Below are 112,075 nucleotides of genomic sequence, written 5' to 3'. Positions count from 1 at the left end.
GTTAATTCTCTGGCTGGCACGTTAACTGCACTCTACAGTAGGGCTGCATTACAACATCCCTTAACAATTTTAAAACAATAGCTTTACCCGACCGGGAAAGCAGGAGAATGGGTTATGGCACTGCACGTTTCACGTCACGATTTCGATCAATGGATGATGCCGGTTTATGCACCCGCGACATTTGTCCCGGTTCGCGCGGAGGGCTCAACCGTCTGGGATCAGAATGGCAAAGACTACGTCGACTTCGCCGGTGGCATCGCCGTGAATGCGTTAGGGCATGCGCATCCGGCATTACAACAGGCGTTGCAGGAGCAGGCCGCCCGTTTATGGCACACCGGCAATGGCTACACCAATGAGCCGATCCTGCGACTGGCGAAGCAGTTAATTGATGCCACCTTTGCTGATCGGGTCTTTTTCTGTAACTCCGGTGCGGAGGCCAACGAAGCGGCGCTGAAGCTGGCGCGCAAAGTGGCCCACGATCGGGTCGGCCCGCAGAAAAGTGGCATTCTGGCATTTAAGAATGCGTTTCATGGCCGCACGCTCTTTACCGTCACCGCCGGGGGACAGCCCGCTTACTCTCAGGATTTTGCCCCGCTGCCTCCTGCCATCCAGCACGCCCCGTTTAATGACCTGGCGGCCGCGGCGGAACTCATTAATGACCAGACCTGCGCAGTGATTGTGGAACCCATCCAGGGGGAGGGCGGCGTGCTGCCTGCAGATCCGGCGTTCCTGCGCGGACTGCGTGAACTTTGCGACAGGCATCAGGCCGTGCTGATTTTTGATGAAGTGCAGAGCGGCGTGGGCCGCACCGGTTCGCTTTATGCCTATATGCACTACGGCGTCACACCCGATGTCCTGACCAGCGCCAAAGCGCTCGGCGGTGGCTTCCCGATTGGGGCGATGCTGACGCGCGACGATCTGGCGAGCGTGATGGGTGTCGGCACACACGGCACCACCTATGGCGGTAATCCGCTGGCGGGCGCGGTGGCCGGTAAAGTGATGGAACTGGTCAATCAGCCGGACTTTATGACGGGAGTGACAGAGCGTCACCAGTGGATCGTCTCGGCTCTGGCGGAGATCAATCAGCGTCTGCAGCTGTTTAAAGAGGTGCGCGGCCTGGGCCTGCTGATAGGTGCGGTGCTGAGCGATGCGTATGCCGGCAAAGCCAAAGCGATTAACCTGGCTGCCGCTGAGATGGGCGTCATGGTGCTGATTGCGGGCGCGAACGTGGTGCGTTTTGCCCCGGCCCTGAACATCAGCGAGCAGGAGGTGAAGCTGGGTATGGCACGCTTTGCCGAGGCCTGTGAAAGCCTGGTACGAGGGTCCGCATCATGATGGTAATCCGTCCGGTTGAACGCGATGATTTAAGCCAGCTGATGACGCTGGCAGGCAAAACCGGCGGCGGGCTGACCTCGCTGCCGGTCGATAGCGCCACGCTTCAGGCGCGAATCGATCGATCGCTGCAAACCTGGCAGGATACGCTGCCGCGCGCTGAGCAGGGCTACGTCTTTGTGCTGGCCGACAGTGAAGATAATCGCGCGGTGGGCATCTGCGCCATTGAAGTGGCGGTGGGCCTGCAGGACCCCTGGTATAACTTCCGCGTCGGCACCCAGGTGCACGCGTCGAAAGAGCTGAACGTCTACGCCGCGCTGCCGACCCTGTCGCTGAGTAACGACCACACCGGCAGCAGCGAGCTCTGCACCCTGTTTCTCGACCCTGAGTATCGTGACGGCAAAAATGGCTATCTGCTCTCCAAATCACGCTTCCTGTTTATGGCTAACTTCCGTGACCGTTTTATGGAGCGGGTAGTCGCGGAGATGCGGGGCGTCAGCGATGAGCAGGGCCACTCACCCTTCTGGGAGAGCGTCGGCAGCCGCTTCTTCTCAATGGACTTCAGCAAAGCGGACTTCCTCAGCGGCACCGGCCAGAAAGCCTTTATTGCCGAACTGATGCCGAAACATCCGCTCTACATCGACTATCTGACCCCGGAGGCGCAGGCGGTCATCGGCCAGGTTCACCCGCAGACGGCACCTGCCCGGGCCGTACTGGAAGCGGAGGGCTTCCGCTTCCTCAACTATATCGACATCTTTGATGGCGGCCCGACACTGGAGTGCGACATTGACCGCATCCGCGCCATCCGCAAAAGCCGGCTGCGCGACGCAGAGCGGGGTGAAAATCCGGCGGATGCACCGCTCTGCCTGGTCGCCAATAACCATTACCGCCAGTTCCGTGTGGCGCTGATCCCGGCAGATGCCGACGGTGACAGCATAAAACTGACGGACGAACAGATGCGGGCGCTCCACTGCCAGCCGGGCGACAGCCTGCGGGTGGTGACGCTCTGCAAAGAGGAGAAAACAGCATGACGCACCTGATTAAGGGAGAGTGGCAGAGCGGCGAGGCAGAGCACCTGACGAAAGCGGACCCGGTGAGAGGGGAACCGCTCTGGCAGGGGCAGGCGGCTTCGGCAGAGCAGGTCGCCGCCGCCTGCGAGGCGGCGCGCGCCGCGTTTCCGGGCTGGGCAACCCGCCCGCTGGCGGAGCGCCAGGCGATCATCGAAAAATTTGCGGCCGGACTGGACGCGCAAAAAGCGGAGCTGGCCGACACCATTGCGCGTGAAACCGGTAAACCGCGCTGGGAAGCGCTGACCGAAGTGGCGGCGATGATCAATAAAATCGGCTTTTCAGTGAAGGCTTACCATAGCCGCACCGGTGAACAGCAGCAGGGCGAAAGTTCCCTGCGCCATCGTCCCCACGGCGTGCTGGCGGTGTTCGGCCCCTATAACTTCCCCGGTCATCTGCCAAACGGCCACATCGTGCCGGCGCTGCTGGCGGGAAACTGCGTGGTCTTCAAACCCAGTGAGCTGACGCCGCTGACCGCCGAAAAAACCGTGCAGATCTGGCTGGCGGCAGGCCTGCCTGCCGGTGTGCTGGGGCTGCTGCAGGGCGGACGTGAAACGGGCCAGGCGCTGGCCAGCTGCAGCCAGATCGACGGCCTGCTGTTTACCGGCAGCGCCCATACCGGCTATCAGCTGCATCGCCAGTTTGCCGGTCAGCCTGAAAAGATGCTGGCGCTGGAGATGGGCGGTAACAATGCCCTGATTGTCGAGGATCCAGCGGACCTGGATGCGGCGGTCAATATCACGCTGCAATCCGCCTTTATTACGGCGGGACAGCGCTGTACCTGTGCCCGTCGCCTGCTGGTGAAGCGCGGAGCGGCGGGAGAGGCGTTTCTGCAGCGGCTGGTGGAGGTTGCAGGCCGGCTGCAGCCAGCAGCCTGGGATGCCGAACCGCCCCCTTTTATGGGCAGCGTGATTTCAACCGGCGCGGCAGAGAAGATCATGGCGGAGTGGCAGCGGCGGGTGGAGGCGGGCGGCGAGGTGCTGCTGGCGATGCGCTGGCCGGATCGCCACAGCGCGATCCTGACACCCGGCATCATTGATATCACCGGCGTGCAGGGCATTCCGGATGAGGAGGTTTTTGGTCCGCTGCTTAACGTGATCCGTTACGACACCTTTGACGAGGCGATAGCACTGGCGAACCAGACCCGCTACGGCCTGTCGTGTGGCCTGATCTCCCCCCTGCGCGCGCAGTTTGATCAGCTGCTGCTGGAGGCGCGAGCCGGCATCGTCAACTGGAACAAACCGCTCACCGGTGCCGCCAGTACCGCGCCGTTTGGCGGCATTGGGGCCTCGGGTAACCATCGGGCCAGCGCCTGGTACGCGGCAGACTACTGCGCCTGGCCGATGGCCTCGCTGGAGTCGCCGGATCTGACGCTGCCCGCCACGCTCTCACCAGGCCTGGATTTTTCACCCTCGGAGACGTTGCTATGAAGGCCACCGAAGCGAACTTTGACGGCCTGGTGGGGTTGACCCACCACTATGCCGGACTCTCATTTGGTAATGAAGCCTCAACCCGCAATCAGCTGCAGCCCTCGAACCCCCGTCTGGCGGCAAAGCAGGGGCTGCTGAAGATGAAGGCGCTGGCCGATATGGGGTTTGTGCAGGGGGTGATCCCCCCGCATGAGCGTCCTAATATCGCGGCGCTGCGCCAGCTTGGCTTCCGTGGCAGTGACGAGCAGGTCGTGGCGGCGGCCGGGAAAACCGCGCCGGGCTTACTCTCTGCGGCCAGTTCCGCCTCGGCGATGTGGGTCGCCAATGCGGCCACCGTGTCGCCGTCAGCCGACAGCGGTGATGGCCGGGTTCACCTGACGGTGGCCAACCTGAACAATAAATTTCACCGCGCGATGGAAGCCCCGGAAACCGCCGGGCTGCTGCGCGCCATCTTCCGCGACAGAGACCATTTTGCGGTGCACGATGCGCTGCCTCAGGTGGCGATGTTCGGCGATGAAGGGGCCGCAAATCACAACCGCCTGGGGGGCGACTATGGCGAGCGGGGCGTACAGCTGTTTGTCTATGGCCGCGACAGCAGCCATGAGGGGAAAGCCCCGCAGCGCTATCCGGCGCGCCAGACGCGCGAGGCCAGTGAAGCGGTCGCCCGTCTGCATCAGCTCTCACCTGAACACCTGCTGTTTGCGCAGCAGAATCCGGCGGTTATCGACCAGGGGGTTTTTCATAACGATGTAATCGCGGTGAGTAACCAGCAGATGCTCTTCTGCCATCAGCAGGCATTTGTCGATCAGCCTGCACTGCTGGCGCAGCTTCGGGCACGCGTGCCCGGATTTGTGGCGCTGGAAGTGCCGGAGAATCGGGTGTCGGTAAAAGATGCGGTCGACACCTATCTGTTTAACAGTCAGCTGTTGAGCCGTCCCGACGGCACCATGATGCTGGTGCTGCCGGAAGAGTCGCGTCAGCATCCGGAGGTCTGGCGTTACCTGTGTGAGCAGGTGGAAGGGGATGGGCCGCTCAAGGATCTGAAGGTGTTTGATCTGCGTGAAAGCATGTACAACGGCGGTGGGCCAGCCTGCCTGCGTTTGCGGGTGGTACTGACGCCTCAGGAGCAGCAGGCCGTCAATCCCGCCGTGCTGATGAACGATCGGCTGTTCGCCGCCCTGAACAGCTGGGTCGACCGCCACTACCGCGATCGGCTGACCCAGGCCGACCTGGTGGATCCGCAGCTGCTGCGGGAGGGTCGTGACGCGCTGGATGAACTGACGAAGCTGCTAGACTTAGGAAATGTGTATGCATTTCAGCAGTGAAGGCGATGGCAGCACGGGCTGCCATCTGCCTGAGGCGTAAAGGAGGAACGATGCAGGACTTTTTGCAGCAGACGCTGTCCGGTGAGGCACCGCGAAAGCGCAGGGGGGAAACGGCGCATCTTCGCTGGCAGTGGTTGTATCACGGCATCCTGCTGATGGAGCCGGTTGTGCCCGTTAAGCAGGCGCTGGTGCTCTCCGCCGGGATCCACGGCAATGAAACGGCCCCGGTGGAAATCATGAATCAGCTGGTCAATGCGCTGCTTCGCGGCGAAAAGCCGTTACAGCAGCGGATGCTGGTGATTCTGGGCAATCCCTCTGCGCTGCGCACCGGCAAACGCTATGTCCGTTATGATATTAACCGGCTATTTGGCGGACGCTGGCAGCAGGTGGACGATGGCGATGAGGCGCGCCGTGTGCTGCGGCTGGAGCAGGCGCTGGAGAACTTCTGGCTGCTGGGCGAATGCGATGAGACGCGCTGGCATCTCGATATGCACACGGCGATTCGCGGCTCATACCATCCGCAGTTCGGCGTCATGCCGCAAAACGATCGTCCCTGGCCTCCCGCGTTTCTCGACTGGCTGGCGGCTGCCGGTCTGGAGGCGCTGGTCTTTCATCGCGCGCCGGGCGGAACCTTTACCCATTTCAGCTGTGAACATTTCGGTGCGGCCAGCTGCACCCTGGAGCTGGGGAAGGCGCTGCCGTTTGGCGAAAACGACCTGAGCCAGTTCAGTGCGGTACAGCAGGCGCTGGCGGCGCTGCTCTTTGGTGACCCCATGCCCGCCACCCGCGTGAAGCCGTGCCACTATCGGGTTGCGCAGCAGATCACCCGGCTGAGTGAGCACTTCAGGCTGCACATGACGCCGGAGACGCTGAACTTTACCGCCTTTCCTCAGGGCACGCTGCTGGCCGAGGATGGGGATACCCGCTACTACGTGCAGCAGGCACGGGAATATGTGCTTTTCCCGAATCCTGGTGTTGCTGCCGGGCTGCGTGCCGGCCTGATGCTGATTGAAGAGGGCGAACAGACCCAGGCGCTGCCGCTCTGACGGGGGCAGCTGACGGGTTACAGCGATCCGCGCTAAAAATCGGCAGGAAAGCGGGAGATCCTCTTCCGCTTTCCTGCCGAAACCCTTACACTCCTCCACGATTTCTGCGAAATTCGCTGTAAATTCATAAAGTTTTTCAATTCCTCACGCCTTTCTTCTCATTCTCTTCATGATTGCCGGATTTTTGTCTTTTATGCTTTCACGGCTTTACTCAGGCTCTGAGTAGTTGACGTTCAGCGTCGTATTCTTGTTTCCGAAGACGCGACAGAGTGCTGTCGTCATTATCATGAATCATAAGGACACTATTATGCGCAAACTGACTTCCCTGTTACTGGCTTCTTCGCTGGCGTTTGGTGCAGCCAGCGCCGTCCATGCCGCCGCGGATTCCCTGACGCCTCCGCCAGCCGGCAGCGAAAAAGCGATGCATAAGCCGCCAATGCGCCACGGCATGGAGATGATGTTCCATGGTCTGAATCTGACCGACGCGCAGAAAACCCAGATGCGCGACATCATGAAAGAGAGCCACAAAGATATGCAGCGTCCGTCACAGGATGATCGCCGTGCGATGCACGACATCATCGCGGCTGACAGCTTCGATAAGAGCAAAGCCGAAGCGCAGGCAGAGAAGATGTCTGCTAACGGTAAAGAGCATGCGCTGAAGATGCTGGAAACCCAGAACAAGCTCTATAACGTGCTGACACCGGCGCAGAAGAAACAGTACAACGCCAACTTTGAGCAGCGTCTGACCGAAAAAGGCCCGCGCGAAGGCAACATGGCGCCACCGGCACCACCGGCTGAATAATCTGAGCTAAGCGGCGTTTCTGAGACCGCCGGTGCTGTCCACTGCAAGTAAGTGGACAGCACCGGCGGTTTTTTACAGCGGCAGGATAGGGTAGTCACCCGAGAGGATAGGACGGCAGAGGATTTTGTAGCCGTCGTGATCGAATCCCCCTTTGGGCCGCTGCAGTTTTTTTGCCTCTTCCATGCTGCTGACCGACCCCAGATAGAACCAGTGGTCGATGACGTGGATCTGCGTCATCTGTTTGCCTTCTTCCACCAGCCCCACGGCACCCTGCCACGGCCAGCAGAAGACCCGCACGTTCTCCAGCGCTTCCAGCAGCCGATCCTGGTGATCGCTGACCGGCTCTTTACCGCAGCAGGCCCCGGCGCAGCGGCGCAGCGCCGAACGGAAGCAGCCCCGCTGCGGACTCAGGGCTTCCAGACCCAGCAAACCGTGACAGAGCTGATACTCATCGGCGAGTTGCTTGAGCCGTTCCAGCGCAGCAAACCGGCTGCGATAGAGACCGAAGAGATTAGGTGACTGGCTGAAATCGAGATCCTTTGCGTAGACCACTTCGGGTTTGCCGTGGGTGATCTGCAATGAACAGAGCTGCCGGTTTTTGCGCAGGCGTTTATTAAACAGCGGCTGCTGGGTTTTGATCATCTGTGCTTCCAGCAGCAGCGCGCCGAGATCGCCCGCGGTGGGGATCCAGCTGACGCGTCGCGACTGACGCAGCATCTTCGCCTCGTCAGGGGTGCGAAAATGGGACATCACCCGGGAGCGCAGATTCACGCTTTTGCCGATATAGAGCGGCAGCGACTCACTCTCGCCGTGGAAGGTGTAGACGCCAGGGTGATTCGGCAGACCTTCCAGCCACTCACGCAGGTGTTCGGGATATTGATATAGCGCATTCGCGTCGGGTTCGAGGCGATGCGAGGCAGCACGTCTGACCAAAGTGGACTCCATTTACTGGTTGTCCATACAGCATAACAAACCGGTGAAATGATCGCCAGCCGTCTGATCAGCGCGGCCGTGTCGCCAGCCAGCAGATGAGGGAGCCCAGGGTGATCATCGCCACGCCCTGCCAGAAGGCGAGCGGCGGCGTCAGGCCGAGCCACAGCGATCCCAGCAGGGCCGACAGCACCGGCGTAAAGTAGGAGGCCGTCGCCAGCAGCGTCAGGTTTCCCTGCTGAATGCCGTGATTCCAGGCGGAATAGGCGATGGCGGTGGAGAGGCCGACAAACAGGACTTCCAGCAGCGGCAGCGGCGCAAAGGTCAGCGGCGTCGGGCTGACGGCAAATTTCAGCCACAGCGCCAGCGCGGTCAGGATAAAAAAGAGCGTGACGCCGTTGGCACCGCGCGCATAGCGGCGGGTGAAATTGTTATAGAGTGCCCAAGTCAGGGCGGCCAGAAAGGCAAGAGCATAGGCGACGGGATTGCGCAGCATGTTCTGCCACAGCAGCGCCGGCGCGCCACTGCCGCTGCCTTTCATCACCCAGACGATACCCAGCAGCGACAGCAGCAGACCGGGCCACAGCCAGACGCGGAAACGCTGCTGATTAAACGGGATCGCCAGCACGATCGTCAGGCAGGGCCAGAGATAGTTGATCATCCCCAGCTCCAGCGACTGACGGCGATCGCTCGCCAGTCCGATAGCCAGCGCCAGCGCCATCTCATAGCCGACAAAGAGCGCGCCGCCGATCCAGAGATAGATCGCAGGCATCGCCCCTGGCCTGGGCAGACCCCGGGTCAGGCAGAGCAGACAGGCGGTGGTGGTGTAGATCAGCGCCGCGCCGCCGGTGGCACCAAAGGCCTCGCTGACACTGCGCAGCAGGCCGACAGTGGTGCTCCAGAGCAGAATGGCGATAAGCCCGATCAGGGTGGCGCGTGAAACGGTGGCAGGCATGGAGCGATCAACAGCGTGAGTGAAAGGAGCCTCCCTTGCCCGTGCAAAGGAGGCGCAGGATTACTTCCAGAAATCGTCGAAAACCGTGATCGGCGGACGACGTTTGTGCTCGGTTTTGAGATACCAGCCTTCAATGATTTTCGCGCTGTCAGGATGGATACTTTTTCCTTCCAGATAGTCATCAATCATCTCGTAGGTGACACCCAGCGCCACTTCATCCTGCAGGCCCGGACGGTCATCTTCCAGGTCGGCGGTCGGCTTCTTCAGATAGAGGTGCTCCGGACAGCCAAGATGTTTCAGCAGCTGCTTGCCCTGACGCTTGTTAAGGCGGAACAGCGGGTTAATGTCGGTGCCGCCGTCACCATATTTGGTGAAGAAGCCGGTCACCGCTTCCGCAGCGTGATCGGTACCGACTACCACGCCTTTGGTCATACCGGCGATGCTGTACTGCGCCTTCATGCGCTCACGCGCTTTTTCATTGCCGCGGATGAAATCGGACAGGGTAATCCCGGCCTCTTTCAGCGCGCGCTCGCTGGCCAGGACCGACTCTTTGATGTTAACCACCAGTGAGCGGTCAGGCTGAATAAAGGCCAGCGCGTCCTGGCAATCCTGCTCATCTGCCTGCACCCCATAGGGAAGACGCACGGCAATAAAGGTGTAGTCGTTATCGCCGGTCTCTTCACGCAGCTCCGTAATGGCCCGCTGCGACAGCGCGCCCGCCAGGGTAGAGTCCTGGCCGCCGCTGATCCCCAGCACCAGCGTTTTCAGTCCGCTGTGGCGTTTCAGGTAGGCTTTGAGAAAATCGATGCTGACCCGCACTTCCTGATCGGCGTCGATAGTGGGCTTCACACCCAGGGCTTCAATAATTTCCTGCTGCAGTGACATGAACTTCTCCTCAGGTCAGTGGCCTGTCGGCTCGATGCGAACGTGTTATTAAAGCTAACGTGCCTTCACGAAAACAACAAGCCAAAGCGCTAACTGATTCGCGCTAACCATTGCGAAATCAGTGAGTTTTTCGCTGAGGCTCGGGTTTTTTCGCCAGCACGGTAAACATTAAAATGGCCAGCATAAAGCAACCGAAGATCGTGCCGCACATGCTCAGCACCGAGGTACCGCCGATGCCGGTGATGGGCACGGTAATCGCCCCCAGCGTGAACATGGTGACACCAATCACCGCAGAGGCGCTGCCAGCGCGATGGCCCTGACTCTGCATCGCCAGTGAGGAGGCGGTCGTGGCGATCACCCCATTGCTGGCGATGGTAAAGAACAGCGCGACCAGCAGCAGCGCCAGCGGGGCCTGAAACAGGGCGCAGAGCAGCAGCAGGCTGGAGGCGACAAAGGCCAGCGTCAGGCCGCCTTTCAGCACCCGATATTCGCCCCACAACGGGCAGAGGCGGGCGCTGGTCTGGGAGGCGATCACCAGACCGATGCCGTTGGCCGCAAAGCAGAAGCTGAACGCCTGCGGCGACAGACCGTAGAGCTGCTGCAGCACGAACGGAGAGGCGCCGATGTAGGCGAACATGCCCGACATCATAAAGCCCTGGGTCAGACAGAAGCCCATGAAAGGACGATGGGTCACCACCTGGCCGAGCGCGGCGTAAGCGGAGAAGATCGATCCTTTGCTGCGGCGGGCTTCCGGCAGCGTCTCATGCAGCTTCCAGCGCGCCAGCAGGATCAGTAGAATGGCAATGCCGCCCAGCACCATAAAAATGCCGCGCCAGTTGACGATCGTCATCAGCACGCCGCCCAGCACCGGTGCGCCGATGGGCGCCAGGCCATTGACCAGCATCAGCAGGGCAAAGAATCGCGTCAGTTCATGACCACTGTACATATCGCGCGCTATCGCCCGTGACAGCACCGCGCCACCGGCCCCGGCTAAGCCTTCGAACAGGCGCGCCACCAGCAGCTGGTGGATATCCTGCGCCAGTGCGCAGCCCAGCGAGGCGATAAACAGCAGCACCAGTGACAGGGTCAGCGGACGCAGACGGCCGAACTTATCACTCATCGGGCCAAACAGCAGCTGGCCAACTCCCAGCCCCAGCAGGCCGGCGGTCAGACTCAGCTGAGCCGTGGCGGTTTCGGTGTTGAGGTCCCGCGCCATCTGAGGCAGAGCGGGCAGATAGAGATCGATACAGAGCGGGCCCAGTGCGGCCAGCAGGCCCAGCGTGATGGCATAAACCAGGCGGTTAGAGTGAGCAGGAGTCATTATTCCTCGGGGTCGTCAGCGATGGGGTGAAGAGAAAGCGGGCCAGCCTGCGCCAGAGAGCGTCCGGCAGTGCGGCGGGCACCCTGATCGGCATCCGCGCAGGACAGCGTCACGGAAACGGCGCAAAATCAGAGGGTTCAGATGCCGGGGAGTATACGTCTCTGTTGACAGCAAAACAGCCTTCTTTACGGAATCCTGACATTCCGTCTGCCACAAAAAGGCCGCCATAAACTTGATAAACCTGCATTTATGTTCCAGGCTTGATGCCACATGGACAATAAATGAGGAACAACAAGATGAAGAAGGTGATGGGATGTATCGCTGCGGCGCTGACACTGGCGGCACTGTCTGGTTGTACGACTTACGATCGTGCGGAAAGCTACGTGACTAAGCCAGTCGTTAAGGATGTTAAAAAGGGGATGACCCGCGATCAGGTTCGTCAGATCGCCGGTTCGCCTTCAACTGAAATTACCATGGTTCACGCGCGCGGCACCTGCCAGACGTATGTTCTGGGTCAGCGCGACGGTAAAGCACAGACTTACTTCGTGAGCTATAACGACACCGGCCGTGTTATGAACTACGGCTTCCAGAGCTGCGCGGAGTATGACACCGATCCGCAGGTTCAGCAGTAATCGCTGCTTCTGAATGGTAAACGGCCCGTCTTCATGACGGGCCGTTTTTCGTTGGGGCACTGTTTCATGCCCTCCGGTACGAAGAGTGGGTAGCAAGCCTGCCGTTACAATCCTGCCGGGCGCGGCACCTCGACATAATCGCCGTCAATCTGCCGCTGGTAGTAGTGGCCATCCTGCACATAAAAACGCCTGCCGTTGAAATCCAGCACATGCATCTCACCGCTGATCCGCGTCTCTGGCGGTGGCGCCACCACGACATACTCCTCACCGTGACGCTGATAATAGTTGCCGTTAAGCAGGTAGTAGGTCAGCCCGCCAATCAATACGGCGGTAGCGGCTTCGGGCAGAAAGCGCAACGGACCTGGCCCTCCCCAGCGCGGACCGGGGCCACCGTGCCGGCCCCATCCCTCATGCGGTCCCCATCCTCCCGGCGGGCCCCAGCCGCCGGGATGCGCAGAAGCCAGGGCGGGCGCTAAGAGCGTCAGCGTCAGAAGTGAGACGATCATTTTTTTCATCGGGCATTCTCCACAGACGAGTGGAGGCAGAATTCGCTTTTTACAGAAGAAAGACAAGCGCTAAAGCGGCGGATTTTCGCCTGTTTACCACGCTTAACGCTTTCTTAACGGCGTCGCCATGAACAGGGAAGATTATGGAGAGCGGAAAGGGATTAACCTGGCGCGGATGCGCCAGGTTGAGCAGAAATTAACGGTGCGCCAGTTCGGCGTGGTCGTCACTTTCCAGCACGCGCCTGTCGGTCAGGCCTAACCAGCGGCTGGTGAGTGAACCGGCGGTCATGGAGCCATTGACGTTCAGGGCGGTACGGCCCATATCGATCAGCGGCTCGATAGAGATCAGCAGCGCAACCAGGGTCACCGGCAGGCCCATCGCAGGCAGCACAATCAGGGCGGCAAACGTCGCGCCGCCGCCGACACCGGCCACACCGGCTGAACTCAGGGTGACGATCCCGACCAGCGTCGCAATCCACAGCGGGTCAAACGGGTTGATGCCAACCGTAGGCGCCACCATCACCGCCAGCATGGTCGGATAGAGACCGGCACAGCCGTTCTGGCCGATCGTGGCACCAAAGGAGGCTGCAAAGCTCGCCACAGACTCTGGCACGCCCAGGCGACGGGTCTGAGTCTCTACGCTCAGCGGAATGCTGGCGGCGCTGGAGCGGCTGGTAAAGGCGAAGGTAATCACCGGCCACACTTTGCGGAAGAAGCGCAGCGGGTTGATGCCGTTTACCGACAGCAGCAGGGCATGAACCGCAAACATTATCGCCAGGCCGAGGTAAGAGGCGACCACAAAGCTGCCCAGCTTGATGATGTCCTGCAGGTTAGAACCGGCTACGACTTTGGTCATCAGCGCCAGCACGCCATACGGCGTCAGCTTCATCACTAAACGCACCAGCTTCATGACCCACGACTGCAGGGTGTCAATCGCCACCAGCACCCGCTGACCTTTCTCCTGGTCATCTTTCAGCAGTTGCAGAGCGGCCATCCCCAGGAAGGCGGCAAAAATGACCACGCTGATGATGGAGGTCGGACTGGCACCGGTCAGATCGGCAAACGGATTTTTCGGGATAAAGGAGAGCACCAGCTGAGGCACGCTCAGGTCGGAGACCTTGCCGACATAGTTGCTCTGGATCGCACTCAGGCGTGCGGTTTCCTGGACACCCTGCACCAGACCTTCCGCGCTGAGGCCAAACAGACCGGTCACAAAGACGCCGACCAGCGCAGAAATCGCGGTGGTAAAGAGCAGTACGCCAATGGTCAGTACGCTGATTTTTCCCAGCGACGAGGCATTATGCAGACGGGCGACCGCACTCAGAATCGAGACGAACACCAGCGGCATGACGACCATCTGCAGCAGCTGGACATAACCATTGCCAACGATGTTAAACCAGCTGATCGACGCTTTGACCACGGCGCTGTTTTCACCGTAGATCAGCTGCAGCACCAGGCCGAACAGCACACCGATCACCAGACCGATCAACACTTTCTTCGACAGGCTCCAGCTATGGCGGCTGAAGCGGGAGAGTAATACCAGCAGCACCACGAAGGCCGCGATATTAAGCGTAAGAGGAAGGTCCATACCGAAACTCCAGAGTAATGCGGCCTGTCGTCCGGGAGAGGCCGCATAATGTTAATCACGAATTAAGACAGCAGGAATGGTAACAGCAGCCGGAGAGGCTGCCTTATATCCAAATGGCATGGTTTATAACTAACTGTTGATTTTTGCGGGTTTATTGTGCGGTATGACTGGAAATTAACCGTCCGACCCCATTCTGCAGCGTATCGAACAGCTGGCTCGGCCAGCCGTTTGCACCAAAGGAAGGCATTCCCACCGGAAACCAGAGCGCATAGCCCACCAGACCCAGACACAACACCCGCTCAAGCTGATTGCCTTTCTGGCTGCGCAGAATCGGCAGGCGGAAGCGCCAGCGGCAGGGCCACAGCAGTGGCACCCCGGCAGGCGTCAGCATATCGGCCACAATATGGCTGAGGTAGCCCAGGGTCAGACCCTGCAGGACATCAGGTGGTATGGGTGACGATTTGGGCAGGTTAATCTGAAAAAGCCATAAACCGGCGGCCACCGCCAGCAGGCTGTGGGTAAAGCCCCGGTGACCAAATGCGCGCGCAATCGGCTGTGAGAGCCAGCGCAGCCGCTGACCCAGCAGGGATTTAGGGTGATCGATGTCGGGCAACAGACATGTCAGCAGGGCTGAAGGAACGAGATGCCACCAGTCGGCCTGCGCCAGAACCGGGGTCAGCTCCGCACGTTTGGCAAAAATAGCGCTGGCAATGGCAAAAATGATGTGGCCTTCGCCCGTCATGATAGAACCTGGATGCTAAGAAACTGTCGATACATCCAGTATAGGGATTTATCCAGTAAATGAGAACATGTGACGCTGTAACTAACAGTGAATTTTTTTACAGGGCGAGCTGCGGCATGTCACGGCTCACCCCGTGTTCTAGCGGGCCAGCCAGCCGCCATCAACCGCCAGCGTGTAACCATTAATATAGTCTGCTGCAGACGAGGCCAGAAAGACCACCGGCCCCATCATGTCATCCGGCACGCCCCAGCGGCCTGCCGGAATACGGTCAAGGATCTCAGCGCTGCGCGCCGCATCTTTGCGCAGGGGTTCGGTATTATCGGTCGCCATGTAGCCTGGCGCGATAGCATTAACATTGATGCCATGCCGTCCCCACTCGTTAGCCATCAGACGGGTTAAGCCCATGACAGCGCTTTTTGAGGCGGTGTAAGAGGGAACGCGAATGCCTCCCTGAAACGAGAGCATGGACGCAATATTAATGATTTTGCCGCCGCTTCCCTGCGCGATAAACCGCTGCGCGACCTGCTGTGAGAGGAAAAACACCGTCTTGCAGTTGATGTTCATCACATCATCCCAGTCCTGCACGCTGAATTTCAGGGCATCCTCACGACGGATAATCCCGGCATTGTTGACCAGGATATCCACTCTGCCTGCCGCGGCGACCGCCTCTTCCGCGACCTGCGGGATGACCTCAGGAGACATCAGATCGGCTGAAACGGACCAGAAGCGGCGGCCAAGTGCCTCCACTTTATGCTGCGTGTCAGCCGGTTCGATGCGGTTGATGCCCACAATGTCGCAGCCAGCCTGCGCCAGCCCCAGTGCCATCCCCTGGCCAAGCCCGGTATTACAGCCGGTCACGATGGCGACTTTGCCTGTTAAATCAAATCTGTTCAGTACCATTTGGCTTGTCCTCCGCTTAACGCAGTTCGCTAATCCTGACCGCGTCCATATCATCAAAGACCTGATTCTCACCCACCATTCCCCAGATAAAGGCGTAACGCTGGGTTCCGACACCCGCGTGTATCGACCAGCTGGGTGAGATCACTGCCTGCTCGTTATGGACCAGCAGATGACGGGTTTGCTGCGGCTCTCCCATCATGTGGAAGACGGCGTGATCTTCGCTCATGTCGAAATAGAAATAGACTTCCATGCGGCGTTCATGGGTGTGACAGGGCATGGTGTTCCAGAGACTGCCCTCATGCAGCCTGGTCAGGCCCATCGTGAGCTGACAGGTAGGCAACACGTCGGGCACGATAAATTTGTGTATGGTGCGGCAATTAGCGCTTGCCGCATCGCCCAGCGTGGCGTTGACCGCCTCCTGCAGCGTGATCTTTCTGTCCGGAAAGGTGGTGTGCGCCGGTGCACTGTTGAAATAAAATTTTGCGGGCTGCGATGCGTCGAGGCTGCGAAACAGCAGATCGCGCGCCCCTTTGCCGATATAGAGCGCCTCTTCGTGACCGATTTCCCACGTTTTGCCATCCACCTCCACCAGACCCGGACCGCCAATATTGATCATGCCCAGTTCACGGCGTTCGAGAAACCAGGCGACGCCCAGCTGTTTGCCCATCTCATCCCCCATCGTGACCGGCTGATTCACCGGCATGACGCCGCCCGTAATGATGCGGTCAATGTGGCTGTAGGTCAGGGTGTAGTGATCGGCGGTAAATATCTTTTCAATCAGAAATGCCTGGCGCAGTGCGTCAGTGTCGAGTTGTTTAGCGTGATCGCTGTGAATGCTCTGGCGAATGTCCATCTCGTGCCCCTCTGGAGTCAGGTTATTCATCCCCCGATCAGGGGACGATGTGGGCATCTTAGGCAGGGTGAGACAGTGATTCAATAAAAATGAAACGCTGTTTTAATTTTTTGAGATTCAGATCAACTGCAGAATGCCTGAGCAAAAAAAAGCCCGCTTAAAGCGGGCGGGGGGTCATCCTTTCAGATGCGTCGGGCTAAGCTGCGTCAGGGTGTCCAGCCGGACATCCGCCAGCGCCCAGCGCGGATCGTCGCGGTGCTCAGCGGCAGGTACCACAATCGACCGCATGCGGGCCGCTTTAGTGGCGATCATGCCGTTAAACGAATCCTCCAGCGTGACGCAGTTCAGCGGATCGATCTCCAGACTGGCGGCGGCATTGAGATAGACCTGCGGATGGGGCTTGCTGTAGGGCAGGGCTTCTGCGGAGGAGAGCACATCAAAATAGTGACGCAGATTAAAGATCTCCAGCACCTGTTCCAGCATCGCCATCGGAGAGGCGGATGCCAGGCCAATCTTCAGTCCCTGCTCCTGACAGAGTTGCAGTGCGGTTTCCACGCCCGGCAACAGGGGGCGGGTCTGATCGACCAGCGTCATGGCGCGCACGATAATCCGCTCCGTGACCTCCTGCTGCGACGGCCTCTGCCACGGCAGCGTTTCGTACCACATCCGCACCGTCTGGTCGATGCGCAAACCCAGCGTGTCGGGCATTTCACTGCGACGTGACAGGTCAACATCCAGCGTTGAAAAGATATCCAGTTCAGCCTGATCCCACAGCGGCTCAGAATCGATCAGTAAACCATCCATATCAAACAGGGCGGCGAGGACAGGGCGGTGATAGGGCATCAGAGGTCTCCTTTTAAAGTCGGTTTTACCATAGCATCATTCCCGGCTGGCGCACGCTTCGCCCGTCGGCCATGCTTTTTTTGGGAAATTTCTTCATTGGCAGGTAGACTTACGGCAAATCGGATTTCGGGTTCAGGAGATATTATGACCTATCAACAGGCTGGCCGCATCGCCATCCTTAAGCGTGTGGCAGGCTGGGTGCTCTTTCTGGTGGCGCTGCTGTCGACCATTATTTCGGTGCTGAGCTTTATGTTTAAGCACAGTGAAAAGCAGCCAGGTATCGACGCGGTAATGCTCGACTTTGTTCATGTTATCGTCGATATGCTTCGCTTTAACACCCCCTTCCTGAACATCTTCTGGCACAACTCCCCGGTGCCGGAATTTAATGGTCAGATGAACCTGGGATTCTGGCTGATCTACATCCTGATTTTTGTCGGACTGGCACTGGAGTCATCCGGCGCGCGCATGGGGCGTCAGGCCCGTCATGTCAGAGAGGGCATTGAAGATCAGATGATCCTGGAGCAGGCAAAGGGCAGCGAAGGGCGAAGCCGTCAGCAGCTGGAAGAGAAGGTGCGCGTACCCCGTCACACCATCTTCCTGCAGATCTTCCCGCTTTACATCCTGCCCGTGGTCATTGCGGTAGCCGGTTATTTCGTGCTGTCGCTGCTCGGCTTTATCTGAGGGCGTCGTCAGGCCGGTCTGGCCTGACTGGCGCTCAGCGGATCCTCTTCCAGCAACTGGCCGATGGCGAATTGTGCGTCGTCCGGCCAGTGCCCGCCAAAGACGTTAGCCCGGTTCAGCAAATAGTAGAGCTGATAGACCGGCAGACGCTGCGAGAACCCATCCGGTAACGGCCAGACCGACTGATAGCCGTCGTAAATCTGACGCGGCAGGTCGGGGTACCAGCTCAGCATGGCTAAATCGCACTCCCGGTCGCCCCAGTAGCAGGCAGGATCGAACACCCAGGGGCCACTGTGGCTGCTGGCACAGTTGGCTGGCCAGAGGTCGCCATGCAGCAGCGACGGCTGCGGATGATGGGAGGCCAGCACCCGCTGCACGGCGGCAATGATCAGCTCGGTATCCCCGTAGAGCACCCCTTTTTCTGCCGCCAGCTGTAACTGCCAGCCGATGCGCTGCTCGGCAAAAAAGACCGACCAGCGGCGCAGCCAGCTGTTGGGCTGAGGAGTCGTGGTGATGTTGTTGTCGAAATCGAGACCGAACTGTGTCTGCTCGCTCCACTGATGAAGGTGCGCCAGCTGCTGCCCGAGCCGCCAGGCACTCTGCTCATCAAGTGGCTGAGGCGGAATATATTCCAGCAGCAGGAAGCTCTCCTCGCGGTGCTGGCCTACGCCATAGACCTCCGGCACGCGAACCGTGCCGGTGCGCGCCAGCAGCGCCAGCTGGTCAGCTTCCCAGGTGAAGAGTGACAGCCTGTCCCGGCTGTTACTTTTGACGAACACGTCGTGATCACCGTAGCGGATACGCCAGGTGGGATGGATGTCGCCGCCGGCCAGGGCGTGACGTTCGGTGATTTCGGCATTGCCTAACTGCTCGCTTAACAGACGACTAATGGCTGACCACATTGGGCTATCCTCGTTATTCGCTGCGTAAGACAGATTGTACTGCGTAAATATTCACCAAAACCAGCCCGATTGCACCTCTTATTCTGGTGCGGAGCGGGTGGGGCGATGTTCAGCGGTGTCGCGCAGAAACGCTTCGAAGGTCGTCACGGTCACGTCCGGCCGCTGACCCAGCACGCTTTCACCCGCCGCAGTGACCTGCTGCTGCAGCGCTTCAGGCGACAGCGGGCTGACAATACCAAAGCTGTTGGTCCCGAGTTCATGCGGGTGGCCCTCATCGTCAGCCAGGGTGGTGGTGAAACCGGCCGCTGTCATGGCGCTGGTCAGCTCCAGGATGTCGCTTAATCCCGATTCCTGATAGTGAAAGGTCACGATATAGCGTGTTAAGGCGTTGTTGCTCATGAGGCACCTCCGGGGAAGGGAAACTGAACTGAGCGTAGACCATGGTGAAAAATCAGGCGAATTATGAAGGGGATGCGCGGTGCCTGCCGTGATGCCGGGCGTAAATTCCTGTCAGGCAGGTGCGCGGGGGTGGAAAAATCTTCTGCGGCTACCGCTATCTTTTCCCTTTCGCAGCACTATAATGCGCGACGTTAATCAGATGAGTCCCAATTAACACGTATTGCAGGGCTGATTCCACGCATTTCGGGTGAGTTAATATTTTTTTACAAAACTTACCGTAAATTGCATTGAATGCCGGGCAAAACGCTTCAGACTCTTCGTTTTTTAAACTGTCGCACGGATCACATTTAATGAAAGCCTATAACAAGCTGTCTGCTGTTCTTCTGCTCTCCGCCGGAGCATTTTGTCACCAGGCACTGGCCGATAACGCCGTATTCACCTCAATGGATGACCCCTCTACGGCGAAAAAGCCGTTTGAAGGCTCAGCTGCTGCGGGATACCTGGCGCAAACCGGTAACACCACCAGTTCATCAATGACCGCTCAGACCAATATGACCTGGTATCAGTCATCAATGGCTTACAGCTTGTGGGGTAACGCGGCCAACACCTCGTCAAACGATGAGCGCTCTTCCGAGACCTATAGCATCGGCGGTCGTTCACGTTACAACGTCAGCAACTATGACTACCTGTTTGGTCAGGCGAGCTGGTTAAGCGATCGTTTCAATGGTTACGATTCGCGCGACGTTCTGACAGCCGGTTACGGTCGTCAGATCCTGAACGGTCCGGTGCATTCACTGCGTGCGGAATTTGGTCCGGGTGTGCGCTACGACGATTTCCACGATGGCGGCCACGAAACCAAAGCGCTGGGCTATGGCGCGGTCAGCTATCAGTGGCAGCTCACTGACACCACCAAATTTGTCCAAGGTGTGTCTGTACTGAGCAGCTTCGGTGAAGATACCACCGTGAACTCTGAAACCGGCCTGCAGGTGGCAATTAACAGCCACTTCGCCCTGAAGCTGGCGTACAACGTGACCTGGAACAACAATCCGCCGGAATCTGCGCCGGATCGCACCGACACCAAAACCTCGGTTATGCTCTCCTACGCGATGTAAGCGCAATTTTAACCGTGATCTGCCCGGCGGCCTGACACTCTGTCAGGCCGCTTTTTTTTGATCTCTCCACGGCTTAGCAAAAAGGGGATGGTTTTTCTCGACCAGGAAAACTGCTATCATCTGCCCCGCACGGCAATCCTGGCGACATTCCGACAATGTGGGTCTGATGTTACGCCAGGTCACCCATTTTACATGACGTTGCATGTAGGCTTTCGTGTGGCCTACCACTGCAAATAAGGATTAGAAATGCCTGTAATTACGCTTCCTGATGGCAGCCAGCGTGTGTTCGACCGCCCTGTCAGTGTGATGGATATCGCGCTGGACATCGGGCCGGGTCTGGCGAAAGCCTGTATCGCTGGCCGCGTGAACGGTGAACTGGTTGATGCGGTCGATCCCATCACCGAAGACGCCGCCGTGGCGATTATCACTGCAAAAGATGAAGCCGGTCTGGAAATCATCCGTCACTCCTGCGCGCACCTGTTAGGGCATGCCATTAAGCAGCTGTGGCCGGATACGAAAATGGCGATTGGCCCGGTCATTGATAACGGCTTCTATTATGATGTCGACATCGATCGTACGCTGACCCAGGAAGATATCGACCTGCTGGAAAAACGCATGCATCAGCTGGCTGAGACCAACTACGATGTGGTGAAGAAAAAGGTCAGCTGGCAGGAAGCCCGTGACGTCTTTGCGGCGCGCGGCGAAATCTACAAAACCACCATTCTTGATGAAAACATCAGCCACGACGATAAGCCTGGCCTCTATCATCATGAAGAATATGTCGACATGTGCCGCGGTCCGCACGTGCCGAACATGCGGTTCTGCCATCACTTTAAACTGCAGAAGATCTCCGGTGCCTACTGGCGCGGCGACAGCAGCAACAAGATGCTGCAACGCATCTATGGCACCGCATGGGCAGACAAAAAGCAGCTGGCAGCCTATCTGCAGCGTCTGGAAGAGGCGGCAAAGCGTGACCATCGCAAGATTGGTAAGCAGCTGGATCTCTACCACATGCAGGAAGAAGCACCCGGTATGGTCTTCTGGCATAACGACGGCTGGACCATCTTCCGCGAACTGGAAGTGTTTGTCCGCAGCAAGCTGAAAGAGTACCAGTACCAGGAAGTGAAGGGTCCGTTCATGATGGACCGCGTCCTGTGGGAAAAAACCGGGCACTGGGAAAACTATAAAGAAGCGATGTTCACCACCTCGTCTGAGAACCGTGAATATTGCATTAAACCGATGAACTGTCCGGGACACGTTCAGATCTTTAATCAGGGTCTGAAATCGTACCGTGACCTGCCGCTGCGTATGGCCGAGTTCGGTAGCTGTCACCGTAATGAGCCATCAGGTGCGCTGCATGGCCTGATGCGTGTACGCGGCTTTACCCAGGATGATGCCCACGTCTTCTGTACAGAAGAGCAGGTACGTGACGAAGTGAACAGCTGTATCCGCATGGTTTATGACATGTACAGCACCTTCGGCTTCGAAAAGATTGTGGTCAAACTCTCTACCCGTCCTGAGAAGCGCATCGGCACCGATGAGATGTGGGACCGTGCCGAGGAAGATCTGGCTGCCGCGCTGAACGAAAACAACATTGAATTTGAGTTCCAGCCAGGCGAAGGCGCCTTCTACGGCCCGAAAATTGAGTTTACCCTGTACGATTGTCTTGATCGCGCCTGGCAGTGTGGAACCGTTCAGCTAGACTTCTCCCTGCCAAAACGTCTTGAAGCGACGTATGTGGGTGAAAATAACGATCGTCAGACGCCTGTGATGATTCACCGTGCGATTCTGGGATCGATGGAACGCTTCATCGGTATTCTGACCGAGGAGTTTGCTGGTTTCTTCCCAACCTGGCTGGCACCACAGCAGGTCGTGGTCATGAATATTACCGATGGACAAGCGGAATATGTTGAGTCTTTAACGCGTAAGCTGCAGAATGCTGGCATTCGTGTGAAGGCAGACTTGAGAAATGAGAAGATAGGCTTTAAAATCCGCGAGCACACATTACGTCGCGTCCCTTATATGCTGGTCTGCGGTGATAAAGAGGTGGAAGCAGGCAAAGTTGCCGTTCGCACCCGCCGTGGTAAAGACCTGGGGTCGATGGATGTCGATCTCTTTGTTGAGAAGTTGCAACAAGAGATTCGCAGCCGAAATCTTCATCAACTGGAGGAATAAAGTATTAAAGGCGGAAAACGAGTACTACCGACGCGTCCGAACAAAATTAACAGCGAAATCCGCGCAACTGAAGTGCGCTTAACGGGCATGGATGGCGAGCCGCTTGGCATCGTCTCATTACGCGAAGCTCTGGAAAAAGCCGAGGAATCGGGTGCTGACTTAGTCGAAATTAGCCCGAACGCCGAACCGCCGGTTTGCCGTATTATGGATTACGGCAAGTTCCTCTACGAAAAAAGCAAATCTTCTAAGGAACAGAAGAAGAAGCAAAAAGTTATTCAGGTTAAGGAAATTAAATTCCGTCCTGGAACCGATGATGGCGACTATCAGGTCAAACTACGCAACCTGATTCGCTTTCTGGAAGATGGCGATAAAGCCAAAATCACGCTGCGTTTCCGTGGTCGTGAGATGGCGCACCAGCAGATCGGTATGGAAGTGCTTAACCGCGTCCGTAAAGACCTGTGTGAAGATCTGGATTTGGCCATTGTCGAATCCTTCCCTTCGAAGATCGAAGGCCGCCAGATGATCATGGTGCTCGCTCCTAAGAAGAAACAGTAGGCTTTCAAGTAACATTAACCGCGCAGCGTTCGCGTTGTGCGGTTTTCTGTTCGCCTGTCTGGGTCATGTTATCAACAATGCGAAGTGGATATTTTTAAAAATGCCAAAGATTAAAACTGTACGTGGCGCGGCTAAGCGCTTCAAGAAGACCGCTTCTGGCGGCTTCAAGCGTAAACACGCAAACCTGCGTCATATTCTGACCAAAAAATCTACTAAGCGTAAACGTCACCTGCGCCCTAAAGGCATGGTGTCAAAAGGCGATCTGGGTCTGGTTTCTGCCTGCCTGCCGTACGCATAAGTCCATTTTTTTTAAACAGAATATAGAACAGGAGAGCTCACATGGCTCGCGTTAAACGTGGTGTAGTTGCTCGCGCACGTCACAAAAAAATCTTAAAACAAGCTAAAGGCTATTACGGTGCACGTTCACGTGTTTACCGCGTTGCCTTCCAGGCTGTTATCAAAGCTGGTCAGTATGCTTACCGTGACCGTCGTCAGCGTAAGCGTCAGTTCCGTCAGCTGTGGATCGCGCGTATCAACGCAGCGGCTCGTCAGAACGGCATGTCTTACAGCCGTTTCATCAATGGTCTGAAAAAAGCAGCCATTGAGATCGACCGTAAGATCCTGGCCGATATCGCCGTATTCGACAAAGTGGCCTTCACTGCACTGGTCGAAAAAGCGAAATCAGCTCTGGCGTAAGTCAGATGAAAAAGGGAGCTTGCTCCCTTTTTTATTGCCTGTAAGCTGCGCAAAAGATTGACATTTTCGTCTCCGCGCATTTCAATAGTGCCCTCGTAAAGCATGACAAGGTAACTGCAAGCATGAATGCTGCTATTTTCCGTTTCTTTTTTTACTTTAGCGCCTGACATCCGGGGGCTTTTGCGCATAAGAAAAGAAACGAAAAATCGCGCTAAAAGCCTCCCTCGTGGAGGCTTTTTTGTTTCTGGCGTTAGCATACTGGACCGGCAGGTCCCAACAAGAACTGACCAGCCTGACTGGAAAAAGAGGAAATTATGTCCCAACTCGCAGAACTGGTGGCCAGCGCCACGGCGGCTATCGACGGGGCGACAGATATCGCCGCCCTTGACGCGGTGCGCGTCGAATATCTCGGTAAGAAAGGGCATCTGACATTACAGATGACCACCTTACGCGAGTTGCCTGCTGAAGAGCGCCCTGCAGCCGGTGCGGTAATCAACGAAGCGAAACAGCAGGTCACCGACCGCCTGAACGCGCGTAAAGAGGCGCTGGAATCGGCGGCGCTGAATGCGCGTCTGGCGGAAGAGACCATCGATGTGTCACTGCCGGGTCGCCGTATTGAAAATGGCGGCCTGCATCCGGTCACCCGCACGATGGATCGCATTGAGACCTTCTTCGGTGAGTTAGGCTTTGCTGTCGTCACCGGGCCGGAAATTGAAGATGATTATCATAACTTTGATGCACTCAATATTCCTGCTCACCACCCGGCGCGTGCCGATCACGATACCTTCTGGTTTGACGCCACCCGTCTGCTGCGTACCCAGACTTCCGGCGTGCAGATCCGTACCATGCAGGCTCAGCAGCCGCCGATTCGTATCATCGCGCCAGGCCGCGTCTACCGTAACGATTACGATCAGACCCACACGCCGATGTTCCATCAGATGGAAGGGCTGATCGTGGATAAAAACATCAGCTTTACCAATCTCAAAGGCACGCTGCACGATTTCCTGAACAACTTCTTCGAAGAAGATTTGCAGATTCGTTTCCGTCCGTCCTACTTCCCGTTTACTGAGCCTTCAGCAGAAGTGGACGTCATGGGTAAAAACGGCAAGTGGCTGGAAGTGCTGGGCTGCGGCATGGTGCACCCTAATGTGCTGCGCAATGTCGGCATTGACCCGGAAGTTTACTCCGGTTTCGCCTTTGGTATGGGCATGGAGCGTCTGACCATGTTGCGCTATGGCGTGACCGATCTGCGCGCATTCTTCGAAAACGATTTACGTTTCCTCAAACAATTTAAGTAAGGGCAGGTTATCCAATGAAATTCAGTGAACTCTGGTTACGCGAATGGGTAAATCCAGCCCTGGACAGCGCCGCGCTGTCTGAACAAATCACCATGGCCGGTCTGGAAGTGGATGGCGTTGAGGCCGTCGCCGGTGCGTTCAACGGTGTCGTGGTTGGCGAAGTGGTGGAGTGCGGTCAGCACCCGAATGCTGACAAACTGCGGGTGACCAAAATTAATGTGGGCGGTGACCGTCTGCTGGATATCGTCTGCGGCGCGCCGAACTGCCGCCAGGGGCTGAAAGTCGCCGTCGCCACCGTGGGTGCGGTGCTGCCGGGTGATTTCAAAATCAAAGCGGCCAAACTGCGTGGTGAGCCGTCAGAAGGGATGCTCTGCTCTTTCTCCGAGCTGGGAATCAGCGACGACCACAACGGCATTATTGAACTGCCTGCCGATGCGCCCGTGGGCACCGACATCCGCGCCTGGCTTCAGCTGGATGACAACACCATTGAAATCAGCGTCACGCCTAACCGCGCGGACTGTCTGGGCCTGATCGGTATCGCGCGTGATGTGGCGGTGCTGAACGGTCTGCCGCTGAACAAGCCAGAGATTCAGCCGGTCGCTGCCACGCTGAGTGACACCTTCCCGATTCAGGTTGATGCGGTGGAGGCCTGTCCGCGCTACCTGGGTCGCGTAGTGAAAGGCGTTAACGTTGGTGCGGCCACGCCATTGTGGATGAAAGAGAAGCTGCGTCGCTGTGGTATCCGCTCAATCGATCCGGTGGTGGATATCACCAACTATGTGCTGCTGGAACTGGGTCAGCCGATGCACGCCTTCGACCTCGATCGCCTCAACGGCGGCATCGTGGTGCGCATGGCGAAAGAGGGCGAAAAGCTGACGCTCCTGGATGGCACTGAAGCCAGCCTGCAGTCAGACACGCTGGTCATCGCCGATCACCAGCAGGCGCTGGCGATGGCGGGTATCTTTGGTGGCGAACATTCGGGCGTGAACAGCGAAACGCAGAACATTCTGTTTGAGTGCGCCTGGTTTGACCCGCTGGCGATCACCGGCCGCGCCCGTCGTCACGGTCTGCACACCGACGCGTCACATCGCTATGAGCGAGGCGTTGATCCGGCGCTGCAACATATCGCGCTGGAGCGTGCAACCGCGCTGCTGCTCTCCATCTGCGGGGGTGAAGCCGGCCCGATCATCGATCAGACGCATCAGGCCGCCTTGCCGGTTCCGGCGACGATCACCCTGCGCCGGGAAAAACTGGATCGCCTGATTGGTCATGTCATCGCCGATGAGCAGGTTACCGATATTCTGACCCGTCTCGGCTGCGACGTCACGACAGGCGAAGGTGAGTGGCAGGCGATCGCCCCGAGCTGGCGCTTCGACATGGCGATTGAGGAAGATCTGGTTGAAGAAGTGGCCCGCGTTTACGGCTACAACAACATCCCGAACGTGCCGGTGCAGGCGGGGCTGGTCATGACTCAGCATCGCGAAGCGAACCTGTCGCTGAAACGCGTGAAAAACCTGCTGGTGGACAAGGGGTATCAGGAAGCGATTACCTACAGCTTCGTTGATCCGAAGGTTCAGCAGCTGCTGCATCCGGGTGAAGAGGCGCTGCTGCTGCCAAGCCCGATCTCCAGCGAGATGTCGACCATGCGTCTCTCCCTGTGGACCGGCCTGCTCAGCGCAGTCGTCTACAACCAGAACCGTCAGCAGAGTCGCGTACGTCTGTTTGAGAGCGGCTTACGCTTTGTGCCCGACACGCAGGCAGATTTAGGCATCCGTCAGGATCTTATGCTGGCCGGTGTTATCAGCGGAAACCGTGTTGAAGAGCACTGGGATCTGGCGCGCCAGGCAGTTGACTTCTATGATTTAAAAGGCGATTTAGAGTCGCTGCTCGATTTAACCGGCAAACTGGATGCGATCAGCTTCCGGGCTGAAGCCAATCCGGCGTTGCATCCGGGACAGAGCGCGGCGATTTATTTGCACGATGAACGAATCGGATTTATCGGAGTCGTTCATCCTGAGCTGGAACGTAAGCTGGATCTCAACGGCCGCACCTTAGTCTTTGAACTGCTTTGGAATAAGGTCGCAGACCGCGTCCTGCCTGACGCGCGCGAGATTTCTCGCTTCCCGGCTAACCGTCGTGATATTGCTGTTGTGGTGGCTGAAAACGTCCCTGCAGCAGATATCATCGCGGAGTGTAAGAAAGTTGGCGTAAATCAGGTAGTTGGCGTAAACTTGTTTGACGTGTACCGCGGTAAGGGCGTTTCTGAGGGCTTCAAGAGCCTCGCAATCAGCCTGATTTTGCAGGATACCAGCCGGACACTCGAAGAAGAGGAGATTGCCGCGACCGTTGGCAAATGTGTTGCGGCATTAAAAGAGCGATTCCAGGCAACCTTGAGGGATTGAACCTATGGCGCTTACAAAAGCTGAGATGTCAGAGTACCTGTTTGAGAAACTCGGGCTGAGCAAACGCGATGCCAAAGAGTTAGTAGAGCTGTTTTTCGAAGAGGTACGTCGCGCTTTGGAAAATGGAGAACAGGTAAAACTGTCTGGGTTTGGCAATTTTGACCTGCGTGACAAAAACCAGCGTCCTGGCAGAAACCCGAAAACGGGGGAAGATATTCCGATCACCGCGCGTCGCGTAGTGACATTCCGCCCGGGACAGAAGCTGAAAAGCCGCGTAGAGAACGCTACACCCAAAGAGACTGACTGAATTTCAGCGTTTCAAAAAGGCCGCGCAAGCGGCCTTTTTTCATGGTCTCACCCGCCGGTAACTGCGCTGGCGCGCCCGTCTGCCAGCAGGGCGCACACCGCCTCAACCACCTTTCTTTTTTCTGCAATCCCACTACAATCAAATCTCTGTTTTCTCAGCAAATCCAGCCTATGTCTCTGCTTGACCCGCTCGCGCTTCAGGCCGACCAGCGCGGCCAGAAATGGCTTATTACTTTAGCTCTTATGCTGCTTGCGCTGCTCTGTGGCAGCCTGTGTGCCGGTGACAGCTGGATCGCGCCCTCAGAGTGGTTTACGGAGAGCGGCCGGCTCTTTGTCTGGCAGCTGCGGCTGCCGCGCAGTCTGGCGGTGATGCTGGTCGGTGCATCCCTGGCGATGTGCGGCGTCGTGATGCAGGCGCTGTTTACCAATCCGCTGGCCGAGCCTGGCCTGCTGGGCGTCTCAAACGGAGCGGGCATCGGTCTGGTGCTGGGCGTACTGCTGGGCAGCGGCTCGCTGTGGAGCCTCGGCCTGGCCGCGATGGCCGGGGCACTCATGATTACGCTGATCCTGCTCTGTTTCGCGCACCGTCAGCTCTCGGTGACCCGGCTGTTACTCACGGGCGTGGCGCTGGGGATTATCTGCAGTGCCATCATGACCTGGGCCGTTTACTTCAGCACCAGCCTCGACCTGCGTCAGCTGATGTACTGGATGATGGGCGGCTTCAGCGGCATTGACTGGCGCTATGGCGGCATGATGCTGGCGCTGCTGCCGGTGATGCTGGCCCTGAATGCGACGGGACCCATACTGAATCTGCTGGCGCTGGGGGAGATCTCCGCTCGTCAGCTCGGTCTCTCTCTTTTCTACTGGCGCAATCTGCTGGTGCTGGCGATGGGCTGGCTGGTCGGTATCAGCGTTGCCATGGCCGGTGCCATTGGTTTTGTCGGGCTGGTGATCCCGCACCTGCTGCGGCTGAGCGGCATTAGCGATCACCGTTATCTGCTGCCCGCCTCTGCGCTGGCTGGGGCAGGCGTGCTGTTAGCGGCCGATATCGTCGCGCGTCTGGCGCTGACATCGGCCGAATTACCGATAGGCGTGGTCACGGCGACACTCGGCGCGCCGCTGTTTATTCTTTTACTGGTAAAATCTTCGCGCTAGCTTTCGGCTGGCTACTCTGCATCCACAACAGGAATTCAGCATGAACATTTATGACACTGAACTGGTTACGCTTGATGGTGAAAAAACCACGCTCTCTGCGTGGCAGGGCAAGGTATTGCTGGTGGTAAACGTCGCCTCGAAATGTGGCCTCACCCCGCAGTATGAGGAGCTGGAGAATCTGCAGAAGGCCTGGCAGGATCACGGCTTCAGCGTACTGGGTTTTCCCTGCAATCAGTTTCTGGAGCAGGAGCCTGGCAGCAGCGAAGAGATCAAAACCTTCTGCAGCACCACCTATGGCGTGACATTCCCGATGTTTGCCAAAACCGACGTTAACGGGGAAGGGCGTCACCCGCTCTATGCTCAGCTGATCGCGGCCTGTCCTGACGCCGTTCGTCCCGAAGGCAGCGGTTTTTACGAGCGTCAGGTGAGCAAAGGGCGCGGACCAAAAGCGCCGGGCGACATCCTGTGGAACTTTGAAAAATTCGTTATTGGCCGGGACGGTCGCGTTGTCCAGCGGTTCGCGCCTGATATGACCCCGGAAGATCCCATTATTCTGGAAACCATTAAGCAGGCCCTGGCGAAATAGATGCTGCTGCGCCTGCAACAGGTGGCGCTCGCCGGGCGCCTGTGCTCACTGAACGGTGAGCTTGCCGCCGGTCAGTTGCTGCATGTCGCCGGTCCGAATGGCGCGGGAAAAAGCTCGTTGCTCAGCGTTGTTGCCGGACTGGAGGCCGCGTCCGGCAGGATCGTGCTGGATAACCGTCCGCTGTCCGAGTGGAGCAGCCCGGCGCTGGCCCGGGCTCGCGGCTGGCTTCCCCAGCAGCAGGCCCCCCTGAGTCAGATGCCGGTCTGGCACTATTTACGGCTGCATCTGAAACAGAGGGGGGTGCAGGATGAAGATCGGCTCAGCACGCTGCTGCAGCAGCTTCAGCTGCAGGATAAACTCGCCCACTCACTGACCCGGCTCTCCGGCGGGGAGTGGCAGCGTGTCCGCCTGGCGGCGGTCTGCCTGCAAATTGATCCGCGCATCAATCCAGACGGACGGCTGCTGATTCTGGATGAGCCAATGACCGCGCTGGATATCGCCCAGCAGAAAGCGGTGGACGATCTGATCGCCGGACTCTGTGCGGCGGGCATCAGCGTGATCGCCAGCAGTCACGATCTTAACCACACGCTGCACCAGGCGAATCAGGTCTGGCTGATGGAGAGGGGACAGGTCATTGCGCAGGGCGAACCGGCCGCGGTTCTGACGCCGCAGCGGCTGACACCGCTTTATGGCATCGCCTTCCGGCAGATTGAGCTTGAAGGACGCAGGCTGCTGACCGTCCTGCCCTGACACTTGCTACCCGGCGGGCTTTACCGCTACATTAAACCGGTTGCAACTTCTGATAAGGACATTTGGCGATGCGCCTGGGTTTGCTGATTTTGGTTCTGCTGCTGACGGGATGCAGTCATCACGCCCCGCCGATTAATGGTCGTCTCTCCGACTCGATTACCGTGATTGCAGAGCTGAACGACCAGCTCGGTCACTGGCACGGCACGCCCTATCGCTATGGCGGCATGAGCCGCAACGGTGTCGACTGCTCTGGCTTTGTCTATCTGACCTTCCGCGACCGCTTTGCGCTGCAACTGCCGCGCACCACCTCAGCACAGAGTGATATCGGCACCCGTATCAGTAAAGATGAACTGCTGCCCGGCGATCTGGTCTTCTTTAAAACCGGTCGCGGGGAGAATGGCCTGCATGTCGGCATTTACGACAGTGATAATGCCTTTATTCATGCTTCCACCAGCCAGGGGGTGATCCGCTCCTCGCTGGACAACGTCTACTGGCGCAAAGTCTTCTGGCAGGCTCGCCGTATTTAACCGGAGAGTCTGAAATAAGACTTAAGTCCAATTTAAAATAGAGAAAAAACAGCCGTTAAAAGTTTTATTTTAAATGACAGTTTCTGAGCGGAGATTTTATTAGGCATAATAAATGCTGGTTTAATTCCGCTAATAAGCGCAGTTTTGTCGTCACTATTTGGCTTAAGCGTCATCGCAGGCTGGCAAACGGTGGTGGAAGGGCAAAGAAGGTCGTCTCTTCAATGATTTGGCGCTATTGCCTGAGCCTGACCATTACTATACGATATCAACATCGCCGCATATTCTGGCATTAAAATGAAAATTCATCTTTCGGCCGACTATCAGTCGGAAATCTGGTTTTATCCTGTCTGTGATGCTGACGGACGGCTGGCTGCTGTTGAGCTGGTTACGCAGTTTGTGCATGAAAGTGCGCCGATCACACTGCCTCAGGATCTGCTGCTGCCGCAGCTCGATGAGTCGCAGCAGTTACGCCTGCTGCAAAGTCAGATTAGCCTGCTGGAGCAGAACCGTGCGTTATTCGAGTCGCACGACGTCTCCGCATTGATCCGTATTGATGAAGGAATGGCCCGGACGCTTCTGGCCAGCGAATTAGTGATGCGCAAAATAAAGCAGCTGCCCTTCATTCTGCTGAATATCACTGAAACGTTTCCGCAGCTGAAGCTCGGAAAAAATAATCCGCTGCTGGCGAGCCTGCATGATGAGTTTAATTTAGCGCTTTCCCATTTTGGGGCTGGCAAAACACCCTCGAATGCGGTCTACGATAATTTATTCAGCTGGATCTGTCTGGATAAAGAGTTTATTCACTCCCTGGCAAAGCGCGCGTCGTTTGTGCCGTTCATGCAGAGCATTATCGATAATTTCCGCACCCATTGTGACCGGCTGATTATTTGCGGCATCGACGATGATCGGCTGCTGGATAAAGTGAGCCAGCTCAGTGGGGTCGATTTTCAGGGCGCACTGTTCCCGGTGGTCAAATCTGACGCGTTGCGTTCCCTGATCCGCGCCGACAGTCGCCGACCTTCTTCTCAGCATCCTGGCTGATGGAACCTGTTTAATCCCCGATATCAGCGTTACACTGAAGGTTTTGGCAAACCGACGTCTCGCTGAGCATCGCATGGGAGAAACAATGTCCTCAGGCAAGCTATCTTTTGACAATACCTGGTTCCGGGAGCTTACCGGATGCTATACCGCGCTTAACCCAACGCCGCTGGCAGGCGGACGCCTGCTCTATCATAACGCCCCGCTGGCCGCCTCAATGGGGCTGGATAGCGCACTCTTCGCCGGTAACGGGCATGACGTCTGGCACGGCGCGGCACTGCTGCCCGGCATGCAGCCACTGGCCCAGGTGTACAGTGGCCATCAGTTTGGCGTCTGGGCCGGTCAGCTGGGCGACGGGCGCGGCATCCTGCTGGGAGAACAGCGCACAGAGGATGGCCAGAAACTTGACTGGCACCTCAAGGGCGCGGGCCTGACCCCCTATTCCCGCATGGGGGATGGGCGGGCGGTGATCCGTTCCAGCGTTCGCGAGTTTTTGGCCTCTGAAGCATTGCACCATCTGGGGATCCCCACCACGCGCGCCCTGACCCTGTCGATTGGCGATGAGCCGGTTTACCGTGAAACGGCGGAGCGCGGTGCAATGCTGATGCGCATTTCACCCAGCCATCTGCGCTTTGGTCATTTCGAGCATTTCTTTTACAGCCAGCAGCAGGAGAAAGTGCAGCAGCTGGCCGACTATGCCATCCGCCATCACTGGCCGCATCTGGTGGAGGAGGCGGATCGCTATCAGCGCTGGTTTACCGACGTTGTGGTGCGCACTGCCCGGCTGATTGCGCTGTGGCAGAGCGTGGGCTTCGCGCATGGCGTGATGAACACGGACAACATGTCGATTCTGGGTCTGACCATCGACTACGGCCCCTATGGTTTTCTGGATGATTATCAGCCTGACTTCATCTGCAACCATAGCGACTATCAGGGGCGCTACAGTTTTGAAAATCAGCCAATGATTGGCATGTGGAACCTTAACCGCCTGGCCCATGCGCTGTCAGGGCTGCTGACGACTGAACAACTGCGCTCGGCACTCAGCGCTTATGAACCTGAACTGATGCGGGTGTGGGGAGAGCGGATGCGAGCTAAACTCGGTTTACTGACCCAGCAGAGCAGCGACAATCAGATCCTGACCGACCTGCTGGCGCTGATGACGCAGGAGCACAGCGATTACACCCTGACGTTCCGGCAACTGAGTGAGACGCAACAGGCGGAAAGCCGTTCACCGCTGCGGGATGAGTTCATTGATCGTGAGGCCTTTGACCGCTGGTATCAGCGCTACCGCAGCCGCCTGATGGATGAACAGGTCAGCGATGCGGAGCGTCAGGCGGTGATGAAGGCGGCAAACCCGGCGGTGATCCTCAGAAATTACCTGGCACAGCAGGCGATTGAAGAGGCTGAGCAGGGAGAGCAGGGGGCGCTGGCGCGTCTGCACCAGGCGCTGCAGCAACCCTTCAGTGATGAAACAGCCGCCGACTATCGTCAGCGGCCACCAGACTGGGGTAAAACGCTTGAGGTGAGCTGCTCCAGCTGACAGAGACTCAGAGGCGGTGAGAAACCGCCTCGGCCAGCAGGGCGAGAACAGCTTCACTATCCTCCCAGCCGAGGCAGGGATCGGTAATCGACTGGCCGTAAACCAGGGGCTCACCACTCACCACCTTCTGATTGCCCTCCTGCAGGAAACTTTCAATCATGACGCCCGCCACGGCACGCGATCCTGCTTTAATCTGCTCCGCGACATCTGCAGCCACATCCTTCTGGCGACGGTGCTGCTTCAGGCAGTTGCCGTGACTGAAATCGATGACCAGCTGCTCTGGCAGATTAAAGGCTGACAGACTCTCAGCCGCCGCCGCGACGTCACTGGCATGATAGTTGGGCTGTTTACCGCCACGCAGAATCACATGACCATGCGGATTGCCGCTGGTCTGATAAATGGTCATCTGGCCCAGCTTATCCGGCGAGAGGAACATATGGCTGGCGCGCGCGGCACGAATCGCATCCACGGCAATCTGGACGTTGCCATCGGTGCCGTTTTTAAAGCCGACCGGGCAGGAGAGGGCGGAGGCCATTTCGCGGTGGATCTGGCTTTCGGTGGTGCGAGCGCCAATCGCGCCCCAGCTGATCAGGTCGGCAATAAACTGGCCGATCACCATATCCAGAAATTCGGTGGCGGTAGGCAGGCCCAGGGCGTTGATGTCGATCAGCAGCTTGCGGGCAATAGAGATGCCACGGTTCACATCATAACGACCATCCAGATCCGGATCGGAAATTAATCCTTTCCAGCCCACCACGGTGCGCGGCTTTTCAAAGTAAGCGCGCATAACAATCTCCAGTCGGTCGGCATAGCGACTGCGAAGCGCATTCAGGCGCTCAGCATACTCCAGCGCCGCTCGGGGATCGTGCAGCGAGCAGGGGCCGATCACCACCAGCAGGCGGGGATCTTCACCGGTCAGAATACGGGCAATACGTTTGCGGGCTGCAGTGACATTATCGGCAATCGCCGCAGAGACAGGGTGCTCAGCCGCCAGGCTGGCAGGCGTAATCAGATTACCAATGCGCGCGGTACGCAGTTCGTCAGTTTTATTCATGAGTTTCTCGAAAACGGTTCTTCGCAGCGGTGAAATACCGGGAAGTGATGGTGGTCACAATAAACCATCAGGGTGCGAATTCAACCCGGAATTTGATAATGAAATCAGAACCGACGGCAGCAACGCTTTACATCGTCTGCCCGCTCCCGCTTCCTAGTACATGCGGCGTGTCAGACCCATGATATCGAGAATTTTTGTGGCTATCTCCTCCACCGAGTAGTTGGTGCTGTTCAGATAACGGATCTGGTGGGTGCGGAACAGGGCCTCCACTTCGCCCACTTCCAGCCGGCACTGGCGCATTGAGGCGTAACGGGTATTTTCCGCCCGCTCCTGGCGGATGGCCGCCAGCCGTTCCGGATCGATGGTCAGCCCGAACAGCTTGTTCTGATGCGCGCGCAGGGCAGGCGGCAGCTTAAGGTTGTCCATGTCGTCAGCAATGAACGGATAGTTGGCAGCACGGATACCAAACTGCATCGCCAGATAGAGGCTGGTGGGCGTCTTGCCGCAGCGTGAGACGCCGACGAGGATCACCTGCGCATCCTCCAGCCCGCGCAGCGAGATGCCGTCATCATGGGCCAGGGCGTAATCGATCGCCGCGATGCGGGCATCATATTTCCCCAGGTTACTGGCATCCAGACCGTGGGTGCGGTGAGCCACTGGCGCAGGCGCTAAACCCAGCTCCTGCTGCAGCGGGGCGACCAGCGCCTGTACGATGTCCTGACAGAAGCCCTCGCTCTGCACGATGATGTCGCGCACTTCCGGTGTGACTATTGAGAAAAAGACCAGCGGCCGGACGCCGCTCTGCTGATACAGCGCGTTGATCTGAGCTTTAACCGCCAGCGCCCGCTGGACGTTTTCAACAAACGGCAGCGTCAGGCTGGTGATATTGACCGGGAACTGCGACAACACCGCATGGCCCAGCACTTCAGCCGTGATGGCGGTACCATCGGAAATATAGAAAACGCTTCTGTCAGTTGTCATAACCGCTTCTGTCCTGAACAAGAGTGAGTTATCAGCATGCGTCATGCGGCGAAAAAAATCATGCCGGATGTTCATTTCTGGAATCGCTATCCGGGTTATTTATCCGGAGATTCAAGGCACTGGCTACAAAGCGAACGTGGGGATTTTGCTGTTTTAACCGTCTGAGGGGCGGTTTTCTGGCAGCGTCTGCGCGGGTTTGTTGCGCAACAAAAAACAGCACTCTGATAAGGGAAAATTTAACTTACGTTAAAATATCAATGAGTTAGGTAAAAATGGCGATTTTGCGCAACGGCAAAATAAAACGCTCACAATTCCGAAACTGCTTCTGAAATTCTGCTTTAACGATTCAACAGATCGTGATTGCTTAAGTGATATGCCAGGCTGAGGACAGATGACTCCCTGTCCCCATTCATTAAAAAGGATACGCTTAATGGCCAGTAATGACGCACAGCCACTTGTGCTCTGGTATAACCAGCTTGGCATGCATGATGTTGATCGGGTGGGCGGCAAAAATGCCTCTCTGGGTGAAATGATCACGAATCTCTCGTCGCTGGGTGTCTCCGTGCCCAACGGATTTGCGACGACCTCATACGCCTTTAACCTCTTCCTGGATCAAAGCGGGCTGAACCGGCGAATCTATGCGCTGCTGGATGAAACCGACATTGATGATGTCGAAGCGCTGGCCAAAGCGGGTAAACAGATTCGTCAGTGGGTGGTTGAGACCCCCTTCCTGCCGGAACTGGAATCCGCCATCCTGGACGCCTACGAGCAGCTTTCTGCCGATGATCATGACGCCTCGTTTGCCGTCCGCTCCTCGGCAACCGCAGAGGATATGCCCGATGCCTCCTTTGCCGGTCAGCAGGAGACCTTTCTGAATGTGCAGGGTATTGACGCCGTCATGGTGGCGGTGAAGCACGTCTTCGCCTCGCTGTTTAACGACCGTGCCATCTCCTACCGCGTCCACCAGGGCTACGATCATCGCGGTGTGGCGCTCTCCGCCGGCATTCAGCGCATGGTACGCTCGGATCTGGCCGCGTCTGGCGTGATGTTTACCATTGATACCGAATCCGGCTTTGATCAGGTGGTGTTTATCACGGCTGCACTGGGGCTGGGTGAAATGGTGGTGCAGGGGGCGGTTAACCCGGATGAGTTCTATGTCCACAAACCGACTCTGGCAGCCGATCGTCCCGCTATCGTGCGCCGCAACATGGGGTCGAAAAAGGTTCGCATGGTCTACGCCGACTCTCAGGCCCACGGTGAGCAGGTGCGGATTGAAGATGTGCCGGAGGCCGATCGCGATCGCTTCTGCCTGAACGATGAAGAGGTGCAGGCGCTGGCGAAGCAGGCCGTGCTGATCGAACAGCACTATCAGCGCCCGATGGATATTGAATGGGCCAAAGATGGTCACACCGGCAAACTGTTTATCGTTCAGGCTCGTCCTGAAACCGTGCGTTCAAACGGTCAGGTGATGGAGCGCTACACGCTGCAGGCGCAGGGCAGCGTGGTAGTGGAAGGCCGTGCTATCGGTCATCGTATCGGCGCCGGTACGGTGAAGGTCATCCACGATATCAGCGAAATGAACCGGATTGAGAAAGGGGATGTGCTGGTGACCGACATGACCGACCCGGACTGGGAACCGATCATGAAGAAGGCATCCGCCATCGTCACTAACCGGGGCGGACGAACCTGCCATGCGGCGATCATCGCGCGCGAGCTGGGCATTCCGGCCGTGGTGGGCTGTGGTGACGCCACCGATCGGCTGAAAGAGGGGCACAATGTTACCGTCTCCTGCGCCGAAGGCGATACCGGCTATGTCTATGATGACCTGCTGGACTTCGATATCACCAGCTCTCAGGTTGACTCACTGCCTGAACTGCCGCTGAAAATCATGATGAACGTGGGCAATCCCGACCGTGCCTTCGATTTTGCCTGTCTGCCGAATGAAGGTGTCGGCCTGGCGCGGCTGGAGTTCATCATCAACCGCATGATTGGCGTGCATCCGAAAGCGCTGCTGGAGTTCGACCAGCAGACCCCGGAACTGCAGCAGCAGATTCGTAAAATGACCAAAGGATTTGATAATCCGGTGGAGTTCTACATCGCCCGCCTGACCGAGGGAATTGCTACCCTTGGCGCGGCATTCGCACCGAAACGCGTAATTGTCCGACTTTCCGACTTTAAAACTAACGAATATGCCAACCTTGTGGGCGGCGAACGTTATGAGCCGGAAGAGGAAAACCCGATGCTCGGTTTCCGGGGCGCAGGTCGCTATGTGGCCGATAGCTTCCGGGACTGCTTTGCGCTGGAGTGTGAAGCGGTAAAACGTGTCCGCAATGAGATGGGCCTGACCAACGTTGAAATCATGGTTCCGTTCGTGCGCACGGTGGACCAGGCGCAGGCGGTGGTGGAGGAGCTGGCGCGTCAGGGGCTGAAGCGCGGTGAGAACGGGCTGAAGATCATCATGATGTGCGAGATCCCATCGAATGCCCTGCTGGCGGAGCAGTTCCTGGCGCACTTTGATGGCTTCTCTATCGGCTCTAACGACATGACGCAGCTGACGCTGGGACTCGATCGCGACTCAGGCGTGGTTTCTGCGCTGTTTGATGAGCGAAACGAGGCGGTGAAGGCACTGCTGTCGATGGCGATCAGGGCCGCGAAAAAGCAGGGGAAATATGTGGGCATCTGCGGTCAGGGACCGTCCGATCACCAGGATTTCGCCGCCTGGCTGATGGAAGAGGGCATTGACAGTCTGTCGCTTAACCCGGACACCGTCGTGGAAACCTGGGTGAGTCTGGCGCAGTTAAAGAAAACCGCCTGACGGCCTCACCGCTGCTGTTGTCAAATCTTCAGGCCCGCATTGCGGGCCTTTTTCTTTTTATTGCTGGTCAGATTCAGGCAAAAAAAAAGCCCATCACAGGGGATGGGCAAAGACTACACACAGCAATTCTTTACTCTACTCAGGGGAATAAGGTTGTCTGGAAATCAGTAAGTTGATTTCGAACATAGGAAACATGTTATTCATATGGCTGGCTGGCGTCTTTAAGAATCCTCTTATTAGTTTAAAGCCGATAATCTTTTGCCCCCTAAACTCCGCCATTTGGCTTAAGAAACAGTGCAGAAAATAATCTTTTTTAGCCGAAAAAGGTCTGTTTTGGGCCAAGAATGGCTTTTTTCTTAAAAATCGCTAATGGAAAGGGAAATTTATCCGATCGGCAGGGGGGTGTGCGGTTAATCATCATTAACCGCACTAATCAATCGTTAAACAGGCTGTCGCGAGAACCTGTTACCGTTCCGTATCACACAGCGGGCGGGGTGCCATCGTGATCGGCAAGGGCTTCCGCCACCGCCTGCGGATCGTTATCCGGGGCCGGCGCTTCATGCACCCAGACGGAAACGAGACGATAAGAGACCGCCAGCACCACCGGTCCGATAAAAAGACCAATCATGCCAAACGCAAACAGGCCACCAATAACACCAGAGAGGATCAGGATCATCGGCAGATCGGCACCCATACGAATTAACATCGGACGCAGGACGTTGTCCATCGTGCCCACCACACAGCTCCAGACCAGCAGCACGGTTCCCCAGGTGGTGTCGCCGCTCCAGTAGAGATAGATGATGGCCGGAACCAGCACCAGCAGCGGGCCGAGCTGGACCAGACAGCAGAGGATCATCAGCACCGTTAAGAGCGTGGCGTAGGGAATACCGGAGATAGCCAGGCCGATACCGCCGAGCACGCCCTGCACCAGCGCCGTGACCACCACGCCCAGCGCCACGGCACGAATAGACTGCGCCGCCAGGAGCACGGCGGCATCCCCGCGGCGTCCGGCCATACGAAAGGCAAAGTGGCGAATGCCCTGAGCGGCCTGCTCACCGCGCCAGTAAAGCAGCACGCTGAAAAGTAACATCACGCCCAGATGGATCATAAAGCGCCCGAAATGACCGGCCTGAGCGACAAAAAAGCCGGTGGTGCGCCCGATATAGGGCTGTATCTTGGCCATGATCCCGGCCCCGCCGCTCGCCACCAGGGTGTCATAACTGACATAAAGCTTTTTGCCGACCATCGGGATCTCTTTGAGCCACATCAGCTTCGGCATTGTGTGCCCCTGCGTGACCCACGCAATGACCGGTGCACTGTTGTCAATCAGGCTGCTGACCAGCAGGGCGATAGGGATGATAAACAGCAGCAAAAGCAGCAGGGTCATCACGATCACAGCCAGCGAACGGCGTCCCCACAGCAGTCGCTGAAATTTCAGCATCAGCGGCCAGGTAGCAATGACCACCATGCTGGCCCAGGCGAAGCCCAGAATAAACGGCTGCACCACCCACAGGCAGGCGACAATCAGCAGCAGAATGAACATCAGGGTAAAGAGAATCTGCGGTAAATCCATATCCCGGTACTGGCTTTTCATCATTGACTCATAACCTCGTCTTAATCCTTCATTTTCCGGCATAGCGATGCCGGTTTTCATCATGATCTATTTACTGAGGATTAAACAGCGTTACCGAGAAAGGTTTTGGCTTTTCTGAAAAAACGGCAGACGCAGAAAAAATATGTTAAAACGGGAAATCGCTAACGCATAAACGCAAACGTTTACAACACCTTCGGTCAGACAATCATGATCCCACAGATTTCGCAGGCACCGGGCCTCGTTCAACTGGTGCTGACGTTCCTTGAGTCGCTGAAAGAGCAGGGTTTTACCGGCGACATGGCCACCAGCTATGCCGATCGTCTCTCACTCTCCACCGATAACAGCATCTATCAGTTGCTGCCTGACGCGGCGCTGTTTCCGCGCTCCACCGCGGATGTGGCGCTGCTCGCCCGCGTGGCGGGAGAGGCCCGCTTCGCCAGCCTGGTGTTTACACCGCGCGGTGGCGGCACCGGTACGAACGGGCAGTCGCTGAATCAGGGGATTGTGGTCGACATGTCGCGCTATATGAACCGCATTCTGGAGATCAATACGGAAGAGCGATGGGTGCGGGTGGAAGCGGGCGTGATCAAAGATCAGCTCAATGCCTGGCTGAAGCCTTTCGGCTTTTTCTTCTCCCCGGAGTTGTCCACCAGTAACCGGGCGACGCTGGGCGGTATGATCAACACCGATGCCTCGGGGCAGGGATCGCTGGTGTATGGCAAGACCTCGGATCATGTGCTGGGCCTGCGTGCCGTGCTGCTGGGCGGCGATATCCTGGATACGCGGCCGATGGCCACCGCGCTGGCGGAAACGCTGGCGCAGACGGCAACCCCCGAAGGGCGGCTCTATCAGCAGGTACTGACCCGCTGCCGTGAACACCGGGCGCTGATTCTGGAAAAGTTTCCAAAGCTGAATCGGTTCCTGACCGGTTATGACCTGCGCCATGTCTTCAGCGATGACATGCAGACCTTTGACATGACGCGGCTGCTCTGTGGCGCGGAAGGGACGCTGGCGTTTGTCACCGAAGCCCGGCTTGATATCACACCGCTGCCAAAAGTGCGGCGGCTGGTAAACATCAAATATGACTCCTTTGACTCTGCGCTGCGCAATGCACCCTTTATGGTAGAAGCCCAGGCGCTGTCGGTTGAAACCGTGGACTCCAAGGTGCTCAATCTGGCTCGTGAAGATATCGTCTGGCACTCGGTGCGTGAACTGATCGCCGATGTGCCCGATAAAGAGATGCAGGGGCTGAACATCGTTGAGTTTGCCGGCGACAACGCCGCTCTGATCGACCAGCAGATTGAACGGCTCAGTGCCCGCCTCGATGCGCTGATGGCGCAGCAGCAGGGCGGTGTGATTGGCTATCAGTTCTGTAACGACCTGGAGGGCATCGAACGCATCTATAACATGCGTAAAAAGGCCGTCGGACTGCTGGGCAACGCCAAAGGGCGGGCAAAACCGATCCCCTTTGTGGAAGACACGGCCGTGCCGCCCGAGAAGCTGGCGGATTACATTGTCGAGTTTCGCGCGCTGCTCGACAGCCACGGTCTGAGTTACGGCATGTTCGGACACGTTGATGCGGGCGTGCTGCACGTCCGTCCGGCGCTGGATATGTGTGACCCGCAGCAGGAGATGATGATGAAACAGATCTCCGACGAGGTGGTGGCGCTGACCGCGCGCTACGGTGGCCTGCTGTGGGGAGAGCATGGCAAAGGGTTCCGTGCTCAGTACAGTCCGGCCTTCTTCGGCGAAACGCTGTTTAACGAACTGCGCCGCATCAAAGCGGCATTCGATCCGCTTAACCGTCTTAATCCGGGCAAGATCTGTACCCCCTTCAACCGTCATGACGAGATGATGCAGGTTGATGCGGTCAAGCGTGGCACCTGGGATCGGCAGATTCCGTTAACGGTGCGGGATGAGTGGCGCGGCGCGATGGAGTGTAATGGCAACGGGTTATGTTTTAACTTCGATGCCCGCAGCCCGATGTGTCCGTCCATGAAGATCACCCGCAACCGTATTCACTCGCCCAAAGGACGGGCGAGCCTGACGCGGGAGTGGCTGCGGCTGCTGGCCGGGCAGGGCGTCGATCCGCTGATGCTGGAGAAGCAGCTGCCGGAAAACCGTCTGTCGCTGCGCGCCCTGATCGCCCGTACCCGTAACAGCTGGCACGCCAGCAAAGGGGAGTATGACTTCTCGCATGAGGTCAAAGAGGCGATGTCAGGCTGTCTGGCCTGCAAAGCCTGCTCGACCCAGTGTCCGATCAAAATCGACGTGCCTGCGTTCCGCTCACGCTTCCTGCAGCTCTACCACACCCGCTATCTGCGTCCGGCGAGTGACCATCTGGTGGCAGCGGTTGAGAGCTATGCGCCGCTGATGGCGAAGGCACCCAAGGTGTTTAACTTCTTCCTGCGCCAGCCGTGGCTGAAAGAGCTGAGCAAAACGCATATCGGCATGGTCGACCTGCCTCTGCTCTCTGCGCCCAATCTGAAGCAGCAGCTCAGCGGACATCCGGCGATGAACATGACGCTGGAGCAGCTGGAAGCGCTGACCGCCGCGGAGCGTGAGCGTTGTGTGCTGGTGGTTCAGGACCCCTTTACCAGCTTTTATGAGGCGCAGCTGGTCAGTGACTTCATCCGGCTGATTGAGAAGCTGGGCTATCGTCCGGTTCTGCTGCCATTCTCACCCAATGGTAAAGCGCAGCACGTTAAAGGCTTCCTGCAGCGCTTTGCCCGAACCGCAGCCCGGACGGCCGACTTCCTCAACCGGGTGGCAAAACTGGGCCTGCCGATGGTCGGGGTCGACCCGGCCACCGTGCTCTGCTATCGCGATGAGTATCGTCAGACGCTGGGCGACGCACGCGGCGACTTTGCTGTGTTGCTGGTGCATGAATGGCTGCAGCGGGCGCTGGCAGAGCGTGATGTACAGGCCACGGGCGGCGAGTCATGGTATCTGTTTGCGCACTGTACCGAGGTGACCGCGCTGCCCTCAGCCCCCGGTCAGTGGCAGGATATCTTCGCCCGGTTTGGTGCGAAACTGGAGAATATCAACGTCGGCTGCTGCGGCATGGCCGGAACTTACGGCCATGAAAGCAAAAACCTGGAGAACTCCCTGGGGATCTATGCGCTCTCATGGCATCCGCAGCTTCAGCGGCTGCCGCGTCAGCGCTGTCTGGCGACCGGCTACTCCTGCCGCAGTCAGGTCAAACGGGTGGAAGGCAACGGCATGCGTCATCCGCTTCAGGCTTTGTTAGCATTAATGTAAAAAAATTGTGCGCGACGTCACGGCATGGCTGGATTAGAATATCCAGCCTGCGTGACGTACGAAGTCGCTTTGCAGCGCGGAGGCTTTGTTCCACTCGCCGACGAGAGCCAGTTGATGGCAGAGGCGGGTCAGGGAGAGGCGCGCCAGCTGGTAAGCCTGAATACGGAACAGGCGGTCGCGTTCGCTGTTTCCCATCTCCTGAACCAGGCGATGATGCAGTTTTCCCATCGCATGCAGGTAACTCTGGTCGTCACCATTCAACTGGCAGATCTCTGCCATATCCTGACAGGCATCGTTGAACTGACGCAGCTGATGTATCGTGCAGTCGGCCCGATCAAGCTTTGCCTGCGCCATGTAAAAGTCGACGGTGATATCGCGGATGCTGAACTGGTATTCATTGATTTTGTGCTGGAGCCAGGCTGAGACAGAGAGCGTCATGAAACCATCCTGAATGTGAATGATAATAATTATCATATTCAACTGTTCAGGGATTGCAATGTGCGGGCAGAAAAATTTAACGATTTATCCTGCCTGTCGGTATAATCGGAAATAACAATCTGTTTACATCGCAGAAAGGCGTAACCTATCAATAAGCCTTTTTATCAAAAAGGGTTATTTTAAAATGAGTGATTTATTAATAGGTTATCACTGGCTTATTAAGGCTGACGTTCTCACCACACAGTGAGCTGAAGAGGCTATGCTTAATTATTAAGCAAATAAAACAGCACAAGATGATTATCCCTGCAAAACAAGAGGTTGAAGTGATCGGTGAGATCACTACCATAGGGGGATAGCCTGAAAAGGTCCGGACTCAAGAGGTATCAATATGGCATCCGTTAATACAGACTCTTTCTCACCTGACGATTTCGTCTGGAAAGGGCTGACGCTGACTGAAACCGCAGCGCAACAAATTCTCAATCTGGCGGCTCAGGACCCTGATGTCAAGGGTCTGCGACTCAGCGTGAAACAATCCGGCTGCGCCGGGTTCGGCTACGTTATGGATTTGGTGAAAGAACCTGTCGAAGACGATCTGCAGTTTTCATTCTACGGCGCAACGCTGTTTGTGCCGCTTCAGGCGATGCCATTCGTTGATGGCACCGAGCTGGACTATGTTCGCGAAGGCCTGAATCAGATTTTTAAATTCAATAACCCTAAAGCTCAGCACGCCTGCGGGTGCGGTGAGAGCTTTGGCGTCGAGTAAGTGAAATATGTCACGACACAGCGAAACATCTGACGATGTACAAATCTGGGAAGGCAAGCTCAACTACAAAGAGGGCTTCTTTACCCAACTGCAAACCGAAGAATTTGCCAACGGCATCAACGAAGATGTCGTGCGCGCGATTTCGGCCAAGCGTAACGAGCCAGAGTGGATGCTGGAGTTTCGTCTTAAAGCGTTTCATGCCTGGCTTGAAATGGAAGAGCCTCACTGGCTGAAAGCGCACTACGAGAAGCTCGACTATCAGGATTACAGCTACTACTCCGCGCCCTCATGCGGCAGCTGTGACGATAGCTGCGCGTCGGAGCCGGGTGCCACTCAGGCCTCAGGCAGCGCGCCCGCCAGTGAGTATCTGACGCAGGAAGTGGAAAACGCCTTTAATCAGCTGGGTGTGCCGGTCCGCGAAGGCCGCGAAGTGGCGGTTGACGCGATTTTCGACTCCGTTTCAGTCGCGACCACCTATCGCGGTAAGCTGGCGGAGCAGGGCATCATCTTCTGCTCTTTTGGCGAAGCGATTCAGGAACACCCTGAGCTGGTGAAGCAGTATCTGGGCACCGTCGTGCCGGCGAATGACAACTTCTTTGCCGCGCTGAACTCCGCGGTCGCCTCAGACGGCACCTTTGTCTATATCCCGAAAGGGGTGCGCTGCCCGATGGAGCTGTCGACCTATTTCCGCATCAACGCTGCGAAAACCGGTCAGTTCGAGCGCACCATCCTGATTGCCGACGAAGACAGCTATGTCAGCTACATCGAAGGCTGCTCAGCCCCGGTGCGTGACAGCTATCAGCTGCATGCGGCCGTGGTGGAAGTGATCATCCACAAAAACGCCGAAGTGAAATACTCCACGGTTCAGAACTGGTTCCCTGGCGGTGAAGGCGAGGGCGGTATCCTCAACTTCGTGACCAAGCGTGCGCTGTGTGAAGGTGACCACAGCAAGATGTCCTGGACACAGTCGGAAACCGGCTCTGCAATCACCTGGAAATACCCGAGCTGCATTCTGCGCGGGGACTACTCGGTGGGTGAGTTCTACTCCGTGGCGCTGACCAGCGGTCGTCAGCAGGCCGATACCGGCACCAAGATGATCCACATTGGTAAAAACACCAAATCGACCATCATCTCTAAAGGGATTTCGGCCGGTAAAAGTCAGAACACCTATCGCGGTCTGGTGAAAATCATGCCAACCGCCACCAACGCACGTAACTTTACGCAGTGTGACTCGATGCTGATCGGCCCGGATTGCGGCGCCCATACCTTCCCGTATGTGGAGACCCGCAATAACACCGCTCAGCTGGAGCACGAAGCCACGACATCACGCATCGGCGAAGATCAGATGTTCTACTGTCTGCAACGCGGTATCAGTGAAGAAGACGCCATCTCGATGATCGTGAACGGCTTCTGTAAAGACGTATTCTCCGAGCTGCCACTGGAATTTGCCGTGGAAGCCCAGAAATTGTTAGCCATCAGCCTTGAGCACAGTGTGGGCTGATGCCGTCACACGCCTTGCCGGAAGCAACGTGAAGGAATAAGTATGTTAAGCATTAAAGATTTGCAGGTCAGTGTTGAAGATAAAGCCATTCTGCGTGGCCTGAATCTCGAAATTAAACCAGGCGAAGTGCATGCCATCATGGGCCCGAACGGCTCAGGTAAAAGTACGCTGTCAGCCACGCTGGCAGGCCGCGAAGATTATGAAGTGACCGGCGGTTCGGTGAGCTTCAACGGTAAAGATCTGCTGGAGCTGGCACCGGAAGAGCGCGCTGGTGAAGGTATCTTTATGGCGTTCCAGTATCCGGTCGAAATCCCCGGCGTCAGCAATCAGTTTTTCCTGCAGACGTCGGTAAACGCGGTGCGCAAATACCGTCAGCAGGAAGAGCTGGATCGCTTTGATTTCCAGGACTTCATCGAAGAGAAAATTCAGCTGCTGAAGATGCCGGAAGATCTGCTGACCCGTTCCGTTAACGTTGGCTTCTCCGGCGGCGAGAAGAAGCGTAACGACATCCTGCAGATGGCGGCGCTGGAGCCTGAGCTCTGCATCCTGGATGAAACCGACTCCGGTCTGGACATTGATGCGCTGAAAATCGTTGCCAATGGTGTGAACAGCCTGCGTGACGAAAAGCGTGCCTTTATCATCGTGACCCACTACCAGCGTATTCTGGACTACATCAAGCCAGACTTCGTTCATGTTCTGTATCAGGGCAAAATCGTGAAATCTGGCGACTTCTCGCTGGTGAAACAGCTGGAGGAGCAAGGTTATGGCTGGCTTACCGACGAAGAGTGATTCTGCGCTGCAACAGTGGCATCACCTGTTTGAGTCGCGCGGCGACGTGCGTTCTCTGCAGGCTCAGCAGCACTGGCAGCAACTGATGCGCGTTGGCCTGCCAACCCGCAAGCATGAAAACTGGAAATACACCCCGCTGGACACGCTGCTGTCACAGCAGTTTGTGTTGCCTGACGCACCTCAGACTCTGAGCGCTGAACAGGTTGATGCACTGGCGCTGCCGCTGGATGCCATCCGCCTGGTCTTCGTTGACGGTCAGTTCCAGGCGGCGCTGAGCAGCCGCGACACCGAGCTGTTTGAGATTCAGCACAGCGTGGCCGCCGAGCGTCGTCCGCTGCCCGCCGCCGTTCAGCCGGAAGTGTTTCTGCATCTGACCGAGAGCCTGGCGGAAGAGGTGACCACCCTGCGTCTGGCACGCGGTAAATCCGCAGCGCGCCCGGTTTACCTGCTGCATATCACCAGCGGCCAGCAGACGGGCATGAACACCGTTCATTATCGTCATCACCTGCAGCTGGAAGAGAGCGCCGAAGCGGAAGTGATTGAGCACTACGTTTCACTCAACGATCAGGCCCATTTCACCGGTTCGCGCTTTACCTGCGCGATTGGAGATAATGCAAAGCTGACCCACACCAAACTGGCGTTTGAAAGCAGCAACAGCTATCACTTTGCGCACAACGATCTGGTGGTGGGTAACGATGCGCAGGTCAGCAGTACCAGCTTCCTGCTGGGTGCCGGTCTGTCGCGCCACAATACCAGCACGCAGCTGAACGGTGAGAACAGTACGCTGGCGATTAACAGCCTGGTGTTGCCGGTGAAACAGGAAGTCGCGGATACCCGTACTTACCTGGAGCACAATAAAGGCCACTGCGTCAGCCGTCAGATGCATAAAACCATCGTGCGCGACAAAGGCCGTGCGGTGTTTAACGGTCACATCAAAGTGGCACAGCATGCACTGAAGACAGACGGGCAGATGACCAACAACAACCTGTTGCTGGGCAAGCTGGCAGAGGTCGATACCAAGCCGCAGCTGGAAATCTATGCGGATGACGTTAAGTGCAGCCACGGCGCCACTATCGGCCGTATTGATGACGAGCAGATGTTCTATCTGCGTTCGCGCGGTATTGAACAGGATGCTGCGCAGACCATGATTATCCACGCCTTTGCGGCAGAACTGACCGAAACACTGGAAAATCCGGTGATGCGTCAGGCCGTACTGCAGCGTATCGCGCAACGTTTTCCCGGAGGCGACGTATGATGAACTTCGATCTCGACCGCATCAGGGCTGATTTTCCTATCCTGAAGCGAGAGGTCAACGGTCATCCGCTGGCCTACCTTGACAGCGCCGCCAGCGCACAACGTCCCCTCTCGGTGATCAATGCTGAGAGTCATTTTTACCAGCACGGCTATGCGGCCGTGCATCGTGGCATCCATACGCTGAGCCAGCAGGCAACCAGTGATATGGAGAACGTGCGCGATCAGGCCGCCCGTTTCCTGAACGCTTCGTCGCAGGAAGAGATTGTTTTCGTCAAAGGAACCACCGAAGGCATCAATCTGGTGGCCAACAGCTGGGGCAGCAGTCAGCTCCGGTCTGGCGATAACCTGATCATTACTGAGATGGAGCATCACGCCAATATCGTTCCATGGCAGATGCTGGCTGAGCGCACCGGAGCCGAAGTGCGTGTGCTGCCGTTGAATGACAACGGTGAGCTGGCGCTTGAGCAGCTGGCGGGGCTGATTGACAGCCGCACGCGCCTGCTGGCCGTGACGCATGTTTCAAACGTGCTCGGCACGGTTAACCCGGTCAAAGCGATCGTGGCGCAGGCCAAAGCCGCGGGTGTTGTTACTCTGGTGGATGGTGCGCAGGCGGTAATGCATGACAAAGTTGACGTGCAGGATATCGGCTGTGATTTCTATGTTTTCTCCAGCCATAAACTCTACGGCCCGAACGGCGTGGGTATCCTTTATGGACGCAAAGCGTTGCTGGACCAGATGCCACCCTGGGAGGGCGGCGGGTCGATGATTGACCGCGTCATGCTGCCGACGGGCACCACCTGGAACAGCGCGCCGTGGCGTTTTGAAGCCGGCACCCCCAATACCGGCGGCATTATCGGCTTTGGCGCGGCACTGGCCTACGTGCAGGCGCTGGGACTTGATACCATTCATGCGCGCGAAACGGCGCTCATGAACTATGCCCTGGATAAGCTGGGCACCGTCCCGGACATCCGCATCTATGGCCCGCAGTCGCGCGCCGGTGTTATCGCCTTCAATCTCGGTAAGCACCACGCTTACGATGTCGGCAGCTTCCTGGATCAGTATGGTATTGCCATCCGTACCGGCCATCACTGCGCCATGCCGCTGATGCAGCATTACAACGTGCCTGCGATGTGCCGCGCCTCCTTCACCTTCTATAACAGTGAAGAAGAGGTGGATCGTCTGGCAGCGGGTCTGACGCGCATTCATCGTCTGCTGGGCGGCTGAACAGTTTTAACGGAGTGACTGATGGCGAATTTGCCTGAAAAAGAGAAACTGGTGCGTAACTTTAACCGTTGCGCCAACTGGGAAGAGAAGTACCTGTACATCATTGAACTGGGTTCGAAACTTCCGGAATCCTCTGAAACCCTGCACCAGCCGGAAAACGTCATCTCGGGATGCCAGAGCCAGGTGTGGATCAGAATGACGCCGCAGGCCGATGGCACCATCGCCTTCGAAGGTGACAGCGATGCCGCTATCGTTAAGGGCCTGATTGCTATCGTAATTAGTCTCTATCAGAACCTGCCACCTGCCGAGATTCTGGCGCTGGATGTCCGCCACTGGTTTGGCGAACTGGCCCTGATGCAGCACCTGACGCCCACCCGGTCGCAGGGGCTGGAGGCGATGATTCGGTCTATTCGCCATACCGCTCAGAACCTCAGCTAAGCTACACTCGACAGACGCCATCCGGCGTCTGTTTTTTTATCTGACGAGAAAATTGCATGAAACCAGCTTTACGTTTAGCCGGTGCATTGCTGCTGACCTGTTTTGGGCTCTCTGCACCCGCATTCGCCACGGAATATCCGCTGCCGCCACCTGACAGTCGCCTGATTGGCGAAAACGTCCTGACTCAGGTCCCCGATAACAAACAGCCGCTGGAAGCGATTGCGGCCCGCTACCAGGTCGGTCTGCTGGGGATGCTGGAGGCGAATCCCGGCACCGATCCCTGGCTGCCAAAGGCGGGCACGCAACTGACGATACCGCTACAGATGATCCTGCCCGATACGCCACGCGAAGGCATTGTGGTGAATCTTGCCGAGCTGCGTCTCTACTACTATCCCAAAGGCGAAAATAAAGTCATCGTCTATCCCATCGGCATTGGCCAGTTAGGGGCAGCCACTCCCGTGATGGTCACCCGTATCAGCCAGAAGATCCCTAATCCTACCTGGACGCCAACCCCGAACATCCGCAAACGCTACGCGAAAGAGGGTGTCACGCTGCCCGCCGTGGTGCCTGCGGGACCGGATAACCCGATGGGACAGTTTGCCATGCGTCTGGCGCGCGGCACGGGCCAGTATCTGATCCACGGCACCAATGCGAAGTTTGGCATCGGCATGCGCGTCAGCTCCGGCTGCATCCGTCTGCGTTCCGAAGATATCGAAGCGTTGTTTAACGCCGTTCCAGAGGGGACACGGGTGCAGATTATCAATCAGCCGGTGAAGTACGCCATCGAGCCGGATGGTAAACGCTACGTTGAAGTGCACCAGCCGCTGTCACGCAGTGACAAAGATGATCCACAGACGCAGACCATTGCGCTCAGCAACGGACTCAGGCAGTTTATGAAAAGTGAGAAGAGTGACCGGGCGCTGATTAAAGCCAGCATCGCACGACGCTCAGGCATGCCTGTGCTGGTCAGCAGTGGTGAACCGGTAGAGAGTGATACCGTGCCGCCCGAAGGGCTGGAAAGTGCCGCGGTGTCGACAGAGAGTGCGGCAGCAGGGAAGGAGGCAAAGAACGTTAAACCCTGACAGAAAATGCCGGATAGAGCCTGGCAGGCAAAAAAAATGGCGCCATAAAGGCGCCATTTTTAAACCAGAACTCTTACTTACGGTAAGAGTGAGCCTGGTTGTCCAGACGCTGGTTAGCGCGTGCTGCGTCATCTTTAGCAGCCTGAACGTCTGAACGCACTGCGTTCACGTCGTTGCTCAGCTGGTCAACTTTCGCGTTCAGAGTCTGAACGTCTGAAGACAGCTGGTCGATTTTAGCGTTGCTTGAGCAACCAGCCAGCAGAGTTGAAGCCAGAACTACCGCGCCCAGTACCAGTTTAGTACGATTCATTATTTATACCCTCTAGATTGAGTTAATCTCCATGTAGCAATACAAGTATTACACAAAGCTTTTTAAGTTGAGAATAAATTTTTGATGAGAAGATGCTTAAATTTGATCGTTCGCTCAAAGAAGCAGCGAATCCCAGAATATGATAAAAAAATTTAGCGAAAACAGAGAGATTTAATCGGATTAACCTTAATATTAAGAGTATTTGAATAGTTATTTTCGATTGGAATTTTCTGGTATTTGGTTTAAGAGGAAATAAAAAAAGCGCCTCTTAAAGGCGCTTCTAAATAACCGCTGACGCAGGTTTTACAGGACGTGTACGGACGCGGTGTTGGTAGTTCCGCTTGGTACTAATGCACCGGAAACCAGCACCACGACATCCCCTTTCTGAGCGTAGCCGCTTTCCAGCGCCGCTTCTTTACCCAGACGATAGAAATCATCGGTCGACGCGATCTCAGAAACCAGGCGTGTCTCAATGCCCTTACTCAGGATCAGCTGGCGTGCAGTGGTCTGATTGGTGGTCAGGGCCAGGATGGTGGCGTTCGGGAAGTATTTACGCACCGCTTTAGCCGATTTGCCGCCTTCGGTCGCCACCACAATCAGTGGCGCTTCCAGCTTCTCAGCGGTCTCAACCGCACCGCGGCAGACGGCTTCGGTGATACGCAGCTTACGGGTATCGTTCTGGCTGTCGATGCGCGATTTCATCACGCGGTCGGTACGCTCACAGATGGTCGCCATGATGGTGACCGACTCCAGCGGATAGCGACCTTTGGCGCTCTCACCTGACAGCATGACCGCATCGGTGCCATCCAGGATGGCGTTCGCCACGTCGCCGGCTTCTGCGCGGGTAGGGCGTGGGTTTTTGATCATGGAGTCGAGCATCTGGGTCGCCGTGATGACCACTTTGCGCGCTTTATTACATTTCTTGATCATCATCTTCTGCGCGAAGATCACCTCTTCAACCGGGATCTCAACACCCAGGTCGCCACGCGCAACCATGATGCCGTCTGACGCTTCAAGAATTTCGTCGAAGTTGTTCAGGCCTTCCTGGTTTTCGATTTTGGAGATGATCTGGATGTGCTCACCGCCGTGCTGTTTCAGGTGCTCACGAATCTCCAGCACGTCTGAACGCTTACGGATGAACGAAGCAGCGACAAAGTCCACGCCCTGCTCACAGCCAAAAATCAGATCGCGTTTGTCTTTTTCAGCCAGCGCAGGCAGCTGGATTGAGACGCCTGGCAGGTTAACGCCTTTGTTCTCACCCAGGTCGCCGTTGTTCAGTACTTTACAGACTACGGTGTTTTCGGTGACTTCGGTCACTTCCATCCCAATCAGGCCATCATCGACCAGCACGGTGTTGCCGATCTTCAGGTCAGCCGTGAAGCCCGGGTAGGTGACAGCAACGCGCTCGCTGTTGCCGATCACGCTCTGATCGGTGGTGAACGTAAAGGTCTGGCCCGCTTTCAGCGCCGCGTCGTTACCGCCTTCCAGTTTCATGGTGCGGATTTCAGGGCCTTTGGTGTCCAGCAGGATAGCGGCCTGACGACCGGTTTTCTGCATCACAGCGCGCATATTGGTAATGCGCTGGCCGTGCTCAGCGTAGTCCCCGTGAGAAAAGTTCAGACGCATAACATTCATGCCAGCTTCAAGCAGCTGAGTCAGCATCTCTTCGGATTCGGTTTTCGGGCCGATAGTACAAACGATTTTAGTCTTTTTCATGACGGATTATCTGTAAGTTGTGATGGATGAATAAGGGCGGAATCCGATGGCAGCGCATCGAAGTGAAATTTCTGATTTGAGACTGAAACTGAAAAGGGCAGTACTGAATAAGAATAGGTGACGAAGGCCAGGCGTGCAGGGAAGTTGTGCGGCTACGGTTGGTAACCACCACGCTGTTGTTGCGCAAATCATTTGAGTTATCGCAGTAAGCACGTGATCGCTGAAACCTTTCAAGTAAACAACGGGGGACAGTATAGACGCTAAGTATGCGAAAACCAATCAAAAAGCAGAAGGGGGACGCGATGCAGATCAATATAAAGGGAGTTGCGCAAGCTGAAGGAATTCTGAAAGTGGTGCGCTCTAATGGACTCGAACCATCGACCCCCACCATGTCAAGGTGGTGCTCTAACCAACTGAGCTAAGAGCGCATACTGAATATTGGTGCGTCCGAGTGGACTCGAACCACCGACCCCCACCATGTCAAGGTGGTGCTCTAACCAACTGAGCTACGGACGCACTTGGTGCGCTCTAATGGACTCGAACCATCGACCCCCACCATGTCAAGGTGGTGCTCTAACCAACTGAGCTAAGAGCGCAACATGCTGTCAGGGCGACAGCGGGGACGAATATTAACGGCAGCGTGTGAGGCTGGCAAGGGGAAAATCGTTTTTTCACTGTGACTGCGCAGCAACTGTGCTAACCGTCGTTTTTTTCGGCGCTGCGGGCCATAAATGGCCCGCTTTTGTGGATTATCGCGCCGCGCGGGCGAGGATAATGGCCGCCGGTGAACGCTGTAAGCGTCTGATGCGCCAGATCATCATCACCGCCGCCGAGGTGAGGCCGATAATGAAACCGCACCAGAAGCCCGCAGGTCCCATACGCGGCACCAGCCAGTCGGTCAGTGCCAGCAGATACCCGGCAGGCAGACCGAGCAGCCAGTAGGCAATAAAGGTGATGAAGAAAATGGATCGCGTATCTTTATAGCCGCGCAGAATGCCGCTGCCGATCACCTGAATCGAATCGGAGAACTGATAAATCGCCGCCAGCAGCATCAGCTGTGCGGCCAGCGTCACCACCTCAGGATTGTCGTTGTAGAGCAGGGCGATCTGGTGACGGAACGTCACGGTAAAAATCGCGGTCAGCGCCGCCATGCTGATGCCGACACCCTGCGCCGTCCACGCGGCGACCCGGGCCTGCTCGGTGGAGCCCTGACCCAGGCGGTAGCCGACGCGGATGGTGGTCGCGACGCCCAGCGACAGCGGTAACACGAACATCAGTGAACTGAAATTCAGCGCGATCTGGTGGCCGGCGACATTGACGATGCCCAGCGGCGACACCAGCAGCGCCACCACGGCAAACAGGGTGACCTCAAAAAAGAGCGCCAGCGCCACCGGCAATCCCAGCGCCATCAGGCGGGTGAGAATGACACGCGAAGGCGGCGACCAGCGGCTCTCCATGCGGATATCACGCATCGATCCCATCCGGCGCACCCAGAAGCGCATGCAGATAAACATTACCCAGTAGACCGACGCGGTTGCCACACCACAACCCACCCCGCCCAGTGCCGGCATCCCGAAGTGACCATAAATAAAGACATAGTTGAGCGGGATGTTAAACATCAGGCCGAGAAAGCCCAGCACCATACCCGGCTTGGTTTTCGACAATCCCTCACACTGGTTGCGCAGCACCTGGAAGAAGAGGTAGCCGGGTGCGCCGAACAGCAGGGCATGGAGATAGCCTTCTGCCTTCAGGGCCAGCCGGGGATCAATATCGTGCATTGCGCGGATGAGGTAACCCGCGTGCCACAGCAGCACCATAATCAGCAGGGAGACAAAAAAGGCGAGCCAGTATGCCTGGCGAATCTGTTCACCGATGCGTTCGCGGCGACCTGAACCGTTGAGTTGCGCAACGGTGGGCGTCAATGCAAGCAGAAGACCATGACCAAACAGGATGGCCGGAAGCCAGACAGAGGTGCCGACAGCAACGGCGGCCATATCCGTGGCGCTGACGGCGCCGGCCATAATGGTATCCACAAATCCCATTGCGGTCTGGGCCACCTGAGCAAGGATGACCGGAATCGCAAGGGCCAGCAATTGACGCGCTTCTGTTAAATACTTCTGCACGTTAACACCTGACGAGTTATAGGAAAGAAAAGGGGCAAAAAGCCCGGGGAATTTCGTGAGTTAGTGTAACTGGCGTAACCCCATTCGCCAATCTTTGTCACACAATGCGGTTTGCACTGACTCAACGCCGTGGCAGGGGCTGAAATCTAACAGCGGGCCTGAGCTGTGGTAAACTGGCACAAACGTCGGATTTTCAGAGGCAAAGATTATGTTTACCGGAATTGTGCAGGGCATGGCAGAGATCGTGTCCATCGAAGAGAAAGAGCTGTTTCGTACCCATACTGTCCGGCTGCCGGAAGAACTCCTGCCGGGTCTGGCGCTGGGCGCATCCGTCGCGCATAACGGCTGCTGCTTAACCGTGACGGCAATCGACGGCGATCGCGTCAGCTTTGATCTGATCAAAGAGACGCTGCGGGTGACGAACCTCGGCGATCTGCGTGAGGGCGACGTGGTCAATATCGAGCGGGCAGCAAAATTCAGCGATGAAATCGGCGGGCATCTGATGTCGGGTCACATTATGACCACGGCTGAGATCTGCAAAATTATCCAGTCAGAACATAACCGCGAAGTCTGGTTTAAAATCCAGGACCCGGCGCAGATGAAATATATTCTGCATAAAGGGTTCGTCGGTATCGACGGCATCAGCCTGACGGTCGGGGATGTGACCAGAACGAAGTTCTGCGTCTATCTGATCCCGGAAACGCTGGAGCGCACCACGCTGGGAGCGAAGACCTTTGGACAGCGGGTCAATATTGAGATCGATCCACACACTCAGGCGATCGTCGAGACCGTGGAGCGCGTGCTCGCCCAGCGTGATGCTGCGGCAGCCATGAGTGCGCTGACCGGGCAACCTGCCGCAGAGAGTTAATATCAGGCGCGACAGCGCCTGTTGAACCGCTGACCCGATTCGCTGTGAGATTGCACCTGCGCAGGAAACAGGATCAGATCGGAAAGACGCAAAAGCCGTCATCCCTGACACGCTCGACACGCGCCCTCCCTGGCGCGTGACGCTTTCCTCTTCTGACCCTGTTCCCTGCGCCTTTAACTTCTCCGTTGCGGTTAACGCGGATCTGACTTCGGCAGGCCTTGCGGCGCAACCGGGCCCTCTACCGCGCCACGCGCAATCCCCCCTCTACGCCACGACTGAAGACGATCTGCCACAGCTGAATATCGCGCGCGCGGAATGCACCGGCACAGGCGTTGAGATAGTAGGCGAACATACGCTTAAAGCGATCGCCATAACTCTCAGCCAGCTGAGGCCAGGCCTGCAAAAAGCGTTCATGCCATGCCATCAGCGTCCTGTCGTAATCTGCGCCAAAGTTGTGCCAGTCCTCCAGAATAAAATGGGGCTCGCTGGCATCGGCCACCTGACGCACCGAAGGCAGGCAGCCGTTGGGGAAAATATACTTATCGATCCACGGGTCAACGCGCATATCGGTTTTAATCGCGCCGATGGTGTGAAGCAGGAAAATCCCGTCAGGCTTAAGATTACGATCGACCACGTCGAAATAGGTCGCGTAGTTTTTAGGCCCGACATGCTCAAACATACCGACCGACACCACGCGGTCAAACTGCTCGTTCAGATCGCGATAGTCCTGCAGCAGAATCGTCACATCCAGCCCTTCACAGCGCTGCTGCGCCAGCTTCTGCTGCTCGGCGGAGATGGTCACGCCATGCACGCTGACGCCATAATGACGTGCGGCAAATTCCGCCAGTCCGCCCCAGCCGCAGCCGATATCCAGCAGCGACATCCCGGGTTCCAGCGCTAATTTACGACAAATCATATCCAGCTTGGCTTCCTGCGCCGACGCCAGCGTCGTGGCCTCTTTCCAGTAGCCACAGGAGTACTGCATGTAGGGGTCAAGCATCAGTGAAAAGAGATCGTTGCCGAGATCGTAGTGCTCTTTGCCCACGATCCAGGCCCGCTTGCGGGACTGCAGGTTAGTTAAGCGGGCGGCGGCGATGCGCAGGGTATCTTTGAAATGGTGCGGGAGCTGCTGATCCAGTTTATGTTTAAGCACCTGGTGGAAGAACATATCCAGACGGTCGCAGTCCCACCATCCCTCCATATAGCTTTCGCCCAGCCCCAGCGATCCCTCCTGAAGAACACGCTTAAAAAAACCGGGATGATGAATGCGGATATCCCATGGACGTGAGCCATTTATTTCGATGTCCGCTTTTTCCAGCAGTTCGTGAACGATGCGATACCAATGATTATCTTCGGGAGTCACTGCTTCTGCGTAAGATGAACTCATAGCTTTTCCACCACCTGTCCAATCTGAACCTGAACAAAGAATAGCCAATTCGTCAGGCATTGAGAAACGTCACGGAGGATTCCGCAAACCGATTATCTGTAAGATACAGAGGACTGGAACAGGCTGAAGCAGGGCCGGTAAGAGGGAATAACGCGTGCGAATACCGTCCCGGCAACAGCGTGCCAATCAGATTATTACGTTATTATATTGTTGATTTATTACAGATTTGTTGACCCGGATGAGTATATTCTCACGCGGGTCAATATTCAATGACTTATTGTTAGGGCACTAACTAAAAGGTTAGCGTCTTAATGATTATCCTGGCAGGCAGGTTGCGGAGTGGCAACAACAGTTTGTGCGCTTGCGGCGCGCTGCATGACGTACCCGATCAGGGCGAGCAGAATCGTCACTGTCATGATCAGCGTGGTGGTCAGCAGTGCCTGGGTTAATCCCGCCGACACCGCCAGGCTGGCGAGGAAGCAGAGGCCTAACTGCAGCGTGTTCTGCAACGCGGCGGCTTTGCCGGTGGCGTGCGGGAAGGGCATCAGCGCACTGGAGACCACAATCGGATAGATCGCTCCATTAGCCAGCGCCATTCCGCAGAACGGCACCATCAGGCTGAGCAGCGTTCCCTGACCCGAAAGCGCGACCGCAAACAGGGCCAGAATGCTCAGGCTGTAGACCCCCAGCAGCCAGGGCAGCAGCTGTGCGCCGTTAAAGCGGTTGAGCAGGGCGCGACAGCCGAAGCCACCGATTAAAAAGGCGAGCGTCTGTGGCAGATAGCTCAGACCAATGTCGGCGGGGGAAAGGCCCAGGCCCGCCAGAATAAAGGGTGAGCCGGTCAGCCAGGCAAAAAAGCTGGCGGAGCAGGCGGAGTAGATCAGTACGTTACCGCTGTAGACGCGGGATTTAAGCAGCGTGAAGAAGCCCGGCTGTGCCCCTTTCTCCTGCGGAGCGGGTTTCACCGCGGGCAGACGCAGCGTGACCAGGATCAGCGCCACCGCAATCAGAGTCAGCACCAGGAAAATCGAACGCCAGTGGAAATGGCCGATCAGCCAGGCCCCCAGCAGCGGTGCCAGCGCCGGTGAGAGGGCCACCAGCGGCATGATCGTGGCGAACACTTTGCTGGCGCGCGCCGCCGGATAGCGGTCGATGACCAGCGCCTGCCAGCTCACGGCGGCAGCACAGACGCCAATCGCCTGAATGAAGCGCAGCGCCAGCATCAGAAAGATATCATTTACCCACAGCATGCCCGCACAGCCAGCGGCGAACAGTGCCAGCCCGGCCAGCAGCACGGGTTTGCGGCCGATGCGATCGGAGAGCGGGCCCCAGAAGAGCTGACCGCAGGCGAAGCCAGCCAGAAACAGACTCATGCTGGCGCTGATCAGACCGGGCGAGGTGCGGAACGTCTCCTGCATTGCGCCAAAGGCGGGCAGGTACATATCGGTGGCTAAAAAGCCCAGCATGCTGAGCAGAGCGAGGTAGGGCATAAATCCTTTATTCGACAACATCAGATTCTCATTTTGCAGGGTAAACGCGGCAGAGTGTAAAAGGTGCGTTTGCGGCTGTGAAACGGTAATATTTGCCGGTTGCTGTTAAAATTTTTGAAGGCAGATTATGTGGTCAGAGTATGCACTGGAAGTGGTTGACGCGATTGCACGCGGGGGCAGTTTCAGCGCCGCCGCGCAGGAGTTACATCGGGTGCCGTCTGCCATCAGCTATACGGTTCGCCAGCTGGAAACCTGGCTGGCGGTGCCGCTGTTTGAGCGTCAGCACCGTGAAGTGGTACTGACCCCGGCGGGGGAGCATTTTGTCCGGGAGGGGCGCAGCGTCATCAAAAAAATGCTCGCAACCCGGCAGCAGTGTCAGCAGCTGGCTAACGGCTGGCGCGGGCAGCTAAGCATTGCCGTTGACCGCATCGCCAAACCGCAGCGTACCCGGCAGCTGGTTAAAGATTTTTATCGCCACTTCCCGGACATGGAGCTGCACATCAGCTATGAGGTCTTCAACGGGGTCTGGGATGCCCTGGCCGATGGCCGGGTCGATGTCGCGATTGGCGCCACCCAGGCGATACCGGTTGGCGGACGGTTTGCGTTCCGGGATATGGGGAAGCTCAACTGGCGCTGCGTGGTGGCACCCGACCATCCTCTGACGCAGGCGACCCGGATTGATGATGACACGCTGCGTCACTGGCCGTCGCTGGTGCTGGAGGATACGTCACGGGCGCTGCCGCGGCGCATGACGTGGACGCTGGACAATCAGCGCAGGCTGGTGGTGCCGGAATGGCAAACCGGGCTGGAGTGTGTACAGGCGGGATTGTGCGTGGCGATGGTGCCGGGCCATCTGGCCCGGCCACTGCTCGACAGCGGCGCGCTGGTGGAACTGACGCTGCCGCAGGCGTTTCCGGACAGCCCCTGCTGTGTCAGCTGGGCAGAAGATCGCGCATCACCGGCAACAGGCTGGTTACTCAGCTATCTGGGTGATGCGCAAACGCTTAATCAGGAGTGGTTAAGCGAGGATTAACGGCGATAGTCGCGGAACGGACCATCCGCAACTGAACGGCGTTCAATCAGCGTGGGGTGGACTTCAATCGTTTGTGACACTTCGCGCTTGCTGGTGATGCGATCAAGCAGCATATCCAGCGCCTTCTCACCCAGCTGAGCCTTGGGCTGATGGACGGTGGTCAGTGCGGGCGCAAAATAGCGCGCGTTGCGCACATTGTCATAACCGATCACCGAAATGTCCTGCGGAACCCGCAGACCCATCTCGTCAGCGGCGCAAATCGCCCCCATCGCCATGATGTCGCCACCGCAGAACACCGCCGTCGGGCGCTGCTTCTGCGACAGGATCTGCTGCATCGCCTGGTAGCCCGACTCCGGCTCAAAGTCACCCTGCACAATCCATTCGGCGCGCGGCTGAATGCCCGCCTCTTCCAGCGCCTTAAGGAAACCGGCATGGCGTCCGCCCCCGGTGTTGCGCTCCATCTGACCGGGGATGGCACCGATGTCGCGGTGGCCGCGCTCAATCAGATAGCGTCCCGCCAGATAGCCACCCTGGAAGGCGTTATCCAGCACCGTATCGGTGAAGTCGGCGCGCGACTCGCCCCAGTCCATCACCACCATCGGGATATTGCGGTTCTCTTCCAGCATCTGCAGCAGGTCGTCCGGGTATTCAGAGCACATGACCAGCAGGCCATCGACGCGCTTCTGCGCCATCATGCTGAGGTAGGCGCGCTGTTTTTGCAGGTCGTTATGCGCATTCCCCAGAATCAGCGTATAGCCTTTGTCAAAACAGTGATTCTCGACCGCTTCGATAATCTCAGCGAAATAGGGCGCTTCGCTGGAGGTGGCCAGCAGCCCCAGCGTCCGGGTGTGATTCACCTTCAGGCTGCGCGCCACGGCGCTCGGCGAGTAGTGCAGTTCCTTGATCGCCTGCCAGACCGCATCGCGCGTCTCTTCAGCCACGAAGCGGGTTTTATTGATGACGTGCGAAACCGTGGTCGTGGAGACGCCAGCGCGTTTTGCCACATCTTTAATTGTTGCCATGAAAATCGGACTCCAGGACTTATCTAACTGTATGATAAGCGTAGTGTTAAACGTTTGCGTCTGCTCAGGGTATTTTCCGCAAAAATGCCGTGTTTTGGCGCATTAAACCGGCGGCCGACGGAGAATAAATGCCTGAAAAAGTGCGCAAACGGAATCAGGGCTGCGCGCGTTGCGCAACAAGGGCGGGATTCTAACAAGGCTGAACGGATAAAACGAGATTTTTACCCACGGCTGTGGGAAAATAGAATAACCACAATGATTGCGTGGTTAAGGAGCAACCCATGAGTACCGATCTTAAACTGGCGTTAATGACCACTGTCGGCTGCCTGCTGATGATTGTGGCCTTTAGTTTTACCGCTGTACTGCACTGATAAAAAAGCCGGGACTTCTCCCGGCTTTTTTCTGACGCTGCATCAGCTCAGCGAATGGTTTTCGGCGTCATTACACGACGTGCACCAATATAGTGGCGCTGCCAGTAATCTTCCCCTAACGCACTGATCTGAATATCTTTGCCGGTACGCGGTGACTGAATAAACTTGCCGTCACCCAGATAAACCCCGACGTGATCCGCGGTTCCGCGGCCATTAATGCGGAAGAAGACCAGATCGCCTTTTTCCAGTGACTCACGTTTGATAGGGGCAGCGTCACGCAGGTGATACATCTCGTTAGCGGTGCGCGGGATTTTAAACTTCACCAGATCTTTATAGGCGTACCAGACCAGACCGCTGCAGTCGAAGCCGGTGTGGGGGGAGGTGCCGCCCCACTGATAAGGTTTGCCCAGCTGGCCCATGAGCTTGGTCATCGCCGTTTCACGCGCTTTCTGGTAGCGCTGACGGTGAGATTTGCTCATTTTAATAGTGCCGGTCTCGCTGGCATCCGCATTTTTCAGCAGGCGCTGGTGGCCGTAGCGTTTTTTCTCTTTGGTGCTGAGTCGGGCGGTCTTAAGCGAGGTTTTTTTGGCAGGTGTCTGTTTAGCTGTCAGTTCAACTTTTTTCTGTTTTTTCGTTTTGAGTTTCTGAACCGGGCTGAGACGGGTTTTTTTTGTGGTGGTTTTCACCACGCGACGTTTGCGGCGCTCATCCTCGCGCGCACTCTTTTTCTCTGCTTTATGCGTACTGACGTTCACCGGAGCGTGCGGAGACGCGGCGGCGATGTTGAAGAACAGTTGCGCAAAGGCCAGCATAAAAAGCGTAATGATTAAACGCATAGTCCATTAAGTAGTTAAGTTGTCAGGGCCACTACGCACCGCGACAAAGTTGAGATTAATCTGATCCAGGATCAGCGCCGAAGCCATTCTAGTCCAGTTCTTTTAAAAACTGTAATGCCTTTTATTGTTAATCTTTGCAACCCACGCGATTGTGCTGAAAATGAACATTTTCAGCGTCTTATATCAACGAAATTATTACGAATTATTAATCTGTTACCGGCTGTTAATAATCAGAAATTCATGCTGTGCCTGTCATGACTTAACCAGGATGGCGATTTCAGCAGGCAGCGATCAAAATCTCGTTTTCAGTCACGCTGCGAAGTCGCTACAATAAACAAACACGAAGTGACGAATTAAGGAAGGCAATTATGAGTACTGTAGAAAAAATTCAGCGCCAGATCGCAGAAAACCCGATCCTGCTGTACATGAAAGGTTCTCCGAAGCTGCCAAGCTGCGGCTTCTCTGCACAGGCGGTGCAGGCACTGTCAGCCTGCGGTGAGCGTTTTGCTTACGTGGATATTCTGCAGAACCCGGACATTCGTGCAGAGCTGCCAAAGTACGCCAACTGGCCAACCTTCCCGCAGCTGTGGGTAGACGGTGAACTGGTCGGTGGATGCGACATCATCGTTGAGATGTTACAGCGTGGTGAACTGCAGTCGCTGATTAAAGAGACCGCAGAAAAATTTAAAGAAGCAGAATAAAAAAAGGCCGACGCAATGTCGGCCTTTTTCGTTGTGGCATTCCTCAGACGGAGGCGCTGGTGTCTGCATCGCCTTCGGCAAAGGGCAGGGGCCAGCCACCTAACCGCTTCCAGCGATTCACCAGCTCACAGAACAGCGTTGCGGTCTGCTGCGTATCATACAGCGCCGAGTGTGCCTGACTGCTGTCAAACTCCATTCCCGCAGCGATACACGCCTTCGCCAGCACGGTCTGACCCAGCACCAGCCCACTCAGGGCTGCCGTGTCAAAGGTCGCAAAGGGGTGGAACGGGTTGCGTTTCAGGCTGGCACGTTCAGCCGCCGCAGACATAAAGTTCAGGTCAAACGTGGCGTTGTGCGCCACCATGATGGCGCGATTGCAGCCGCTGTCCTTGATCCCCTTGCGCACCATTTTAAAAATGGCGTGCAGCGCTTCATATTCACTGACGGCACCGCGCAGCGGATTAGCGGGATCGATACCGGTAAAGGCCAGCGCTTCAGGGTGCAGCAGCGAGCCGACAAAAGGTTCGACGTTAAAATGCAGCGTCTGGTCTGTCTGAATCCATCCCTCTTCATCCATTTTCAGCGTGATAGCGGCAATTTCCAGTAACGCATCGGTTTGTGCGTTGAAACCGGCGGTTTCCACGTCGATGACCACCGGATAGAAGCCACGGAAACGTTGATTGAGTGCATTAGGGGAATTCGATTCAGACATCAGGATCTCGTTGCAGGAAAAGGGCAGCGCGCATTATGGCAAAAAACGGGGCCGGGTGCAGCAGATGAAGCGCAGAGAAGGGGATTCAGCCCGCCCGGGAGGGCAGGCTGGCGGCAGGATCAGTTGCCGAGGCCTTTACCGGCATCTTTGTTTTCGATCAGCTCGATTTTGTAGCCATCCGGATCTTCAACAAAAGCGATAATGGTGGAGCCACCCTTCACCGGGCCCGCTTCACGCGTCACGTTACCGCCATTCTGACGGATACGTTCGCAGGCGGCAGCCGCGTCATCCACGCCCAGCGCGATATGACCATAGGCGTTGCCGAGATCATACTTGTCCACGCCCCAGTTATAGGTCAGTTCGATAACCGCGCCTTCGCTCTCGTCGGTGTAGCCCACAAAAGCCAGGGTATATTTATATTCGGTGTTTTCGCTCTGACGCAGCACGCGCATGCCCAGCACACGGGTGTAGAAATCAATTGAACGTTGCAGATCGCCAACGCGCAGCATGGTATGTAGTAAACGCATAACATCCTCTTTGAAGTAAAACGCCATCGCCGGATGACCCAGGCGCTAAGTATAGCGATGAAAATCGCCATTGAATAATGGCCGCCGTCATCGTCCCGGACGGCAGCCAGACAGGTTTACAGTGTCGGGTAGTCGATGTAGCCTTCCGCGCCGCCGCCATAGAAGCTTTCCGGACGCTGAGGATTCAGAGGGGCATCCTGCTGCAGACGCTCAACCAGATCCGGGTTCGCGATGTAGTCGCGACCAAACGCGACGGCATCGATCAGACCGCGACCAATCAAATCGTCCGCTTTCTCGACTGTGTAGGCACCGGCACCGATAATGGCACCCGGGAACAGGTCACGTACTTTCTGACGGAAGGCATCCGTGTAAGGCTTGCCGCCGGCCCAGTCTGGTTCTGAAAGGTGCAGGTAGGCGATGTTGCGTTTCGCCAGCTCGCCGATGTACCACAGCGCCGCTTCTTCTTCATCCGGGCCGTTATCCAGATTCTGGAAGCTGCCGATCGGCGAAACGCGGATACCGATACGATCGGCTGACCAGTTTGCAATGACCGCATCCACCACTTCCAGCGCGAAACGACCGCGTTTTTCGATGCTGCCGCCATATTCGTCGGTACGCTGGTTGGAATCCGGGGCCAGGAACTGATGAATCAGGTAACCGTGTGCCGAGTGCAGCTCAAGCAGGTCAAAATCCGCTTCACGCGCATTCGCAGCCGCCTGACCGAAATCGGCCACGATCTGCTGGATCTCAGGAATCGTCAGTTCGCGTGGCTCTGAGGTCTCTTCGCGGTAGACGCTGCCATCTTCAGCACGCAGTGAGGTTCGGGTACCCGCCGCAATCGCCGACGGGGCGACCGGGGCTTTACCTTCCGGCTGAACGCTGTTGTGGGAAATACGACCGGTGTGCCACAGCTGCACGGCGGTGTGGCCGCCCGCCTGATGCACGCCTTCGTTAATGCGTTTCCACGCCGCAATCTGCGGCTGGGTATGTAAACCCGGCGCACCGGCATAGCCTTTAGCCTGGAAAGAGACCTGCGTGGCTTCGGTGATGATCAGACCGGCGCTGGCGCGCTGACGGTAATATTCCGCCATCATCGGCGTCGGAATATCGCCTGGCTCAATGCTGCGCAGACGGGTCAGCGGTGCCATAAAGACGCGGTTTGGGACGGTAATTGCGCCAACTTTCAGCGGACGAAACAGCTGGGTACTCGCCATAATAGCTCCTGATTAGTAGACCAGTCGTCTACAAACACGTTTTTTAAAAATCAGTGGCGTTCTAGCCACTGTTCGATGGTACTCAGTGCGAGGCGCAGGGGCTGCGCCTCGCGGGAAATTTTGCTCTGCAGGCTGGCACCCAGCCAGAGCAGCGACAGCAACTCCGCCATCTGTGCAGGCGGCTGCGGCAGGTTCAGCGACTCCTGCTGCACAGCTTCAGTCAGCGTCCGCGCATAGAGCGCGGTGATTTTCGCCGCACCCTGCTGCAGGGCATCGCGCATCGGCTCAGAGAGATCGCAGACTTCCGCAGAGACTTTCACGCCCAGGCAACCCACAATGTGGCCCTGCTGAACGAACAGATTGACCGCTAAACGGAAGTGGCTGAGCAGGCGTTCGCGCGGGGTGCCATCCGTCCGGCTGAGCTGTAATTCCACATCCTGCAGGAAGCGTGCAAAGTAGCGTTCCAGTAACGCCACGCCAAACGCCTCCTTGGAACGGAAGTAATAGTAGAAGGAGCCTTTTGGTACGGCCGCCTGTGACAGCAGTTCGCTTAAGCCCATTCCGGTGAACCCGCGTTGCAGACAGAGTTGCTCACCTGTCTGAAGCAGGTGCTCGCGGGTTTCGTTGCGTTGTGGCGTCTTATTCATGGCACTGAGAGTAGTAGACCAGTCGGTCGGTTGCAACGATCGGCCCACCCGATGGCACAGAGTGTTCACCCGTTCGCGCGACAACCCGATTATTGTGACCGGCTGAGGCTCATTTCCTGTGCAACCAGGCTACGCTGTTACTTTGACTGGTTATTCTGTGACTCCGGAGACGTAGTGGCCGAGCAGCTTGAGTTTTTCCCGGTTCCCAGCCCCTGTCGCGGCATCTGCGAGAGCGATGCGCGCGGCTACTGTCTGGGATGTTTACGCAGCCGTGATGAGCGGTTTAACTGGCTGCGCTTCAGTGATGCCCAGAAGCGCGAGGTGATTCGCCTGTGCCAGATGCGGCGTCAGCGTCTGCTGCGCCAGCAAAAGGGCGAGGAGCCACCCGCACCGCAGCAGCCGGAGTTATTCTGACGGCCTGGCGCTTTCCGTTATACTCTCTGACACGCTAATGTCAGCCAACGTGCAACAGGGAGATCGTCATGTCACAACCGCAAGCCATTGCTCTGCAGGGGCCCGATTTTTCACCGCTGGTTATGGGGTACTGGCGTCTGATGGAGTGGGGCATGTCGCCTCAGGAGCGGCTCGCATTTATTGAGCATCACCTCAGCCTCGGTATTACCACCGTTGATCACGCCGATATCTATGGTGACTATCAGTGTGAAGCGGCGTTTGGTGAGGCGCTGAAGCTGGCCCCTGGCCTGCGCGATCGGCTGCAGATTGTGACCAAATGCGGCATCGCTACCCGTGCCCGCCCGGAAAACCAGATTGGTCACTACATCACCGATAAACAGCATATCGTCCAGAGCGCAGAAAATTCGCTGCGTCACCTGCACACCGATCGTCTCGACCTGCTGCTGATCCATCGTCCCGATCCGCTGATGGACGCGGATCAGGTCGCCGATGCCTTTATGGCTCTGCATCAGTGCGGCAAGGTACTGCACTTTGGCGTCTCCAACTTTACCCCGGCCCAGTTCTCCCTGCTGCAGTCGCGCCTGCCGTTCTCGCTGGTCACTAACCAGCTGGAGATCTCCCCTGTGCAGCAGAGCGGACTGCTGGATGGATCGCTGGATCAGTGTCAGCAACTGCGTATCCGGCCAATGGCCTGGTCCTGTCTGGGTGGCGGTCGCCTGTTTAATGATCCCCACTTCCAGCCACTGCGCGATGAACTGGAGCGGGTGCGTCAGGAGACCGGGGCGAGCAGCCTGGATCAGGTGGTCTATGCCTGGATTCTGATGCTGCCGTCGCGTCCGCTGCCGATCATCGGGTCGGGCAAAACGGCGCGGGTCAGCGACGCGGTCGGTGCGCTGAGCGTGACGCTGTCACGTCAGCAGTGGTTCCGCATTCGTAAGGCCGCGCTGGGCTACGATGTGCCCTGAAGCGTAAAAGTGCGTCAATTTTCAGCAAACTAGCCCAACAGCGACCAGACTTATTGCACACCCTGGTATGCAAACGGAGTCATCATGAAAATGAAAGCAGTCGCGCTATTCGCGCTGATCGCCTGTGGGTCAGCCCATGCCGCCAGTGAACAGGTGACGGTTCATCAGGTCACCGCTGAGGGCATAGGGAAATCGCTAGGCACCGTAAAGATTGATGAGACAGAGTATGGTCTGCAGTTCACACCGGATCTGAAAGGGCTGACGCCGGGCATTCATGGATTCCATGTCCATGCCAAAGGCAGCTGTGAGCCGGGCGAGTCTGAGGGCAAAGTGGTGGCTGCCGGGGCGGCCGGGGGACACCTCGATCCGGCTAACACCGGCAAACATCTGGGGCCGTATGCGGAAGGGCATCTGGGCGACCTGCCTGCGGTCTATGTTGATGACCAGGGTAACGCAACCTATCCGGTACTGGCACCACGACTGAAGTCGCTGAGTGAGATTAAAGGCAAAGCGCTGATGGTCCATGTCGGCGGTGACAACCATGCCGACCATCCCAAACCGCTGGGTGGCGGCGGGGCACGTTACGCCTGCGGCGTTATCTGAATTTTCGGGCGGCCCATGCCAGCCGCCCGCTTTTCTCCTGCCGGTTTATTAATTGTTGTACCATCCCCTGCATTTCCCCCCTATGATATTGATTCAGGTACGAAAGCGTGATGGGGAAAGGAGCAGGAACATGAAATTCAAGGGCGCATTACTGCTGAGTCTGCTGCTGGTGGGATGCGATAAACCCAATGATACGCAACTGGTTACTGAAACCGGGCGGGAGCTTCAGCGCACCATCGATACCAGCCCGATGCGTGTCACCTGCGAAAAGATTGCCAAAGGTCGCGAATGGCTGAGCCGCAGCACGGTGCGCAGGCTGGAAGCGAAGGGGTGCGATCAGGTCTTCCGCAGCGCCACGGAAACCAATTTCACTGAAACCACGATTTATCGCCGCACCATGACCATGGTGTGCGGCGGTATTCACGGTCAGAGCTTCACCGGCAGCGAACTGACGCGCCGCTTTATCTTCTCACCGGATGAGAAAGCGCTGGTGATCGAACCGATGACCGAGATGGATAAGACCCGTTTTGAGGGGCACAAAACGCTGCAACAGCTGCAGGACGATTTTAACCGGCAGCAGCAGCAGTATTGTCAGTAGTCAGGCCGAAACCGCCTGTTTCAGCTGTGCCAGCGAACAGCGCAGGCGCCAGATAATCCCCGCCAGTTCACTGGCCTCGTTGCTGCCCTGCGCCAGCAGCGAGGCGATCGTCTCCTCCAGTTCCAGCAGCATCCGATCAAGCGAGCTGTGCTGCACGCCACGGCTGCTGATAATCTGCTGTAAATTCTGCAGGCTCTCATCGCGAAACCGCAGCAGCGACGCCGGACCGGCATCCCAGTCACGCAGCTGCCAGACAATATGCGAGCAGTTGAGCAGCACCACCCCCCAGCGCAGCAGCCAGACCCGCGCCTGTTCATCCCGGCTGTGACTGAGCTGGCTGATGCGATGGTAGATCTGCGATTCAAAACGACTTTCGCTGAGCCGGGGCTGTCGCCGCAGCTGATCGAGGAACGCCAGCCGCAGTGCCCGGATATGCCGTCGGCTGCGCCGGGCATCGGAGCTGGGACGCAGGATCTGGAAAGCCAGCCAGGCAAGCAGTACCCCGCACACTTTGGCAATATTATCGTTGAAGAACGCCTGATAGTCCCAGACGGGCGGGTTAGTGACCGCGATAAACGAGCCCATAAAGACGATGAACTGTCCCCACATCCCGGCACGCTGTTTCTGCTGTAACTTAAAGAGTTGCAGCGTCACCAGCAGCGGAAACAGAACCAGTAAAAAGGGCCACAGCAGGCTGATCTGCACCATCAGGCCGAACTTCATCACAAAACTGAAAGCAAACAGCCAGAGCAGCGTTTTCAGCAGCAGCGTCACGCTGCCGCCGGGTGAGGGCGCAGAGGCGTAGAGCACACAGGCGATCGCGGTCAGAGTCAGGGCGGAAGCGCCTGAAGACCACTGCGTGTTGATCCAGAAGGCGCAGCCCAGCACGATAACGCAGAAGGTGCGCAGGGCGCTCCAGCCCGCTTCGGCACTGTCACTGTCGCGCGCCAGCGCCGGAACCGGCGGAGGCTGAAAGCGGGTATCCGCATCGGCACGATCCAGCAGCCGGATCCAGCGCAGCACGTTGAGGTACATCCAGCAGAAGTAGCTCAGCCGGTGAGAGAATGCGCGCTGCCGATAGTCCCCCAACGCCGCCGGTGTCACGCTGCGCAGGATCTGTGCCAGCCGGTATTTGTCGCAGTCCGGTTTCGCCAGCTCCGCCAGCAGCTGTTGCAGCGCCTCAAACAGCGCGGCAGGGGCGTCGGGCCAGTTCAGCAGCATGCGGCGCAGACTGGAGAGCACGCTGGTAAGACGCAGCTGCTGGTGCAGCACGTAGTTCAGGACGTTGTTCTGGCGGCGAAAGCGATAGTGACTCCAGAACGCCTGAATGCGCAGCAGATTCATGGTCAGGATCTGGCTGATGACCGTCTCATGCGCGGTGCGGATCCCCTCGCTGGCGGAAGGCTGCAGCAGCAGGACCGCATGTTCCAGCAGCCGGGCGTGCATCTGTTTCAGCGAGGTAATCAGCGTCTCACCATCGGAAGTGCTCGGCAGCACCATCATCATCAACCCGGCGCACAGGATGCCGGAGATCACTTCGCAGACGCGCGCCTGGGCGATGGTCCACAATGCGGTAATGTCCGTAATATTGACGCTGCTGAAAGCGATGATGGCGGCGGTATAACCGGCCAGGGAGAAGGCGTAGGCGACATTATTCTGATAGTGGCTGGCAATGCCGGTGCAGAGCGCCAGCCAGCCAGCGATGGCAAAGGTGAACAGCCACGGTTCATTCAGCGTGTGACCGGCAATCAGCAGGGCGGCGCTCGCCCCGACCAGACTGCCGGCGATGCGGCCAAGGCTTTTACTGATTGCCCCGCCGACCGTGGGAAAGCTGATGACGGCGGCAGAGGTCATCGCCCAGTAAGGTTCATCGAGATCCAGACCGTAGGCGATACTCAGCGCGAGACACATCGATATCGCGTTGCGCAACGCGTAGCGCCACTGTCCGCCCGTCGCCTTAATCCAGGGCAGCTGATCCCAGGCCAGCCACTGCATATTCATGGCTGGATGGAGATGGTGCAGCTGGTACCGGCAATCAGCTCAGTGTGTGCCGGAAGCGGGTCGAGACGAATGCGCACCGGCACCCGCTGCGCCAGCCGTACCCAGGGCACATTGGGTTTGATATCGGGCACCAGACCGCTGTCCGTCTCAATGCTCTGGTCGTAAATGGCGCGACCTATGCTCTCCACCTGGCCCTGCAGCTGCGCGCCATTGCTGTAGAGCACCACCTGTGCCGCGGCGCCCGGATGAATATGGCGCAGCTTGGTCTCTTCAAAATAGCCCATCACGTAGTAAGAGTGACTGTCCACCAGCGCAAACAGGGGCGTTCCCGCCGCGGCATAGTTGCCCGGCCGCAGCGTCAGATTGGTGATCCAGCCATCTGTCGGGGCGGTCAGCGTCGTCTGCTGCAGGTTCCAGCGTGCCCGCTCCCATTCCGCCTGCGCCGCTTTGGCACTGGCAGCCGCGGCTCCGGCGCTGAGGCGTGCCGCATCGAGATCTTCTGCAGAGATAATGTTACGCGGCAGATGAGCGCGCCGGTTAAATTCATGCTGCGCTTTCGCCAGATCCGCCTGCGCTTTGCTCAGCTGGGCGGCGGCGTTGTCGAGCGCAATCTGCCACGGCACCGGGTCGAGCGTCAGCAGCTGCTGGCCCTGATGGACAAACTGATTATCGGTGACGCTGAGTTGAGCAATCCGGCCCGACACCTGAGGCGTAATATCCACCAGCTCTGCCCGCACCTTACCGTCGCGGGTCCACGGGGACTGCATGTAGTAGTTCCAGAGCCAGCCCCCCGCCAGCAGCGCCAGGGCGAAGACGATGAGGGTGGAAAAATATTTTACCGCGTTAAATTTCATATCGATTATCCGTGACCGATGAGCCAGAGTGCGGCGGTAACGCACAGCACAAACAGGGAGAGATCAAACAGGGTGGGATGCCAGACGTCGCCGGAGTAGATCCAGCCGCGCACCAGGGGGTGGATCAGCAGCCAGAAAAAGAAGCCAAGAAGCACCGCTTTGAATATCGGCGGAAAAAACAGTGAGGCGCCCACGACCAGATCGGTCAGCGGTTTCGCGCCTGAAAAAGCGGAGGTGAGCACGTGATAACATCCCTCGTTAACCCAAACGGCAGGGGGAGAGCGCTGCCGCGATTTCCTGGCCTGGCCCGGGATTTGTAATTTGTCCTGTAAACTCGCAGAATAGTGTAGAATCTGGCTTGATAGCTAGCAAGCTAATTATAAGGAGATGAAATGGATACGCCCCTCGGAACGGATTTATCTCGCCTGGTGCGCATCTGGCGCGCGTTGATTGATCAGCGGCTGAAGCCGCTTGAGCTGACTCAGACTCACTGGGTGACGCTGCACAATATTCATCAACTGCCGCCCGAACAGTCGCAGATCCAGTTAGCCAAGGCGATTGGCATTGAACAGCCCTCCCTGGTCCGCACGCTGGATCAGCTCGAAGAAAAAGGGTTAATTACCCGCTCGACCTGTGCCAGCGATCGTCGCGCCAAGCGCATCAAACTCACGCAGCAGGCGGAGCCTATCATTGAGCAGGTGGAGAGCGTGATTGATGAGACGCGGGACGACATTTTGTCCGGCATCAGTCGGGAAGAGATCAGCCAGATGGTGACGCTTATTGCCCGGCTTGAGAAAAACATTCTCGAACTGCAGAACAAAGAGAAATAAAAAACCGACGCCCAGGCGTCGGTTTTTTTTTGCTATCTCAGCGAGGTGAAACGGTGACCTGGCTGCCGTTAGAGGCCATCACGACACGCTGGCCAACGGAGTAGCGTGAGGCGGCCTGTTTCTGAACCACCATGATGGTGTTGCCATCATCCTTGCGGATTTCCAGCTCAACGCCATCGGTTTTATTGATTGCGCCCTGAACGCCCTGGCCCGCAACGCCGCCCAGCACCGCACCACCGGCTGTCGCCAGGCTACGACCTGCGCCGCCGCCAATCGTGTTACCCAGGAAGCCACCCAGCACGGCACCGCCGATGGCACCGATAACGTTACTCTCATCGCCACCCTGGATTTTCACCGGGCGAACGGAAACTAACGTACCGTAAGAGACGCTCTGCACCTGCTTGGCTTCACTGGCACTGTAGGTATCACCCGACAGCGTACTGGTATTGCTACAACCTGCCAGCATCACACCGGTCAGAGCGACCACAATTACACGCTTAATCATCTGAAACTCCTTTAGTCGAGAAGGCGCCACGTTTACCGCTGTATCCTGCTCACAGTATAAGACACAAACCTGGCAAATTAATCCCTGTCCGAATAAAACACGGTTGAACGAAGCATAGACTATGTAAGATCAACAATAATTCAATCGTGGATCAAAAATAGTCCCGCGGCGTTACCGGTCAGCACATTTGGATAAAAACAAATTAATCATAGAATTAGCGGGTGTAATTTGTCAGGCTAGCCGCAGATAAATTGCACCTCCCGCCGGATGTAAGGAATGGCTATGAAATCAGGACGCTATATCGGAGTAATGTCAGGCACCAGCCTGGATGGAGTGGATGTGGTGCTGGCGGCCATTGACGAAAATATGGTGGCTCAGCAGGCGAGCTATTCGCATCCTATCCCCGCCGGGCTGCGCCAGGCGATCCTCGCGATTTGTCAGGGACAATCCCTGACGCTGTCGCAGCTGGGGCAGCTGGACACCCGTCTCGGCCAGCTGTTTGCCGAGGCGGTCGTCACGCTGATGAAGCGCGAATCCCTTGAGGCCAGCGATATCACGGCAATTGGCTGTCACGGTCAGACCGTCTGGCATGAGCCGCAGAGCGACGCGCCCAACACCCTGCAGATTGGCGACAACAACCAGATTGTGGCGGCGACCGGCGTCACGGTGGTGGGCGACTTCCGTCGCCGTGACATGGCGCTGGGCGGACAGGGCGCGCCGCTGGTGCCGGCTTTTCATCAGGCCCTGCTGATGGATGCCACGGAACGCCGCATGGTGCTGAATATTGGCGGCATCGCTAACCTTTCGCTGCTGATACCGGGGCAGCCGGTGCGGGGTTTCGATACCGGTCCCGGTAATATGCTGCTGGATGCCTGGATCTGGCGGAATCAGGGTCTGCCGTATGACAAAGATGCGCAGTGGGCGCGAAGCGGTACGCGGGTTCCGGCGCTGCTGGAGGCGCTCTTAAGGGAGCCCTGGTTTGCGCTTCCGCCACCGAAAAGCACCGGTCGCGAGCACTTTAATCTGGGCTGGCTGGAGCAGCATCTGCGCTATTTCCCGGGGCTGGCTCCGCAGGATGTGCAGGCGACGCTGGTGGAGCTGACCGCCATAACCATCACCCAGCAGATATTGCTCAACGATGGCTGTGACCGTCTGCTGGTGTGCGGCGGCGGCAGCCGCAATCCGCTGCTGATGGCGCGCCTGGCTGCTCATCTTCCCGGCACCGAAGTGACTACCACCGATGCGGCGGGTATCAGCGGGGACGATATGGAGGCGCTGGCGTTTGCCTGGCTGGCGTTTCGTACGCTCTCCGGGCTGCCGGGCAATCTGCCTGCGGTAACGGGGGCGCGGGAGAAGAGCGTGATTGGCGCCATCTATCCGGCCAATGCGCTCTACCGGCGTTAACCTGCGAACCGGGGGCGGTCAGCCCCCGCTGGGTAAGGGGTGACCGTCAGGCGGCACCGGGGAGATGAGTGAGGTTACGGACGCCGGTAATCACGGTTGCCACCATGGTTTCGCGTCGGGTAATGACTTCGACCTGATAAAAACGGCTGCGGTAGGCGATGGAGTAGATGATGGGATGGTACTTATTGCCTTCTCCGTAGCGGGCGTAGTGCGCTTCGAGCGCACGGGTTGCTGCCAGGATATGGGAGGGTTCTTTATCACCGCGGATGATTTGCTTCATTCAGTTCCTCAAATGCTGTCCCTGGAGTCACGTCGCACGCATGGCGCGTTGCGCTGGCCTAAACACTGAACATCTGACTGCTAAATCGGTAATCACAGACTGGGCAATAACTGACTCTGCCGGGCGAAGATGACAGAAAAATGATCGCCCGGCGCTGTTTATTATTTAGCAGTCGCCAGGGGATCCGGCAAGGCAGAGAAGCGCAAAATCATCCAAATCGCAGGGGGTTAAAGCAGCTCTGGCCAGGCGACGGCCGCAATGCGGTTCAGCTCAGGTTTTGAGAAGAGGAAGCCCTGAAACTGGGTCACGCCTGCCGCTTCGAGCCACATCCACTCTTCGGGCTGTTCGATGCCCTCCGCGATCACGCCGATCTCCAGTGACGAGCAGCATTTCAGAATGGCATGAATGATCGCCTGCTTCGGTCCGCTTTTATGCACGCCTGAGATAATCGCCCGGTCAATCTTGATCTTGTCGGGCTGAATGCGGGTCAGCAGCGACAGCCCGGCGAAGCCGGCGCCAAAATCGTCCAGCGCGAGGCTGATGCCCGCCGCCTTCAGCTGGCGAAGGGCCGCTTCAAAGGCATCCGGCTGCGAGATAATTTCATTCTCGGTGAACTCCACCATGATCTGCTCCGGCACCAGCCCCTGGGCCGCGATCGCCTCCAGCAAAAACGGAACCGCATCGGGCACTTCCACCAGCGTCATCGGCAGCAGGTTGATCGACAGGGTCATCCCCTCAATCCCCAGCTGTTTTGCCTGAGCAAACGCGATTTTCTTCGACTGCAGATCGGTCTGATAGAGCTGTTCACGTGACAGTCCGGCAAAATAATCCAGTGGCGGTTCACCCTGCGGGCCGCGCAGCAGTGCCTCCAGTGAAACGATTTCACAGGCAAAGGGATCGACGATCGGCTGAAACGCGAAGCTGACCTCATCCGTCGCCATCAGTGCGGCATCGCCTTCACGCTGCTCTGACTCGTCGCGGATAAAGGTCCAGCCGCTGGCGGAAGGGATCTCAAAATAGTTCTCTTTTTCCCGCGCTTCGACAAAGGTACGCAGGAACTGCAGAGCGCGGTCGGAATAGGTCATCTGGTAGCGGGTGGTGCATTTCTCCAGCACCGCTTCCAGTACCGTCTCTTTATCGTGCAGACGGAGATCGAACAGTTCCATACCGACGTGACCAAACCGTCGCGCCGGGGCGTAGTCGCGCAACAGTTCAACCAGATTATGATGGCGCGGATCCTGGCAAATCCGGTTATAGACCGCTTTTACGGCCGCTTCCGGACCTTCCAGCAGCTGAAAAAAGTGTGTTCCATTGAACAACAGAATCCCGGTGACGCTGGATGATTTGTTGATTTTGTTCGCTTTTAATGCCAAATCATGCAGAAGCCCCAGTGACACATTTTCAGTGATGTGGCTTCTGTAGATGATTGTCGACAACATAAAGATTTCCGGGATTTTTTATTTTTTGTTAACACACCTTACCAGAAGGTTCTCCTGGGGAGAACGAGGGGGAGTGCGCCTTTCTTACTCTGGAACTATTTTAGTCGACAGGAAGCGCTGAATCACCTTTTCCCAGCGCACGCTGCATAAAAACCGTATCCAGCCAGCGACCCTGTTTGAACCCGACCGAACGCAGGATGCCGGTCATCTCAAAGCCCGCTGCGCGATGCAGCGCAATGGAGCCCTGGTTCCCGCTGTCGCCTACATTAGCGATCAGCTGACGAAACCCCGCCTGCTCTGCCCAGGCAATCGCATGATGTAACAGGCGTGACCCGATGCCACGCTGCTGAAATCCCGGATCGATATAGATCGAATCTTCCAGCGTGTGCCGGTAAGCATGACGCGGACGATAGGGGGCCAGATAGCAGAAACCGCACACCTCACCGTCGCTGACGGCGATAAACCACGGCAGGCCCGCCTGCTGAATCTTGTGCATCCGCCCGGCGATTTCGGCGACATCAGGCGGAACCGTCTCAAAGGAGCCGGTGCCATTAAGAACATGCCAGGCGTAAATCTGCTGAATCGCCGGGATATGAACATCCTCTGCTGCAAAAATTTCCATTGTCACGCTCCGGTATTATCTTTAACGGCTGTACCTGGTGAAAAAACAACGGTATAGCGGGTCGTCAGGGGACGCAATGAAAATCTTGCGGGTGCGCATTCTCTCCTGTCGGCTCGCTTACCAGGATTAATCCTGGCAAATCGGAGGGCAGAATGCCAGGCAGCATGAAAGAGGCGATATCCGGGGGTATTAAGCCTTTTCTGAAAACCGCGCCAGCCGGATGATTCATTCCAGGGTTAGGGCTATTATCTCTGCGGTTTCGGTTGAGCTGATTTAATATCCGGGGGTGCGGCGTGATGCGATTTGTTGATTTTCTGAAAAGTAAGCAGGGGCTGCGCGCCGCGAGAAATCACTGCTTTGAATTAAATGGTGTGGTGCTCGGTCATTTCACTGCGCTATTTCTGCACGATAACCAGATTATTTTTACCAAAGATGGCAGGCATTGCGTCGTGCCTTATTATCTTGGTGCTGATGACGATTTAACTGAGCAGACGATTAATCCGCGCATTAATAATATCCGGGCGCTGAACTGATTAATTCCGCTCTCGCCCGCCACGCTTAATAACCTCCGCGTGCGGAGGTTATATTTATTCGCCAGAAAATGTGCGTTATCCCTCTTTTCGCTCTGTTCACGGCTGCCGCCGATCGCTTTGTGGCGCTTTCACTCGGCGCGGAACAACAAACAGCAGCAGCAGGGCACTGGCAGCAAACAGCGTCAAAGCCGTAACGGCGCCCAGCGCGGCATAGAGCTGGCCAAACAGCAGCGATCCCACCACCTGACCTGCTGCCAGCATAAAGAACAGCATCCCGACGCCGGTTGCCGGATCGTCAGCGGTGGCCTGCGCGCCCCAGACCAGCAACACCCCTGACAGCGTGACATAGCCTGCGCCACAACAGGCCACCGCCACCATTAAGCCCGCAGAGTCGCCCCGGCTAAAAGCCAGCACCAGCAGCGGCACGGCCATTCCGCACAGCGCGAGCCGGTAGACCCCATTCAGTCCGATACGGGCAGCCAGCGGGCCGGTAAGCACACCGGCAATGCCCGCTCCTCCGGCAATCAGCCAGAGCAAACGGGCACTCTCCGCATCCACGCCGACGTGCTGACGCAGCAGCACCGATCCAAAACTCCACCAGGCCGCACTGATCAGGCCTGAAACAAGCGCAATGCCCATCAGCCGCCGCAGTGCGCGGCAGTACAGGCGCGGCTGCCCGTGACGCCTCTGCGGCCTCTGAGCAGCGGTGTGAGAGGATATGTGACGCATCACCGGCAGCGCACAGGCCAGAGCGAGCAGGGCGAACAGCCCGCAGGCGGCGCGCCAGCCGCCCGGCAGCGTGCCGAGAATGATAACGGAGAGAATAATCCCCGCGCTGGTACCGGCATTGATCAGGGTGTTGATGCGCGGCTGGCGCGCCGCGGGCACACAGGCACTGACTGCCGCCGCCAGGGCGGGAGACGCCAGGCCGGAACTGAATCCGGCGATAAAGAGCCCGGCCGCCAGCAGCAGCGGCGAGGTGGCGAGGGCAAGCAGCAGCAGACCTGCCGTCGCACAGAGTGAGGCGAGTAGCGCCGTCAGCCGCGCACCGTAGCGCCGGGCCAGCGTCGCGGCGCTGAGAATGGTCAGACAGTAAGAGACAAAGCTGCAGGCGGAGAGCAGACCCGTCTGCTGCGGGCTTAACGGGATCGCTGCCGATATGGCGGGCAGCATCAACCCCCATGAGAAGCGGGCCATGCCATAGGTTACCGCGATCAGGCTGAAGCCGGTCAGAGCCAGCGCAGCAGGCGACCTCATCAGGAAGGCCCTTTCTGGAGCAGCAGCTGGCTGGCGATCTGCGCCGCATGCTGCGCGGCGGCGGGGCCGGTAATCAGCGCGGTGGTAATCGCCCCTTCAAAGAGCATCCAGATGGCATCGCTCAATGATCGATCTTCGGCACCGTGCAGGCAGGTTACACAGTCGGTGATGTAGCGGCGCATGGTGGCGCGGAATGCCAGCGCCTGCTCTGCCAGCGCCTGATCCCGTCCGGCATATTCTCCCCAGGCTTTAAGGAAGAAGCAGCCGTGCGCTCCGTTTGCCTCTGTCCAGCTGGCCAGCACGCTAAACAGCTGCGCGATCGCCTCCGGCTGGTGGGCCGGCAGCAGCTCAGCCATAAATCGCTGCTCACGCGCCGCCATCACCGCAGCGGTCATCGCCTCGCGTGAGGGAAAGTGATGATAGAAGGTTCGGGTGGAGACGCCCGCTTCCCGACAGAGCTGGTCGGTACTGGTGGCGTGGAACCCGTGGGTGTAAAACAGCCGCTCGGCAGCCTGAATGATGTCATCGCGTTTTTTCATACTTTAAAAGTAAACCGTTCGTTTTACTTTTGCAAACCGGGCACGGCTGGATGCGTCCACCGGTATTGATAAATCCGCGAAGCCGGGGGATTTAGCGTTCCGCTTAAAGGCGCGCCCTCTGTCGCTTTCACGCTTTTTCAGCTTCAGTTCATTAATACTCATAATTACCCCTGCGGGGGTAAGTGATTTTAGCGCTGCGTCTGATATGACCCGGACGGCAGAAGCGGTTCTTCCGGAAGTTATTTGTAATAATATATTGATATTGATAGATAATTGTATTTTTTCGCTGTTCTGGCATGCATTAGCACGGTAAATGCTTATGACGCGCTGAAGCGGCAGGCGGGGATCGGCGGCGATAAATAGCTGAAGCGAGTGAAGCGGGTAAAAAGGGCATATTCTCAAAGTCAGTCCGCACTCTGTAATAAAGTGGTTTTAGGGATAATTCTCAGTTAGTTTAATAAAGCTTCAGATTACAAATAAAATCTCTTACGAATTTTGGTTCGTTTTTTTAAGACACATACAGCAACTATCAGGATGACTACCATGCTCAAAGCCAGCTATTATTATCTGTGCCCGCGTCCCATGGGTGGATGGATTTTACACAAAGAAGGTTGCGTTAATCTGTCAAAGAACGATAAGCGCGTGTTTATTGGTTCGCTTTATACCCGTCAGCAGGCGCTGGCCGTGGCGAAAATACATCATGCCAATGCCATTCTCTGTAATGCCTGCCTCAGTACTTTTATTTGTCCGGGCAGCAGTACGGTAATTAAACCGGCACGCGCTGCCACGCCAACCCGTCATACGCCAAAACATTAAGCGCCGGGCTCTTTTTTCCGGGAAAGCAGATAAGGGCGGGAATAAAAGCGGGGGTAGTCTGAATTAAAAAAGGGCAGCGTTAATACGCTGCCCTGAGGATTATGCCTGTTTAGGCTGTCCGTTTGATGCGGTCAGCCCGCCATCGACCGGCAGATTGACGCCGGTAATATAGCTCGCCTCATCGCTGGCAATAAAGACAATAGCCCTGGCGATATCATCCGCCTCACCCGCGCGACGCAGTGGAATACGATCGTAAAAGCGCTCAAGCAGCGCCGGATCCTGTTTTGTATCTTCCGTCAGATCGGTAAAGGTAAAGCCCGGACAGATCGCATTGATGCGGACGCCGTCCGCGCCGTAGTCCATCGCCAGAGCGCGCGTAAAGTTGGTGATCGCCCCTTTGGCGGCATTGTAGATGCTCATGCCCCAGTCACCGCCTAAGCCGGAGACCGAGGAGATGTTAACCACGTTACCTTTGCTCTTCAGCAGGGCAGGCATGAAGTAGTGAACGCCGTGGAAAACCCCGTCCAGGTCGGTTTTCATCAGCGTTTTCCAGTCCTCAAGGTCCACTTCATGGATGCGGCCCTGGACAATCACGCCAGCATTATTCACCAGCACGTCAACCCGGCCATATTTATTCAGCACGGTTTCTGACAGTTGTTTAACCTGGGCAGCGTCTGAGACGTCGCAGGCCGCTACCAGGTGGTCACCCGGCGTCAGTCCGGCCAGCGTCTCTTCGAGTTTCTGCGCGGTGCGTCCCACCAGCACCACTGACGCGCCTTCTTCGGCAAAGCGTTTTGCGCTCGCCTCACCAATGCCGGACCCGGCACCTGTCACAACCACAACTTTCTGCGTAAATCTGGACATTATGCCTCCTTATCAGCATCAATTTTCACGTTTAACAATTGGTTAAGCCTGGCAGTGATTGCCAGAAATTCAAGCGCAGCGTCAGAGGCGCTGCGCCTGAAGCCTTACCGTCATCCCTAATCAGGGACGTCTGAACAGGGCGAAGCTGCGTCCTTCCAGCTCAAAATCCTTCTCTTTGGTGATGACCAGACCGCGTTTCGCCACGTCGCTGGTGGTCAGCTCCAGCACCCAGCCCCCTTCACCAAACTGCGGGATGCGGAAGGGCACGTTGCCCTCAAACGGGTTAAGCAGCATCAGCACATCGTGCCAGATACCCTCTTCGGTCTGCAGGTCGGGCCGCCCGATATAGACGCCCAGCGTGGAGCCTTCATCCCACTGCTCACTCTGCTGGAACCCGCCGCCGGCGTTAAACCATTTGATATCCATGCCGTCGCGCCAGTTCTCCCGACGCAGCAGAGGCTGCTGAGCACGCAGGCTCAGGATCTGGCGGGTGAACGCGCGCAGCGCTTCGGCGGATTCCGGCAGGTTATCCCAGTGAACCCAGGAGATTTCACTGTCCTGGCAGTAGCCGTTGTTGTTGCCCATCTGGCTGCGGCCAAACTCATCGCCTGCCAGCAGCATCGGCGTGCCGTGTGAGAAGATCAGGGTGGCGAGGAAGTTACGCTTCTGGCGCTCACGTACGGCGTTGATGCCTTCGTCGTCCGTTGGGCCTTCTGCGCCATAGTTGTACGATCGGTTGTCATTGTGACCGTCGTTGTTATCTTCGCCATTCTCATCGTTGTGCTTGTCGTTGTAGGAGACCAGGTCGTTGAGCGTGAAGCCATCGTGCGCCGTCACGAAGTTGACGCTGGCCCACGGGCGACGGCCGTGCTGATCGTAAAGATCGCCGGATCCGAGCAGACGGGCGGCAAAGTCGGTCGAAACGTTGTTGCCTTTCCAGTAGTCGCGCACCGTGTCGCGATACTGGTCGTTCCACTCTGCCCAGCCTGGCGGGAAGCTGCCGACCTGATAGCCACCCGGTCCGATATCCCAGGGTTCTCCAATCAGCTTTTTCTGTGACAGGATCGGGTCCTGCATCACGGCATCGAAGAAGCCGCCACGCGGGTCAAAGCCATCCGGTTCGCGCCCCAGAATGGTGCCGAGGTCAAAACGGAAACCGTCGATATGCATCGACTCAGACCAGTAGCGCAGCGAATCGAGCACCATCTGCAGCACGCGCGGATGCGAGGTATTAACGGTGTTGCCGGTTCCGGTGTCGTTGATGTAGTAGCGGTGCTGGTCCGGCAGGGTCCGGTAGTAGGAGAAGTTATCGATGCCTTTAAACGACAGCGTCGGCCCCAGCTCATTCCCTTCGGCGGTGTGGTTGTAAACCACGTCGAGGATCACCTCAATGCCGGCATCATGAAAGGCGCGAACCATGTCGCGGAAGCCCTGAATGCCGCGCGGACCGAAGTAGCGGGTCGCGGGCGCAAAGAAGCCCAGCGTGTTGTAGCCCCAGAAGTTTTTCAGCCCTTTATCCAGCAGATGCTGATCATCCGGGAACCAGTGCACCGGCAGCAGCTCGACCGAGGTAATGCCTAAGCTTTTGATGTAGTCGACGGTCGCTTTATGGCCCATGCCGTCAAAGGTGCCGCGCAGTTCGGGCGGCAGCGCCGTGTTGAGCTGGGTAAAGCCTTTGACATGGGTTTCATAGATCACCGTTTTCGGCCATGGCACGTTCGGACGGTTCCGGTCCTGCCAGTCAAACTCGTTGGGATCGACCACGCGGCACTTCGGTGTAAACGGCGCGCTGTCGCGGCTGTCAAAAGTGAGATCTTTATCGTCGTGATAGAGATCGTAGGCGAAGTGTGCCTCGTTCCAGGCGATGTCGCCCGCCAGTTCGCGGGCGTAGGGATCAAGCAGCAGCTTGTTCGGGTTAAAGCGATGACCATTCTCCGGGTCGTAGGGACCATAGACGCGATAGCCATAAAGCGCACCTGGCTTCAGACCCGGCACATAGCCGTGCCAGATTTCATGGGTATATTCCGGCAGTTCCAGACGGGCGATTTCCGTTTTACCGCTGGGATCGTACAGACAGAGTTCCACCCGCTCGGCGTGGGCACTGAACAGGGCGAAGTTTACGCCCTGACCATCAAAGTTTGCCCCCAGCAAATGGCTGTAACCCGCCGTAATTTCAAAACGCTGACTGTTTGACATTGATGCCTCGTTATTCAGTGAACAGATTGACGCGTAACAGAAAAAAGATTTCAGCGTGCCACCAGCACGGCGCACCACTGCGATGCCAGGTCGCCCAGCGCCAGCGCATCGCCTGCATCGAGCGTGTTACCGCTCAGCACATCCTCATAATGACGCTGACGCAGCCCGTCCGGCAGGGCGAGGCTGATCTCTGCCCAGCGCGCCGCAGGCGGCTGATCCAGGTTTTCCGGCAGGGCGTCAAAGACCCGGCGCGACACAATGACAATCACCGCCTGATCCCCATGGGTGCGGGCAAAGGCCAGCACCTTGTCCGGCTGCCCACCCCCGGCTTCCAGCGCCAGATAGTCGCCGTGGCGGAACAGGTCAGGTTGCTGCTGGCGCAGCGCCAGCAGTTTCACAATCGCCTGCTGATTAACCTGGCCACGCCGCCAGTGGGCCTCACTGCCGTCGTGCTGCGGCGCACTGAGCATGGCGGCCAGCGCGTCAAAGTCGGGCTCGCGGCGGTTATCGGGGTCGACCAGGCTGAAGTCCAGCGCCTCGCTGCCCTGATAAATATCGGGCACGCCCGGCGCGGTGAGTTTCACCACGGTCTGGGTCAGACTGTTGACCAGGCCCGCGCGGATAAAGGGCTGCAGCGCCTCGCAGAAGTCATTAAGGAAGGCGTGACTGGCGGGCGAGAGCAGGTGACGGGCATAGCCCAGCACCGCCTCTTCATAGGCGTCATTGTTGTCGGCCCAGTCGGTGCGCAGCTTGGCTTCACGCAGCGCTTTTTCCACGTAAACCACAAAGCGGGCTTCCAGCGCCGCCAGACCTTCTGCGTCGTCCGGTTGCAGGGTGGTCGGCCAGACTCCGGCCAGCGCTTCATAGAGCATCCATTCGACCGCCGGCTCCGGGGCCGGGCCATCTTTCAGCCGGACGACCTGATCCTGATTCATCTCCCGCCAGCGGCTCACGCAATCCGCCCAGCGCTGCGGCGCTTCGGTCAGGGTATAGAGCCGCGCACGCGCATCTTCACCGCGTTTGGTGTCGTGCGTTGAGGTGCCCGACAGTGCATCGGGCTGATGTTCGCGCCGCGCCTGCATTTCGGCGTGGAACTGCGCCAGCGAGAAGTGACGCGCCAGCGGTTCAGCGCCGACCTCATTCAGCGCCAGCGCCATGTGCTGACGGAAGAACAGCGTATCTTCGACAGACTTCGCCATCAGCGGGCCGGTCAGCTGCTGGAAGCGGGTGCGGAACTGCGTGGCATCCTCGCGGGCCGCAGAGGCGACCTCTGCCCGCAGAATCCGGGTCAGAAAGTCGAGCGCCGCGCTGTCTGGTGCCGTGGCGCTGGCTTTCACCTGACCGACCACCTGCTGCAGCAGCTGGTGGTCGGCAGGGGTCAGGCCCTCCGGGGTGCCGTAGGTGCGATAGACCGGGAACGCCACCAGCAGCTCGCGCAGCGCATTTTTCAGCTCAGGCTCCGGCTGTGGCGTGCCCTCTGCGTCGGCAATCGTCAGCGCCAGCTGGAGTAACCGGTTAAATTCACCGGCAAAATTACGGTTCGCCATCAACAGCTTGGCGGCGCGCAGCTCCGCTTTCATGTCCACGGTTTTGCCAATCACCGCCTGATAGGCTTTGCGCAGGCTACTCAGGCGATCGCTGTCGACCAGCAGGTTGGCGAGCGCCGCCATAAACTCATAGCCGGTGGTACCGGAAACCGGCCACTCATCCGGCAGCTGTTCATCCTCACCCAGGATCTTCTCCACGGTAAGGTAGCAGTCGGGACCCGCCGCCTGGCGCAGCTGCTCCAGATAGCCGCGCGGATCGGCCAGGCCATCGACGTGATCCACCCGTAAGCCCTGCACCGCGCCGCTGTGAACCAGTTCAAGAATCAGCTGGTGCGCTGCGTCAAAGACCGTTTTGTCCTCCACGCGCACGCCCACCAGACCGGTCACCTCAAAGAAACGCCGGTAGGAGAGGTCGCGCGGCGCATCGCGCCAGGACATCAGTCGCCACGGCTGCTGGTCATGCAGGGCCGCGATCTCTGCGGCATCGCGCAGGGCGAGCACCGCCTCTTCCCGATCCTGCCAGGTCCTTGGGTCCAGCGGGTAGAAATTGTCAAAGTAGGCCAGCGCCGGCTTGCCGCTCTGCGGGTCGCGCTGCACGCTGATCTCGCCATTCGCCAGCACCGCCTCAAAGGTGTCACCGAGGAACGGCAGTGTCAGGCGACGTGACCAGTCGATATCAAAATAGCTGGCGTAGCGACTCTGTTCGCCATGTTCGATCACGTCGCGCCACCACGGGTTCTCCAGCGACGCGGCCATATGGTTCGGCACAATGTCGAGGATCAGGCCCAGTCCGGCGGCCTGCAGCGCGGCGACCATCCGATCAAATCCTTCGCGTCCGCCAATGGCGGGCTCGATCTCGTTGACGTCGGTGACGTCATAGCCGTGGGTGGACTCCGCGGTCGCGCTGAAGATCGGCGAGGCGTAGAGATGGCTGATCCCAAGCTGTTTCAGATAGGGCACCAGCGCCGCGGCGCGGTCAAAGGTCATGCCGTTGCGGAACTGGATGCGATAGGTTGCGGTTGGAATAGTCATGCGGTTTCTCCCTTAGCCAGACGCACCACGATAGAGTCAGGCGCGAGTTCAGTTGCGGCCTGCGGCCAGGCAAACAGGGTCTTACCCGGCAGATCGGGGATCGGCTGCGTGCGGTTGCTGACGTTCAGCGCCAGGGAGAGCGTGCCCGCCGGGAAGTCCCAGCGCACCGCGAGGAAGCCCTCTGACGTCGTGATCACCTGGCCGGCGTCCCCCCCGGCGGTCTGCAGCAGCGGCACGATATGCTGCTGACGCAGGCTGAGCAGCTGGCGCGTCAGTGCCAGCCACTGCTGGCCTTCCGGCGTCTCCCTCTTCTGCCAGTTAAGTTTCGACTGTTCAAAGGTGGTCACATCATTAGGGTCCGGCACGGTTTCACCGTGACCGGCATGGCCTTCAAATTCTCTGGCGCGGCCTTCGCGCACCGCTTTAGCCAGATCGCCGTGGAAATCGGTGAAGAACAGGAACGGCTGGGTTTCGCCATACTCTTCGCCCATGAACAGCAGCGGGATATGCGGCGAAACCAGCAGGGTGGCCAGCAGCACCTGAGTGCGCGCGGCGCCAGCCAGGCTGATGAGCCTTTCACCCTGCGCCCGGTTGCCCGTCTGATCGTGGTTCTGGATAAAGTCGACAAAGGCCACCGGCGGCTGGCTGCTGCTTTTCACCCCACGCGGTTCACCTGACTGCTTCGACACTTCGCCCTGATAGACAAAGCCTTCTGCCAGCGCCCGCGCCACCTGCTGCGCCGGATGATCGGCAAAGTCCTGGTAGTAAGCGTGATCTTCCCCGGTCGCCAGCACATGCACGGCGTTGTGGAAGTCATCGTTCCACTCCCCCGTGAACAGCGGAGCGTCGCCTTTTTCATCACGCGGATGAAGGAAGGTGACATTGCGGCAGTCTTCGGTGGTGAGATGGATAGGGCGATCGGTAATCGTCGAGCGGATACGCTCGGCAATCTCAATCAGCACATGCTTTTCGCTGGGATCGTCAATCTGATCGATGGCGTCAAAACGCAGGCCGTCGAGATTAAACTCCTGCAGCCAGTAGAGCGGCGCCTCCACTATGTAGCGACGAACCGCATCAACATCATAGGCGATGCCTGCCCCCCACGGCGTCTTGCGCTCCTGATGGAAGAAGTCAGGCGAGAGCAGGGGCAGATAGTTGCCCTCCGGGCCGAAGTGGTTCAGCACGATATCGAGCACCACCGACAGACCGTGGCCGTGCGCTGCGTCGATAAAGGCTTTGAAATCATCGGGTGTGCCGTAGGCGGCGTGCGGTGCATAGAGCAGCACGCCGTCGTAGCCCCAGCCGCGGTTGCCGCCAAACTGCGACACCGGGAGCACCTCGATCATGGTAATGCCGGTTTCCGCCAGCACCGGAAGCTTTTCAATCGCGGCCCGGAAAGTGCCTTCGGGGGTAAAGGTGCCGATGTGCAGTTCATACACCACCGACTCCGTCCACGGACGGCCGCGCCACGCCGTGTTCTGCCACTGATAAGCATCAGGATCGATCACCAGAGAGGGGCCGTTGACCTCCGCTTTCTGGGCGCGGGCGGCGGGATCGGGCACGGCTGTGCCATCGGCCAGCACAAAGTCATACTCCGCGCCGGCGGCCACACCGGCAACCTGCGTCTCAAACCAGCCGTCAGCCTGCGGGGTCATCTCTATGTCTTTACCGGAGAGGCGCAGCGTCACACGTTGCTGGCCGGTTGCCCAGAGGCGAAAACGCACCTCATCACGGGCAACCCGTTCAGCGCCCCAGCTTTTGGAAAAAGATTTGGATTCCATTCAGTTGCCTCATTTAGCCTGGAAATGCGCAATGGCGTCCATCGCGCGAAAAGGATGTTGATCATGCAAATGTCAAAAATCATAAACCTGCCAGCGAGACCAGGATGCCGGGTGGGCCGGCGCGTCTCTTCAGCCAGGAAGCTGGACTGGTATTCAGTGTGATGCGGTGGAAAAGGGCGGTGAGACCGCTTCCACGCGGCTACAGTGAATAATCATAGACTAAGATGTTGCCCTCGCCGGGCGGCGGAGGGGCTGGTGAACAAAATTTGCGTTTATGACGCTGAATCAGCGTGATTCGGGGTGACAGAAAGCGGGGACGGCGCAGAAAAGGCTGACGCAGGGGGCGGATTCGCTATAAGCTCAGGCACGTCCGGACAGGCTCGCCCGTGACGCTGAATGTTTAAGGAGAGGATGTGAGGAAAAACGCCCTGTTAGCCGTGTTGCTGCTGCTTTCTGCCTGCTCTAACCGGGTCGGACACCGGCTGGACAATTCGCATCTGCAGCAGATTCATGCCGGTCAGACCACCAAAGCCCAGCTGATCGCCCTGTTCGGCCAGCCCGACAGTGAAACGCCCTACCCGGACGGGCAGCGGCTGCTGAAATGGACCTACAGTGAGGCGCGCACCCTGAATACCACCGAGGGGCAGACGCTGACCGTGCAGATGAAAAATGACAGAGTGCTGAACTATGCGCTGAGTAAAAGCTGAACCGCGCGGCAGCAGGGGCCGCCGCGCGTGGGGGGTTACTGTTCGCTGCTCTGCTGCGCGTCCCGGCTTCCGGGGTGCGGCTGAGCCAGCCGGGCGAAATCGGACCCTGCCGGATGCTGATAGATCTGCAGTTCAAACAGACGGGCCATCGAATAGATAAACTCAAAAATTTCCGCCTGGGTATTCTCATAATCCACCCACAGAATGGAGGAGGTGAAGCAGTAGATCTCCACCGGTAACCCATCCGGTGACGGTTTCAGCGGCCTCACCACGATATACATCTCTTTCTGAATATCGTGACGCTGGGCGAGCCAGGCGGTCAGGAACTTACGAAACACCATCAGATTGGTAATGCCGTTCTCCATAAACCAGCGGTCGCCCACAGCGCTGATGTCGCGCCCGTCCAGCAGCCCGGTGATCGCTTCGCTGGCGATGCGGATCTGGCTCATCGACTGCAACATCTCCTGATTCACAAAGGTGATCGACTTCTGATCCAGATAAAAGCTGCGCATGATACGGCGCGCACCGGAGGAGAACATCGCCTGCCAGTTCGTGTAGGTCTCGGTCAGGAAGTTCTTGGTCGGGATGCGCGAAATGGTGTTGTCCCAGTTGCGGATGGTGATGGTGTGCAGCGCAATATCGATCACCTCCCCGCTGATATTGTTATCCGGCATCTCAATCCAGTCGCCCAGCTGCAGCACGTCGTTGGAGGAGAGCTGAATATTGGCCACCAGCGACAGCAGCGTATGCTGGAAGATCAGCATCAGCACGGCGGCCACCGCACCCAGCGAGGAGATGATGATCGCCGGTGACTTGTTGGACATAATCGCCAGAATCATGATCGCGGCAATAATGTGCACCAGGATTTTACCGATCTGGATGTAGCCTTTAATCGAGTGATTCTTGCGCTTCGATTTGCGCGAATAGGAGCTGTTAACGATCTCCAGCACTTCGTTGAAGAAGATCGACAGATAGATAAAGAACAGGATGCCGCAGATGGTCTGCACGGCGATCTTCAGATGCTCCGGCAGGCCGGGCATGAACTGCAGGAAATTGTAGACCACAATGACCGGCACAAAATTGGAGAGCTTCTGCGAGAGGCGCACATCTTTGTCCAGCGGCACGCCCTGTTTGTGGCTGCTGAAGAAGACTTTCCTGACCACTTTGACGATGAAGAATTTGCAGATCAGGTGAGTGACCATCCCGGCCATTATCAGCAGCAGCAGGCTGAAGCTGGCCGACAACACGCTGTTTCCCTCAATAAAACGCATCAGACTCTGTATGTAATGCATGATAACCACGTGCAAAAAATGTAAGGGGCGAATTCAACCACAGCAGAGGGGCGGATGTTAAGCGGCGAATGCGCTCAGAGGCCTTCGCAGCGCTTTTTTTGTCCGGCTGAATGTGCCTGGCATCACGCCGTGAAAAAGCTTTTCCATCAGGCACTCAGATAAACGCGGCGCTGGCCGATAACGCTACTATCTCCTCTGATATGAGCCTGCTCACATGATAAAAAATCTTAAAATAACGCACGGTATTCTGGCGGTGCTGGCCGTCTTCATCATTTTACTCACCCTGACCGGTTTCCTGTTCTACAACGGCATGGCAAAAGCCGATAAAAACTTCGTGGCCGCTGAGCAGCTGACGCTGCAGCAGCAGCACCTGAGCGATGCCGTAAAAACCCTGATCAAAACCCGCGTCACCATCAACCGCGTGGCGATCCGTTTCCTGAAGAATCAGCAGGACCCGAAATCGCTGGCGGCGATGGCGACGCTGCTGGAGCAGGCGGGGCAGTCTGCGGCGGCGGCCGACGCCGACTTCACCGCCTGGCAGGGGCTGACGCAGCAGGAGAAACAGAGCGATGCGCAGGCGACGCAGGTGAAGGCGGCCTATCAGCAGATGCGTGAAACCATGCTCGCCTCCATCACCTTTCTGAAGCAGGGCAACTATCCGGCTTACGGCAACCTGGAGGCGCAGGCCGCCCAGGATCAGCTCGACAGCGCCTATCAGGCCTGGCGTGCGCTGAACATCCAGCTGATGAAAGCGACCTCCGAGCATAATCAGCGCAGCCTGACGGATGCGCTCTGGACGCTGCTGACCATCGGCCTGATTACCGTTGTGGTGGCCGCAGCGGTCTGGATCGGGCTGCAAAAACTGCTGGTTGGCCCGCTCGGCAGGCTGACCGGTTACATGCGTGCCATCTCGGGCGGTGATTTAACCTCCGCGATTCAGCAGGAAGGGCGCAATGAGATGGGGCTGCTGGTTCAGGAGCTGCAGCAGATGCGCGATGCGCTGGTGGTGACCATCACCTCGGTTGATGACGCTACCCGCTCAATCTTCACCGGTGCGGCGGAGATCTCCGCGGGCAGCAGCGATCTCTCCTCCCGCACCGAGCAGCAGGCCGCCGCGCTGGAGCAGACCGCGGCCAGCATGGAGCAGCTCACCTCGACGGTGAAACTCAACGCCGACAACGCCCGCCAGGCGACCACGGTGTCTAAAGAGGCGTCAACCACAGCGGTGCAGGGCGGCGAGACGGTGGCCCGGGTCATCGCCAACATGGATCAGATCAGCGAAAGCTCCGGTCAGATCGCCGGGATTATCGCTATTATCGACAGCATCGCGTTTCAGACCAACATTCTGGCGCTGAATGCGGCCGTTGAGGCGGCGCGCGCCGGGGAGCAGGGCCGGGGATTTGCGGTGGTGGCGGGTGAAGTGCGATCGCTGGCTGGCCGCAGCGCCACGGCCGCGCAGGAGATCCGCGGCCTGATTGACCGCTCTGCTGAGCGGATCAGAACCGGTGCCGGTTACGCCGCGCAGGCGGGCAGCGCGATGGAGAGCATCGTGACATCGGTAAGCCGGGTCACGCAGCTGATCGAAGAGATCGCCGCCTCCTCGACCGAACAGACCCGTGGCATTGAGCAGGTCTGCATCGCCGTTTCAGAGATGGATGGCGTTACGCAGCAGAACGCCGCGCTGGTGGAGGAGTCTGCCAGTGCCGCCGCCTCGCTGGAGGAGCAGGCAAGTTACCTGCGTAAAACGGTCGCGGTTTTCAAAACCGGCACGCTGCACGCCGCGTTTTCAGCCGCACCGGTCGCGAAGGCGATCGCCGCGCCACAGCGTCAGCCTGTCGCCGTGGCAGACAACGACAACTGGCAGAGCTTCTGACGGGAACGCCTTTTACGTCAGGGTTCCGCTTTCTCCGCCATAAAAAAAACCGCCCGGGGGGCGGTTTTTTTATTCACTTAACGCATCAGGCCGGAACAGACTGCGCCTTCTGGCTGCGGGACCAGACGCGGTGCGCTTTCATCGCCTGCGTAAATTCAGAGGTCAGGGCGCTTTCCGCCGAGTCACCCTGCACGATGCCTTCTTCCTGATCGCCATCACCCAGACCGAACTGCGCTTTGAAGCGGCGCGCGTCGCCCACCAGGCCAATGACCTTGAGGTGCTTGTAGGCTTCCAGCAGGAAGTAGCGGGCATCACCACTTAACAGCAGCGCATCGATGTTGCCATCCGGTACGATCACCGCATCAAAGGTCAGCGAAGGCAGACCGGCGAAGGTGGCGTCGATCGGCAGTACGGAACCATCGTCGGCACGCACCTGGCCCATGTGCGGCGCCAGAAGTTTGGCGTGCACGCCTTCCGCTTTCAGCGCCTGCAGGATCGCCAGCACACCGTCCGCTTTCACGCCGTCGCTCAGCAGCAGTGCAACCTGACGGCCTTTGATCTCGCCATCCGGCACGGCATAGAGGCTCAGGCTGTCATCTTTGGTCAGGCCGTTGACCGGTGCCGGCGGCTGGATATTGCGCTGCTCGTCGGTCAGGGCGATGCCCAGATTGTCGGCCACACCCTGCGCCAGTTTGGTATCGATGCGCGCCAGATGATCCACCACGCGCTCACGAATATAGGCACGTCCTACTTTGCTCAGCTCAAACGAATAGGCACCGATGATGTGCTGCTGCTCAACCTCGGTCTGGCTCTGCCAGAACAGGCGCGGCTGGGCATAGTATTCGCCGAAGGAGGGGCTGCGCTCGCGCACCTTGTGGCCTTCGATCCGCTCCTGATAGCTCTCGAAGCCGCCGCCTTTCGCCGCCGGTGGGGTTTCACGCGGCCAGTTGTCGTTGATCGAGTTCGGCTCGTAGTTAGCCGGGTTGGTGTCGATGTCCTGACGATGCATCCCCTGACGCTGGAAGTTATGGTAAGGGCAGGTCGGACGGTTAATCGGGATCTCGTGGAAGTTCGGGCCGCCCAGACGACTGATCTGCGTGTCGGTATAGGAGAACAGGCGACCCTGCAGCAGCGGATCGTTGGAGAAATCGAGCCCCGGCACGATATGACCCGGATGGAATGCCACCTGCTCGGTTTCGGCAAAGAAGTTGTCCGGATTACGGTTCAGCACCATTTTGCCGACAATTTCAACCGGCACCAGCGCTTCCGGGATCAGTTTGGTGGCATCGAGAATGTCGAAGTCAAACTTGAACTCATCCTCTTCCGGGATCAGCTGCAGGCCCAGTTCATATTCCGGGAAATCGCCCGCCTCAATGGCTTCCCACAGATCGCGGCGGTGGAAGTCCGGATCGCGGCCGGTCAGTTTCTGGGACTCATCCCACAGCAGTGAGGCTTTACCGGCCACCGGCTTCCAGTGGAAGCGGACAAAGGTCGCTTTGCCTTCGGCGTTAATCAGGCGGAAGGTGTGAATCCCGAAGCCTTCCATGGTGCGATAGCTGCGCGGAATGCCGCGATCGGACATCGCCCAGATGACGTTGTGCATGGTTTCCGGCTGCAGGGAGACATAATCCCAGAAGGTGTCATGGGCGCTCTGGCCCTGCGGGATTTCATTGTGCGGCTCCGGCTTAACGGCGTGCACAAAGTCAGGGAATTTATGCGCATCCTGAATAAAGAACACCGGGGTGTTGTTACCGACCAGGTCAAACACGCCCTCTTCGGTATAGAACTTGGCGGCGAAACCGCGGATATCACGCACGGTATCGGCAGAGCCAGCACCACCCTGTACGGTGGAGAAACGCACGAAAACCGGGGTGGTCTGATTCGGATCGCTGAGGAACTGAGCTTTGGTCAGTTCTTTCAGTGAGCGGTAAGGCTGAAAGTAGCCGTGTGCCGCTGAGCCGCGTGCATGCACGATACGCTCAGGAATACGTTCATGGTCAAAGTGCGTGATCTTCTCACGCATGATGAAGTCTTCCAGCAGGGTCGGACCGCGTGTACCGGCTCGCAGGGAGTTCTGGTCGTTGGCGATGCGGGTGCCCTGATTGGTGGTCAGCGGCTGGTTCGTGCCGTTTTTACGGCTGGCTTCAAGCTGGTCGAGTTTAGCGTTGTGGGTCTGTGGCGCTTTCAGGCTGCCTGGGGCGGTAGGCTGCTTGCCTGGCGGAGTGGGTTCGGCGGGTGGCTGATGCGAACCATCTTTCGGTGCCAGCGAACCCAGACCCGGCTCTGACGACTCTGGTCCGGTAGTGGGCGCACGGTGGCTCAGGGGTTTCTTCTCAGTTTCTTTCGACATTAATCCATGCTCCGGCTGTTGTTTTATTTTCGACGACACTAAATATAGAACAACCTGAACAATGCTGAGGGTAAACGGGGCATTTAATCCGGATGGCTGCCTCTTTTTCGTCCGGCTGAAAACGCACGCTAATCTCCGGGTACGCCTCGTCGCTTCGTTTATTCACCCCCTGTGCCGTCTGGCTTATCGGCGCGTCAGTGCCCGCCCGCCAGGCCATCCGCTCTGTTTTCCCTCCGCCAGCCTGACCTGCCATCTCTCCCCGCTGAGGCGCTGAACCGGGGAGATAACCATAAACAGATTTAATGTTGATAAAGCGGCAAACGGGTTGAACATGGAAATGTTATATCATAACATTTCATTTTGTAACTTTTACTGAGGGTCAGGTTGTGGTGAATCATGCAGGTAAATGGATAGGGATCGTGGCGGCGCTGTTAATCACGCAGCAGGTGCAGGCACACGGCAGTCACGCACATGGCAAACCGCTGTCAGCGCAGGAGCAGAAAGCCGCAGAAGGAGTCTTTGCTGACAGCGACGTGAAAGATCGTTCGCTTTCTGACTGGGATGGGCTGTGGCAGTCGGTCTATCCGCTGCTGCAGAGTGGCGAGCTGGACCCGGTCTGGCAGAAAAAAGCGCAGCAGGACCCCCATAAAACGGCCGCAGAATATAAAGAATATTATCGCAAAGGGTATGCCACCCGCGTCGATACCATCGGTATTGAAAATGGCGTGATGGAGTTCCACGTGGGCAACCAGGTCAGCGCCTGTCACTACCGCTATGACGGCTATAAAATCCTGACCTACAGCTCCGGCAAAAAAGGGGTGCGCTACCTCTTTACCTGTGAAGACGCGAACAGCCGCGCGCCAAAATATGTGCAGTTCAGCGACCACACCATCGGACCGCGTAAGTCTGCCCATTTCCATATCTTCACGGGCAACGACTCTCAGCAGGCGCTGCTGGCGGAGATGGAGAACTGGCCGACCTATTATCCCTACCAGATGATGAATGCTGAGGTGGTGGAGGAGATGCTGCACCATTAAGCGCGGGGTAAGATGGCTCACGGGTGACGGCGGGTCGGACTCCTGTCCGCCGTCCTTCTCCTGACCCGTGGCCGCGCTGTCAGCCCACCCAGACCGGGCGGCGCGAAGCGGGGATACCCTTCACGACGCGGCGATAAGCCTCCTCCACCAGTTGCTGAATCAGGCCGGGCGAGAGGCCGTCACCGGGCGAGACCGTAATCCAGTGGCGCTTATTCATGTGATAGCCGGGGGTAATGGAGGGGTAGATGACCCGGTGCAGCTCCGCCTGCTGCGGCTCACATTTCAGCGTGATGATGAGCACCCCGCGCAGTTCGGTCAGCAGCAAAAACACTTTTCCACACACTTTATATACCTGATGTTTCGGCCCGAACGGATAGCTGCATTCGGCGGCGGGCAGCCGCTCCGCTGCGTCGATGGCGATGCGCTGGATTTCATGGCCCTGCATAGCGTTTCTCCCTGTCACTCTATAGCCTGCCTCTGCGCCCCCGCGACTGGCTGGTCGCCAGAGGCCTGTTACACTTCTGATAAGCATCAATCAGGAGCAGTCATGAAATTAGGCTTTGCATGTAAGTATCTCAACAGTGATGGCAAACAATTTTTCCCGTTTCGCGCCACCACCCGTAAACGGTTTCTGAGTTTATCGCATGATGAACGTTATCAGCTGCTCCATGAGATCAGCGTGACCAATCTGAATCATCTTTATCAGACGCTGGAGCAACTGGCTACCTTACCCGCGCCTCTCCGGATGATGCGTATCGGCAGCGATCTGCTGCCGCTTTACACCGTGCCCGAAGCCACACCGCTGTTTGCGGCGTTTCTGCCCGAGCTCCATCCGCTGTTTGCCCGCTGTGGTGAACTGGCGCGGGCAAACGATATCCGGCTCTCCTTCCATCCGGGCCAGTACACCGTGCTGGCCTCCGACAATCCCGATGTGGTGACGCGCGCGCTGGAGGATGTGGAGTATCACACGCTCTGCGCCACGCTGATGGGCTACGGCAAACAGTTTCAGGATTTCAAAATCAACATCCATATGAATGGCAAGGCGGGGTTCGACGGATTTAAACGCGCCTTTAAGCAGCTCAGCCCGGAAGCGCAACGGATGCTGACGGTGGAGAATGATGAGATCTCCTGTTCACTGGATGACGTGCTGCAGGCGGCACCGCTCTGTCCGGTGGTGCTGGATATTCACCATCACTGGGTAAAAGAGAGTGAGTTTATTCAGCCAGACGATCCGCGTGTTGCCCGCGTCATCGACTCCTGGCGCGGCGTGCGTCCGGTGCTGCACTACTCGATTTCGCAGGAGGGGATCATTCCGCCGCAGGGCTGGCCCGATCAGGCTGCGCTGGGGGTGAGCAAAAGCAAACTGCGGGCGCACTCTGATTACTTCTTTAACCCGACGCTGAATGGATGGGCGCTGTCGTTTCAGGATTTCGACATTATGTGCGAAGTGAAAATGAAGAATCTGGCGCGGGAACCGCTCTACGCCTGGGCGATAGCGCAGCAGCGGATAGCCGATCCCCTGGCAGAGTGTGCCAGGGAATCGTCCTGTTAAATAATCGCCACGCCGCCGGTGACGGCGATGGTTGCCCCTGAAATGTAGCTGCCTTCGTCACTGGCCAGCATCACATAGGTGGGTGCCAGCTCAGCAGGCTGACCGGCCCGCTGCAGCGGCACTTCGCTGCCAAAGTTTTTCACCTGTTCAACCGGCATGGTTGAGGGGATCAGCGGCGTCCAGATAGGGCCGGGCGCGACCGCATTGGCGCGGATACCTTTTTCAGCCAGCAGAGCGGCCAGTCCGCCGGAGAAGTTGACGATGGCGGCTTTAGTGGCCGAATAGGCGAGCAGCTTCGGTTTTGGCTGATCGGCATTGATTGAGGCGGTGTTGATGATCGACCCGCCCGCCGGCATATGCCGGGTGGCGGCTTTGGTCAGGTAAAACATCGCGTAGAGGTTGGTTTTCATGGTGCGGTCAAACTCTTCATCGCTGATCTCATCCAGCGACATACGCGTCATCTGAAAGGCGGCGTTGTTGACCAGGATGTTAACCTCCCCGAACGCCTCTACGGCCCGATCGACCAGCGCATTACAGTGAGACGCCTCGGTAATATCGCCGGGCATCAGCACGGCTTTGCGACCGGCGGCCTCCACCAGCCGGGCCGTATCCTGCGCATCTTCATGTTCATCGAGGTAGGAGATCAGCACATCGGCACCTTCACGGGCAAACGCAATGGCCACAGCCCGGCCAATGCCGGAGTCGCCACCGGTAATAATGGCTTTTTTACCCGTCAGGCGGCCTGATCCCTGATAGCTCTCTTCGCCATGATCGGGCTGCGGCTGCATCGCGGCAGTGCTGCCTGGCCACGTCTGCTGCTGTTCGGCGAAAGGCGGCTGTGGACGCTGAGTGGATGACATGGATGTTCCTCCAGTAAAAGGGGCGAAACCTGTCAGGGCGTCACTCCCCGACAGGCGTGCAGCATGAGTGATTAAGGTTTCGGCGGCGTGATACCGTCAATCTGCTCTGCCTGGGCACCGGAACCCGGGCGGGCGTTACCGAGAAGCGGTTCGTCACCCAGAATATCGGGCTGCTGTTTCGCGCTGAACTGACCCTGACCATCGTAAGCCGGACCGCTGCTCCAGCGGCCTTCCGGCAGCGGTTTATCCAGTGAGGTGTTCAGGCAGTAGTAGGAGTGTTCCTGCGCCTCATTTTCCTGCGGGAAGCTGTTCGGGATCGGCAGCGAGGCGTTCAGTCCGCCCATCTCCTCAATCACCGCCAGCCACTGCTGCTGGTGCATGGTGTCCCTGGCGATCAGGAACGAGAGGAAATCCTTCATGCCTTTATCTTCGGTCATGTTGTAGAGACGGGTAGCCAGCACGCGACCGGTGGCCTCTGCGGTGACGTTGGCCAGCATATCCGCCGCGACGTTACCGGAGGCGTAAATGTGGCTCATGTCGAACGGCATCCCGTTGGCGTTCACCGGCATTGCGGCCAGGCCGGAAGAGAGAATATGGCGCGGGTTCATGCCACCCAGAATCGCATTGACCACCGGATCTTTCGCGGAGGCTTCCTGGTAAGAGAGGGGGGCACCTTCCAGATTAAGCGCCACGGCGTAGCCCAGCATTTCGATATGGCTCAGCTCTTCGGTGGCGGTTGAGATCAGCAGATCGCGAATCCGCACATCACCGCGTGCGCCCATTGCCTGGAAAAAGTATTGCATCGCTACACGAATTTCACCTTCGACGCCGCCGATCGCCTGCTGTAACAGCATGGCAAACTCTGGATCGGGTTTCTCTACACGAACCGGAAATTGAAGTTTTGATGAATGATGAAACATGATTATTTTCCTCGTCTGTGTTTGCAGGAGATGCAGAAAAAGCCTGGACACAGATATCGGATAAATAAAGCGAACCGAGAGCAATTAACCGCAATCGGTGGTGAAATAAGCGGCAAAAATAGTTAAATCTGGCACGATATCTGGCTGTAAGAGAGGGAGGAAAAGAGGGGACGGAAAGGGGGTTTGCAGGACAAAAAAAAGCCCCTTATCAGGGGCAGATTCCGGACAGGAAACGCATCCATGCTAATTCGCGTTCCATCGTAACAGACACAGGTTTTTTAGCTGGCGCTGGCTGCCGGCGCACGCTGCAGAACATGTTCGAGAGCCTGACGGTAAACGTCCTGTTTAACCACGTCACGCTCACTCTCCAGGCGATTAATCAGGCCCAGCACGACATCTTTATCGGAAACGTGGGCTTTGGCACGGGCGAGTTCAGCATGGACAGCCGCGATAACCTGTTTTTCAGTCGTCAGTGTCTTGCCAGAGTTCATGAAGTAATCAGAAATCTGAGACTCTGTATTCATCGTAGGTTGCATGTCAGGCCTCATAAGAAATTGGGGGTTGATGCGTCGATTCAGATCCGGTGACCGGCAGACGCAAAAAAAAATTGCATCTGAAGGTGGAAATCCACAACACCTTCAGATGCGGTGCAAAGCACCCTTCGTTACAAGTGATTTATCGTCACGCAGTAAAGTTATACAAGAATGAGAAACTTGTACAATGAAATCTGATAAAAGTGTACTGGTCGGAGGTGTTGACGGGTTGAGTTTTCCGGCAAAATGGCAGGGTTATTTATTTTATATGATTAAATACAAAGAGTTAATTTGTTGTCCCGGTCAGCGTAACGGGAAGGGCAAGGCACCCGTTTATTTTGCGGCCACCCGGTAAAAACGTTACAACTGCCTTTTTTACGCCGTTTTTCTCCAGAAACCTGTACAGCCTGTACAGGTTTCTGCGGTGCACAGGATCAGCGTGCACCGCGGCTGCTGGAATCCTGACCGTCCGGCCGGTCAGGACGCATAATTCACTTCACACGCCGGAGGCAGAAGACTAAGGTTGACCCCTAATTCATCACAAGGAAACGATCATGGTTCACGACTATTTCGCGATACCGCCTGCGGGCATCACTCAGGAGCAACACAAACGTTCGGTCGCCGTGGCGGCTGCCCTGTCAGTGGCAAAAGAGTCCGTCAGCGCCTCGACCTCGGCTACCGGCTCTAAAGCCTCCTGGGACCTGCAGGCAGTGGCCAATGAAATTGGCAATCTGGCCGACGCGATTCAGGATGCGCTGGAGAGCGACAGCGCGGTTTAAACGCTGACGGCGAGGCCACCGCTGCCGCTGAGACGGAAGAGAACAGGGCGGTGGCAGCGACCCGCACAGCCTGCGAACGGTCACTGTCGGGCACTGCCGGAAAGGGGGTTATCTCATCGCCCCCGGCTCAGACTGGATAGCGTGGCAGAGCCTGTGCGCTGCTTATTTCCTTTCTCCCGACCGCTCCGCTCTTCTTGTTTTTTGCGCACGATCACTCTCTTATCTGACCTCTTTTCATTCCCGGAATGATTCAGCGCACGCGGCTGAACATTCTCTTTTTCTGCCTGCGATAAATGTCCTTCAGCCAGCGTCACCGCATTAAGGCTGTCGCGCGTTGCCGTTTAAAAAGTGGAATAATCAGGCTGCGTTGCCTGTTTAAATGGCCGCCGGGCGTGATCCGATTGTGCTTAAGTTAAAAAGTCAGCGGGTGAATTTATAAGAAGAATGAATGTAAGTCGCTCTCAGCGTTATTTTATCGCTGCGGAGAAAATCATCTGATTTCGCTTAATATCGCGGCAGCCAGAAAGAAAGATTAAAAAAAGTGTGTGGTTGTCAGGCGCTTTACTTAAAAACACCTCGTTTCGCTTGATTAAAAGGGGGATTCGATATTACTGTATTTATATACAGTAATCCGGAAGAGGAGAACAATGATGGAATTTATCAAACCTGCGGACATACGCGCCGCAATGGCCTTGCCGCTCTATATCGAACGTGTCCCGTGCGGATTTCCCTCCCCGGCGCAGGACTATGTTGAACAGCGTATCGATCTGAATACGCTGATGGTACAGCACCCCAGCGCCACCTATTTTGTCCGGGTCAGCGGCGAATCGATGATAGAGGCGGGCATCAATGATGGTGACATGCTGGTGGTCGACAGCTCCCTTACCGCCGGGCACGGGGACATCGTGGTAGCCGCCGTCGACGGGGAATTTACCGTGAAACGCCTGCAGCTTCATCCCTGCCTGCAACTGATGCCGATGAACACCAAATTTAAGCCCATCGCCATCCAGACTGAAGATGTGCTGGAAGTGTTTGGCGTCGTCACCTTTGTGATTAAATCGACGCACTAAGCATGTTTGCGCTGGTGGATGTGAACTGCTTTTACGCGTCATGTGAAACAGTTTTCCGGCCCGATCTGAAAGGCAAGCCGGTTGTCGTGCTGTCGAATAACGACGGTTGTGTGATTGCACGCAGTGCTGAGGCAAAGAAACTCGGCATTAAAATGGGCGCTCCCTATTTTAAAATGCGTGAAGAGCTGACGCGTCACGCGGTACAGGTCTTCAGCTCAAATTACGCGCTCTATGCTGACATGAGCCATCGGGTGATGACCATACTGGAAGAGATGGCCCCATCGGTGGAGATCTACTCGATTGATGAAGCCTTTATGGATCTCACCGGCGTGCAGAACGCTGTGGCGCTGGAGACGTTTGGTCAACAGGTCCGGGAACGGATACGTAAAGAGACCCATCTGACCGTGGGTGTCGGCATTGCACCGACGAAGACGCTGGCCAAACTGGCAAATTTTGCGGCTAAAAAGTGGACAAAAACCGGCGGGATTGTTGATCTGTCAAACCCCGAACGACAGAGAAAGCTGCTGGCGCTGATTAATGTCGCCGACGTCTGGGGTGTCGGGCACCGTATCAGTAAACGGCTCAACGCGATGGGCGTGATGACGGCAAAAGATCTGGCGGATCAAAGTACCGATTTGATCCGCAGGCAATTCAGTGTGGTAATGGAACGTACCGTCAGAGAGCTACGCGGCGAATCCTGTCTGGATCTGGAACCGGACGAGCCTGATAAGCAGCAGATTATGTGTTCACGCTCATTCGGCTACCGCATCTCCGATTATCATCAGATGCGGGAAGCTGTCTGTGCCTATGCTGAGCGTGCGGCAGAAAAGCTGCGTCGCGAGAAGCAATATTGTCGTCAGGTCGGGGTCTTCGTACGCACCAGCCCGCATGCCGCTGATGAGCCTTTTTATGGCAACCAATCGACCGCCCAGCTTCTGATCCCGACTCACGACACCCGCGACATTATTCGTGTCGCGATGGCGTGTCTGGATAATATCTGGATTGAGGGCCATCGCTATATGAAGGCAGGGATTGTGCTGACGGATTTTTTCAGTCAGGGAGTGGCTCAGCTTGATCTCTTCGATGAACATCAGCCACGCCGAAATAGTGAAGAGCTGATGCAACTCATCGACAGGATTAACACGCGCGGTAGCGGGAAGCTGTGGTTTGCAGGTCAGGGCGTAAACAAAGCCTGGGCGATGAAGCGCGATATGTTGTCGCCTGCCTATACCACACGGGTAACGGATCTGCCTGTGGCGGCGCTTAAATAGAGACTCTCCTGTTTAGTTATGCGGTCCGCGTCGTAATGCCAGGCAAAAATGTCGGATAACCCCGCGACCCGATTTATTTCAGGTGCCTGGTAGTATGTACCTGATATTTATCTGATGCCCTTAGTCTCTGGCCCTGATTTCTTCGGCAAAACAGTGCTCCAGCGCCGTAATCACAGCCCTGATGCGTGCGACTTTTTGCAAATCGGGATGGAGCACCAGCCAGATATCAACCGGATCGCGTTTTTCAGGCACAACCGGGATTAATTCCGGATCGCTGTTAGCTAAAAATGTTGAAAGCAGACCGATACCCATCCCGCGTTTAATAGCGGACTGCATCAGCAACTGCGTGTTGCACTCCAGCACGACCTGCTGACTGTTAACTGTAAAGCCACACAGGTTTTGCCGATGACGTGGCACCCTGTCTGCCGGAAACATGACCAGCTGATGACCGCTTAATCCGTGTTCCTGATTCGGTGCTCCGAACCGATCCAGATAACGCTGGCTGGCATAGAGTCCCATCTCAATGGTCGCCAGGCGTTTAACGATTAACTCTTCTGAATCGGGGCGGGCACCACGAATGGCGATATCCGCGCCGCGGTATGAGATATCGGAGAAACCGATTCCGGTCAGCAGGGTTACGGTGATATCCGGATATTGTTCGCGCAGACGTTGAATGGCAGGCATGACAAATACAGTGGCAAGCGTGTCTGTGCTGGCGATGCGCACGTTACCTGCAAGGGTGTTATCGCCGCAGGCGGCTTTACGACTCATCGCCTGCATGGCACTTTCCATAGCCGTGGCTTCTGTCATCACCTGATCGCCAAACTCACTCAGCGTAAAGGCCCGGGGCGTGCGTATAAACAACCGCGAACCGAGTGCGCTTTCAAATGCGGCAATACGTCGTCCTACTGTCGCCTGGTCGACGTTCAATGATTTTGAAGCACCCCGCAACGTTTTTTGTCTCGCCAGCGCGAGGAAAAAACGGACATCATCCCAGTTCATTTCTTACCTTCTTCCTTAACATGAACACGTTCTTACCGCGGCAAGTGTCAATGTTCACGGATTCAATATCAATCGTTTATCGGCAGAATAATCTGCCGGTACGGCGTGACGTTTGTGACATCATTCGTATCCCGACGGCATCAGGCTACAGGTTTATCCCATGCTGCGTAGTCTTAAAGCCTGAGCATGCCTGGACCGATGTGACAAGCAGCATTATTGAAGCCCTGTGATGCAGTTATGGGGATGTACCGGTTCTCTGCCAGGCCCTATGATGCCCGCCTCTCATTACGCCCGAACGTCAATATGACCCGGTCATGCTTATGAAGTATGCGCTCAGGATAATAAACATGTCAGAAGTTAACCTCATGGCGGATAGTTCTCATCACGCCACTGTAAAGATGCGAGCCTTATGCTTTATTGCACTGGCGCTGGTCGCTGCCTTATTAAACAGCAGTGCACCAACGCCGCTTTATCCCCTCTATCAGCAGCAGTTAGGTTTAACCGCTGTCAGCCTGACGATAATCTATGGTGCGTATGCGGGAGGGGTTTTAATTGCGTTATTCAGTGTGGGAAATCTTGCCGGTAAAGTGGCTGACCTGCGCAGTCTGATGATGCCTGCGCTGCTGGCCGTCTTTGCGGGTGCCTTGCTGTTTTCCCTGGCCGACTCGTTTGCCTGTCTGTTTATGGCACGTCTGCTGGCGGGCCTCGGAACCGGAGCATTAACCGGCGCAGCCAATATTGCTCTTTTGCGTTTTGGCCCGAAAGATGGTGGTAAAGCTGCAGCTCTGATCGCAACGCTCTCTTTCACAACCGGTCTGGCGCTGGGGCCCGTTTTCAGCGGCGTGGCGATTCAGACAGATTTCTACAGCCAGACGCTGCCGTTTGTACTGATTATGATGACGGCCGCGATCGCCCTTATTGGATTGCGCCTGAGCTGGCCAGCGCATCACCATGACCAGCCCAGGGTTGTGTCATCCTCGTCCGCCATCTCAGCGGATGCAGCACTAAAAACCGGACTGAAAGCGACGGGTATACGGTTTTTTCTGTGTGCAGGTGCGTTGTTTATGAGCTGGGCATTTGCCGCCAGCATTTTATCGATTGGACCGGCGGTCGCTGAGCATCTCCTCGAAATTCATCGTCAGGGTGTGTATGGCTATGTAATAGCAGTCTATTTGGTTATCGCTGGTATCAGCCAGATTTTAAGCCGCCGGATTAGCGCTCGCACCTCTCTCGCGGCAGGCTGTCTTACTCAGGTCATTTCTATCATGTTTTTTTCCTGGGCTATCAGCACTCACTCTTTAACAGGGGCATGTGCCGGACTGCTCGTGGCCGGATATTCTTATGGTGCGATTTTTGTGGGAAGCGCGACACTGGTCAATATGATCTCCCCAGCGTCCAGTCACGCAAAACTGATTTCACTGTTTTACGTCATTGCCTATATCGCTAACTGGGTGCCTGTGCTGTTAGGTGCGGTGGTGGATCACGCCAGCCTGAATCTGGCCGTTGATCTGCTGTTCAGCGTCGGTGCGTTTATCTGTTTACTGCTGAGCATCACGGTGTTCTGGATAAAAATGGAAAAACGCGACTAATCTTCAGCCATCAGGCGTAGTCTGATGGCTGCCGTGACGGCCATTACCAGCTGTTGTGCCTCATTTCCTGCAGCCTTGCCGCTTTTTATCGGAGGCGTATAACGCGCTGTCGTGCTGACCATCTGTACTTGTTGCCTGCGCCTGCGCTAGAATCCCCGGTTGATTTGACCGAAATGCACCTCTTCAGGCCGGTAATAATGATCACGACAGCGACAGCGCAAAAAAGCAGAGAGCGGGGACGGCCCAGAGAGTTCGATATCGAGCAGGCTCTGGATCACGCGATGATCGTTTTCCGGCAAAAGGGGTACCATGCAGCCTCCATCGGCGATCTGAGTGAGGCGATGAACCTCTCTGCAGGCAGTATCTATAAGGCGTTCAAAGATAAACGCTCACTGTTTCTGCTGGTCTTCGAGCGCTATCTGCTGCTGCGCAATGCCGATCTGCGCCGTCGTCTGGCCCCCTGCGTGAGCGGGCGGGAGAAGATCACCGAGCTGTTACAGTTCTATCTGGATTCGGCGCGGGCGACGGAGGGACGGCGCGGCTGTCTGGTTGTCGCCAGTGCCATTGCGTTGCAGACAATGGATGAGGCGCTGGCGCAGCGCATCAATGAAGTTGTGCAGCGCAATCAGCGCTTCCTGGTTTCACTGCTGGAGCTGGGGCAACGGGATGGCTCTATCGATAACACGCTGGATAGTGAAGCGGCAGCGGGTCTGATTCTCTGCATTGCGTTTGGTATGCGGGTGACAGGCAAGGTGGGCGATATGGTCAATGAGCAGCAGACGCTGGCACTGGCATTGAAGGTGCTGGGGTAACAGCGAGCCCGCTGTGTGACGCGACACCCTCCGGAGCATCTCCGGCACGCGGGGGGCTGAAACGCCCCCGACGATTAACGGCCGAACAGCAGGCTGATGAGCGCGTGATAGTGGCGCTCTTCTTCCTGTGAAGAGGCGGTTTCAAGGCGGCGCAGCAGTTTGGTGCAGATCGATTTGCGATTCACGTTCTGACCGGCATTCAGAATTTCCACCACCACCTGTCCCAGCGTCTCTTGCTGTGAAGGCAGGCTTGCCGCATTAAAATAACGGGCAATGTCGTCTGCCGTTTGTGGCAGTCTCTGGTTCGGGTACATGGGTCGTTTCCTGGCGGATAGTTCAGCATCTAACGAATAGGTACAAAGTTATACAATATTGTCTGTGTTGTACAGCTATTTTGGCAGAAATCGCCTGCTTTTTATTCAGCACGGCTGCGCTGACAGTGGCAGGGTAAAAAACAGGATGAGCGGAGTCGGCGCAGGGTGCAAAACCAGCAGGCGGGCGCAGACTGACAGCACCCGACAGCCTGGCCTGCAGCATAACTAGCGGTAATCTTTCAGGAAAACCGGTGCCTGTCCGGTCTCAACCAGCCAGTTAAGTTCGGCGCGGTCGCGCGATGCGGCTTCGGTGAAACTTTTGAGCCAGTTTCGCGCATCGGCAATCTGGGCGACGCGTTCATCACTGCGCTCATGCTCGGCCATTTCACCCAGCTGGCGAATCAGTGAAACGAGCGTGATTTCCTGCTCTGTAAAAGCCAGATTAATTGCCGCTTCACCAAGAATCATATGACCGACGTTTTTGTCATAATACACCATATGTCATCTCCTGATTAATGAGCCATACGCCAGTTTAGTTAAAGGCGTCTCTGACTAAAAGAGCAGAAATAGCAGGTCAAAACGATCGGTCTTTTCCCAAAATAAACGGCACCTCAAAGCGAAGCGCTAACCTGTTAATATTCCAGCATAAAAAATTTCAGACACCTCTGTTCATAAAATAACTGAGCGATTTTGACGATTAAACAGAGAGGGAGATGCCTGAAATTCAGATAAGCCAGCGACTCTGGCCAGGCACAGGGTCACATTAAAGCGCGCCTGTTTCAGCAACAGAGAAAGGAGAAGGGGTTTATAAAAAGAGGCGGACGACTGACAGTCAGAATAAAGCCGCCCAAAGGCGGCTTTATTCCACAGAGAGCGTTATTTATTCGGTACTTCGGAAACCGCTTTAACGTCGGCTTTATTAATCTGTTGCTTCACGCCGTTTGCATCGGTGTAAGCCAGCAGGCCTGCATCAGATTCTGACGGTTTGCCATCACTAATAATGGTGCGTCCATCGTTAGTCTGAATCGCATAGCTGGTGCGGGTGCAGCCAGTTAATACAGTCATACTAATCAATGCGGCGAGCGGTAAAATCAGCGCTTTTTTCATCTTATTCACCTTATATTAGTTATCGAGTTCACTCATATTACTGATCTCATTGCGATTGATTTGCTCAGTTTTTCCTGTCTGAGCATCGCGATAAGAAACCAGACCGGTATCTGAATCAATCTGCGGTTTACCATCGGTCACGATGGTGCGGCCATCAGTGGTCTTAATCGATTGATTTGAAGAGCAGCCTGCCAGTGTGCCTAAAGAGAGAGCCAGCAATGCGATAGCTGACAGGGATTTCATTTTCATTTTTTGTTCTCCATGAATTCATATCCAGACGTTTACAGCATAGACGCCTTTATAAATTTTGCTGGCCCTGACCCGCTCCGTTGCGTTTTTTTTAAGCAAAAACAGTGGCCGCTGTGATTATTTCCGACGCTGAGTCCGGGAAATAGCATTTATTGCAACTTTATATTGTCGGCACGGACGTTTTGCGGCGCTGGCATCCCGTCACAATAAGCACAAAGCCAAAGGCGAAAATAAGATCGGAGATAAGGGCCGCTATTTTGTTAACGTCCGAACCGTCAGCAGGAGAATAGATCGCAGCGCGGAACGCGGGCGCTGGGGAGAACTCTCCTGCAGAGGAGGATGAGTGGCCCGAAGCCGGTGCGATCCCGGGCCAGAGAGAGGCTATCAGAGGACAGAGTCTTCGCCCGCTTTGGCGGCCGCTTTTTCCGCCTTCATGGCGCTGACCGGATCGGAGGCGCTCAGCCAGCGGTCAAACTTCTGGTAGGTGTCGATAAAGGTCTTAAAGTAGCTGCTGGCAATGGTGGCATTCTCTTTGTGATTCATGAACGCCACAGCCAGCTTGAATGCATCTTCGTTATCAAATTTCATGTTGGTTTCCCTCGCTTAAGATGCATAGAGCGTAGCCTGATAACGCGACCTCTGCATTCAGACAACCGCCTGAAAAGCGACAATAATTCTCTCTGCCCGACACCATTCATCCGATTGGCGCGGATTCCCACTTACTTCACGCCAAATCCTTCTTATAATGCCAGCTTCACTTGTGAAGGGGACCCGCTTATGTCGAAAGGATTAATCGTTGCCGCTGTGCTGCTGCTGTCGGGTTGCAGCCTGTTGCATAAACAGCCGCCAGCGCCGCAGACGCTGCACTATCGCTGTGGGACGCTGCCGCTGACCGTGACGCTGGATGAGGGTCAGCAGCAGGTCAGTTTCATTATGGACGGCCAGCCGCTGACGCTGAAGCAGACCGTATCGGCGTCCGGTGCCCGTTACAGCGATGGCACCTATGTTTTCTGGTCTAAAGGCAACGGCGCATTTATTGAACGGAACGATAAAATTGTCGTGAACGATTGTGAGCTGCAACCTGCCAGCTGACTCTTTATCTGAAAAGGCGAGCATTATGAGCGACAGCGAAACGCTACACACCATTGCCCATCTGCGGCGTGAGTATACCCGCGGCGGATTACGCCGGAAGGATCTGCCGGACGATCCCGTCGTCCTGTTTGAACAGTGGCTGAGCCAGGCCTGCGAGGCAAAACTGCCCGATCCGACGGCCATGACGGTCGCAACCGTGGATGAACAGGGCCAGCCGTGGCAGCGTATCGTGCTGCTGAAGCACTTCGATGCGCAGGGCATGGTGTTCTATACCAACCTCGGCAGCCGCAAGGCGTTACAGCTGGCAAACAATCCGCGCATCTGCCTGCACTTCCCGTGGCACTACCTGGAGCGTCAGGTGATGGTGCTGGGCGAAGTGGAAAAACTCTCGCCGCTGGAGGTGCTGAAATATTTCCACAGCCGTCCGCGTGACAGTCAGATCGGGGCCTGGGTGTCGAAGCAGTCGAGCCGTATTTCGGCGCGCGGCATTCTGGAAGGGAAGTTCCTTGAGCTGAAGCAGAAGTTCCAGCAGGGCGACGTGCCGCTGCCCAGTTTCTGGGGCGGCTATCGGGTGAAATTTCATACGCTGGAGTTCTGGCAGGGGGGCGAACATCGCCTGCACGATCGTTTCATCTACCAGCGCGATCACGATGGCTGGAAAATCGACCGTCTGGCACCCTGAATCTGCACGATTCCCCCCTATCAGCGCTGGCACAGAGAGCGTCAGCGCTTTATGCTATAGCCCTGATTTTTTTCGATTCCGCATCCCGGCGGAAAGCTGTGTACCAGCCTAGGTGCAGTCTGATCAATTTGGAGTCAGTAATGACCAGCAGTAACCTGATACAACAATTGCAGGAGAGGGGCCTTATCGCCCAGGTGACGGATGAAGAGGCGCTGACAGAGAAACTGGCGCAGGGGCCAATTTCGCTCTATTGCGGCTTTGACCCCACAGCCGACAGCTTGCATTTGGGCCATCTGGTACCGCTGCTCTGCCTGAAGCGTTTTCAGGATGCCGGCCACAAGCCGGTGGCACTGGTCGGTGGCGCAACCGGCCTGATTGGCGACCCGAGCTTCAAAGCCGCAGAGCGTAAACTTAATACCAGCGAAACCGTCGGTGAATGGGTTGAAAAGATCCGCCAGCAGGTGGCTCCCTTCCTCGACTTCGATTGCGGCAGCAACAGCGCAATCGCCGCCAATAACTACGACTGGTTTGGCAGCATGAACGTGCTGACCTTCCTGCGTGATATCGGCAAGCACTTCTCCGTCAATCAGATGATCAACAAAGAAGCGGTGAAGCAGCGTCTGAACCGTGACGATCAGGGCATCTCCTTTACCGAGTTCTCTTACAATCTGCTGCAGGGCTATGACTTTGCCTGCCTGAATGAGCGCCACGGCGTCTCGCTGCAGATTGGCGGATCGGATCAGTGGGGTAACATCACCTCCGGTATCGACCTGACCCGTCGTCTGCATCAGAACCAGGTGTTTGGCCTGACCGTGCCGCTGATCACCAAATCTGACGGCACCAAGTTCGGTAAAACCGAAGGCGGCGCAGTCTGGCTGGATGCGAAGAAGACCAGTCCGTACAAGTTCTATCAGTTCTGGATCAACACTGCGGACGCAGATGTCTATCGCTTCCTGAAGTTCTTCACCTTCATGAGCATTGAAGAGATCAACGCGCTAGAAGAAGAGGACAAAAACAGCGGCACCGCGCCACGTGCGCAGTATGTGCTGGCTGAGCAGGTCACGCGTCTGGTGCATGGCGAAGCGGGTCTGTCGGCGGCGAAACGCATCACGGCCAGCCTCTTCTCCGGCGCCGTGAGCGATATGACCGAAGCGGATTTCGAGCAGCTGGCGCAGGATGGCATGCCGACCATCACCCTGAGCGCTGAAGACGATCTGCAGCAGGCGCTGGTGAAAGCGGATCTGGTGCCGTCACGCGGTCAGGCTCGCACCATGATTGGCTCCAACGCCGTCTCTCTGAACGGTGAAAAGCAGTCTGACGCGGAATACCGCTTCAGCGACAGTGACAAACTGTTTAACCGCTTCACGCTGCTGCGTCGCGGTAAGAAACATTACTGCCTGATTAACTGGCAGTAAGATTTCAGGGCCGGTCTCCGGCCCTTTTTTATGGCAAGGCAGGACAGGGCAAACAAGTGAAAAATATTTTAGCGATTCAGTCGCACGTTGTTTTTGGTCACGCCGGGAATGCGGCGGCTGAGTTTCCGATGCGCCGCCTGGGTGCAAACGTCTGGCCGCTGAATACCGTGCAGTTTTCCAACCATACGCAATATGGCCACTGGACCGGCACGGTGATGCCAGCAAAGCACTTAACCGACATCGTGAAAGGCATTGCGGACATCGACCGTCTGAAGACCTGTGACGCGGTGCTGAGCGGCTATCTGGGCTCGGCGGAGCAGGGCGAACAGATTCTGGAGATTGTCCGTCAGGTCAAAGCGGCCAACCCGAACGCCTGGTACTTCTGCGATCCGGTGATGGGCCATCCGGAGAAAGGCTGTATCGTCGCCCCGGGCGTGGCAGAGTTTCACTGCAAAATGGCGATGCCTGCCAGCGACATCATCGCGCCGAACCTGCTGGAGCTGGAGATGCTGAGCGAACGCACCGTCACTGATGTGGACGCGGCGGTGGACGCAGCACGGGTGCTGATCGCTCAGGGGCCGCGCGTGGTGCTGGTGAAACATCTGGCACGTGCGGGGCGTCGCAGCGATCGCTTTGAAATGCTGCTGGTGACGGCAGAGGATGCCTGGCACATCAGCCGTCCGCTGGTGGACTTTGGCGTCCGTCAGCCGGTCGGCGTGGGGGATCTGACCAGCGGACTGCTGCTGGTTAATCTGCTGCACGGTAAATCGCTGCAGGATGCGCTGGAGCACGTCACCGCTGCCGTTTATGAGGTGATGCTGAAAACCCATCAGATGGGTGAGTATGAGCTGCAGCTGGTGGCGGCACAGGATGCCATCGCCCATCCGACCCAGCACTTCGCGGCTGAAAAGCTGTAACGCATCAGGGCCGGTTATCCGGCCCTGTTCACTCAGGCTAATCCTTCGGCCCTGAGTGCCGCCTGCACCGCAGGCCGCTCTGCAACCCGCTCAAACCACGCCTTCAGCGCCGTATACTCAGACAGATCCAGCCCCAGCGCGTTTGCCCAGCGCGTCACCACGAAGAGATACGCATCGGCCACGCTGAAGTGCAGCCCCATCAGCCACTGTCTGTCACGCAGTGATTCATCGACAAAACGAAATTTTGCTTCCAGCTGGCTGCGGGTCTGCGCTTTTACCTCGTCAGAGTAACCCGGCCGGAACAGCGGCCCGAAACTTTTATGCAGCTCACTGCCAACGTAGCTGAGCCACGCAACGGTCTGGTAGCGCGTCAGGCTGCCAACCGGTGCCAGCAGGTGGCGATCGGGTTTCAGATCCGCCAGGTACTGCACAATGGCGACACCTTCCGTCAGCACGGTGCCATCGCTGAGCTGCAGGGCGGGCACCTGACCTTTGGGATTGATCTGGCGAAAGTCGTCGCCGCGTTCGGTGAGCTTTGTAGCCAGATCAACGCTGACCTGGGTGAAGTCGAGCCCGCATTCGCGCATGACAATGTGAGGTGAGAGCGAACAGGCACCCGCTTTGCAAAACAGTTTCATAACCCGGTCTCCTTGTGGCAATGGGGTTACTGCATAGTAAATGCTCAGAGCAGAATTGCCAGTGACAGGGATCAGGGAATAATCAGGGGGAGACGTCAGCCATAAAAAAGCCGGGCAGAGCCCGGCTGAGAGATGACAGGGTGGCTGTCAGGCCTGCACATCCCGGGCTTTTGCTTCAGAGTCCTGCGTCATGCGGTTCAGCAGTGGCGCAGTAATCAGCATCAGCACGGCGATCACTGCCGTAGTAATACCAATCTCCTGGAACACACGGCTGTAGGTTGCCAGTGAAATCAGCGGATCGGTCACGTTTTCAGGCACAGCCATCAGGTTAGCGACTTTACCGGCAATCACCGCCGCACCGGCAGTGGTCAGGAACCAGGAGCCCATGATAAAGCCCATCAGACGCTGAGGCACCAGCTGCGCGACCATCGCCAGGCCGAGACCGGAGATCATCAGCTCACCGATACTCTGCAGCGCATAGCTCAGGATCAGCCAGTTAACAGAAACGATACCGGCATCGCTGGCAAACTTCGCGCCCAGCGGCAGCACCAGGAACGCGGCGGAGCAGAGCACCATACCAAAGGCAAATTTGTGCGGCATCGGCAGCTTATCGCCCAGTTTGTTGTAGAGCGACGCCAGCAGCGGGCTGGCCAGCATGATCCAGAACGGGTTCAGCGCCTGGAACTGCTCCGGGGCAAAGGTAATGCCGAAGATAGTGTGCTCAACGTTACGGATAGCGAAGAAGTTCAGGGAGGTCGGCATCTGCATGTAGAGCACGAAGAACAGAATCGCTTCAACCATCAGCAGGAAGGCCACGATCATCTTACGACGCGCCGCGCCCTGCAGCGCAAAGGCTTCTTTGGCAAACACCAGCACGATGCCCAGTGCAATCACCGCCAGCACCACGCGTGCAATCGCCTGGTGATGCAGCATCCAGTTTGCCAGTGCGACCAGCACCACGACGCCCACGAGGGTCATCAGCAGTTTACCGACCTGCAGCGGCGCAAAGTCCGGTTTAGAACCGTAATCTTTGACCATGCGTTTGCAGAACAGGAAGTTGAACAGGGTGATGACCAGACCGATGACGCAGAGGGAGAAGGCGACGCTGTAGCCATATTTTGCGGCTAACCACGGTGTCAGCATCATCGAGAACAGCGAACCGATGTTAATCGACATGTAGAACATGGTGAACGCACCGTCGAGACGCGGGTCATCTTTCTCATAGCAGGTCGAAAGCAGCGAAGAGGGGTTCGCTTTGAACAGGCCGCTACCCACGGCAATGGTCGCCATACCGAGATAGACGATACTGACGTTGTGGCCGGAGAAGGCGACCAGCGCATAACCCAGCGCCAGCACCAGCACACCCAGTACGATAACGCGTTTGGTACCCAGCACCTTATCACCGAGCCAGCCGCCGATGGCGACCAGACCATAAACCAGCGCACTGAATGAAGAGAACAGGGTAATAGAGTCTGATTCAGACAATCCCAGCTGCTTCACCAGG

General features: G+C 57.2%; 112 protein-coding genes, 3 tRNA genes, 1 other RNA gene and 1 other annotated feature (1 of these 117 running past the window's edge). Of the genes, 57 read left to right on the top strand and 59 right to left on the bottom strand.

The features are described from left to right. Window positions 1-114: 114 nt before the first annotated feature. The 6 genes from F3I47_RS02480 (at window position 115) to spy (ending at window position 7,002) form a co-directional block, all read left to right on the top strand. Window positions 115-1,335, top strand: a complete 1,221-nt coding sequence (locus F3I47_RS02480) for an aspartate aminotransferase family protein (RefSeq protein ID WP_150030001.1) — start codon at window positions 115-117, stop codon at window positions 1,333-1,335. Further along, the gene (astA, locus tag F3I47_RS02475) at window positions 1,332-2,363 is read left to right on the top strand and encodes an arginine N-succinyltransferase (RefSeq protein WP_150030000.1); all 1,032 of its coding nucleotides are present in this window, start codon (window positions 1,332-1,334) and stop codon (window positions 2,361-2,363) included. Before F3I47_RS02480 ends, astA begins: the two co-directional genes overlap by 4 nt. After that, entirely contained in the window at window positions 2,360-3,829 is a 1,470-nt protein-coding gene (gene astD, locus F3I47_RS02470) for a succinylglutamate-semialdehyde dehydrogenase (protein WP_111207452.1), read from the top strand. The genes astA and astD overlap by 4 nt, the downstream gene beginning before the upstream one ends. Beyond that, a complete protein-coding gene (astB, locus tag F3I47_RS02465) occupies window positions 3,826-5,154 on the top strand; it encodes an N-succinylarginine dihydrolase (RefSeq protein WP_150029999.1) in 1,329 nt (442 codons plus the stop codon). The genes astD and astB overlap by 4 nt, the downstream gene beginning before the upstream one ends. 50 nt (window positions 5,155-5,204) lie before the next feature. Continuing rightward, window positions 5,205-6,200: a succinylglutamate desuccinylase gene (astE, locus tag F3I47_RS02460; RefSeq protein ID WP_150029998.1), complete on the top strand. Its 996-nt coding sequence runs from the start codon at window positions 5,205-5,207 to the stop codon at window positions 6,198-6,200. 307 nt (window positions 6,201-6,507) lie between these two features. Next, the gene (gene spy, locus F3I47_RS02455) at window positions 6,508-7,002 is read left to right on the top strand and encodes an ATP-independent periplasmic protein-refolding chaperone Spy (RefSeq protein ID WP_009090567.1); all 495 of its coding nucleotides are present in this window, start codon (window positions 6,508-6,510) and stop codon (window positions 7,000-7,002) included. A 72-nt stretch (window positions 7,003-7,074) separates the two neighbouring features. Here spy and cho read toward each other — a convergent pair whose 3' ends face one another. The 4 genes from cho to F3I47_RS02435 all read right to left on the bottom strand — a co-directional run bounded on the left by cho (window position 7,075) and on the right by F3I47_RS02435 (window position 11,093). Then, complete coding sequence (cho, locus tag F3I47_RS02450; protein WP_009090566.1) at window positions 7,075-7,935, bottom strand: excinuclease Cho; 861 nt, start codon at window positions 7,933-7,935, stop codon at window positions 7,075-7,077. Between the two features lie 67 nt (window positions 7,936-8,002). Continuing rightward, the gene (yddG, locus tag F3I47_RS02445; RefSeq protein ID WP_046101714.1) at window positions 8,003-8,887 is read right to left on the bottom strand and encodes an aromatic amino acid DMT transporter YddG; all 885 of its coding nucleotides are present in this window, start codon (window positions 8,885-8,887) and stop codon (window positions 8,003-8,005) included. Window positions 8,888-8,947: 60 nt separating this feature from the next. Beyond that, complete coding sequence (gene nadE / locus F3I47_RS02440; RefSeq protein ID WP_009090562.1) at window positions 8,948-9,772, bottom strand: ammonia-dependent NAD(+) synthetase; 825 nt, start codon at window positions 9,770-9,772, stop codon at window positions 8,948-8,950. Between the two features lie 118 nt (window positions 9,773-9,890). Beyond that, a complete protein-coding gene (locus tag F3I47_RS02435; RefSeq protein ID WP_150029997.1) occupies window positions 9,891-11,093 on the bottom strand; it encodes a multidrug effflux MFS transporter in 1,203 nt (400 codons plus the stop codon). A gap of 296 nt (window positions 11,094-11,389) precedes the next feature. On the opposite strand from F3I47_RS02435, the gene osmE reads away from it, so the two are divergent. Further along, window positions 11,390-11,725 carry an osmotically-inducible lipoprotein OsmE gene (gene osmE, locus F3I47_RS02430; protein ID WP_009090559.1) on the top strand — a complete coding sequence of 112 codons (336 nt, stop codon included), beginning with the start codon at window positions 11,390-11,392 and terminating at the stop codon, window positions 11,723-11,725. Between the two features lie 104 nt (window positions 11,726-11,829). On the opposite strand, the gene F3I47_RS02425 is transcribed toward osmE, so the two are convergent. From F3I47_RS02425 to hxpB, 6 genes are all read right to left on the bottom strand, one after another. After that, window positions 11,830-12,240, bottom strand: a complete 411-nt coding sequence (locus F3I47_RS02425) for a DUF6515 family protein (RefSeq protein ID WP_150029996.1) — start codon at window positions 12,238-12,240, stop codon at window positions 11,830-11,832. 187 nt (window positions 12,241-12,427) lie between these two features. Then, window positions 12,428-13,819: an L-cystine transporter gene (locus F3I47_RS02420; protein WP_046101717.1), complete on the bottom strand. Its 1,392-nt coding sequence runs from the start codon at window positions 13,817-13,819 to the stop codon at window positions 12,428-12,430. Window positions 13,820-13,970: 151 nt separating this feature from the next. After that, the gene (locus F3I47_RS02415) at window positions 13,971-14,561 is read right to left on the bottom strand and encodes a metal-dependent hydrolase (protein WP_150029995.1); all 591 of its coding nucleotides are present in this window, start codon (window positions 14,559-14,561) and stop codon (window positions 13,971-13,973) included. Between the two features lie 138 nt (window positions 14,562-14,699). After that, window positions 14,700-15,461: a 2-dehydro-3-deoxy-D-gluconate 5-dehydrogenase KduD gene (kduD, locus tag F3I47_RS02410; protein ID WP_150029994.1), complete on the bottom strand. Its 762-nt coding sequence runs from the start codon at window positions 15,459-15,461 to the stop codon at window positions 14,700-14,702. Window positions 15,462-15,477: 16 nt separating this feature from the next. Continuing rightward, window positions 15,478-16,314 (bottom strand): 5-dehydro-4-deoxy-D-glucuronate isomerase, encoded by an 837-nt coding sequence (gene kduI / locus F3I47_RS02405; protein WP_150030061.1) that lies wholly within the window; start codon window positions 16,312-16,314, stop codon window positions 15,478-15,480. Window positions 16,315-16,488: 174 nt separating this feature from the next. Further along, the gene (gene hxpB / locus F3I47_RS02400; RefSeq protein WP_150029993.1) at window positions 16,489-17,157 is read right to left on the bottom strand and encodes a hexitol phosphatase HxpB; all 669 of its coding nucleotides are present in this window, start codon (window positions 17,155-17,157) and stop codon (window positions 16,489-16,491) included. Window positions 17,158-17,301: 144 nt separating this feature from the next. Here hxpB and F3I47_RS02395 point away from each other — a divergent pair, with 144 nt between their 5' ends. Continuing rightward, on the top strand, window positions 17,302-17,838 hold the full coding sequence (locus tag F3I47_RS02395; RefSeq protein WP_009090542.1) for a YniB family protein: 537 nt from the start codon (window positions 17,302-17,304) through the stop codon (window positions 17,836-17,838). 8 nt (window positions 17,839-17,846) lie between these two features. On the opposite strand, the gene F3I47_RS02390 is transcribed toward F3I47_RS02395, so the two are convergent. Together F3I47_RS02390 and ghoS are read right to left on the bottom strand one after the other, a co-directional pair. Beyond that, window positions 17,847-18,740, bottom strand: coding sequence for a fructosamine kinase family protein (locus F3I47_RS02390; RefSeq protein ID WP_150029992.1), 894 nt, complete (start codon window positions 18,738-18,740; stop codon window positions 17,847-17,849). Window positions 18,741-18,818: 78 nt separating this feature from the next. Further along, window positions 18,819-19,139: a type V toxin-antitoxin system endoribonuclease antitoxin GhoS gene (ghoS, locus tag F3I47_RS02385; RefSeq protein ID WP_150029991.1), complete on the bottom strand. Its 321-nt coding sequence runs from the start codon at window positions 19,137-19,139 to the stop codon at window positions 18,819-18,821. Window positions 19,140-19,489: 350 nt separating this feature from the next. Here ghoS and F3I47_RS02380 point away from each other — a divergent pair, with 350 nt between their 5' ends. The 15 genes from F3I47_RS02380 to F3I47_RS02310 all read left to right on the top strand — a co-directional run bounded on the left by F3I47_RS02380 (window position 19,490) and on the right by F3I47_RS02310 (window position 33,279). Continuing rightward, on the top strand, window positions 19,490-20,251 hold the full coding sequence (locus F3I47_RS02380; protein ID WP_009090538.1) for a YdiY family protein: 762 nt from the start codon (window positions 19,490-19,492) through the stop codon (window positions 20,249-20,251). A 246-nt stretch (window positions 20,252-20,497) separates the two neighbouring features. After that, a complete protein-coding gene (thrS, locus tag F3I47_RS02375; protein ID WP_009090537.1) occupies window positions 20,498-22,426 on the top strand; it encodes a threonine--tRNA ligase in 1,929 nt (642 codons plus the stop codon). A gap of 3 nt (window positions 22,427-22,429) precedes the next feature. Next, a complete protein-coding gene (gene infC, locus F3I47_RS02370; RefSeq protein WP_033736278.1) occupies window positions 22,430-22,981 on the top strand; it encodes a translation initiation factor IF-3 in 552 nt (183 codons plus the stop codon). A gap of 100 nt (window positions 22,982-23,081) precedes the next feature. Continuing rightward, window positions 23,082-23,279: a 50S ribosomal protein L35 gene (gene rpmI / locus F3I47_RS02365; protein ID WP_009090535.1), complete on the top strand. Its 198-nt coding sequence runs from the start codon at window positions 23,082-23,084 to the stop codon at window positions 23,277-23,279. A 41-nt stretch (window positions 23,280-23,320) separates the two neighbouring features. Beyond that, window positions 23,321-23,677, top strand: a complete 357-nt coding sequence (gene rplT / locus F3I47_RS02360; protein ID WP_006118956.1) for a 50S ribosomal protein L20 — start codon at window positions 23,321-23,323, stop codon at window positions 23,675-23,677. Window positions 23,678-23,794: 117 nt separating this feature from the next. Then, window positions 23,795-23,920, top strand: a sequence feature (Phe leader region). Then, a complete protein-coding gene (pheM, locus tag F3I47_RS22270; RefSeq protein WP_106120997.1) occupies window positions 23,800-23,844 on the top strand; it encodes a pheST operon leader peptide PheM in 45 nt (14 codons plus the stop codon). Its footprint overlaps the feature before it by 45 nt. 71 nt (window positions 23,921-23,991) lie before the next feature. After that, window positions 23,992-24,975 (top strand): phenylalanine--tRNA ligase subunit alpha, encoded by a 984-nt coding sequence (gene pheS, locus F3I47_RS02350; protein ID WP_009090534.1) that lies wholly within the window; start codon window positions 23,992-23,994, stop codon window positions 24,973-24,975. Window positions 24,976-24,989: 14 nt separating this feature from the next. Next, window positions 24,990-27,377, top strand: a complete 2,388-nt coding sequence (gene pheT, locus F3I47_RS02345; RefSeq protein ID WP_150029990.1) for a phenylalanine--tRNA ligase subunit beta — start codon at window positions 24,990-24,992, stop codon at window positions 27,375-27,377. 4 nt (window positions 27,378-27,381) lie between these two features. Continuing rightward, a complete protein-coding gene (gene ihfA / locus F3I47_RS02340; RefSeq protein ID WP_003853259.1) occupies window positions 27,382-27,684 on the top strand; it encodes an integration host factor subunit alpha in 303 nt (100 codons plus the stop codon). Between the two features lie 170 nt (window positions 27,685-27,854). After that, the gene (gene btuC, locus F3I47_RS02335) at window positions 27,855-28,838 is read left to right on the top strand and encodes a vitamin B12 ABC transporter permease BtuC (protein ID WP_150029989.1); all 984 of its coding nucleotides are present in this window, start codon (window positions 27,855-27,857) and stop codon (window positions 28,836-28,838) included. Between the two features lie 40 nt (window positions 28,839-28,878). Then, entirely contained in the window at window positions 28,879-29,424 is a 546-nt protein-coding gene (locus F3I47_RS02330; RefSeq protein ID WP_150029988.1) for a glutathione peroxidase, read from the top strand. Then, window positions 29,425-30,174 (top strand): vitamin B12 ABC transporter ATP-binding protein BtuD, encoded by a 750-nt coding sequence (btuD, locus tag F3I47_RS02325; RefSeq protein ID WP_150029987.1) that lies wholly within the window; start codon window positions 29,425-29,427, stop codon window positions 30,172-30,174. A gap of 68 nt (window positions 30,175-30,242) precedes the next feature. Next, window positions 30,243-30,701 carry a C40 family peptidase gene (locus tag F3I47_RS02320; RefSeq protein ID WP_009090526.1) on the top strand — a complete coding sequence of 153 codons (459 nt, stop codon included), beginning with the start codon at window positions 30,243-30,245 and terminating at the stop codon, window positions 30,699-30,701. A 294-nt stretch (window positions 30,702-30,995) separates the two neighbouring features. Continuing rightward, a complete protein-coding gene (locus tag F3I47_RS02315) occupies window positions 30,996-31,742 on the top strand; it encodes an EAL domain-containing protein (RefSeq protein WP_046101724.1) in 747 nt (248 codons plus the stop codon). 85 nt (window positions 31,743-31,827) lie between these two features. Beyond that, a complete protein-coding gene (locus tag F3I47_RS02310; RefSeq protein ID WP_150030060.1) occupies window positions 31,828-33,279 on the top strand; it encodes a YdiU family protein in 1,452 nt (483 codons plus the stop codon). Window positions 33,280-33,286: 7 nt separating this feature from the next. Here F3I47_RS02310 and F3I47_RS02305 read toward each other — a convergent pair whose 3' ends face one another. Together F3I47_RS02305 and F3I47_RS02300 are read right to left on the bottom strand one after the other, a co-directional pair. Continuing rightward, window positions 33,287-34,333, bottom strand: a complete 1,047-nt coding sequence (locus F3I47_RS02305) for a 3-deoxy-7-phosphoheptulonate synthase (protein WP_046101726.1) — start codon at window positions 34,331-34,333, stop codon at window positions 33,287-33,289. Between the two features lie 153 nt (window positions 34,334-34,486). Then, the gene (locus tag F3I47_RS02300) at window positions 34,487-35,314 is read right to left on the bottom strand and encodes a pyruvate, water dikinase regulatory protein (protein ID WP_009090518.1); all 828 of its coding nucleotides are present in this window, start codon (window positions 35,312-35,314) and stop codon (window positions 34,487-34,489) included. A 430-nt stretch (window positions 35,315-35,744) separates the two neighbouring features. On the opposite strand from F3I47_RS02300, the gene ppsA reads away from it, so the two are divergent. Beyond that, window positions 35,745-38,129 carry a phosphoenolpyruvate synthase gene (gene ppsA / locus F3I47_RS02295; protein ID WP_150029986.1) on the top strand — a complete coding sequence of 795 codons (2,385 nt, stop codon included), beginning with the start codon at window positions 35,745-35,747 and terminating at the stop codon, window positions 38,127-38,129. A 78-nt stretch (window positions 38,130-38,207) separates the two neighbouring features. Here the strand turns inward: ppsA and rprA are convergent. Both rprA and ydiK read right to left on the bottom strand, forming a co-directional pair. Then, window positions 38,208-38,315, bottom strand: an RNA gene (gene rprA / locus F3I47_RS02290) — antisense sRNA RprA. 292 nt (window positions 38,316-38,607) lie between these two features. Then, window positions 38,608-39,726, bottom strand: a complete 1,119-nt coding sequence (gene ydiK / locus F3I47_RS02285; protein ID WP_033736275.1) for an AI-2E family transporter YdiK — start codon at window positions 39,724-39,726, stop codon at window positions 38,608-38,610. Window positions 39,727-39,930: 204 nt separating this feature from the next. On the opposite strand from ydiK, the gene F3I47_RS02280 reads away from it, so the two are divergent. Then, the gene (locus F3I47_RS02280; protein ID WP_140925195.1) at window positions 39,931-42,984 is read left to right on the top strand and encodes an FAD-binding and (Fe-S)-binding domain-containing protein; all 3,054 of its coding nucleotides are present in this window, start codon (window positions 39,931-39,933) and stop codon (window positions 42,982-42,984) included. Between the two features lie 33 nt (window positions 42,985-43,017). Here the strand turns inward: F3I47_RS02280 and F3I47_RS02275 are convergent, their stop codons facing one another. Then, window positions 43,018-43,422, bottom strand: a complete 405-nt coding sequence (locus F3I47_RS02275; RefSeq protein WP_150029985.1) for a hypothetical protein — start codon at window positions 43,420-43,422, stop codon at window positions 43,018-43,020. A gap of 388 nt (window positions 43,423-43,810) precedes the next feature. On the opposite strand from F3I47_RS02275, the gene sufA reads away from it, so the two are divergent. From sufA to F3I47_RS02240, 7 genes are read left to right on the top strand one after another with little or no spacing between them, the layout of a single operon-like run. Continuing rightward, window positions 43,811-44,185, top strand: coding sequence for a Fe-S cluster assembly scaffold SufA (gene sufA, locus F3I47_RS02270; RefSeq protein WP_009090504.1), 375 nt, complete (start codon window positions 43,811-43,813; stop codon window positions 44,183-44,185). Between the two features lie 7 nt (window positions 44,186-44,192). Continuing rightward, window positions 44,193-45,686, top strand: coding sequence for a Fe-S cluster assembly protein SufB (gene sufB / locus F3I47_RS02265; protein WP_046101730.1), 1,494 nt, complete (start codon window positions 44,193-44,195; stop codon window positions 45,684-45,686). 42 nt (window positions 45,687-45,728) lie between these two features. Continuing rightward, complete coding sequence (gene sufC / locus F3I47_RS02260; protein ID WP_009090499.1) at window positions 45,729-46,475, top strand: Fe-S cluster assembly ATPase SufC; 747 nt, start codon at window positions 45,729-45,731, stop codon at window positions 46,473-46,475. Then, on the top strand, window positions 46,450-47,730 hold the full coding sequence (gene sufD / locus F3I47_RS02255; protein ID WP_046101731.1) for a Fe-S cluster assembly protein SufD: 1,281 nt from the start codon (window positions 46,450-46,452) through the stop codon (window positions 47,728-47,730). The genes sufC and sufD overlap by 26 nt, the downstream gene beginning before the upstream one ends. After that, the gene (sufS, locus tag F3I47_RS02250; RefSeq protein ID WP_009090495.1) at window positions 47,730-48,953 is read left to right on the top strand and encodes a cysteine desulfurase SufS; all 1,224 of its coding nucleotides are present in this window, start codon (window positions 47,730-47,732) and stop codon (window positions 48,951-48,953) included. Before sufD ends, sufS begins: the two co-directional genes overlap by 1 nt. 21 nt (window positions 48,954-48,974) lie before the next feature. Further along, on the top strand, window positions 48,975-49,391 hold the full coding sequence (gene sufE, locus F3I47_RS02245; RefSeq protein WP_009090494.1) for a cysteine desulfuration protein SufE: 417 nt from the start codon (window positions 48,975-48,977) through the stop codon (window positions 49,389-49,391). 56 nt (window positions 49,392-49,447) lie between these two features. Beyond that, on the top strand, window positions 49,448-50,473 hold the full coding sequence (locus F3I47_RS02240) for a L,D-transpeptidase family protein (protein WP_150029984.1): 1,026 nt from the start codon (window positions 49,448-49,450) through the stop codon (window positions 50,471-50,473). Window positions 50,474-50,546: 73 nt separating this feature from the next. Here the strand turns inward: F3I47_RS02240 and F3I47_RS02235 are convergent, their stop codons facing one another. From F3I47_RS02235 to F3I47_RS02210, 6 genes are all read right to left on the bottom strand, one after another. After that, window positions 50,547-50,783 (bottom strand): major outer membrane lipoprotein, encoded by a 237-nt coding sequence (locus F3I47_RS02235; RefSeq protein WP_009090492.1) that lies wholly within the window; start codon window positions 50,781-50,783, stop codon window positions 50,547-50,549. Window positions 50,784-51,086: 303 nt separating this feature from the next. Then, window positions 51,087-52,499: a pyruvate kinase PykF gene (pykF, locus tag F3I47_RS02230; RefSeq protein ID WP_009090491.1), complete on the bottom strand. Its 1,413-nt coding sequence runs from the start codon at window positions 52,497-52,499 to the stop codon at window positions 51,087-51,089. Window positions 52,500-52,850: 351 nt separating this feature from the next. After that, window positions 52,851-52,927 (bottom strand) — tRNA-Val (locus F3I47_RS02225). An 11-nt stretch (window positions 52,928-52,938) separates the two neighbouring features. Then, a tRNA-Val gene (locus F3I47_RS02220) sits at window positions 52,939-53,015 on the bottom strand. A gap of 3 nt (window positions 53,016-53,018) precedes the next feature. Beyond that, window positions 53,019-53,095 (bottom strand) — tRNA-Val (locus tag F3I47_RS02215). A gap of 153 nt (window positions 53,096-53,248) precedes the next feature. Then, the gene (locus F3I47_RS02210) at window positions 53,249-54,622 is read right to left on the bottom strand and encodes an MATE family efflux transporter (RefSeq protein ID WP_046101733.1); all 1,374 of its coding nucleotides are present in this window, start codon (window positions 54,620-54,622) and stop codon (window positions 53,249-53,251) included. A gap of 208 nt (window positions 54,623-54,830) precedes the next feature. Between F3I47_RS02210 and F3I47_RS02205 the strand changes: the two genes are divergently transcribed. Next, window positions 54,831-55,490 carry a riboflavin synthase gene (locus tag F3I47_RS02205; RefSeq protein ID WP_009090489.1) on the top strand — a complete coding sequence of 220 codons (660 nt, stop codon included), beginning with the start codon at window positions 54,831-54,833 and terminating at the stop codon, window positions 55,488-55,490. Window positions 55,491-55,728: 238 nt separating this feature from the next. On the opposite strand, the gene cfa is transcribed toward F3I47_RS02205, so the two are convergent. Together cfa and punC are read right to left on the bottom strand one after the other, a co-directional pair. Continuing rightward, window positions 55,729-56,877 carry a cyclopropane fatty acyl phospholipid synthase gene (gene cfa / locus F3I47_RS02200; protein WP_009090488.1) on the bottom strand — a complete coding sequence of 383 codons (1,149 nt, stop codon included), beginning with the start codon at window positions 56,875-56,877 and terminating at the stop codon, window positions 55,729-55,731. Between the two features lie 308 nt (window positions 56,878-57,185). Beyond that, window positions 57,186-58,388 (bottom strand): purine nucleoside transporter PunC, encoded by a 1,203-nt coding sequence (gene punC, locus F3I47_RS02195; protein ID WP_058956561.1) that lies wholly within the window; start codon window positions 58,386-58,388, stop codon window positions 57,186-57,188. A 106-nt stretch (window positions 58,389-58,494) separates the two neighbouring features. Here punC and punR point away from each other — a divergent pair, with 106 nt between their 5' ends. Continuing rightward, window positions 58,495-59,400, top strand: a complete 906-nt coding sequence (punR, locus tag F3I47_RS02190; protein WP_150029983.1) for a DNA-binding transcriptional activator PunR — start codon at window positions 58,495-58,497, stop codon at window positions 59,398-59,400. Here the strand turns inward: punR and purR are convergent. Next, window positions 59,397-60,422, bottom strand: a complete 1,026-nt coding sequence (gene purR / locus F3I47_RS02185; protein WP_009090485.1) for an HTH-type transcriptional repressor PurR — start codon at window positions 60,420-60,422, stop codon at window positions 59,397-59,399. The two genes, punR and purR, sit on opposite strands and share 4 nt — an antisense overlap. Before the next feature lie 281 nt (window positions 60,423-60,703). On the opposite strand from purR, the gene F3I47_RS02180 reads away from it, so the two are divergent. After that, window positions 60,704-60,793: a YnhF family membrane protein gene (locus F3I47_RS02180; protein ID WP_122983609.1), complete on the top strand. Its 90-nt coding sequence runs from the start codon at window positions 60,704-60,706 to the stop codon at window positions 60,791-60,793. A 47-nt stretch (window positions 60,794-60,840) separates the two neighbouring features. On the opposite strand, the gene F3I47_RS02175 is transcribed toward F3I47_RS02180, so the two are convergent. Beyond that, the gene (locus tag F3I47_RS02175; protein WP_058956560.1) at window positions 60,841-61,629 is read right to left on the bottom strand and encodes a C40 family peptidase; all 789 of its coding nucleotides are present in this window, start codon (window positions 61,627-61,629) and stop codon (window positions 60,841-60,843) included. Between the two features lie 365 nt (window positions 61,630-61,994). On the opposite strand from F3I47_RS02175, the gene F3I47_RS02170 reads away from it, so the two are divergent. Continuing rightward, window positions 61,995-62,330, top strand: a complete 336-nt coding sequence (locus F3I47_RS02170) for a Grx4 family monothiol glutaredoxin (protein ID WP_179291196.1) — start codon at window positions 61,995-61,997, stop codon at window positions 62,328-62,330. Window positions 62,331-62,373: 43 nt separating this feature from the next. On the opposite strand, the gene rnt is transcribed toward F3I47_RS02170, so the two are convergent. The 4 genes from rnt to F3I47_RS02150 all read right to left on the bottom strand — a co-directional run bounded on the left by rnt (window position 62,374) and on the right by F3I47_RS02150 (window position 65,430). Then, window positions 62,374-63,042, bottom strand: a complete 669-nt coding sequence (gene rnt, locus F3I47_RS02165) for a ribonuclease T (RefSeq protein WP_009090480.1) — start codon at window positions 63,040-63,042, stop codon at window positions 62,374-62,376. Between the two features lie 119 nt (window positions 63,043-63,161). Beyond that, window positions 63,162-63,569 (bottom strand): lactoylglutathione lyase, encoded by a 408-nt coding sequence (gene gloA, locus F3I47_RS02160; RefSeq protein WP_009090478.1) that lies wholly within the window; start codon window positions 63,567-63,569, stop codon window positions 63,162-63,164. Between the two features lie 116 nt (window positions 63,570-63,685). Then, on the bottom strand, window positions 63,686-64,783 hold the full coding sequence (locus tag F3I47_RS02155; protein ID WP_009090476.1) for an alkene reductase: 1,098 nt from the start codon (window positions 64,781-64,783) through the stop codon (window positions 63,686-63,688). Between the two features lie 50 nt (window positions 64,784-64,833). Continuing rightward, window positions 64,834-65,430 (bottom strand): TetR/AcrR family transcriptional regulator, encoded by a 597-nt coding sequence (locus tag F3I47_RS02150; RefSeq protein WP_150030059.1) that lies wholly within the window; start codon window positions 65,428-65,430, stop codon window positions 64,834-64,836. A gap of 174 nt (window positions 65,431-65,604) precedes the next feature. Between F3I47_RS02150 and F3I47_RS02145 the strand changes: the two genes are divergently transcribed. The 4 genes from F3I47_RS02145 (at window position 65,605) to F3I47_RS02130 (ending at window position 68,010) form a co-directional block, all read left to right on the top strand. Continuing rightward, complete coding sequence (locus tag F3I47_RS02145) at window positions 65,605-65,844, top strand: DUF1289 domain-containing protein (protein WP_009090473.1); 240 nt, start codon at window positions 65,605-65,607, stop codon at window positions 65,842-65,844. 68 nt (window positions 65,845-65,912) lie between these two features. Further along, complete coding sequence (locus tag F3I47_RS02140) at window positions 65,913-66,809, top strand: aldo/keto reductase family oxidoreductase (protein WP_150029982.1); 897 nt, start codon at window positions 65,913-65,915, stop codon at window positions 66,807-66,809. Window positions 66,810-66,893: 84 nt separating this feature from the next. Beyond that, window positions 66,894-67,412 carry a superoxide dismutase family protein gene (sodC, locus tag F3I47_RS02135; protein WP_150029981.1) on the top strand — a complete coding sequence of 173 codons (519 nt, stop codon included), beginning with the start codon at window positions 66,894-66,896 and terminating at the stop codon, window positions 67,410-67,412. Between the two features lie 130 nt (window positions 67,413-67,542). After that, on the top strand, window positions 67,543-68,010 hold the full coding sequence (locus F3I47_RS02130) for a hypothetical protein (protein WP_009090461.1): 468 nt from the start codon (window positions 67,543-67,545) through the stop codon (window positions 68,008-68,010). Here F3I47_RS02130 and F3I47_RS02125 read toward each other — a convergent pair whose 3' ends face one another. The 3 genes from F3I47_RS02125 to F3I47_RS02115 are packed head-to-tail and all read right to left on the bottom strand — an operon-like array spanning window position 68,011 to window position 71,107. Next, window positions 68,011-70,011, bottom strand: coding sequence for an FUSC family protein (locus tag F3I47_RS02125; protein WP_150029980.1), 2,001 nt, complete (start codon window positions 70,009-70,011; stop codon window positions 68,011-68,013). Continuing rightward, on the bottom strand, window positions 70,008-70,865 hold the full coding sequence (locus tag F3I47_RS02120) for an HlyD family secretion protein (RefSeq protein ID WP_009090458.1): 858 nt from the start codon (window positions 70,863-70,865) through the stop codon (window positions 70,008-70,010). The genes F3I47_RS02125 and F3I47_RS02120 overlap by 4 nt, the downstream gene beginning before the upstream one ends. Window positions 70,866-70,870: 5 nt before the next feature. Further along, window positions 70,871-71,107 carry a DUF1656 domain-containing protein gene (locus tag F3I47_RS02115; protein ID WP_009090455.1) on the bottom strand — a complete coding sequence of 79 codons (237 nt, stop codon included), beginning with the start codon at window positions 71,105-71,107 and terminating at the stop codon, window positions 70,871-70,873. Between the two features lie 150 nt (window positions 71,108-71,257). Between F3I47_RS02115 and slyA the strand changes: the two genes are divergently transcribed. Next, on the top strand, window positions 71,258-71,695 hold the full coding sequence (gene slyA / locus F3I47_RS02110) for a transcriptional regulator SlyA (protein ID WP_009090453.1): 438 nt from the start codon (window positions 71,258-71,260) through the stop codon (window positions 71,693-71,695). Between the two features lie 37 nt (window positions 71,696-71,732). On the opposite strand, the gene slyB is transcribed toward slyA, so the two are convergent. Next, window positions 71,733-72,200: an outer membrane lipoprotein SlyB gene (gene slyB, locus F3I47_RS02105; protein ID WP_009090452.1), complete on the bottom strand. Its 468-nt coding sequence runs from the start codon at window positions 72,198-72,200 to the stop codon at window positions 71,733-71,735. A gap of 282 nt (window positions 72,201-72,482) precedes the next feature. On the opposite strand from slyB, the gene anmK reads away from it, so the two are divergent. Further along, window positions 72,483-73,604, top strand: coding sequence for an anhydro-N-acetylmuramic acid kinase (gene anmK, locus F3I47_RS02100; protein ID WP_046101745.1), 1,122 nt, complete (start codon window positions 72,483-72,485; stop codon window positions 73,602-73,604). A 46-nt stretch (window positions 73,605-73,650) separates the two neighbouring features. On the opposite strand, the gene F3I47_RS02095 is transcribed toward anmK, so the two are convergent. From F3I47_RS02095 to F3I47_RS02085, 3 genes are all read right to left on the bottom strand, one after another. Next, window positions 73,651-73,884 carry a DUF4060 family protein gene (locus F3I47_RS02095; RefSeq protein ID WP_009090450.1) on the bottom strand — a complete coding sequence of 78 codons (234 nt, stop codon included), beginning with the start codon at window positions 73,882-73,884 and terminating at the stop codon, window positions 73,651-73,653. A gap of 227 nt (window positions 73,885-74,111) precedes the next feature. Further along, window positions 74,112-75,323, bottom strand: coding sequence for a diguanylate phosphodiesterase (locus F3I47_RS02090; protein ID WP_009090445.1), 1,212 nt, complete (start codon window positions 75,321-75,323; stop codon window positions 74,112-74,114). A 100-nt stretch (window positions 75,324-75,423) separates the two neighbouring features. Next, window positions 75,424-75,945, bottom strand: a complete 522-nt coding sequence (locus tag F3I47_RS02085) for a GNAT family N-acetyltransferase (RefSeq protein ID WP_140925210.1) — start codon at window positions 75,943-75,945, stop codon at window positions 75,424-75,426. 296 nt (window positions 75,946-76,241) lie between these two features. Here F3I47_RS02085 and F3I47_RS02080 point away from each other — a divergent pair, with 296 nt between their 5' ends. Further along, on the top strand, window positions 76,242-76,478 hold the full coding sequence (locus F3I47_RS02080) for a hypothetical protein (protein WP_009090441.1): 237 nt from the start codon (window positions 76,242-76,244) through the stop codon (window positions 76,476-76,478). Between the two features lie 96 nt (window positions 76,479-76,574). Here F3I47_RS02080 and F3I47_RS02075 read toward each other — a convergent pair whose 3' ends face one another. From F3I47_RS02075 to F3I47_RS22265, 3 genes are read right to left on the bottom strand one after another with little or no spacing between them, the layout of a single operon-like run. Next, on the bottom strand, window positions 76,575-77,735 hold the full coding sequence (locus tag F3I47_RS02075; RefSeq protein ID WP_150029979.1) for an MFS transporter: 1,161 nt from the start codon (window positions 77,733-77,735) through the stop codon (window positions 76,575-76,577). Beyond that, window positions 77,735-78,274 (bottom strand): TetR/AcrR family transcriptional regulator, encoded by a 540-nt coding sequence (locus F3I47_RS02070; RefSeq protein ID WP_150029978.1) that lies wholly within the window; start codon window positions 78,272-78,274, stop codon window positions 77,735-77,737. The genes F3I47_RS02075 and F3I47_RS02070 overlap by 1 nt, the downstream gene beginning before the upstream one ends. 3 nt (window positions 78,275-78,277) lie before the next feature. Beyond that, window positions 78,278-78,436, bottom strand: a complete 159-nt coding sequence (locus F3I47_RS22265; RefSeq protein ID WP_167428252.1) for a hypothetical protein — start codon at window positions 78,434-78,436, stop codon at window positions 78,278-78,280. Window positions 78,437-78,817: 381 nt separating this feature from the next. On the opposite strand from F3I47_RS22265, the gene F3I47_RS02065 reads away from it, so the two are divergent. Then, window positions 78,818-79,090, top strand: a complete 273-nt coding sequence (locus F3I47_RS02065; protein WP_009090436.1) for a hypothetical protein — start codon at window positions 78,818-78,820, stop codon at window positions 79,088-79,090. Window positions 79,091-79,189: 99 nt separating this feature from the next. On the opposite strand, the gene F3I47_RS02060 is transcribed toward F3I47_RS02065, so the two are convergent. The 4 genes from F3I47_RS02060 to treZ all read right to left on the bottom strand — a co-directional run bounded on the left by F3I47_RS02060 (window position 79,190) and on the right by treZ (window position 86,510). Further along, window positions 79,190-79,954 (bottom strand): SDR family NAD(P)-dependent oxidoreductase, encoded by a 765-nt coding sequence (locus tag F3I47_RS02060; RefSeq protein WP_009090434.1) that lies wholly within the window; start codon window positions 79,952-79,954, stop codon window positions 79,190-79,192. A 120-nt stretch (window positions 79,955-80,074) separates the two neighbouring features. Next, window positions 80,075-82,150: a glycogen debranching protein GlgX gene (glgX, locus tag F3I47_RS02055; RefSeq protein ID WP_058956644.1), complete on the bottom strand. Its 2,076-nt coding sequence runs from the start codon at window positions 82,148-82,150 to the stop codon at window positions 80,075-80,077. A 50-nt stretch (window positions 82,151-82,200) separates the two neighbouring features. Continuing rightward, the gene (treY, locus tag F3I47_RS02050) at window positions 82,201-84,729 is read right to left on the bottom strand and encodes a malto-oligosyltrehalose synthase (RefSeq protein ID WP_150029977.1); all 2,529 of its coding nucleotides are present in this window, start codon (window positions 84,727-84,729) and stop codon (window positions 82,201-82,203) included. Next, window positions 84,726-86,510 carry a malto-oligosyltrehalose trehalohydrolase gene (gene treZ, locus F3I47_RS02045; protein WP_150029976.1) on the bottom strand — a complete coding sequence of 595 codons (1,785 nt, stop codon included), beginning with the start codon at window positions 86,508-86,510 and terminating at the stop codon, window positions 84,726-84,728. Before treZ ends, treY begins: the two co-directional genes overlap by 4 nt. Window positions 86,511-86,923: 413 nt before the next feature. Between treZ and F3I47_RS02040 the strand changes: the two genes are divergently transcribed. Then, a complete protein-coding gene (locus tag F3I47_RS02040) occupies window positions 86,924-87,217 on the top strand; it encodes a hypothetical protein (RefSeq protein ID WP_009090426.1) in 294 nt (97 codons plus the stop codon). 35 nt (window positions 87,218-87,252) lie between these two features. Here the strand turns inward: F3I47_RS02040 and F3I47_RS02035 are convergent, their stop codons facing one another. Further along, window positions 87,253-88,509, bottom strand: a complete 1,257-nt coding sequence (locus F3I47_RS02035) for a mechanosensitive ion channel family protein (RefSeq protein WP_009090423.1) — start codon at window positions 88,507-88,509, stop codon at window positions 87,253-87,255. 214 nt (window positions 88,510-88,723) lie between these two features. Between F3I47_RS02035 and F3I47_RS02030 the strand changes: the two genes are divergently transcribed. Continuing rightward, entirely contained in the window at window positions 88,724-90,382 is a 1,659-nt protein-coding gene (locus F3I47_RS02030) for a methyl-accepting chemotaxis protein (RefSeq protein ID WP_150029975.1), read from the top strand. Between the two features lie 85 nt (window positions 90,383-90,467). Here F3I47_RS02030 and katE read toward each other — a convergent pair whose 3' ends face one another. Continuing rightward, window positions 90,468-92,732 (bottom strand): catalase HPII, encoded by a 2,265-nt coding sequence (gene katE / locus F3I47_RS02025; RefSeq protein ID WP_150029974.1) that lies wholly within the window; start codon window positions 92,730-92,732, stop codon window positions 90,468-90,470. Window positions 92,733-93,121: 389 nt separating this feature from the next. Here katE and zinT point away from each other — a divergent pair, with 389 nt between their 5' ends. Next, on the top strand, window positions 93,122-93,769 hold the full coding sequence (zinT, locus tag F3I47_RS02020; RefSeq protein WP_050544663.1) for a metal-binding protein ZinT: 648 nt from the start codon (window positions 93,122-93,124) through the stop codon (window positions 93,767-93,769). Window positions 93,770-93,848: 79 nt separating this feature from the next. Here zinT and F3I47_RS02015 read toward each other — a convergent pair whose 3' ends face one another. Beyond that, window positions 93,849-94,214, bottom strand: coding sequence for an MmcQ/YjbR family DNA-binding protein (locus tag F3I47_RS02015; protein WP_009090418.1), 366 nt, complete (start codon window positions 94,212-94,214; stop codon window positions 93,849-93,851). Between the two features lie 102 nt (window positions 94,215-94,316). Between F3I47_RS02015 and F3I47_RS02010 the strand changes: the two genes are divergently transcribed. After that, window positions 94,317-95,321, top strand: coding sequence for a UV damage endonuclease UvsE (locus F3I47_RS02010; RefSeq protein ID WP_140925233.1), 1,005 nt, complete (start codon window positions 94,317-94,319; stop codon window positions 95,319-95,321). On the opposite strand, the gene F3I47_RS02005 is transcribed toward F3I47_RS02010, so the two are convergent. The 3 genes from F3I47_RS02005 to F3I47_RS01995 form a co-directional block, all read right to left on the bottom strand. Beyond that, complete coding sequence (locus tag F3I47_RS02005) at window positions 95,318-96,181, bottom strand: SDR family oxidoreductase (RefSeq protein WP_058956549.1); 864 nt, start codon at window positions 96,179-96,181, stop codon at window positions 95,318-95,320. The genes F3I47_RS02010 and F3I47_RS02005 overlap by 4 nt on opposite strands. Window positions 96,182-96,252: 71 nt before the next feature. After that, window positions 96,253-97,101, bottom strand: coding sequence for a manganese catalase family protein (locus F3I47_RS02000; protein WP_009090415.1), 849 nt, complete (start codon window positions 97,099-97,101; stop codon window positions 96,253-96,255). Window positions 97,102-97,379: 278 nt separating this feature from the next. Further along, a complete protein-coding gene (locus tag F3I47_RS01995; protein ID WP_009090414.1) occupies window positions 97,380-97,625 on the bottom strand; it encodes a biofilm development regulator YmgB/AriR family protein in 246 nt (81 codons plus the stop codon). Between the two features lie 563 nt (window positions 97,626-98,188). Between F3I47_RS01995 and F3I47_RS01990 the strand changes: the two genes are divergently transcribed. From F3I47_RS01990 to umuC, 3 genes are all read left to right on the top strand, one after another. Continuing rightward, window positions 98,189-98,413 carry a hypothetical protein gene (locus tag F3I47_RS01990; RefSeq protein ID WP_009090413.1) on the top strand — a complete coding sequence of 75 codons (225 nt, stop codon included), beginning with the start codon at window positions 98,189-98,191 and terminating at the stop codon, window positions 98,411-98,413. 650 nt (window positions 98,414-99,063) lie between these two features. Next, complete coding sequence (umuD, locus tag F3I47_RS01985) at window positions 99,064-99,483, top strand: translesion error-prone DNA polymerase V autoproteolytic subunit (RefSeq protein ID WP_009090412.1); 420 nt, start codon at window positions 99,064-99,066, stop codon at window positions 99,481-99,483. A 2-nt stretch (window positions 99,484-99,485) separates the two neighbouring features. Then, a complete protein-coding gene (gene umuC / locus F3I47_RS01980; protein ID WP_046101759.1) occupies window positions 99,486-100,754 on the top strand; it encodes a translesion error-prone DNA polymerase V subunit UmuC in 1,269 nt (422 codons plus the stop codon). 120 nt (window positions 100,755-100,874) lie between these two features. On the opposite strand, the gene F3I47_RS01975 is transcribed toward umuC, so the two are convergent. Further along, window positions 100,875-101,756: a LysR family transcriptional regulator gene (locus F3I47_RS01975; RefSeq protein WP_058956546.1), complete on the bottom strand. Its 882-nt coding sequence runs from the start codon at window positions 101,754-101,756 to the stop codon at window positions 100,875-100,877. A 347-nt stretch (window positions 101,757-102,103) separates the two neighbouring features. Between F3I47_RS01975 and F3I47_RS01970 the strand changes: the two genes are divergently transcribed. Both F3I47_RS01970 and F3I47_RS01965 read left to right on the top strand, forming a co-directional pair. Next, entirely contained in the window at window positions 102,104-103,345 is a 1,242-nt protein-coding gene (locus F3I47_RS01970; protein WP_150030057.1) for an MFS transporter, read from the top strand. A 197-nt stretch (window positions 103,346-103,542) separates the two neighbouring features. Next, on the top strand, window positions 103,543-104,157 hold the full coding sequence (locus F3I47_RS01965) for a TetR/AcrR family transcriptional regulator (RefSeq protein ID WP_140925478.1): 615 nt from the start codon (window positions 103,543-103,545) through the stop codon (window positions 104,155-104,157). A 74-nt stretch (window positions 104,158-104,231) separates the two neighbouring features. Here F3I47_RS01965 and ycgZ read toward each other — a convergent pair whose 3' ends face one another. The 5 genes from ycgZ to F3I47_RS01940 all read right to left on the bottom strand — a co-directional run bounded on the left by ycgZ (window position 104,232) and on the right by F3I47_RS01940 (window position 106,415). Then, on the bottom strand, window positions 104,232-104,471 hold the full coding sequence (ycgZ, locus tag F3I47_RS01960; RefSeq protein ID WP_009090377.1) for a regulatory protein YcgZ: 240 nt from the start codon (window positions 104,469-104,471) through the stop codon (window positions 104,232-104,234). Between the two features lie 225 nt (window positions 104,472-104,696). Next, a complete protein-coding gene (locus F3I47_RS01955) occupies window positions 104,697-104,969 on the bottom strand; it encodes a hypothetical protein (protein ID WP_009090376.1) in 273 nt (90 codons plus the stop codon). Window positions 104,970-105,347: 378 nt separating this feature from the next. Further along, on the bottom strand, window positions 105,348-105,578 hold the full coding sequence (locus tag F3I47_RS01950) for a YgdI/YgdR family lipoprotein (protein WP_140028495.1): 231 nt from the start codon (window positions 105,576-105,578) through the stop codon (window positions 105,348-105,350). 15 nt (window positions 105,579-105,593) lie between these two features. Further along, entirely contained in the window at window positions 105,594-105,827 is a 234-nt protein-coding gene (locus tag F3I47_RS01945) for a YgdI/YgdR family lipoprotein (protein ID WP_009090372.1), read from the bottom strand. Window positions 105,828-106,211: 384 nt separating this feature from the next. Next, the gene (locus F3I47_RS01940; RefSeq protein WP_009090370.1) at window positions 106,212-106,415 is read right to left on the bottom strand and encodes a hypothetical protein; all 204 of its coding nucleotides are present in this window, start codon (window positions 106,413-106,415) and stop codon (window positions 106,212-106,214) included. Between the two features lie 189 nt (window positions 106,416-106,604). On the opposite strand from F3I47_RS01940, the gene F3I47_RS01935 reads away from it, so the two are divergent. From F3I47_RS01935 to pdxY, 4 genes are all read left to right on the top strand, one after another. Next, window positions 106,605-106,919: an MliC family protein gene (locus F3I47_RS01935; RefSeq protein ID WP_009090369.1), complete on the top strand. Its 315-nt coding sequence runs from the start codon at window positions 106,605-106,607 to the stop codon at window positions 106,917-106,919. Between the two features lie 25 nt (window positions 106,920-106,944). Continuing rightward, window positions 106,945-107,601 carry a pyridoxamine 5'-phosphate oxidase gene (pdxH, locus tag F3I47_RS01930; protein ID WP_009090367.1) on the top strand — a complete coding sequence of 219 codons (657 nt, stop codon included), beginning with the start codon at window positions 106,945-106,947 and terminating at the stop codon, window positions 107,599-107,601. A 140-nt stretch (window positions 107,602-107,741) separates the two neighbouring features. Next, the gene (tyrS, locus tag F3I47_RS01925; protein ID WP_150029973.1) at window positions 107,742-109,016 is read left to right on the top strand and encodes a tyrosine--tRNA ligase; all 1,275 of its coding nucleotides are present in this window, start codon (window positions 107,742-107,744) and stop codon (window positions 109,014-109,016) included. 56 nt (window positions 109,017-109,072) lie between these two features. Then, window positions 109,073-109,933 (top strand): pyridoxal kinase PdxY, encoded by an 861-nt coding sequence (gene pdxY, locus F3I47_RS01920; protein ID WP_150029972.1) that lies wholly within the window; start codon window positions 109,073-109,075, stop codon window positions 109,931-109,933. A 32-nt stretch (window positions 109,934-109,965) separates the two neighbouring features. On the opposite strand, the gene gstA is transcribed toward pdxY, so the two are convergent. Continuing rightward, window positions 109,966-110,571 (bottom strand): glutathione transferase GstA, encoded by a 606-nt coding sequence (gene gstA, locus F3I47_RS01915; protein ID WP_009090361.1) that lies wholly within the window; start codon window positions 110,569-110,571, stop codon window positions 109,966-109,968. 147 nt (window positions 110,572-110,718) lie between these two features. Next, on the bottom strand, window positions 110,719-112,075 hold the 3' portion of the coding sequence (gene dtpA / locus F3I47_RS01910) for a dipeptide/tripeptide permease DtpA (RefSeq protein WP_009090360.1). The gene runs 140 nt beyond the window's last position; the window shows 1,357 of its 1,497 coding nt (coding positions 141-1,497); the start codon falls outside the window, past its right edge; the stop codon is at window positions 110,719-110,721.

This window comes from Pantoea sp. M_10, from assembly GCF_008631515.1.
Lineage (GTDB): Bacteria > Pseudomonadota > Gammaproteobacteria > Enterobacterales > Enterobacteriaceae > Pantoea > Pantoea anthophila.
This window is presented reverse-complemented; position numbering and strand designations above follow the sequence as displayed.

Bases quoted from the DNA above. Each gene is read 5' to 3' on its own strand.
- F3I47_RS02480 (WP_150030001.1), top strand. From the start codon at position 115: ATGGCACTGCACGTTTCACGTCACGATTTCGATCAATGGATGATGCCG.
- astA (WP_150030000.1), top strand. From the start codon at position 1,332: ATGATGGTAATCCGTCCGGTTGAACGCGATGATTTAAGCCAGCTGATG.
- astD (WP_111207452.1), top strand. From the start codon at position 2,360: ATGACGCACCTGATTAAGGGAGAGTGGCAGAGCGGCGAGGCAGAGCAC.
- astB (WP_150029999.1), top strand. From the start codon at position 3,826: ATGAAGGCCACCGAAGCGAACTTTGACGGCCTGGTGGGGTTGACCCAC.
- astE (WP_150029998.1), top strand. From the start codon at position 5,205: ATGCAGGACTTTTTGCAGCAGACGCTGTCCGGTGAGGCACCGCGAAAG.
- spy (WP_009090567.1), top strand. From the start codon at position 6,508: ATGCGCAAACTGACTTCCCTGTTACTGGCTTCTTCGCTGGCGTTTGGT.
- yddG (WP_046101714.1), bottom strand. From the start codon at position 8,887: ATGCCTGCCACCGTTTCACGCGCCACCCTGATCGGGCTTATCGCCATT.
- nadE (WP_009090562.1), bottom strand. From the start codon at position 9,772: ATGTCACTGCAGCAGGAAATTATTGAAGCCCTGGGTGTGAAGCCCACT.
- F3I47_RS02435 (WP_150029997.1), bottom strand. From the start codon at position 11,093: ATGACTCCTGCTCACTCTAACCGCCTGGTTTATGCCATCACGCTGGGC.
- osmE (WP_009090559.1), top strand. From the start codon at position 11,390: ATGAAGAAGGTGATGGGATGTATCGCTGCGGCGCTGACACTGGCGGCA.
- F3I47_RS02425 (WP_150029996.1), bottom strand. From the start codon at position 12,240: ATGAAAAAAATGATCGTCTCACTTCTGACGCTGACGCTCTTAGCGCCC.
- F3I47_RS02420 (WP_046101717.1), bottom strand. From the start codon at position 13,819: ATGGACCTTCCTCTTACGCTTAATATCGCGGCCTTCGTGGTGCTGCTG.
- F3I47_RS02415 (WP_150029995.1), bottom strand. From the start codon at position 14,561: ATGACGGGCGAAGGCCACATCATTTTTGCCATTGCCAGCGCTATTTTT.
- kduD (WP_150029994.1), bottom strand. From the start codon at position 15,461: ATGGTACTGAACAGATTTGATTTAACAGGCAAAGTCGCCATCGTGACC.
- kduI (WP_150030061.1), bottom strand. From the start codon at position 16,314: ATGGACATTCGCCAGAGCATTCACAGCGATCACGCTAAACAACTCGAC.
- hxpB (WP_150029993.1), bottom strand. From the start codon at position 17,157: ATGCCCTATCACCGCCCTGTCCTCGCCGCCCTGTTTGATATGGATGGT.
- F3I47_RS02395 (WP_009090542.1), top strand. From the start codon at position 17,302: ATGACCTATCAACAGGCTGGCCGCATCGCCATCCTTAAGCGTGTGGCA.
- F3I47_RS02390 (WP_150029992.1), bottom strand. From the start codon at position 18,740: ATGTGGTCAGCCATTAGTCGTCTGTTAAGCGAGCAGTTAGGCAATGCC.
- ghoS (WP_150029991.1), bottom strand. From the start codon at position 19,139: ATGAGCAACAACGCCTTAACACGCTATATCGTGACCTTTCACTATCAG.
- F3I47_RS02380 (WP_009090538.1), top strand. From the start codon at position 19,490: ATGAAAGCCTATAACAAGCTGTCTGCTGTTCTTCTGCTCTCCGCCGGA.
- thrS (WP_009090537.1), top strand. From the start codon at position 20,498: ATGCCTGTAATTACGCTTCCTGATGGCAGCCAGCGTGTGTTCGACCGC.
- rpmI (WP_009090535.1), top strand. From the start codon at position 23,082: ATGCCAAAGATTAAAACTGTACGTGGCGCGGCTAAGCGCTTCAAGAAG.
- rplT (WP_006118956.1), top strand. From the start codon at position 23,321: ATGGCTCGCGTTAAACGTGGTGTAGTTGCTCGCGCACGTCACAAAAAA.
- pheS (WP_009090534.1), top strand. From the start codon at position 23,992: ATGTCCCAACTCGCAGAACTGGTGGCCAGCGCCACGGCGGCTATCGAC.
- pheT (WP_150029990.1), top strand. From the start codon at position 24,990: ATGAAATTCAGTGAACTCTGGTTACGCGAATGGGTAAATCCAGCCCTG.
- ihfA (WP_003853259.1), top strand. From the start codon at position 27,382: ATGGCGCTTACAAAAGCTGAGATGTCAGAGTACCTGTTTGAGAAACTC.
- btuC (WP_150029989.1), top strand. From the start codon at position 27,855: ATGTCTCTGCTTGACCCGCTCGCGCTTCAGGCCGACCAGCGCGGCCAG.
- F3I47_RS02330 (WP_150029988.1), top strand. From the start codon at position 28,879: ATGAACATTTATGACACTGAACTGGTTACGCTTGATGGTGAAAAAACC.
- btuD (WP_150029987.1), top strand. From the start codon at position 29,425: ATGCTGCTGCGCCTGCAACAGGTGGCGCTCGCCGGGCGCCTGTGCTCA.
- F3I47_RS02320 (WP_009090526.1), top strand. From the start codon at position 30,243: ATGCGCCTGGGTTTGCTGATTTTGGTTCTGCTGCTGACGGGATGCAGT.
- F3I47_RS02315 (WP_046101724.1), top strand. From the start codon at position 30,996: ATGAAAATTCATCTTTCGGCCGACTATCAGTCGGAAATCTGGTTTTAT.
- F3I47_RS02310 (WP_150030060.1), top strand. From the start codon at position 31,828: ATGTCCTCAGGCAAGCTATCTTTTGACAATACCTGGTTCCGGGAGCTT.
- F3I47_RS02305 (WP_046101726.1), bottom strand. From the start codon at position 34,333: ATGAATAAAACTGACGAACTGCGTACCGCGCGCATTGGTAATCTGATT.
- F3I47_RS02300 (WP_009090518.1), bottom strand. From the start codon at position 35,314: ATGACAACTGACAGAAGCGTTTTCTATATTTCCGATGGTACCGCCATC.
- ppsA (WP_150029986.1), top strand. From the start codon at position 35,745: ATGGCCAGTAATGACGCACAGCCACTTGTGCTCTGGTATAACCAGCTT.
- ydiK (WP_033736275.1), bottom strand. From the start codon at position 39,726: ATGATGAAAAGCCAGTACCGGGATATGGATTTACCGCAGATTCTCTTT.
- F3I47_RS02280 (WP_140925195.1), top strand. From the start codon at position 39,931: ATGATCCCACAGATTTCGCAGGCACCGGGCCTCGTTCAACTGGTGCTG.
- F3I47_RS02275 (WP_150029985.1), bottom strand. From the start codon at position 43,422: ATGACGCTCTCTGTCTCAGCCTGGCTCCAGCACAAAATCAATGAATAC.
- sufA (WP_009090504.1), top strand. From the start codon at position 43,811: ATGGCATCCGTTAATACAGACTCTTTCTCACCTGACGATTTCGTCTGG.
- sufB (WP_046101730.1), top strand. From the start codon at position 44,193: ATGTCACGACACAGCGAAACATCTGACGATGTACAAATCTGGGAAGGC.
- sufC (WP_009090499.1), top strand. From the start codon at position 45,729: ATGTTAAGCATTAAAGATTTGCAGGTCAGTGTTGAAGATAAAGCCATT.
- sufD (WP_046101731.1), top strand. From the start codon at position 46,450: ATGGCTGGCTTACCGACGAAGAGTGATTCTGCGCTGCAACAGTGGCAT.
- sufS (WP_009090495.1), top strand. From the start codon at position 47,730: ATGAACTTCGATCTCGACCGCATCAGGGCTGATTTTCCTATCCTGAAG.
- sufE (WP_009090494.1), top strand. From the start codon at position 48,975: ATGGCGAATTTGCCTGAAAAAGAGAAACTGGTGCGTAACTTTAACCGT.
- F3I47_RS02240 (WP_150029984.1), top strand. From the start codon at position 49,448: ATGAAACCAGCTTTACGTTTAGCCGGTGCATTGCTGCTGACCTGTTTT.
- F3I47_RS02235 (WP_009090492.1), bottom strand. From the start codon at position 50,783: ATGAATCGTACTAAACTGGTACTGGGCGCGGTAGTTCTGGCTTCAACT.
- pykF (WP_009090491.1), bottom strand. From the start codon at position 52,499: ATGAAAAAGACTAAAATCGTTTGTACTATCGGCCCGAAAACCGAATCC.
- F3I47_RS02205 (WP_009090489.1), top strand. From the start codon at position 54,831: ATGTTTACCGGAATTGTGCAGGGCATGGCAGAGATCGTGTCCATCGAA.
- cfa (WP_009090488.1), bottom strand. From the start codon at position 56,877: ATGAGTTCATCTTACGCAGAAGCAGTGACTCCCGAAGATAATCATTGG.
- punC (WP_058956561.1), bottom strand. From the start codon at position 58,388: ATGTTGTCGAATAAAGGATTTATGCCCTACCTCGCTCTGCTCAGCATG.
- punR (WP_150029983.1), top strand. From the start codon at position 58,495: ATGTGGTCAGAGTATGCACTGGAAGTGGTTGACGCGATTGCACGCGGG.
- purR (WP_009090485.1), bottom strand. From the start codon at position 60,422: ATGGCAACAATTAAAGATGTGGCAAAACGCGCTGGCGTCTCCACGACC.
- F3I47_RS02180 (WP_122983609.1), top strand. From the start codon at position 60,704: ATGAGTACCGATCTTAAACTGGCGTTAATGACCACTGTCGGCTGCCTG.
- F3I47_RS02175 (WP_058956560.1), bottom strand. From the start codon at position 61,629: ATGCGTTTAATCATTACGCTTTTTATGCTGGCCTTTGCGCAACTGTTC.
- rnt (WP_009090480.1), bottom strand. From the start codon at position 63,042: ATGTCTGAATCGAATTCCCCTAATGCACTCAATCAACGTTTCCGTGGC.
- gloA (WP_009090478.1), bottom strand. From the start codon at position 63,569: ATGCGTTTACTACATACCATGCTGCGCGTTGGCGATCTGCAACGTTCA.
- F3I47_RS02155 (WP_009090476.1), bottom strand. From the start codon at position 64,783: ATGGCGAGTACCCAGCTGTTTCGTCCGCTGAAAGTTGGCGCAATTACC.
- F3I47_RS02150 (WP_150030059.1), bottom strand. From the start codon at position 65,430: ATGAATAAGACGCCACAACGCAACGAAACCCGCGAGCACCTGCTTCAG.
- F3I47_RS02140 (WP_150029982.1), top strand. From the start codon at position 65,913: ATGTCACAACCGCAAGCCATTGCTCTGCAGGGGCCCGATTTTTCACCG.
- sodC (WP_150029981.1), top strand. From the start codon at position 66,894: ATGAAAATGAAAGCAGTCGCGCTATTCGCGCTGATCGCCTGTGGGTCA.
- F3I47_RS02130 (WP_009090461.1), top strand. From the start codon at position 67,543: ATGAAATTCAAGGGCGCATTACTGCTGAGTCTGCTGCTGGTGGGATGC.
- F3I47_RS02125 (WP_150029980.1), bottom strand. From the start codon at position 70,011: ATGAATATGCAGTGGCTGGCCTGGGATCAGCTGCCCTGGATTAAGGCG.
- F3I47_RS02120 (WP_009090458.1), bottom strand. From the start codon at position 70,865: ATGAAATTTAACGCGGTAAAATATTTTTCCACCCTCATCGTCTTCGCC.
- slyA (WP_009090453.1), top strand. From the start codon at position 71,258: ATGGATACGCCCCTCGGAACGGATTTATCTCGCCTGGTGCGCATCTGG.
- slyB (WP_009090452.1), bottom strand. From the start codon at position 72,200: ATGATTAAGCGTGTAATTGTGGTCGCTCTGACCGGTGTGATGCTGGCA.
- anmK (WP_046101745.1), top strand. From the start codon at position 72,483: ATGAAATCAGGACGCTATATCGGAGTAATGTCAGGCACCAGCCTGGAT.
- F3I47_RS02095 (WP_009090450.1), bottom strand. From the start codon at position 73,884: ATGAAGCAAATCATCCGCGGTGATAAAGAACCCTCCCATATCCTGGCA.
- F3I47_RS02090 (WP_009090445.1), bottom strand. From the start codon at position 75,323: ATGTTGTCGACAATCATCTACAGAAGCCACATCACTGAAAATGTGTCA.
- F3I47_RS02085 (WP_140925210.1), bottom strand. From the start codon at position 75,945: ATGGAAATTTTTGCAGCAGAGGATGTTCATATCCCGGCGATTCAGCAG.
- F3I47_RS02080 (WP_009090441.1), top strand. From the start codon at position 76,242: ATGCGATTTGTTGATTTTCTGAAAAGTAAGCAGGGGCTGCGCGCCGCG.
- F3I47_RS02075 (WP_150029979.1), bottom strand. From the start codon at position 77,735: ATGAGGTCGCCTGCTGCGCTGGCTCTGACCGGCTTCAGCCTGATCGCG.
- F3I47_RS02070 (WP_150029978.1), bottom strand. From the start codon at position 78,274: ATGAAAAAACGCGATGACATCATTCAGGCTGCCGAGCGGCTGTTTTAC.
- F3I47_RS22265 (WP_167428252.1), bottom strand. From the start codon at position 78,436: ATGAGTATTAATGAACTGAAGCTGAAAAAGCGTGAAAGCGACAGAGGG.
- F3I47_RS02065 (WP_009090436.1), top strand. From the start codon at position 78,818: ATGCTCAAAGCCAGCTATTATTATCTGTGCCCGCGTCCCATGGGTGGA.
- F3I47_RS02060 (WP_009090434.1), bottom strand. From the start codon at position 79,954: ATGTCCAGATTTACGCAGAAAGTTGTGGTTGTGACAGGTGCCGGGTCC.
- glgX (WP_058956644.1), bottom strand. From the start codon at position 82,150: ATGTCAAACAGTCAGCGTTTTGAAATTACGGCGGGTTACAGCCATTTG.
- treY (WP_150029977.1), bottom strand. From the start codon at position 84,729: ATGACTATTCCAACCGCAACCTATCGCATCCAGTTCCGCAACGGCATG.
- treZ (WP_150029976.1), bottom strand. From the start codon at position 86,510: ATGGAATCCAAATCTTTTTCCAAAAGCTGGGGCGCTGAACGGGTTGCC.
- F3I47_RS02035 (WP_009090423.1), bottom strand. From the start codon at position 88,509: ATGCATTACATACAGAGTCTGATGCGTTTTATTGAGGGAAACAGCGTG.
- F3I47_RS02030 (WP_150029975.1), top strand. From the start codon at position 88,724: ATGATAAAAAATCTTAAAATAACGCACGGTATTCTGGCGGTGCTGGCC.
- katE (WP_150029974.1), bottom strand. From the start codon at position 92,732: ATGTCGAAAGAAACTGAGAAGAAACCCCTGAGCCACCGTGCGCCCACT.
- F3I47_RS02015 (WP_009090418.1), bottom strand. From the start codon at position 94,214: ATGCAGGGCCATGAAATCCAGCGCATCGCCATCGACGCAGCGGAGCGG.
- F3I47_RS02010 (WP_140925233.1), top strand. From the start codon at position 94,317: ATGAAATTAGGCTTTGCATGTAAGTATCTCAACAGTGATGGCAAACAA.
- F3I47_RS02005 (WP_058956549.1), bottom strand. From the start codon at position 96,181: ATGTCATCCACTCAGCGTCCACAGCCGCCTTTCGCCGAACAGCAGCAG.
- F3I47_RS02000 (WP_009090415.1), bottom strand. From the start codon at position 97,101: ATGTTTCATCATTCATCAAAACTTCAATTTCCGGTTCGTGTAGAGAAA.
- F3I47_RS01995 (WP_009090414.1), bottom strand. From the start codon at position 97,625: ATGAATACAGAGTCTCAGATTTCTGATTACTTCATGAACTCTGGCAAG.
- F3I47_RS01990 (WP_009090413.1), top strand. From the start codon at position 98,189: ATGGTTCACGACTATTTCGCGATACCGCCTGCGGGCATCACTCAGGAG.
- umuD (WP_009090412.1), top strand. From the start codon at position 99,064: ATGGAATTTATCAAACCTGCGGACATACGCGCCGCAATGGCCTTGCCG.
- umuC (WP_046101759.1), top strand. From the start codon at position 99,486: ATGTTTGCGCTGGTGGATGTGAACTGCTTTTACGCGTCATGTGAAACA.
- F3I47_RS01975 (WP_058956546.1), bottom strand. From the start codon at position 101,756: ATGAACTGGGATGATGTCCGTTTTTTCCTCGCGCTGGCGAGACAAAAA.
- F3I47_RS01970 (WP_150030057.1), top strand. From the start codon at position 102,104: ATGTCAGAAGTTAACCTCATGGCGGATAGTTCTCATCACGCCACTGTA.
- F3I47_RS01965 (WP_140925478.1), top strand. From the start codon at position 103,543: ATGATCACGACAGCGACAGCGCAAAAAAGCAGAGAGCGGGGACGGCCC.
- ycgZ (WP_009090377.1), bottom strand. From the start codon at position 104,471: ATGTACCCGAACCAGAGACTGCCACAAACGGCAGACGACATTGCCCGT.
- F3I47_RS01955 (WP_009090376.1), bottom strand. From the start codon at position 104,969: ATGGTGTATTATGACAAAAACGTCGGTCATATGATTCTTGGTGAAGCG.
- F3I47_RS01950 (WP_140028495.1), bottom strand. From the start codon at position 105,578: ATGAAAAAAGCGCTGATTTTACCGCTCGCCGCATTGATTAGTATGACT.
- F3I47_RS01945 (WP_009090372.1), bottom strand. From the start codon at position 105,827: ATGAAAATGAAATCCCTGTCAGCTATCGCATTGCTGGCTCTCTCTTTA.
- F3I47_RS01940 (WP_009090370.1), bottom strand. From the start codon at position 106,415: ATGAAATTTGATAACGAAGATGCATTCAAGCTGGCTGTGGCGTTCATG.
- F3I47_RS01935 (WP_009090369.1), top strand. From the start codon at position 106,605: ATGTCGAAAGGATTAATCGTTGCCGCTGTGCTGCTGCTGTCGGGTTGC.
- pdxH (WP_009090367.1), top strand. From the start codon at position 106,945: ATGAGCGACAGCGAAACGCTACACACCATTGCCCATCTGCGGCGTGAG.
- tyrS (WP_150029973.1), top strand. From the start codon at position 107,742: ATGACCAGCAGTAACCTGATACAACAATTGCAGGAGAGGGGCCTTATC.
- gstA (WP_009090361.1), bottom strand. From the start codon at position 110,571: ATGAAACTGTTTTGCAAAGCGGGTGCCTGTTCGCTCTCACCTCACATT.